We start from the raw sequence: 111980 nt of genomic DNA on the forward strand, positions 1-111980 counted from the left end.
GAACCGGCATCTCCCAACCAGCAAAATCAACCAGCTTACCGCCGAGCTCAACGTGAAGATCATACAAAGGCGTGCGTTTGGCGTCAGTCATTTTCTCAACCTTTCATTCAGCGGGACTGGTCGCGGACGACCATGACGGTGCAATGCGCATTGCGCACGACGCGGGCCAGGTTCGGGCCAATCTCATAATTCGGGAAATCGCCTTTGGTCGACGCCATGACGATCAGATCAAAGCCGTCTTTGTAGGCGAGCTTCAGGATTTCGCGATAGACGCTGCCTTCTTCGACATGGATCGTCACGTCGGATGCGTTACCATGATCCAGAATGGCTTGAACCGCGCCCCTCACATGGTCTTTGGCACCAGCGCCGTAGTTGGCGGGCAGGTTTGGCAACTGAATGATCTCAGGAATGACGGCAACCACATGCAATTCGGCACTATAAAATTTCGCTTGTTCTTGTGCGAGCGGTAGGGCGTTCTTCCACGAGCGGTCGTCAGTGTGATCAATGGGCAGCAGGATTTTCGTGGCCATCACGTCTCTCCTCGAGATATGGAATTCTGTTTCAAAGGCGGGGGGCCAGGTGGCCCCCCGTTTGTCGTCAAAGGTTACTCGGCAGGCGTGCCGCCGGGCTCTTCGGACTTGCCACCCGAGGCGAAGAACTCTTTCGTCAGTTTGAAGACGATCGGGCTCAGCAGGGCCAAGGCGATCAGGTTCGGGACGGCCATCATGGCGTTCAACGTGTCCGCCAGCAGCCAGATGAAGCCCAGATCCGCAGTCGCGCCGAAGTAGATCGCGATGATCCACAGGATGCGATAGGGCATTAACGATTTTACACCCAGTAAGAATTCGACACATTTCTCGCCATAGAACGACCAACCCAGGATGGTTGTGAAGGCAAAGATCGACAGAGCGATTGCGATCAGGTGTCCGCCGCCCGGTAGCGAGGTTGCGAAGGCTAGAGAAGTCAACGCTGCACCAGATTCACCCGATGTCCACGCACCCGAAGCGATGATCGCCAGACCTGTGATCGAGCAGACGATGATGGTGTCGATGAACGTGCCTAGCATCGCGATCAGGCCCTGGTTGACCGGCCCTTTGGTCTCAGCCGCTGCGTGCGCGATCGGGGCAGAGCCCAGACCAGCTTCGTTCGAGAATACACCGCGAGCCACACCAAAGCGGATGGCGGCCCAGACGGCTGCGCCTGCGAAACCGCCCTCGGCGGCCGATGGAGTGAAGGCATAAGTCAAGACCAGCGACAGCGCGTTTCCGATTTCGGCGATGTTGATGATCAGAACCAGCAGGCCCGCGATGATGTAGGCGATGGCCATGAACGGAACCAGCTTACCGGCCACTGCACCGATGCGGGTGATGCCGCCCAGGATAACGGCTGCTGTAAGCACCATCAGAACCACACCGGTAACCGAGGTGTTCACACCGAAGTTCGATTCCAGAACCTGCGCCACGCCGTTGGCCTGCACTCCGTTGCCGATGCCGAAGGCCGCGATGCCGCCGAACAGGGCGAAGGCGACGCCCAGCCAGGCCCATTTCGCGCCCAGACCGTTCTTGATGTAGTACATCGGGCCGCCGACATAGTTACCCAGCTCATCTTTTTCGCGATATTTCACCGCGCAGACAGCTTCGGCATATTTGGTGGCCATGCCCACCAGGGCGGTCATCCACATCCAGAACAAGGCGCCTGGACCGCCCAGGAAGACAGCAGTGGCCACACCGGCGATGTTACCTGTACCTATAGTTGCCGACAGCGAAGTCATCAGCGCGTTGAAAGGGCTGATCTGCCCATCGCCCTGCCCTTCGCGGCCTGCAAACAGCAGTTTGAATCCGGTACCGACACGCAGGATCGGCATGAATTTCAGCCCCACCTGCAGGAAGAAGCCGACGCCAAGGATGAGAACCAGCATAAGCGGCCCCCACACAACGCCATTGATGGCCCCTACGATTGAATTTAACGCTTCCATGGTATTCCTCCCATTTGCGTTTGGGTTATGCCCTGTCGGCGATGGCCCGCTGGCGAGCCTGCTTGAGGGCGGTAAAGTCTTCGTCCGCGTGGAACGACGAACGGGTCAGCGGGGTCGCCGACACGTGCAAAAAGCCCTTGGATCGAGCGATCTGTTCCAGTTGGGCGAATTCTTCCGGTGTCCAGAACCGGTCGATTGGATGATGTTTTGGGGTCGGTTGCAGGTACTGGCCGACCGTCAGGAAATCGACATTTGCAGCGCGCAGATCATCCATCACCTGGCGCACGTCGCTGAGGCTTTCACCCAAGCCGACCATGAGGCCGGATTTGGTGAAAATCTCGGGATTAGCGCGTTTGGCGTCATCCAGCAGCCGCAGCGAAGTATAATAGCGCGCGCCGGGGCGGACTGTTGGATAAAGATGCGGTACGGTCTCCAGATTGTGGTTGAACACGTCCGGAGCAGCTTCGAATACGGCGTCCGCTGCAGTTCCCTTACCCAGAAAATCCGGGGTCAGAACCTCGACAGTGGAGTCGGGGTTCCGGTGCCGAACCGCGCGAATTGTCTGGGCAATGTGCTCGGCTCCGCCGTCGGCCAAATCGTCCCGATCAACGGATGTGATCACCACATGGCGCAAGCCCAGTTTCTTGACCGCTGCCGCAACGCGACCGGGTTCAAACACATCCAGCGCATCGGGACGACCTGTCGAGACGTTGCAAAAGGAACAACCCCGCGTGCAGACCTCACCCATGATCATCATGGTCGCGTGGCGCTTGGACCAGCATTCACCGATATTTGGGCAGGCCGCCTCTTCGCAGACCGTCGCCAGATCGTGGTCGCGCATCAGGCGACGAGTCTCGTAATACTCGGCGCTTTCGATCTTTTTGCGACGGATCCACTTCGGCTTTCGTGGGATCACGCTATCGGCCTTTTTGGCCTTTTCAGGGTGGCGGACGCGAAGCTGGACGGTCATCTGGCTGATCTCCATTATGCGTGGATTGCGCGGCCCATGGCATCGAGGCAGGCTTCTTTGACCGCCTCTCCCATGGCAGGGTGGGCGTGACAGGTTGCCGCGACCTCGGCGACGGTTGCACCTTGAGTCGTGGCCAGAACCAGCTCGGCGATCAGATCACCGCCATGTGCGCCGCAGATATGAGCACCCAGGATCTTGCCTTGCGGATCGGCCAACACCTTGACTGCGCCGTCAGTTTCCCCGGTCGAGCGCGCGCGCGAATTCGCCATGAACGCAAACTTGCCAACCGCGTACTCAGCGCCCGCGTCTTTCAGCGCTTCTTCGGTCGCCCCGACCGAGGCGACCTCGGGGTCGGTGTACACGACGCCCGGGACAGTGCTGTAGTCCACGTGAGCGTCCTGCCCGGCCAGCAACTCGACGCATGCCACACCATCTTCCTCGGCCTTATGTGCCAGCATCGGGCCGGGAACACAGTCGCCAATCGCATAGATGCCGGGTACTGAAGTGCGGAACGTATCGTCGACCGGAATGAAACCGCGCGGGTCAAGGGCTATCCCCAACTCTTCCAACCCCAACCCGCGCGTCACCGGGCGGCGTCCGACAGCGATCAGGACCTTGTCGGCCTCAATCACCTCTTCCTTGTCTTTGCCGACCCGATCCAGTGTGAGCGTCAGTCCAGTCTCGGTCTTTTCGATTGTTCTCAGTGCCCGGCCAAGCTGAAACTTGAGCCCGCGTTTGGCCAACGCCCTCTGCGCCAGTTTAGCGATCTCGCCATCGATTCCGGGCAGGACACGATCCAGATATTCAACAACGGTGACCTTGGCTCCCAACCGCGCCCAGACTTGACCGAGCTCCAATCCGATCACGCCTGCGCCGACCACAACCAAATGCTCTGGCACGGTCTCAAGTTTCAGCGCGCCGGTTGAGCTGAGAATGTCCTGTTCGTCGATCTCGATACCGCTTAGCGGTGTCGGCTCGGACCCGGTAGCAATCAGGATATTCTTCGCTTCATAAACATCGTCGCCGACCTGCACCTGCCCATCCGCAGGGATGCTCGCCCAACCTTCAATCAACTCGATGCCATTCTTTTTGAACAGAAATCCGATACCTTTGGTCAGATCGCCAACGATCTTATCCTTGCGTCCCATCATCGCGCCCAGATCAATGCTGGCCCCCTCAACCGCAATGCCGTGAGAGGAGAGATGTGCAAGCTCGGCATATTTGGCCGAGGAGGTCAGCAACGCTTTCGAAGGGATACACCCTACATTCAGACAGGTCCCGCCAAGCGTCCCGCGCCCTTCAACGCAGGCCACTTTCATACCCAGCTGGGCCGCGCGAATAGCCGCAACATAGCCGCCCGGACCACCGCCGATGACGATCAGGTCATAGATGTTCATGGATAGTCTCTCAGTAAATGGGATGTTCAGCGCACAGTGCGCGGACCTTGTCACGTGTCCGGGTTTCTACAGTGGCATCACCTTCGGGCGACTGGCTCAGCGCATCCAGTACATCGCCAATCAGATGGCCGATCTGGCGGAACTCATCTGGACCGAATCCGCGGCTACAACCGGCAGCGGTGCCCAGACGAATACCGCTGGTGACCGTCGGTTTCTCGGGATCGCCCGGCACACTGTTTTTGTTGCAGGTAAAGCCGGCCCGCTCCAGCGCCGCTTCCGCATCCTTGCCGGTAACGCCAAGCGGTCTCAGATCGACCAGCATCAGGTGGTTCTGGGTTCCCCCCGATACGATGTCGCATCCCCGCTCGATCATCACACTTGCAAGCGCTGCAGCGCTGTCCACGACGCGCTGCATATAGGTTTTGAATTCAGGTTTCAGCGCCTCGCCAAATGCAACAGCCTTACCTGCGATCACATGCATCAGCGGACCCCCTTGCAGGCCAGGAAACACCGCCGAGTTCATCTTTTTGGCCAACGCCTCGTCATCGGTCAGGATGATCCCGCCGCGTGGGCCGCGCAGTGTCTTGTGCGTCGTAGACGTCACCACATGCGCATGACCAACGGGTGACGGGTGCAAACCGGTTGCGACCAGACCGGCAATATGAGCCATGTCCGCCAGCAACCAGGCCCCAACATCATCCGCAATAGCGCGGAAGCGGGCAAAGTCGATCTGCTGCGAATATGCCGAAGCACCCGCGATGATCATCTTAGGCTTCTCCGCCCTGGCCAGCGCTTCAACCTGATCATAGTCGATCAATCCGGCTTCAGTCAGGCCATATTGAATCGGACGGAACCACTTGCCCGACTGAGCAGGCTTGGCACCATGGGTCAGGTGCCCACCCGCATCAAGCGACATACCAAGGATCGTGTCACCGGGGCTAAGCAACGCCAGCTTCACTGCCCCATTGGCTTGCGCGCCGGAATGAGGCTGCACATTGGCGAACGCACAGCCGAATAACTTTTTAAGGCGCTCGATCGCCTCAACCTCAACTTCATCCACATACTCGCACCCGCCATAATAGCGGCGACCCGGATAGCCTTCGGCATATTTGTTTGTCAGCACCGACCCCTGCGCATCAATCACTGCCTGCGAAACGATATTCTCGGATGCAATGAGTTCGATTTGTTCTGCCTGGCGTTTGCCTTCACGTGCAATCGACGCAGCGATGAACGGATCAGCCTTCGTGAGCGATGTAGTGAACATATTTTTCCTCTCGCTGTATATGTGGCGCACAGGGGATTTTGTTTCCTATAGTGGAATTCTTGCTGAAAAGGCAACACTATTCTCGAAAATGTGAAGTTGTGCATATCGGGGGAATTGCCTAACCTTCTGCAAAGAGTGGAGATTTTGATGTCAGATGAAGCCCCGAACGACGTTTCCGGACCGGCAGATCACGATGACGGGGCGGCTTTGGGCCGGTCGATCCGGGATGCACGCCGCGCAAAAGGCTGGACTTTGGAAGAAGCCGGGCGCGCTGCGGGAATCGGTCGATCCACCCTTTCGAAGATCGAAAACAACCAAACCCGACCCAGCTTCGACATTGTCAGACGGCTGACACAGGCGCTAGACCTGAGCACTCCTCAACTGTTCCTGCAGTCAGGCCAAACAGGCATCTCTGGTCGGCGCGACTACACCCCGTCCGGCGAAGGTGAGATACGCGATACAGCCACCTATCTACATGAGTTGCTGTGTCCTGAACTGACCAGCAAACGGATGCTGCCCTATATCGCGACGATCAAAGCGAGGGATGTATCCGAATTTGAAACCTGGATTCGCCACAGTGGCGAAGAGTTCATGTATGTGATCAGCGGAGAACTAACGTTCCTCTCGGAACACTACCGGCCATTGCCGATGAAAGCCGGAGACTCGCTATACTACGATAGCGGCATGGGACATGGTTGCATCTCGACCAGCAAAGAAGATGCCAAAGTTCTGTGGGTTTCATTAGAGTAGACCAAGCATCGGTTCCGCGTTGGCCCAAGGTACTGGGATATTCCAAATCAAGGAATAGCTCGGGAAAAATACTGACCTGAAAGAAAAGCGATTTGTCCCAAGGGTGCTATCAGACGAATTCGAACCAGTCTCAGTTTGCTGCGGAAAGCGCGAACCTATCCGGAACAAAGTTGACGCCACTCGGCGATAGCGGCGGTGCGCGTCAGCTTGAAGGTGTCTCGGTTAGTCAGCGATCTTTGCTGGTTGAAGTGGTTGTAGACGGAGGAACGGACGGCGGCGAGTTTCTGTAAACTTCACATGCACCTGAAACGTTGCATGGCGCGTTCGCGTCGTCGAAACGGCAGGTGCGAATTCTCGACTCGGCTGTTAAGCCACCTGCCCGTCCTTTGTTTTTCGGTAGTGCCAAGCTCTCTGAGCGCGGCTCAGTATGAGTCGAAGCGATCTGTAACGATCTCTTCTGAACCGCCATGGCGCTTCATCAATTTCTTGAGGAACTTCAGTGCCCCCTGCTTGTTTCGGCGTTGGGTAACGATTGCTTCAAGCACTTCGCCCTTATGATCGACGGCCCGCCAGAGGTAGTGTCTCTTGCCATTCACCTTCACGAAACCTCGTCCACGTGCCACTTCCATTTCGAGAACGCGCGCAGCTGCTGAACACGCTTCCGCCTTATCTCAGCAGCAAACATTGGGCCAAAACTGTTCCACCAATACCGGAAAGTTTCGTGCCTCACGTCGATGCCTCGCTCGTACAACAAATCTTCGACATTCCGAAGCGAGAGCGGGAAACAGCTGTACAGCATCACCGCAAGGCGAAAAATCTCGCGACTGGTTTTGAAGTACTCGAAAGAAGCAGGTCTGGTCATGGGCAAAAGCTACAAAAGCCCCCTGCCCCGCTCAAGCAAAGTTCTTCTTACAAGGCCCTTGGAACGCTTAGTGCCTATGCCAAAGAGACCCAACATGATTCAGGTTTGAGCGTAACTAGATCTGCCTGCCAGAAATGGCCTTGTGATGGTTGGTCGTGCTTGCGGTCTATCGAACAATCCGAGAGTGCGCACCAAAGCAATGTGCCCACTGCTCCGTGGGTCACGATTGCAAGATCCCCGACATCATGCGACTGGATAATCTCAGTTACTGTCCGATGAATGCGTCTCTGCGCCTCGACGGCTGTTTCCCAGCCGCGATAGCTAGTTTCTGGCTGAGCAAAGAAAGCATCGGCCGCGGCCTCAAAGTCGTCCCGAGGCAAGTAACCGGTTGCGCTGCGGTCGTTCTCACCAAGGCCCAAGTTACAATTCACGGGTAGTGTTCGTGGTGCAGCAAGAATCTCGCCTGTTTCACGGGCCTTCCGCTCGCCACTGGTCCATATCTGCGTCAGATTGGACAAGACGTCACTGGATGAAAATTCAGTAGCGCGCTTGCGGCCCACAGCATTCAAGCCCCACTCAGTTATCGGAACGGCCGGATCGATAGAAACCTCGGGGTGCGTGATGACAATAAGTTTGGGCATCTAGTCTGGCAAAAGAACGGGCCCTTTGTCGGCAAAGCCCACTTTGATTTCGGCGCCGGGATCAAGCGGCGCATCGACGTCATCGTGTACGGCAAATACCTGACCGAATGCACCGATCAGCGTATATTCCATCCGAACACCAACATAGGTCGCCTTCGCCACCTTGGCCGGTATGCCTTGGTCTGAGCCGATCACCAGACGTGAGGGTCGCACTGCAATGGTTGCGGATCCTTCGGACAAACCGCGATGTGGCAGCGTATAGCGGTAGCCTTCTATTTCTATGGTTGCCGCATCGCCATTGATATCGACGATTTGGCAATCCAAAAGGTTCGCCTCACCTATGAAATCGGCAACAAATTGGTCGTTCGGGGCATCGTAAAGCTGGCGTGGTGTGCCCATTTGGGCGATCGCTGCGTTACGCATGACGACAATCTCATCTGAGACCGCCAGAGCCTCCTCCTGATCGTGGGTGACGTAAACAACTGTCAGACCAAGGTCTTGCTGGATGGCCCGAATATCCTCACGCACCTGACGGCGAAGCTTGGCATCGAGATTGGACAGCGGCTCGTCGAACAGCAGAACCTGCGGCTCAAGAACCAGCGCGCGGGCGACGGCAACACGCTGTTGTTGACCCCCTGACAGTTCAGAGGGAAGGCGATTGTCGAACCCTTGAAGACCAACCAGTTCCAATCCATACAGGGCGCGGCTGCGTGCCTCGTCCTTTGCAAAGCCCGAGAATGTGAGGCCATACATCACGTTTTCGAGCACGGTCATATGAGGGAACAGAGCGTAGGACTGAAATACCATGGAAACATCGCGGTCGGTGGCTGGCAGTTTGGTCACGTCTCGGTCACCAATCAGGATCTTGCCCGAGCTTGCCATTTCCAACCCAGCAATCATGCGCAGAGTCGTTGTTTTCCCACAGCCTGATGGGCCAAGCAGTGTGACGAGTTTTCCCGCCTCGACATGCAGGTTGATGTTGTCGACGGCGACGACGTCCTTACCAAATACTTTCGACACGTTCTCAAAGCGTACCGGGGCGGCCTTGGAACCGATTTTGGTGTCGGTCATCGCGATGTCTCCGTTCCGTGATGCGAGCGTCGACCAATCTGGACCCGGCCAACAAGTAGTTGCAGTAAACCGACCGCCGCGAGCATCACAAAGATCAGCGTCGTCGAATAGGCGATCGCAAGGCCATAATCGTTATTCTCGACCCGACCGATGATGTAGCTGGTCGCCATGTCATACTCGGCACTGACCAGAAAGATGACGGCCGAGATCGCTGTCATGGCGCGGACAAAGCTGTAGACAAGGGCCGCAAGGATAGCAGGGCGCAGCAGTGGTAGAATAATCCTTCGGAAAGTCTGCCACGAGTTTGCACCAAGTGTCAGCGAAGATTCATCGAGACTACGATCAAGCTGCGACATGCTCGCGATGCCCGCGCGAACGCCAACCGGCATGTTGCGGAAGATGAAGCTGACAACAAGGATGACGCCTGTGCCAGTGATCTCGATTGGCGGAACGTTGAAGGCCAGAATGTAGCTAACGCCAATCACGGTACCCGGGATTGCAAATGACAGCATGGTGCCGAACTCAAAGGCGTTCTTGCCTGCAAAGCTCTGCCTGGTCAGCAGATAGGCCGTTACCAGTCCAACTGCCGCGGTTAATGGCGCTGCAATGGCCGCGATTGTGATGGTGGTCCAGAAACTGTCCCAAGCGGCTCCGGTCCAGCGTATGCCCTCTTCTTCAAAACGGACTGAGAACGCGGTGATGTAGTGCTTGATTGTCAGCGAGTTATCGACTCCCCAGAGCTCGACCACACTGCCGTAGATGATCATCGCGTAAACAACAATTGTGAACAGCGCCCAGCCCAGAGCGATAAGCAGTACAGGTACAGAAAGCCCCGTCGGCATCAGAGGATGAACGCCAGCATCCCCTTTGCCGGTGACAGTTGTGTAACTTTTCTTCCCCAGCCAAGCGCGCTGCGCGTAAAAGGCGGAAAGAGTAAAGAACAGCAGCACCATGGCCAGAACCGCGGCCCTGCCTTGATCGTATTGAGCGCCAACGATGGCGAAGAATATTTCAGTCGAAAGCACGTCGAAATTGCCGCCCAATACAAGCGGGTTGCCAAAATCGGCCATGCTTTCAATGAAACCCAGAAGAAACGCATTGGCCAGGCCAGGTCGCATCAAGGGCAAGGAAACTGTCTTGAACGTCTGCCATCTGCTGGCGCGGAGCGTCTGGGCTGCTTCCTCCATCGACGGAGAGACGCCTTCCACCACGCCGATCAGAACAAGAAACGCAATTGGCGTGAACGCAAGCGTCTGTGCGATCAGGATGCCCGGCATTCCGTAAAGCCAGCGTGTTGGTTGTGTGCCGAAAAGCTCGGCAACGAAGCGGGTGACAGACCCGGACAGGCCAAAAAGCAGGATCAGCGCCAGGCCGATCACGAACGGTGGGGTGATTATTGGCAGAACGGTCAGGGCCCGCAGCGCGCGCTTATGGCGAAAGCCTGAGCGCGTCACGACCAGTGCAAAGCAAAGACCCAGGACCGTGGTGATGACACCAACAAGGATGGCAAGGAACAGTGAGTTCCAGGCGGCACCGCAGCGCGCGCCCTGAAAGCACCCCAAACCCCAAAGTCGATCATCAAAAAATTTTGAGAAGAAAACTGCAATAGAATAAGCGCCATCTTCGGTGACGAAGGCAGCGAAAAGCATCTTGGCGATGGGAAAAAAGACGAAGGCCGTGACAATTGTAATCACACCGCCAATGGCACTGACGACGAAGACGTCGCCGTTAATGGCACCTCTTGCCGCGACCCCCTGAGTGAGTAGGAACAAAAAGCTTGAGGCGCATATCATTGCGCCATAACCCATTCCGAACTGACGGTCGCCAAGTTCGCCAAACATCGCCTCCAACCAATTGAAGTTGAAGCCTCTGATACCAATGCTGAACCCCTGAGCGATCAGCCAGCCGAAGCCAAGTGCCCCAGACAGGATCAGTATTCTAGCGTACATTGGATCAGATTTAGGGCGGTTCAACACAAGAAGCGGCAGGGCGAGTGCGATCAGGAGCGGAGCGAGCCAGAGTTTTTCGCCTTGGCCGATCAGAAACGCGGCCGGTGCAAAGTCCTCGTCGAACGGGTAGCCGTCCACCAGCCACTCGAACGACCACAGGCCACCGTCGACCATGTACCAGGGCAACAGGCAGAATCCGACCCACCCGGCGATGATCCAGAAGATCAGGACCGGATGGGTCGTTTTTGAGGTCTGGTCAGTCACTTACTGCGGCAGAGTTGAAACCTCTTCGTCCCATTTCTGCAAAAGACGCTTCCGCTCGTCTGACGAGCCGTACTTCTTGAAGTCATAGTCGATCAGCTTGATCTGACTCATGTCCGGCGCGCTATCCGAAGTTTCCGCGCCTTTGTTCGATGGTACCTGAAACGCGTTGACCTGAAGAGCGAGGTTCTGTGCCTCGGGTGACAGGGCCCAGTCATAGAACTTTTTCGCTTCTTCTTCGTTGCGGGCTCCTTCAATAATCGACATTGAGCCAATCTCGTATCCGGTGCCTTCGCACGGTGCGACGACCTTAATCGGGAACCCTGAAACGGCCTGCTTCACAGCGTCATGCATGAAGACGATACCAATAGTGTTCTCACCGCGACCGGCGGCCTTGATCGGTGCGGAACCAGACTTGGTATATTGGTTGATGTTGGAATGCAGACCTTTCATAAACTCAAAGCCTTCATCCTCGCCGAAGATCTGCACCATCGACGCCAGCGTCGTATAGGCCGTTCCTGAGGAGTTCGGGTTCGCCATCTGAACGTGGCCTTTGTATTCGGGCTTCAGCAGGTCTTTCCAGCAGGCCGGTTCGGGCAGGTTGTTGGCAGCAACAAGATCGGCATTGTAGCCGTAACCGAGTGCGCCTGAATAGATGCCGATCGTCTTATTGCCCGCGCTTTCTGCCTGGGATATCGCCCAATCATGAAGCTGGTCGCGCATCGGCGAAATGTACTCCATCGTCAGGCCCTCTTCGGCGGCCTGCAAATGCGGATCACCTGTACCGCCCCACCAAACGTCTCCTTTCGGATTCGAGCTTTCGGCGCGGATTTGTGCAAAGGTCTCACCTGACGACTTCCGGGTCATGTTGACGTCGATGCCCGTTGCATCTTCAAAGCTTCGCGCCATGAGTTGGCACCAGTCTTCTTGCGCCGAACAATAGAATGTCAACTTATCGGCCTGCGCTGCCGACAGTGATGCAGCCAGGGTAATCACTGATCCAACCGTTATGGATGTCAATTTCCTCATTTCTTCCTCCCTATGAGCTTAATGCGTCCGGGTTTCCCGGTTCTTTTATGCCCTTCCTCATGCAGCCTTTCGAAGTTTCTTTATGGCAATTTTGACTTCTGGATCGTCTGTTAGATTATTCAGCAAATCTGACAAATCTCTTTCGTCGACCAACTTTGCGGCTTTTGTCGGTGAAAACCAGTGACGTGTTCGTTCATTATCTTCCTTCCAGCGTCGCTTCAACTTATCGACGACCAGAGGATAAAGGGCGACGCGGCAGCGAACGCTGCTTCGCCCCTCGTATCGCTTATCATAATAAAAATGACCGATGGGCCGTTTCGATATGGTGCCGACAGCGCCTGCTTCTTCTTGAGCTTCTATTTCGGCGGCATGCCATGGTTTTTTGCCGTCCATTAACCATCCTTTTGGGATGACCCATCGGCCAGTATCCCGCGAAGTGACCATCAGTACGCGCAATTTGCCAGCCTTGTCCCAGCGCATCGGAAGCGCCGCAATCTGATCTGCCGTTCCGCCGTCGCCCATGCTGCCCCTCGATGCCACACGATCAGGAACCAAAAGGAAGCCGTCCTATTGGCAAGTTTGCCGGTTAACGCTTTCCCTTGGCTCGTATTCTGAATTTCATCAGCCCGTGCATCTTTGCTTTGCGTTTAGAAATACTTGTGTTCGCTCGAATTCTCCCAACCTTCTGAGGGTTATGCAACAAAAATTATTGCATTATGACCGAAAGCCCACAAAAGTAGGTCTCGAAGCCTAGTCAGGTCGTCGGATGTCCAAAACCAAAACGCGCGGCAAAATGTCTGAAAAGAACCAGAGTCGGGTAAAGAAATCCGACCGGCGCAAACAGATATTGTTGGAATTGAAGCTTCGCCCGCACGTTCGCATCAACGAACTGGCACAGCGATTCAACGTCTCCAACGAGACGGTACGTAGAGATTTCGATGCTCTGTCAAATGACGGCCTGATAGCGCGGGCACACGGGGGTGCATCAGCCGCTGCGCAAGGGCACTATCCGGGTTTGGATGAACGGACAAACGCTCAGGTTGAGGAACGCGAGCGGATAGGTGCGATAGCGGCAGAACTGATCCAGAGCGGAGAAACGGTTATGATCGATTCCGGCTCGACCACAATCGAAATGGCGCGTGCACTGGCTTATATTGGAACCCCTTGTACGGTCATCACCAATTCCATCCCCGTCGCTATGACCCTTGGCCATGGGGCTGCACAAGTCCTGTTATGCCCAGGGGAATATTTGGCAACTGAGTCTGCAACTATAGGAACCGAGACGCTGGAGTTTTTGTCCCGTTTCAACGTCGACAGATGCATGATTGGGTCCTCGGGGTTCTCGACGGATGGTCCCTCAGAAACGGTAAGGGGCTTTGCAGCCGTAAAGAGGGTGATGCTGACGCGTGCCGAGAAACGGCACCTTCTTGTAGATTCCGGGAAATTCGGCCGGAAGGGCCTATCTCAAGTAGGAGATCTCAACGACTTGGATTCCATAGTCACCGACAAAAAACCAACGGGAGAATTGCGTAACGCAATTGAGGGCGCCGAGGTCGACGTTCTCGTTGCCGGCTAGATACGAAATAACCGATTAACAGCGGCCAATAAGCACCGCATATTACTGGGAGGAAATCATGAAAATCGATATCAAACTATTGCTTGGGGCATCCGCAATCGCACTCATGTCGATGAGTGGAATAGCGTCGGCGCAGGATTGTCCACGCGGTGACTTGGACGAGCGTTTTTGTGATGCCGACGGGGATCTGATCGCGGATATCCCCACAGATCCTTCCGAGCAAATAGATCCAGACACCTTGATCTTTGCTTATACACCGGTTGAAGATCCCGCCGTTTATAAAACTGCGTGGTCAGACTTTCTTGACCATTTGAAAGCGGAAACTGGCAAGGACGTTGTCTTTTTTCCAGTCCAGAACAACGCGGCCCAGATTGAGGCGATGCGTTCGGGTCGTTTGCATATTGCTGGCTTCAACACCGGTTCCAACCCACTTGCGGTAAACTGTGCCGGGTTCCGCCCGTTCACCATTATGGCCTCAAAAGACGGGAACTTCGGTTACGAGATGGAAATCATAACCTATCCAGGCTCAGGCATCGAAAAGGTTGAGGATATCAAGGGAAAGCAACTGGCTTTTACATCGCCTACGTCCAACTCGGGGTTCAAAGCGCCCTCTGCGATCTTGAAAAGCGACTTTGATCTTCTGCCCGAACGCGATTTCGAACCTGTCTACTCTGGTAAGCACGACAACTCGATCCTGGGTGTTGCCAACAAGGATTACCTGGCGGCCTCAATCGCGAACTCGGTGAAGTCGCGGATGATTTCACGCGATGTGATCAACGAAGACGATGTCATTACAATCTACAAATCGCAGACCTTCCCAACCACTGGATTCGGAACCGTTTACAATCTGAAACCGGAGTTGCAGGAGAAGATTCGCAACGCCTTCTTCAACTTCGAATGGGACGGCACGACCCTGGAGGCTGAGTTCTCGAAATCGAACGAAGGCCAGTTCCTTGAGATGACTTATCAGGAATTCTGGGACGTCATTCGAAAGATCGACGCAGCAAACGGCGTCTCCTACGCCTGCCAATAACCAATAACTAACTCGGCGGGCCCGATGGGGCCTGCCGTTCACCCAAATCTGGGGCATTTTATGCTGCGTCTTCAAAAGCTCACGAAAACATACAAAACCGGTGATCAGGCCCTGAAGGCGATTGATCTTGAGGTTCCAAGAGGACAGGTTCTTGCGTTGATTGGGCCCTCGGGCGCGGGCAAATCAACCATGATCCGTTGCATCAACCGCTTAGTTGAACCTTCAAGCGGCGGTGTCCTGTTGGATGACGTGGACCTGACCAAACTCGGATCGGGTGCATTGCGGAAGGCGCGCCGCGAAATGGGCATGATCTTTCAGGAATATGCGTTGGTCGAACGCCTCACGGTGATGGAAAACGTCCTGTCCGGCAGGCTGGGCTATGTGGGATTCTGGCGCAGTTTTCTAAGACGATACCCGCAATCGGATGTAGACGAGGCCTTCCGGTTACTCGATCGGGTTGGACTGTTGCACATGGCTGACAAACGGGCGGATGAACTATCGGGGGGTCAACGTCAAAGGGTAGGCATTTGTCGCGCACTGATTCAAAACCCGAAACTGTTGCTGGTTGATGAGCCAACCGCCTCGCTGGATCCCAAAACCAGCCGTCAGATCATGCGCCTCATCACAGAGCTATGTAAGGAGCGCGGGTTGGCGGCCATTATCAACATCCATGATGTGGCACTCGCCCAGATGTTTGTTCCGCGCGTCGTCGGCCTCCGCTTTGGTGAAATAGTGTATGACGGACTTCCAACAGGCCTTACCCCAGAGAAGCTGACCGAGATCTATGGTGAGGAAGATTGGGAAGCGACCATCGAAAAAGTAGACGAAGATGAAGATGTCGAGGCCGCAGAATGAGCCACCGAGAACTCGACGACATGCTCGGAAAAGGCTGGCGCAAGCCTGCCTTTGTCAAAAACCCATTACTCCGCTGGACATTGCTCCTTGGCTTTTTCGCCTACCTGATCGCCGCCTTTATGACCATCGAAGTTGATTGGGGCCGAGTCTATGAAGGGCTGGATCGAGGGTGGGCGTTTGTACTTGCGTTCACCAGCCCGGACTTCATTTCACGGTGGTCAGATATTTGGAGCGGCCTTCTGGAAAGTATCGTGATGACCGTGGCCGCGTCTGTCGTGGGTATCCTGATTTCGATCCCGATTGGGCTGGGTGCGGCACGCAATATCGCGCCACTACCAATCTACATGATTTGCCGAGGCATTGTTGCGATAAGTCGGGCGTTGCAAGAGATCATCGTCGCCATTTTGCTGGTGGCGATCTTCGGCTTTGGTCCGCTGGCCGGATTTCTGACGCTGTCCTTTGCGACCATCGGCTTTCTGTCCAAACTTCTTGCCGAAGATATCGAAGCCATGGACAAGGTTCAGGCCGAGGCGATCAAAGCCTCTGGCGCGCGTTGGCCACAATGGATCAACTATGGTGTTCAACCTCAGGTTATGCCGCGACTTGTGGGGCTTTCGATGTACCGGATCGACATCAACTTCCGGGAAAGCGCAATTCTCGGGCTCGTTGGGGCCGGCGGTATTGGAGCGACGCTGAACACCGCATTCGACCGCTATGAATACGATACGGCGGCAGCCATTCTAATCCTCATCATCGGGATCGTCATGGCGCTTGAGTACCTTTCTGGAATTATCCGAGCGAGGGTTCAGTAATGCCGGTACTTGAACGCGATGATGTCCAGATCTGGCGCCGTCGAACGACGGGTCAGAGTCTGGTTAGATGGTTCGGCTGGCTACTGGGCGTAGCGGTCTTTGTGTACTGCTGGCAGTTGATCTCGGAATCGACCACTTGGTTTTTCGTCTGGGACGCGCCACGCATAGCCAACGATATCTGGACCCGTGCAACGCCTCCGAAATGGGATTACATAACTCAGTTGGGTCGCCCGATTTGGGACACGCTAAACATCGCTACGCTGGGTACAATCATTGCCCTATGCATGGCGGTACCAGTTGCCTTTTTGGCAGCCCGCAACACCACGCCATCGGCTTTGTTCATCCGGCCGATTGCCCTATTGATCATTGTCTCGACCCGCTCGATCAACTCGTTGATCTGGGCGCTTCTTCTGATTGCGATAATTGGTCCCGGAGTGTTCGCCGGTGTCATAGCAATCGCCATTCGTTCAATCGGGTTTTGTGCAAAGCTTCTTTATGAGGCGATTGAGGAAATTGATCACACGCAGGTCGAAGCCATCACGGCAACCGGTGCTTCACGCTGGCAGGTCATGGCCTATGGCATCGTTCCGCAAATCCTGCCTGCTTTCGCGGGTATTGCCGTCTTCCGTTGGGATATCAACATCCGCGAGTCCACGGTGCTCGGCCTGGTTGGAGCCGGAGGTATCGGGTTGCAATTGTCGGCTTCGCTCAATGTACTGGCTTGGCCGCAGGTCAGCCTGATCCTGATTGTAATTCTGGTCGCGGTTATGATCAGCGAATGGGTTTCGGCGAAAGTACGAGGAGCGATCATTTGACCGGGTTCGCTGCGCAAGAGGCATTTGACGCCTACGAGTCTGTTCGTCATCGCCTTCCACAAACCATATCTTCTGAAGTGAGCTATCGACGAGCGGACACGCTGGAGGACATAGCGCATGAGTTTGACGTGTTCCTCCTCGACGCCTTCGGGGTTCTCAATATTGGTGATACGGCAATCCCGGATACACCAGATCGGATCAGGTCACTGAAAGCCGCCGGCAAACGTGTTCTGGTTGTGTCAAATGCCGCAGGGTTTCCCCACGCAACTCTTATGGAGAAGTATAGTAGACTTGGGTATGATTTCGCGCCGCAAGATGTGATCACCAGTCGGGCCACTTTGTTATCTGAACTAAACGGCCAAAGTGAGATGCATTGGGGATTGATGGCGACCCCCAGTGCTGGTCTTCGCGATCTGGAAGGGTTGAAGCTATCCTATCTGGAGGATGACCCGAAGCCTTACGAAAACGCCGACGGTTTTTTGATGATCGGGTCAGCGGTTTGGACTGACACGCGCCAAGCCATGTTGGAGGCTGCTTTGCGAGAGCGTCCCCGTCCAGTATTGGTCGGCAATCCAGATATTGTCGCTCCGCGCGAGTACGGGTTTTCCAAGGAACCCGGTCTTTACGCGCACAGGCTAGCAGACCGAACAGGCGTCGCCCCTAAGTTCTTCGGAAAGCCTTTCGCCAATATCTATGATTTTGCATTCAATCGTCTCGGTCGCGTCGACAAGTCCCGGGTTCTGATGGTTGGCGACAGCCTGCATACAGACATTCTGGGTGCACGAAATGCAGGCATAGCTTCCGCACTCATCTCTGGATTTGGTTTCTTCGCAGGGCATGATGTTGAAGCAGCGATCATGAAGGCAGGCATAATCCCGAACTTTGTTGTAAGCCGGCCTTGATTCTAGGACGTTCCTCTTAGGCGCACCTTCCGGTTAACTCGAATGCCAGGTGAACTGCGTGGCAAACATGCCGACCGTATGCTGACAGCACCGCGTGTGAATTGCTGCTTCGGAGAAACCCTCTGCAACAGTTAACTCTTAGTGCACGTGCGTATTGGGCAGCGAGCCGAACTTCGCAAAGCCAGCTTTCTGCGCCTTCGCAGACCTTCTCGCCCTGAGTTCCACTGGCAACTTTGAACTCTTTGCTGCCGTCGAAGAAAACGCAGCATCTAGCTGGCGGACATGCTAGCCAAGTTTGAGGGCGGTCCATTGCCGACATTCAGCAGCAGGTTGCAATGCTGCAACCGCAGCCCGCATTGCGGGCATCAACTGCAGCAGCAAAGCCGAAAGCGACTCGAAACCTTCTTCCGCCAAGCAAAGCGGAAGTGTCTGCTCATTGCCGAGAGATTTGCGTGAAAGCCATTGCGGCTAACTAGAGGGCTCCAAGCCCATTCTGGCTTGAAGCAAACAACCCCGATCGTAAGGGTCCCACCTTCTTCGATGCATCGTATGATGCCCCCAGCCCATTTAGCGGCGGTGTCGCCCCTAAATCCCCATCTTTACTGTCCCTGACTCTTTTGACGAGCCTCCAATGCCATCTCGTCGAGAATACTGAAAGCCACAGGATAAAAATTCTCGAATAATTCGATCACCGCTGTTTCCTCCTCGGGATGATGTATTCCCTCGGCATCAGTAAGCCGTCCCATTCGAAACACGATTTCGGTGCCTTCATCTACAGGGATTAACTCATAGGTTTCCAGGTTTGTAAGACCCTCGATAGACGAATTGTGGAGGATATCAGTCACGTATTCGAATGGATTCCAATCGACAATCAGCATCTGGAAGTGAGCGGCTTCATGAATGCAGTGAATACGGACACCAGCTGACGTTCGCGACACATCCCCTTCCCGATAGGCGTCCTTTAACATCATCCAGCGCATCTTGAGCCGGGGATCTGTGAGCATTTCCCAAGCCACTACCGGTGGCGCCTTCAGTAAGTGCCGGGTCGTGAACACAGCATCCTCGTCGGAAACGCGGACAGGCCCGGCGATCTCCCGGTATCTTTGCCAGGCGGCTGCAAGGTCGTAGACCCGCATGGGCACGTCACCAAAGTGCTCGAACTGTGCGCTGTATTGCATGAGATCAGACTCGATGCCCATTGCCTGAAAAGCGTCTTCCGAGAACAGGGCGTGGCTGCGGATACCAGTTTCCTCCTTCACATCAGTCTTCGCCATGCGATGCACCAATATGACGTCAGCACCGGAGATATCTTTCATCGGGCCAATCGACAATTCTTCAAACTTTCCGTGATGTGCAAGGATCTTCAGATCGAGATCGGCCACGTTGCGACAAGCATTGCAGGGGCAAGTCGTATTCTGAATGATGTTCCGGCGGCGTTCGGCGAACGCCTGGTAAAGGCTTTCACATATGTTGAGGAATGTCTCGCCTGAGGGGAAGGGCCCGCTCGAATAGGCAAGAACGGCGTCACCTTCGAGACCCCGCAACTTCATTGGGTCCTTCAGTTCTACTACAATTGCCTCAAGCAGAGAACGGATGATCGGGTTGGCATGTTCCAACTCTGACCTAGTCAAGTATCCAGTGTAACCGGTGATATCGGCGATGAGCAGATAGCCTGACTGAATAGTCATAGTTACAAAGATCCCAATTTCGAGCGGCAAGACATATGGTAGACAACGAATTTGTTCAGAGCAACGTAGTTCAGGAACAGGAACTGAATGCCCGGAAATGGTGCCAGATCGGGATTAGTTATTGATATTTTATCAACTTCTTCCGGCTCGCACCTGCCGTCCGAGACGGCGCAGCATCTGGGTCATCATCGCTGAAGAATGGGTAGGATCACCGAACAGCTTCATCCACTTGCACAGGGAATGCCTGCTGACCTCCAACTGCCATTAAACCTCCTGAAACGGATATCCCTGCACCGTGATCTGATGCACGCATCGTGCTTGAACTCGTCGCTGTAGTTGCTTGCCCTCATGTCGGCCAACTTGCCTCAAAATGACGAGGCAAAGCGTCTACAAATCTGGGGTCACCTCACGATCAGTATTAACTGGTGAAAGCAAGGGTGCGACGCGCCGAACTCGTACCCCCTCAAAGAAATCGCTAATCCCATCAAGGCGCGCCACGTCTGAACGATATATGTGGTTGATGTTCCGAATACGACCATTGGAAGAAATCTGCGACAATCCGCCGACATCTAAAAAACGCAGTTTGTGTTTCTGTCGGTTTCGCGCGTAGGTCGTGGGGCGACACGCCGCACTAAGTAACCCCCTCAAATCCAGTCAGAAAAACTAGAACGTGATAAAATCAAGACATGCCGCCCACATGTCGAATATCGCATTAAGGCAAAATTGAGTCCACGGTTCAAAGTGAAACTCACAGTTCACAGCATGGAAACAAACCGTTTCGTCCAGTTTTACGGCTTTACGGGAATCCCCCAATATCGTCCAACCAACGGATTATGTACCTTAGATTTAGAAATACCACTCACCCCCTCAAGACTAGGAGCAGGGTTGGCTTCTACCCCCTCAGCCAACCCTTGCTCTCGTTCCTACCTCCCAAGTAGCTTTACTCATCGTTTCTACGATGGGAAGTGGCTGTTAACCCGTGCCGCTAGTCTGTGCGTTCGCCGCAGTCACCTAATGCGGACATAACCTCTCCAACACTGTCCTGAACGGATAGGCTTTCTTCGGCCATGTAAATCTTCGCCCTACCGGTTTTGGTTAGCCCTTCATATCCAGGGCTCACGAATTGGATCTTATCTACCCTTATTACGAACTCATCGCCGTTTAACTGAAACCCCTGGAGCCAAAAGGCCCCTGCCAAAAATACGCATTCAATCATCGCCCTGCTCCTTTTGATCTAACGGCAATAGGGCCCGCTGCGTCGGCGCGTCGTATCAAGGTGGAAATGCCCCTTGTGATAGCGGTCGGCGTCTGGCCCCAGTACCGTACCGAACAAGCCGCATGCACCTGCGTGTAGCTCACGCATAACAGCGCTGGTCTCTTTGTTCACCCACCCGTCGCGTACAGAAATCAAGGTTCCGTCAGTTAGTATGAAGGCAGATATGTCTATTGCTCGACCTTGAGCATGTGCGGAAAGACGAGCGCCGGGTTGGTTGTTCTGTGTCTTACATGCGTAGTGCCCGGATAGGCGCAATCCCTTTAGGCCGCCGCCCTGGTTCGCAAAGACCGGTTTTGCTGTGTCTTCTAGCCATGTTTTCAGCGTCACGGCAGTCCTGCAATCCATTAATGCCAACTGGCTAAGAAAGACATCAGACACAATACGGACGCGTACCGGTTCAGCGATGCCGCACCCACGATGTTGTCCTCTAAAAGGCTTGCGATTTTCACCGATAATAGTCCAGTCGCCACAAACGGCACCGCGCTCACGCATCATTTTGCGTCCGATTTCGAATTGGCGAAATTTGCATGGGCGTAACCGTGGCCTTGGAGAAGCCGTCAAATCTCCTTTCGGGATGACAGCACCAGTTTCTTCTTCGGAGTTCACCACCCGACCAGTTGGCAGTTCAAATACAATTGCTTCTTTTTGTTGCCCATGCGCGATTTCCTCACAGTCCGGAGCCGCGCTCGCAAAACTTGTGTAGAAAGCGAAAATGGGAACGAAAATTCGCATTAATAGCCAGGTTTCCTTTTAAGTCCGTAAATGCCCTCGTGTCTCTTCTTCCAGTGGTGCACTGTGCGACAATGTCTCACAATATTGGCATTTTCAACGTGCCAAGGATTTGAGAGGGCAAGAAAAATAAGACTGTATTAGGGTTTCTTACCCGTGAATGCCAAAGCACCTTCGTTGTTCAGAATATTCGCTGCGGTGTCGAATGCCTCCCGGTCGGATCTGAACTTATCGCCGCAGTCGTAGCTGGCATCTTCAAAATCCACCGATTCCGACGTCGATTGGTCGTGATTTTCCAGGCGGTAGGTTTCGATTTCAATGCCAGTGTAGGTCATTGGCTTTCACCTAGGATTAAGACCGACTCAATGATACGTCCGCTTGATTTTGCGGTATAGCCCTGCACCGATTGCGCTCGGTGTGGGGCTTTCTATTGGGTCAGTCCAAAACTAGAGACACCCCGCAATAATTCGTTCCAGTCAAAGGGCGTGAAGATACATAGCCTATCACTACACGCGCGGGTCTGCTCAAAATTGAACGCTCCCCCATGAAGTGATTGCGTTGGGTATTCTACTCAGTTTTGAGTAAAAGCCCGCTTTTTAGCGGTGAGTAGTGGAGGTGCCCCAAAGCTGGGGAGTTCTGGTTCAAGAGCCCCATGCAATCGACACCGATAACGGCGTTAGCAGGGCTATGCCGATGAAACGGTGTTTTCAAGCAGCACTTTAGAAGAATAAATCCTCCATATAGCCAGTGAATTCGTATTCTGCTGGAAGGTTGCTGGGCAAGTCTTCGATGCCAAAGGCAGTTGAGCGCAGGCTCTGAAATTTTGCTTCGCTATCCGTGACCTCCGACGCGTAGCCTTCTTCAATGCCCCACCGCTCTACGCTTGTAGATGAGATGTACAAGTTTTCTCCAACGTATTCTGGATCCGCTTCATCGATTTTGTCGAAAAGAAATTCATCATTGGACATAATTTGTTACCTTTCACTGATAGGCCCGAATAGAAAATTGGGACCGGGTGAAATCTTACGTTCGAAACTCAAAATGAACGCTAAATCGTTAATGCAGTCAGGGTGGCTGATTCTTGGACAAATGTCAGTGACGCGGTTCACAAGCGCCTATGAATGGCTTTCAAGCGAGCTAGGAGGTGCTGTCAGAATAATTCAAACCGGTCTCAGTGTGCCGCGGAATCCGCGAACCTGTTCAGAACAAAGTTGGCGCCACTCGCTGACAGCTGTGGCGCGTGTCAGCTTGAAGGTGTCCCGGCTGGTGAGCGATCTTTCCTGGTTGAAGTGGTTGTAGACCGAGGAGTGGACGGTGGCGAAGTTCTGTAGACTTCGCGTGCGCCTGAAACGCTGCATCGCGTGTTCGCGTCATAGAAACGTCAGGTGCGAATTCTCAATGCTGTTGTTGAGCCACCTGCCCGTCTGTTGTTTTAGAGCGCGCCCAGCTCTCTGAGCGCAGCTCTGTATGAGACGAAGCGATCCGTGACGATGTTTTCCGCTTTACCGCGTCGTTTCATCAATTTCTTGAGAAATTTCTATGCCGCCTGCTTGTTTTGGCGTTTGGTGACAAAGGCTTCCAGCACCTCACCTGAGCCGTGTAAAAGGTGCTGTCAAATTAACAGGCGGCGGCTTTTTACGCTGAGTGCGGCAGCAGCTTCCTCCGCCCAAACGCCCAGCAGGCCTTGTTGCTGCATGGTCGCGTCGTATTTGACAGTAAAATCCAAGCGATAGAGCATCATACTACCTCCCGCTCACGGCACTACCCAGCGCCGGGAACCGCACGATGCGATAGGTGCCGATCGAGGCGTCTTCGCCGCCGTTCAGAACTGGCGAGCGGTGAAGCTCGTTGATCGTGGCATAGACAAAACCGTCGACGCCCATCGAAAAACCATCTGGCCAGGGGAGGTCGTCGTCCGAATGGTAGAGTACCTCATAAGTGCCATCCGGCTTTGTCACGCCGATGGCGTTGTCCGTCATGGCGGTGATGTAAACGTTGCCAGCGGCGTCCACGGTAGAGCCGTCGGAGATAACTTTATCGCCATAGCGATCGACCTTGGAAGCCAGCGTCTCGTCATCAAGGGACTCGTCTAGCAGATCGCGTGTTCTGACGCGGTACATCGAGGTCGACGTCATCGGCGCAAAATATACCCATGTATTGGTCGGGTCGACAGTGATTGGGTTGATGCCAATCTTGGCTGGATTGCCGCCCAGTTTAATCTCACGCCCGTCGATGATCATGGGTGTGTCTTCAGGGACTGTGAACTGGCTACCTTCAAGCACACGGCGGACGCGGCCTGTATCCATATCAACTACGATTATCGCGGAATTCGCACCATCGCCGGTGTCCGAAATATAGATTGCGCCGTGTTCGCGATCGACAGCAAGGTCATTAAGAAAGGAAGTTGCACGCGCAGCGGGTTGGCCAATGTAGTAAATAGCGTGCAACTCCTCGGTATTGGTGTCCCAGCCCACGACGCGACCGGTATGGCCTTCGCCTTGACCATCAAGCATCCAGAGAATGCCTTCACGGTCTGCGCGCAGGCCAAGGACGCCCCGAAGACCGTCGCCGTCATCCTGAGGAGCGCGGGCCCAGGTTTCGCTGGGGTATGGTTTGGTACTGCCGTCAGGCATGACTTCGACTACCCGCAATTCCGGGCCATAAAATTCGTGGACCGACATGAACATGCGCCCATCAGGGCCGATGGCAAGGTTGCCCGGAGGCATGTCTTTCGGAAATTCAAGATAGGTTTCAAGCCCCTCCGCCGTGACTGAACCTGCCAACATAGCGATCGCACTGACGGCATACGTTACGTACTTCATGATATCTGTCCTCTACTTGCTTTCTCAAACGGGATAGACAATCGAAAAAATTTGATTAATAGGCTTTTCTCAGAAACCAGCATTAGAATATTTCAAATGTATTCGATTGATGATCTCAGAACGTTTGTCGCCATTGCAGAGGCGAACGGTGTCACGGCCGGGGCCCAGCGTGTCGGTATTTCTGCCGCGACTGCCAGCCACCGGCTGAACAAACTGGAAGCGGCACTGGGATTAACGCTATTTCACCGCAACAGCCGTATGGTGCGGCTCACGGATGAGGGTCGTATTTTCTTTGAGAGAACCGAGGCTATCCTGTCCGACCTGGCTCAGGCAGAGCGGGATGCGGGCAGCCGGGTGACGCAGTTGAAGGGACAATTGCGCGTGACGATGTCCCCATGGATCCTGTCGCGGTATATTCTGCCGAAATTGCCGGATTTTCAGCGTGATCATCCAGAGCTGACTTTTGACTTTCTCGCGGTGGACCGGTTTGTATCGCTCTCAGCGGAAGGACAGGATTGTGCGGTTCGGGTTGGAGAGCTTTCTGACAGCGCACTGGTGGCCCGCAAATTGAGCGACAACGAACGGATTATTTGTGCTTCGCCGGAATTTCTTTCCAGAAATGGTGAACCAAAGGACGCACAAACCGCGCTATACTTGCCTTGGGTAAGTTTACCGTGGCAAACGCGGATCGCCTTTGCGGATGCAAAAGGCAAGAGAATGGACGCGACCATTCGGTCGAGCGTTCTGGTCTCCAACTCGGATACATTGACTGAGGCGGTGACCCGTGGGCTTGGCCTGGCAATCAAATCTCGCTTGGCGGTACAAAACGAGCTCGACGAAGGGCGTTTGGTTGAAGTGGCCAAGGGCTCGCTCTGGAAGCCTTCGGCACCGATTTGGTTTGTCTTTCCACCCGAAGCACGATCAGCTTCAAAGGTCGATGTGTTCAGCACGTTCGTTTCAAGTTGCTTTGGGTAACAGCCCAGAGCCGACAACCATCTACCCTTTGAAGCACTGCGTTTGCAGCCCACACTGTCGACTTTCGCTGTAGTTGTGAAAGCCAGCCCATCTGAATTCTCACTCCAAGTTCGGAAGTGGCATCGCTAACTTTGGCTTGCTTCATTCATTGCTTGATTTCTAAGGCGACAACAAAATTCAACCAGCTATCGATGCTGGGGATAAAGAACTGGTGCCGGCCAAGAAAACAAATCTGAGGACACAGAGTATATGATCCTCTAAACCTTTCTACAGTCGGCTCGCGCCAATCAAACGACGTTCGTAACATCGCAATCTTGTCTCGAGCTTACAAGTAAAGAAGTCTAAAACCGATAAGTCGCGCCTAACACAGGCCCTGACTGATCAAACGTAAAATCGTTACCATCGATCTCATGGTCAAATGAGATATGGCGATAGCCGCCGCGGATCAACCATCTGTCGTTGATTGCATAGTCGGCCGTCAGCAGAACCTGCCATGTTTCACTGCCGCTGCGGAAGCCTCCGTAGTCGACAAAACCAGAGCCCGACCATTTATCCGAAAACTGTACGCGTGCTCTGGCACCGATGACAGGGTCGGTCCAGCTATCGTCGGCGGTTGTCGTGCCCCCCGGTGCCGCACCGGGTAGAATGGTAAACTCCGTTTCGGTGCTGAACCATCGGAAGCCTCCTGCGATGTCCACGGAGATAGTTGGCGCTTCATAGATTCGGTAGCCGAGATAACCACTTAAGTATTGCGTGGTAAATGATGTCTCAAGGCCCGAACTGGCAGGTCCAGGGGTGCTATTGCTGAAAGACAAATCCGTGTAGTTGTAGTCTGCCAGTATCAGCCAACGACCATTGGTAGCCGAGAACGCCCCCATAAAGGCCAGATCTAGGTTTTCGAGGGCATCGGAAAAGCTGAGTGTTCCGTCCAATGTGCCCAATGGTGTGCTCAAGGAAGTTTCCGTTTCAGGCATAAACAAGTAGATTGTGGCCTCATAAGACCAATCAGATTGCTGCGCAGAAGCGGCCGTGGCCACAGATGCAGATAAAGCTGCTCCGCACGCGAAACCCTTCACCCATATTGACGAAATCATTCTGTACCTCCCGTCGAATATACAAGTTTGAACAATTGGTGATAAGTTTATGGTTGTTTGGCCATGAGCTTCATTCTGCGGCATCCCCAGTTGCCATCGAACCGCTACCGATACGGTTAATATCTGTGTTCGGGAAGAACTCGGACCAGACGTGCCAGAACACGCCTGCGCGCAGGGTTTCGACACGTTTTAGCTGACCCTGATCTGAATGGCCCCAGAAATTACAGCGCGTTACCGGTTTACCGAAATCATTATACCAAACGCCAAGGCTTTCATATTTAGGATCCAGGCTGATCACGATATCCCTTCCTCCGACATTGGCATTCACGATCCAATCGTTTTCGACGATGAAATCATCGGTCCAGCAAGCCGCATCCTTGCCAATCGTAACCCCCCAAACATAAGTCTTGTTCGGCAATCGATCATCTGAACGATCCATGTTGTCCATAACGGGTGCTTCTTCTTGATGTTGACGCCCGATGCCCCAGCCAAACGTGATCTCGGTCATCATGTCCAGCAGGCGCAGCAAGGAGTTCGGGGATGGTTTATTCAGAAACACCTCACCCTCGGGGTAGGCTTTCTGAAACCCGCGGAACGTCATTCGAAAGGTGGGCCAAGGCTTCATTCGCGCTTCGGGCCTGAGAGGGCAAGCAGGACCATCAGGGTTGGGATCGCGGTCTATCTCGCGGAAGCCGTAGATATGCTGGATCGGCTCGCCTGTGTCGTTGTCACGCAGGATCAGGTTGTTGCCATGCTGAGCCAGAACCTCAAGGTTCAGCCGCCGACCATCTATTCGCGGAGTGTACCCCTGACCCAGATTGGCCATCGCGCAATAGGTCATGACCACATCATCGCCTCCCAGCCCCTCTGAATCACCAGCCAGATGAGGGCGCATGATCTGCGCATCCGGGTGCGCGCGCGCGTGACCGTTGTGTTCAATGACTATGACCGGCGCTGTTGGACCGACATATTTCCGGGCTTCCTCGATAGGAAAATACTGGGCGTCGTTAAGTTGGTTTCTCAGACCCAAATGCACCCACACATAAGGAAACCCATAAAGAAGCAGTGTCAGCGCGGCCGCTGCAAGCCAAAGCCAGAAAGGGCTGCCCCCCAAAAGGAAATGTGCAAGCGTTGCCACTACAAATCCGCCCAGGCCAATGCCAATCAGGCGGTATTCATGCCGGATAAAGCGCACCATATTCTCACGCTTTACCTTCAGCAGCATTTGCGAGACATCGCCAAGGTCGCGGAAATAGACAAACCCGATTCCGAGTGACACGATCAATCCCAGTGCGAAAATTATGCTGCCAACCATGCTGAGATCCTCGATTTTGGTGATTACAGTCCTTCGCGGTTCATTACGAAAGAACAGGCCTACTTCTGGGGCGACGCGCGCTTGATCATGAAAGCTTCAACGGCTTGCTGTGTCTCAGGACGAATGTTCTCAATCCCCTCATAAGGCATGCCGTAGGCGGGCGGAGTATCGGGGTATTTCTCTTTCCGCGCCTTGTGGCGGCCCAGTATGCGTACGAATTCCTGCCCGCCCCAAGATCCGACTTCGGTTGAGACCGAGTATTCTTCGCGGGTGTCGCGGTAAAGATCGAAGAATTTTGCTAAAATTGCGCTCTCACCCGGCCCCGGCAGTTTGAGCTTGAGCTGATCCTTAACGATCGCCTCGGGTTTCGCGACCGAGTAGATGATCACGTGATCGCGTCGCGCTTTCGATTCATCTGCAAACAGTAGCGCCGCCGACTGATCGACACCATCGACCAGACGGTCCCTGGGAATGAATTCATCAGCCCCTGCAAATCGCGAGAGCGTGGTGTAGAGGTCTGAGACGTGAATGATGCTGTTTAGCAACCCGTCGGCTTCAATCATGCCCGGCCAGCGGATGAAGGCATCGACGCGCACGCCACCTTCGGTCGTGTCGCCTTTACCGCCCGCGTAGATCAGTGGGGTAAACCCGGATTGCGGCGCGTATTTGGTGAAATGCCCATTGTCGCCCATGACCACAACGATGGTGTTGTCGCTGAGCGCTAGATCATCCATTCGGGTGAACAGATCGCCCAGCCATTGATCCAGAAGCTGCATCTTGTCGACATACAAGCCACCATTGGCACTTTCTGGCCCGTCACGGCCGGCGCGGGTATTGTCCAGCGGGATCATCGGCCAATATTGCAGGAAGAACGGTGCGTTCCCTGAGGCCAGGCGGTCAAGTTCGGATAGGGTTTTGTCCTGAAACGCCTGGTTCATCTCGTCGTATTTCTCGGCGTTCCAGCGTTCTCCGGCTTTCATGCGGATTTCGCGAATGGGGCCGCCGGCCTCGCCCTCGATGACGGTCATCATCGCCGAGGCATCTGGTCGGAACCAGCCATCCAGCGTGTATTTGTCGTCATAATCCCGGATTGCTACCGAGACCTGTTCCTTGATCGCATCATCGTTGAAGATGGTCAGTTGGCCCTGCTGGTGAATGGCGTGTTGAGCGTAATCAAAGCCCTGATTCATGGCCCAGCTTTCGGAAATGTCACCCATATGCCACTTGCCGACATGGCTGGTTGCATATCCTGCTTGTTTCAAGACCTCGGCCAGTGTCACTTCATTATCGGGCAACCCAAAGCCAGCGATATCAACCGTCGTGTCGCCCATTCCCATACGTACCGGCAAGCGACCGGTCATTTGTGCCACACGAGTCGGGGTGCAGGACGGTTCGGTATACATCCGAACCATACGCATCGCTTCGTCCGAAAAGTCGTTGATGTTCGGGGTGTCGTACCCACGAACAGCGTTGAGCTCGGGTATACCCATATCGCCAAAGCCCATATCGTCAATCAGAACGCTGACGATGTTTGGGGGTTGCCCATTGTTGCCGTCTCGAAAAGCGGCCAGAGCCTGATCAACGGCAGCATCATCCTGCACCCATTGTTCCGCGTGTTGGGTTTGCAGAATGTAAAACTCAGCATCGTGTTGAATAGGGGCGTCCTGAGCCTGCAAAGGTGAGGTGGCAATGCCTGCACACAAAACCAGAAGCCATTGTTGTTTCATTCCATCTCCCCCAAGTTCGAAGCAAAGCTTCGGCTTTTGATCTTCGATGTGGCAACAATCTTTAACATCGTTATATTCAAATAATTACCAAATTTGTGATCTCACTGCCAACTCATGAATACGTCGCGGGTCAGTTCGGATTCCGGGCGCAGGTTTTCTATGCCTTCATAAGGGGTACCCTTGCCAATCTCTGAATGCGGATACTTGGCGATCATCTTCTGGTGACGCTTGATCATATCTTGAAAAGATGCCCCGGCCCAAAGCGAGTAGCCCACCAACGGATGTTCCTCTCGGGGGTCCCGATAGACATTATAAGTCGGAGCAGCCGCGCCGGGTTGGCCCGGTGCAGGAAGATGCATCTTGAACTCCTGCTTGACGACCGAGCGCAAGACAGGCCCTTCGTAAATATAAACATAGTCGCGCCGCCCGTTTCCCTCGCCGTTCAACAGCAAGGCCGTCTGGTCGATGCCGTCTATCACGCGGTCCCTTGGTATAAACTCTGTGGCTCCGGCAATCCGCGCCATCGTGGTGAAGATATCTGAGACATGAAAGATGTCACCGACTGCACTGTTGGCTTCGATCACGCCAGGCCAGCGAATGAACGCATCAGTTCTTACGCCGCCTTCAAGATGCTGGGTCTTGCCACCGCGATAGATCAGCTGGTTCAGACCGGATGAGCCTTCGTAGTGATACATCAGGCCATTATCCGCCATCAGAACAACAATTGTGTTGTTCGCTTTGCCGGTTTCTTCAAGCTTGGCCAAAAGATCTCCGATCCAACCATCAAGCAGTTGCAGCTTGTCGGCATGAAACCCGCCATTTAGTGAAATTGCCTGATCAGGGTAGACGAAGTTCAACGGATAAAGCGGCCAGTATTGTAAGAAGAATGGCGCATCCTCGGAAGCGACGCGTTCAAGTTGCTCCAGCGCCTGCCGTTGATATCGCTCGTTCATCTCTTCATATTTGGCCTGCGTCCACACCTCACCGGCTGACATTTCTACTTCCTGGGCGGGTTCACCGGCTTCGGCCTCGACACCGGTGACAAGGCCGTATGGCTTGAACCGTTCATCCAGCAGGAACTGATTGTTCTGCCCCTCGGGCACATAACCGAGCATGGTGTTGGACCGCATTGCCTCGGGGGTCATGAGGCTCAGCTGTACTTGCTGGTGGAGTGGAAATGCGGCCCAATCAAACCCCTGATTGTGGGGGTACGATTGTTCGATGTCGCCTTGGTGCCATTTGCCGACATGTGCCGTATTATAGCCGACCTGCTTCAGAATCTCGGGCAATGTCACTTCACTGGCCGGAAGGCCCTCGCCGACCAAAGCCACCTTGACCTCTTCCACACCTGCGCGAATTGGGTGGCGCCCTGTCAACATCGCGGTGCGGGTCGGGGTGCAGGAGGGTTCGGTATACATGCGCATCAGCGACATGCCTTCGGTGGCCAAATGATTGATGCTGGGTGTCTCAATCCCCATGACGTAGTTCATCTTGCGGTCGCCCATCTGACCGAAGCTGACATCGTCGATTAGGATGTAGAGAAAATTCGGAGGCTTGCCGCCATTGGACGCACGAATTTCAGCCAGCTTGGCGTTGATTTCAGCGTCTTGCGCCTCCCATGCCTCACCAAACTGCGCGCGGAGGAATTCAAACTCGCCGTCATGAACAATGGGGGTTTCCTGTGCAAACACAGAGCCGGCGCCAATCAACAACGTTGGCAAGATGTATCTAAGTCTCATGTCAAACCTCCAAATCTTTATCCCGCACCGTTTCCGCACCCGCGCCTTGGGCCTGTAGCCGTTCGTCTATACTGCGGCGCAGATCCGAAAGACTTTCTGCCAGATCGGCAAGGTATCGCATCTGCAGAACTGACTCAGACTTTGGCGGCCTCGCCAGTTCCGCGAAGACCTCTTTGTAGTCGCGACACATCAGATCGAACTCTTGGTCTTTTTCTCGTAGGTCCTGTAGCAGACCACCCGCTTCGGGAAATTGGGATTCAAAGAAATCATCATCCGTCATTGGCAGTGCCCACTAGGCATTCATTCTTTAAGCATGCATCCAACAGAATATGTATTGCACGTTTCAAGCCGCATGCTACGGTAACAACATGACGTCAAACCCTTATTGTGAAAGGATAGTTTTTGAACGTCAGCATGGGAAATCAGGATCAGACTGGTACTCAACACTTCTCGAGCGAGCAGGTGCGTGTTGCGTTGAATAAGGTTCTGGGGTCGGATGAATTCAAAGGATCCGCCCGTATGCGATCATTCCTATCTTACGTTGTGACAGAAACACTGGAGGGTCGTTCCGACGAGATACGCGCCAAGACCATTGCAATGGATATTTATGGCTACGAGGCGGATGAGCTATTGAAACGCGAAGGTGTCGTACGTGTGGATGCCGGACGTGTTAGGCGAAAGCTCCAGGCTTATTATGAAAGTAATGGGGCCGCTGACGAACTGGTAATCTCATTGCCTGTCGGAAGTTACGCACCCCAATTTTTGTCGGGCTCCGATCGAAGCAGACCAAGCTTACGCGCAAGGCGACGGGCTACCGTCGTCGTTATCTCGCTTTCAATTCTAGTAGCCGGTATTCTAGCCGGTGTTCTGATCGGCCGCAGTTCGCAATCTGTTGCTCCAAAAACTGGCAAAACTGCGATCTACGACGTATCGCCAGCCCGCGTCGAAGCAATGAACCTAAGCAACGCAGGCCGGGATTTGATTTTCCCGGTTACAGATTTGGCACGCCTTCAACCTGCGTTGTTGATATTCCAAACAGCAATTGAACGAGACCCGTTTTACTACGGGGGGTATGCTGGCGCTTCTCAGGTCGAAACCATGTTCGCCATCATGAAATCTGGCGATTCCAGTGCAGATGAGTTTTTACACGCGGCCGACAAGAATAGTGCTTATGCTTTGGAAATGGCTCCGGATGCAGCATGGCCGCTTTCGGCGCGTGCCTGGTTTGAATTTGGGGTGGGCAATTATGACAACGCGGTTGGATTATCCCAAAAGGCAGCAGACTTGGCGCCAGATGATTTACATATTGCTGAATTCGACGCCCTGATTTCCCTTTATACATCCGATTTTGATCGGGTTCTGTCGCAATCAGTGAGATATAGAACACTGGCCCAAAACGGCGGGGGGCTTGTTTTTGACAATGCATTGGGTGCGGCTCAGTTCCACACAGGAGATTATGCTGCCGCAATCCGAACGTTTGATGAAACAATATCTCGCGGTGGGCCGTTCGGACCAATTTCCGCAGCTTATCTTATGGCAGCCCACTGGAGGAACGGAGAACAAGCTGAGGCACAGCAGCTTGCCAAAGTATATTCGGACACTTGGCCAAGTTTCCCCCTCGAGACACTAAAGGCTCGGGTATTTGTAGACCCACAGCCAGTTCAAGAGCTGATCAGTGCAATGATAGCTGCAGGTTGGTCAGGACCCGCCAAGCCCTGACGATATTCTGTAGGGTTTGTAATAATTCGTTCAGAGACCTGCGCTTCCAAGGAGGAGCTGCGTTGGTTACGAATTGGACGGACCTCCAGACGAGATCAAAATCAAAGTTCATCGATCCCGAATGGGCGTGTGATGGACGGCGCTGTCAGGCAAATTCGAACCAGTCTCGGCCAGGCCAATATGGCTGCCCTTTATGCCGCACCAAGTTCGCTCCACTCGGTGAGAGCGGCGGTGCGCGTCAGCTTGAAGGTATCTCTGCTGGCCAGCGATCTTTCCTGGTTGAAGTGGTAGTGGACGGAGGATCGGACGGCGGCGAACTTCTGTAAACTTCACATGCACCTGAAACGTTGCATGGCGCGTTCGCGTCGTCGAAACGGCAGGTGCGAATTCTCGACTCGGCTGTTAAGCCACCTGCCCGTCCTTTGTTTTTCGGTAGTGCCAAGCTCTCTGAGCGCGGCTCTGTATGAGTCGAAGCGATCTGTAACGATCTCTTCTGAACCGCCATGGCGCTTCATCAATTTCTTGAGGAGCTTCAGTGCCCCCTGCTTGTTTCGGCGTTGGGTAACGATTGCTTCAAGCACTTCGCCCTTATGATCGACGGCCCGCCAGAGGTAGTGTCTCTTGCCATTCACCTTCACGAAACCTCGTCCACGTGCCACTTCCATTTCGAGAACGCGCGCAGCTGCTGAACACGCTTCCGCCTTATCTCAGCAGCAAACATTGGGCCAAAACTGTTCCACCAATACCGGAAAGTTTCGTGCCTCACGTCGATGCCTCGCTCGTACAACAAATCTTCGACATTCCGAAGCGAGAGCGGGAAACAGATGTACAGCATCACCGCAAGGCGAAAAATCTCGGGACTGGTTTTGAAGTACTTAAAAGAGGCAGGTCTGGTCATGGGAAAAAGCTACGAAAACCCCCTGCCCGCCTCAAGCCAAGTTCTTCTAACAAGACCTTTGCTCGAACAAGGATGAGCATTTACACAAGTAACTGGGCGCGTCTGAACGCGCCCAGTTTCGTCAAGTCGCGACGTGAGATACCTCTTTGTCCGGCGAGTATATGTCCAAGATGTTCCAATGTCCGGTCGTTGGCGTCGGATTATTGATCATTGGCACATCGAGCACGGTTGGCTTGCCGCTGGCGATTGCCGCTTCCAGTGCGGGCAACAGTTCGTCGGCAGCGCTGAGTCTGTGCCCTTCCGCGCCGTAGGCTCGCGCTATGTCGGCATAGCCCGGCCCGTTTGCGGGTGCGGCAGCTGATCCGGGAAATGTGGTTCCATAGGTCAGGCCGTAATGCGCTTTTTGAAGGCCGGCGATCGTTCCGAAGGCATTGTTGTTCATAACCAGCCAGATGATGCCCAGATCAAGTTCGACTGCTGTTGCCAGCATCGACGGATTTTGACCGAATCCACCATCGCCAACCAAACTTAGTACGACTCGATCAGGTGCTGCCAATTTCGCGCCGATCGCGCCCGGAGGGCCAAAGCCCATCGTCGCGAAACCACCCGGGGTCAGGATTGAACCGGGTGTCAGGATATCGAATTGCTGTCCGACGCCGTTCTTGTTCCATCCCACGTCCGTAGTGATAATGGCGTCCTCGGGCAGTGCTTTGCGGGAATCTGCCAGAATACGCTCTGGCATCATTGGAAAGGCCGATGAGGTCGCCATTTTCTCGTTGCGAGCTTCGAAGTCCGTCCGGAAGCCAGCGATCTTCTGCTCCAGCACGGGACGCTTGAAGCCGTCCGGATACATCTCGCGGGCGACCCGGTTGAGGACGCGCAATGCAGCCTTAGCGTCAGCAACGACTCCGATCTCGGTGGGATAGTTCCGGCCGATCTCCTGCGGTTCAATGTCGATATGAATGACCTTGGAACCGGGGATGTTGAACGTATAGCCAGGATACCAGCTGGAACAATCGGCCTCTTTGAACCGGGTGCCCACGGCAAAGATGTAGTCCGCATTCAGGCAGGACTGGTTGACCAACTCGGTGCCCCAAAAGCCGGTCATTCCCAGCACAAGTGGATGGTTGTCCCGCAGCGCGCCCTTGCCCATGAGGGAATGCGCGACGGGCAGTCCCATATGTTCAACGAATGCACGCAATTCCTCACTGGCTTGCGCCAGCAGGATACCGCCGCCGACATAAGCAACCGGGTTTTCGGCCTTAGCCAGTGTTTCGACAATCTCTCGCGCTGTCTCGTCGTCAATCGACGGTTTCTTGAGCGCGCGCGTGTTTTCACGGATACGGTCGAAGCTGTCCGAGGGGATCACCTCTGAAAAGATGTCCATGGGGACATTGACCAGTACCGGCCCGGGCTGGCCGCTTTCAGCGAGATGGAACGCCTTTTCAAGAATCTCGGCCATCAAATCTGCACGGTCGACCCGCCAGGCGCGCTTTACGAAGGGTCGATAGATCTCCCACTGGGCGGCATCTGCGTGCAGGTTCACTTCCTGGTGTGGATGTTTGCCGTAGTAATGCGTAGGAATATCGCCCGCGATCACCACCATCGGGATGCAGTCCAATGCGGCGTTTGCGACCCCGGTGGCGCAGTTGGTCAGCCCTGGGGAGAGATGGGACAGCACCACCGAGGCCTTGCCCGTCACGCGCGCATAAGCGTCAGCTGCGTGACTGGCGATCTGTTCATGGCGAACGGTCACGAAGTCGATGGGACTTTCCGACAGCGCAGCCAGAACCGCGATGTTCGTGTGCCCACAAAGGCCAAATACATGCTTGACCTCACGGCGTTCGAGAAAGTCAACGATATGTTCGGCAACGGTCTTGCCTTCCAGTTTCGCTCCGTCCATCACGCGACCTCCTGTCCGTAGAATTCACCGAACAGGTCCGGCTCCGAGGGGCGATCCTCGGGGATCGGACGGCTGACCCAGGTGTAGTTCATCATGTGTTTCATGGTGACGTTTTCATTGGTGATGTTGCCGCCCCAGATGCCGCAACCCAGGCTGCTGGTCATAGGCATGCCATTGGTCCAAGCACCCGCGTTGGCCTTAGATTGAGGCTGTCGCACCATCATTCGGCTGACCGGAGCCAGACGCGCCAACCGATCTATGTGATCGTCATTATGGCTATAAATCCCGCAGGAATGGCCCTTACCTCCGGTATTGTAGATCTGGCTGACCGTTTCCAGCGCGTCATCGAACGTGTCGAAGTGATATAGCGCCATCAACGTGGTCAGTTTTTCCTTGGAGAACTTGTGCTGCGGGCCGATTTGCCCCTGATTTTCAACCATCAGAAACTTGCGATCTTCGGGGATGCTAAAACCGGCGACCTTGGCCGTTTGCTGGGGCGGACAGGCGATGGTCGGAAACGTACGGTTTCCCTTTTCGTCCCACATGGCCGCTTCGAGCATGGCCTTCTCTTCATCCGAACACAGGTAGCCGCCCTCGGCTTGAAGCGCCTTGACCATATCGTCGTAAACTGAGCGCTGGATGATGATGTTGCCGTCGGCCGAGCAGCCCGACCCAAAGTCGGAGGTCTTTGAAATTCGAGTGTTCTGCGCGGCGATGTCCAGATCGGCGGTTTCATCGATGACGATGGAAGAATTGCCCGCGCCGACGCCATAGGCCGGGCGCCCAGAACTGTACGCCGCTTTGACCATGGGTTTGCCACCCGTCGCCAAAGTCAGGTCGCAGATCTCCATCAGATGTTGCGTCAATGGGATCGACGGTTTGCGAATGGATTGGAACAAGTCCTCGGGGGCACCGGCAGCACGACAAGCTGCACGCATGACCTCGACCATTTCGAAGGTGGTATGGGCGGTTCGCGGATGCGGGCTGAAGATGACCGCATTCCGGGCGTTCGCGGCGGAGACACCGGTCACCGGTGGTGTCATGGCCGGGTTGGTCATGGGGATCAGAGACGCGATCACACCGGCTGGTTTGGCATATTTCACCAAGCCTTTTTCCTCATCCACCTCGACGATACCGGTCGATGGAGTGCGCAGGACATCCCGCAGCACCATGTGAATTTTAAATCGCTTCGCAGGACGCCCTTCGCGATCTCCGATGCCGCTTTCGTCCACGCCTTGCTGGGCCAGACGCGTGAAGGTTTTCTCGTTCCCCGCATACCATGCAATTGCCTGAGACAGGCGGTCCAGCCTGCCCTGATCCCAATCCTCGATCTCGGCCATAGCAGCGCGGGCGCGCGCCAGCATATCGGCCGCCATGTTGCGGTCGTTTTCAGTGAGCTCTTTGCCCATGATGATCCTCTTGGTGTTTTAGAATTGCAGCATCGGACACACGACGCTGTGACCGCGCCGCGCCGAATGTTCGCTTGGCGTGGCTGAGACAGCGACGCGCGTGTTCTTCATATCCCAACTCGGCAACGCGGCTTTGGTTGGGCAGTTCGATGGAATAGTCGACGGGCGGCATCCGTTCGATGATGCCGGTGAAATCGATCCAGCCCTCGCCGGGATAGAGCCGCGCATCGCGGGCCAACTGGATCATGCCCTCACGCGTATCCGCGATGCCAGGCAGGCAATCGGAGATATGCAGGAAGTGAAACAACTCCGAGGGGACATGCAGAAGCTCTCCGAGATCAACGCGGCTGAGGTGCAGATAAAGCGTATCGACCAGAATACCGCCGTTTGGCTGATCGGAGGCACGCACGATATCAAGCGCCTCATCCAGAGTGCGCAAGCGTGAAAAACTTGGGAACTCCAGGTCAACCGTCAGTCCGTAGGGTGCGGCCAGTTCGCAGGTCTCGGAATAGACGTCGATCAGAAAGTCACGATCATCGCGGGTGTTGGTCCACGCGCTCATGATCATACGTTTGGCGCCCAGTTCTCCGCCGATCTCCAACGATCGCTCAAAACTGCGCGGGTCGACATCTTCGGTGATACGCGCAATCTCAACATCTAGGACTTTAAGCCCAGTTGTGGAAAGAGCGGTCTTAGTCGCCCGAACCTGCGCTTTGTCGATCGGGGATTGAGTGAACTCGCCGGGCACATGCATCGGAATGAATCGGGGGCTGACGGCATCGTAACCGGCCCGCGCGGCGATATAGACCAGCTCGGGCGGCGTGCAGCCGATCAGCGTCAGATGCGCCAAGGAATAGAGAGAGGGGCTTGCGCCGGCCTCTTCGGGTTTCGCCATGAACGACAGCTCCAGGTGTCTGCGAATCTCAATTTCATCACACGTAGTATAAAATATCTGATATTTTATAAAATATCAACTTTAATGCTGAACAGGAAACGAAAACGCCCGGGCAAAGGCCCGGGCGTGTTTCCCATTTGTTAAGATAGAACCTTAGAGAGAGACCCAGTCCCCTCCGGACTGGTGAGAGCGCACAGAGGCATCAATGAACCGGACACCGTCTGCGCCTTGACCGACACCGGGATAGGTCAGCCAATCATTCGGAACGGTAACGCCATCCCGACGTGCGGCTACGGCCAAGGCAAATTCCGTATAGAGATTGGCCCAGGCTTCAATAATCCCTTCGGGGAAGCCGCGCGCGGTCCGGATCAGACGTTCCGCACCGGGTCCGATGCCGTGCCCGTGACCTCGGCTGATGATACGATCCGGCTCACCAAATCGATTGAACCTCAGCTGTTCCGAATTCTCGAGGTCCCATTCCAGACCTCCTTCGCTGCCGAATATCCGCAAGCGCAAACCGCCCCGATTTCCCGGGGCAAGGCGTGTCGCCATCAGGGTTCCCGGAACTTCGTTTTGGTACCGCGTGAACATGAACACCGTGTCTTCCAAAGGCTTTGGCGCGCCGCAGACATGAAACTCTGCCCGTAGGTCGGTCAAGGGCAGGCCCGAGACAAAACTGGCGAGATGCGCGGCATGGGTCCCGATATCGCCGACACAACTGGTCGGACCAGAAATCTTTGGGTCCAGCCGCCATTTGACGTGGGGCGCATCAGCAACATCATCGGGCGTCATCCAGTCTTGCATGAACTCAACGTGGATTTGGTTGATTTTACCGATGCCGCCTTCCGCCACGATTTGTTTGGCCTGACGGATCACAGGAAAACACGACATCGCATAGCCGACGGCAAAGACCTGCCTCGTGCGCGCAGTGATCTCCTCAAGCCCCTTTGCTTCGGCAACCTCATTGGTCAAGGGTTTGTCGCACAGCACGTCAATACCCGCCTCCAGAAATGCTTTGGCCGCATCGAAGTGAACATGATTTGGCGTTGTGATCATGACCGCATCTACGCCATCAGGCCGCGCCGCCTCGGCCCGCGCCATCTCGTCGAATGACGCATAACATCTGTCAGTTGGCAGGAACCACTCGGCCCCGCGTGCTTTGCTACGCGCGGCATCTGCGCTGAGCGCGCCTGCGGCGACCTCCCACCGGTCAGTCATCCGCGCGGCCGTTGCTTGCGTGACAGAGATACGCCCACCACCAACAACGCCCAGCCGCAAGCGGCGAGACAGGCGGGGGAAAGGACCATCAAAGTTCAGGTCTTCGGGTAAGAGTCTTTCAGCCATTCTGAACCTCCATGTCCGGAACCCGCGCGCCTTCCGGCAGAATTTCGACCGCCATGAAGATGCCGGGCGTGATCGTCTCGTATTGATGCCAGGGATAGTTGCCTTCGTCGTCATACATCGGCTTGTGTGTCGTGCCCGGCGCCATGAATTCTTCGAGATAGAGCGTCTCAACGTCCCGCTCACGACATTGCTGCATTTTACCGAAGCCAATGATCTGCGTATGCACTTCGCGAAACCCCGGTACTGGGCAGAACGGATGATCCTTGTGCAATCCGACATTGAGCGGAACCGAGCCGGAATGGTACATGGTCAATCCGACGTTACCCACGAAGACCTTCGGCGACATGTAGTGGCTGACACCGCGCAGACGCTCCTCCTGACGAACATCGTAGGCCGACGGCCAAGTATCTTTCACCCGCGAGAATAGCGCGCTGTCATCCCCATGGGCGTCGAAACCGTGGACAATGACTGCGCGTTCCACGCCATTAAGCGTGCTGTCTTGCACGATAACAGACGAAAGCGGTGCAACGGCCTGATCCTCGACCGAAAGACCCCGCTCCCCAAGGTTCAGAACGATGGCGCGACCCTCGACAGATATTCTGTCTTCATCAGTGATATGCTGGACGCGAAAGAATGGCTGAGCAAAGTCGAGTGTCTCAATCGGCATGCGCCAACTCCTTTCTCTCATCGTTCAGGAAATCGACCGGCAAAGGCTCCGGAACCGCGCAACGGCTTTCTATTGTCTGGTAGGCACCGAATTTCGGCGCTCGCTCGATTGCGTCCATGACCTCGAACACATGGTAGGCAAGCGCTCCACTCGCACGGGGTTGGCGTCCTTCTTGGGCCGCCAAGGCCAGATCCAAAAGGCCGAGCCCTCGGCTGTCTTCATTGAACCCGTGTTTGTTTTCGACCACCTGCCAGTCTTCACGACCGGATGGGCGCGGCTGATGAGACCAGCGCGAGGTGTCTCGTGTCTTCAACCAGACATCCCCCTGAAAAATGTTGGCACCATGAACTGGGTCTGGGTCTGGGATGCTGATGGTGCCGTTTTCACCGTAGATCTCGAACCGCGGAGTTTCGCTGTCCCAGACGTCGAAGCTCATGGTCATCGACCCTATAGCTCCGGATGAGAACTGAAGCAGGCTCAGGGAGTGCGTGTCGACCTCGACATCCATCCATTCGCCGTCGCGAGGGCCGTTTTCGATCATCCTTTTGTCGAACGTGCGCCGCGCCATTCCGGCGACTCGGTCTACAGGACCAAGACAACAAATCATGGCGGTTAGGTAATAGGGGCCAAGGTCCAGCAAGGGCCCGCCACCGGCCTGATAGTAGAAATCCGGGTTGGGATGATGGCGTTCTGTCCCGTGGGTACCGACATGGGCAAAAACCCCTGTTGGTTTGCCAATCGCACCCTCGTCGATCAAGCGCCGAACGGTCTGCCAGCGACCGCCCAGAAATGTGTCGGGCGCGCAACCGACCAGCAACCCCTTTTCAGAGGCCATATGCAGGATCGCCTTTCCATCAGTGCGGTTCATAACCAGTGGTTTTTCTGAGTAGACGTGCTTACCCGCCTCTAGCGCACGCAGACTGATTTCGGCATGCGCTGCCGGGATCGTCAGGTTCAGAATGCAATCAATCGTCGGATCGGCGAACACCTCATCGGGTGTGTAGGCCTTGGCGATGCCGTATTGATCCGCCTTGGCGCGGCTTTCCGAAGGATCGAGGCTTGCGCAGGCCACGACCTCGACGTTTGAGAATTTGGATAGTGTCTTTAGATAAATGTCGCTGATACGACCACAGCCAATAAGACCGACCCGGAAGGATTTCGATGTCTCACCTGTCATCATTCCTGTCTTCGTAGAGGGGTAAGTAATTTGGGGGCATCGGCCCTTTATTTCGGCCACCCTGCCCCATCTGCTCCCAAGCGTGGGCGAGTATTCCAACCGAGCGTGACAGGCAGAACAGCCCGCGCGACAAGGGTGCGGGAAAGCCAAGCTCGCAGAAAATCACAGCTGTCGCGCCGTCAATATTCATGGCAATGGGCCGACCGCCGCGTTGACGGCCGAGTTCGGCCTGAACCTCTTCTCCGATATCGGCAAACCGGCCAGAAACTGTGCCTTCTGCCGCTGCAGTTCGAACAAGTAGCATCAATCGTGGTGCGCGTGGGTCGACGGGCTTGTGAAACCTGTGACCAAAGCCCGAGACGATTTTGCCATACGTCTCGCGCCAGCTGTCCAAGCCATCCCGAACATTGTCATTCAACGAAGCTCCCGCCTCCATGCGAGCCGCAATATCATAGTACAGCTCGGCACACTGCTCTCCTGCCCCTCCATGCACGTCGCCCAGCATGTTCACCGCAGTTGCCATTGCATTGTTCAGGCCGACCCCGCAGGTGGCGGCCATACGCGCAGCCGCGATGGAAGGCGCCTGCGGACCGTGATCCACGCCTGCGACCAAAGCAGCCTCGAACAGGCGCGCTTGTGCGTCGCTGGGCAGATCGCCCCGCACCATCAGCCAGATCATCTGCGGGAAAGATACATTCCCGATCAGGTCCTCTATGGCGTTGCCACGAAAAGCGATCTGACCGGGCTTCATGTCGATGATGGAAGTACGCCACCATTGGCGAACGGCGCGCTCATCCATCGTCAGGTTTTCATGCAGCTCAGTCATTGAGTCTGCACCTCTTTGAGCGTCTGGGCTTTGCTTTGCGCGGCGAGGCGAATGGAGGCATTGCGCGCACCGTAACCGGCATAGCCCATGCGGCGTTCGACAATTTCGAAAAAGAAGCCATTAAAGATGGGGCGGCTGTAAATCTGAAAATACTCAGCACCCGCCGCTCGATCGTAGAGTATATTACCCCGGCGCAGTTGGGCAACCAAATCGTCATCCAATCCGAATGTCGCTTGCAGATCAGCGTAGTAGTTTTTAGGGATGGACAGGCTGGGAAAGTTGGACTTGAGCAACTGGGCTGAGGTTTCAAAAATATCATCCGACTGAAAGGCAATGTGCTGAACACCAGCCCCAAAACCATCTTCAAGGAATGACGCCGCCAGTGTTCGGCGCCCAACTGCCCCGTTCAGGTTTAAGCGCACTTCCCCTTCGGGACTTTCGATAGCCTGGCTTTGCACGACACCGGACGGGTCGGCGACGTTCATGATAGGGGATTTTGCCATCTCGAAAGTAGAAATATAGTAGAGCAGCCAGCTTTGCATCTCATCATGGCGCATCGTTTGGGCCAGATGGTCGATGCGGCGCAGACCGGCAGGCTGGGTCGCTTTGGTTTTCGCAACCGGCTCGAACTCGATGTCCCAGACCCGATGCAGATCGGATTTCTCATCAATGAAATGAACAACATTGCCGCCAACACCACGAATGGCCGGGATATCCAGTTCCCCTGTTCCCACCGGTTGTGAGAAATTCGGCGCGCCCAGCGCGGTCGCGCGCTGAACCGTCTGATCCGCGTCCTTGACGCGCAACCCCATGTCGCAGACCGAGGGGCCGTGACCCAGGAACGCCGAATGGGCAAATCCTTCCTTTTCGGTATTCACAACGATGTTTATCGCGCCCTGCCGCCACAGCTCGACGGATTTGGATACGTGTTTTCGCTCCATTCGAAAGCACATTGCTGACAGCATATCTGCCAGCTGCGCGCCGCTTACTTCATCAGCTGTAAATTCGACGAATTCGAAGCCTGACGCATAAACGCGCTCCGGCAGGTCCGGGATGCCGAAATCAGTTCCCGGCTCGGTCCGGGATACCTCATCCAGGAGGTTCACCAGCGACCTGTAGCTGTCTCGGGCCAGTGTCCCGTCACCGGGTTGAGGAGCTGCCTCGTTGACGCGTGCAATCGACCAAGGCCCCTTGTACCCGGCGCGGGACAACACCCGCACGAAGCCCGCAAGGTTCAGCGACCCAAGCCCCGGCAGAAGTCCAAAGTGCCGTTTGAGCCGACGTATATCCATCTCAAGCCGGGGTGCATCGGACAGTTGCACATGGAACAGCCGCTCTCCGGGAATGTCCCGAAGGCGGGCGGGTTTGGACCCGTCGGCAAGTGAGAAGAATGAGTTCAGGGCCAGCCCCAAATGAGGGCTGTCGATGGCTTCCACGACGCGTAACGCCTGCTCATCCGAGTGAACAAGATCTGACCATGGCAAGCCCATATAGGCCAGACGCATTCCCATCTCTTTCGCGATTTTGGCCGCCTCGCCCAGGTCTGCGATTACCTGTTCTTCGGTCACGGCGACATTGACCTCGAAGGCAGACCCGAAAAGCAGCAATTCCGTTCCCAACTCGCTCATCAGGTCGAGTTTGCGCTTCAGCCGATCAAAGGCGCGCTCCCGTCCGGCGTCGGCCTGACCTTCAAGGTTGTGGAAGGGTTGTAGCAGGCAAATCTTCAGGCCGAGGTCCGATGCAATCTCGCGGACTTGCGATGGCGGCCCGTCAAAAGCGGTCAAATCCGGTTCGTGTAATTCGACGCCCCCGAATCCCGCTTCAGCGATAGCACTCAGTTTTTCGGCCAGATCACCGGGGATCGACGTAGTCGAAACCGAGAGGCACATTATCCCTGATACCCGAACATACGCGGCAACCACAGGACCAGATCAGGCATCAGCATCATGATCACGAGGGCGAAGATGAGCACCGCCAGGAAGGCCCAAATCTCCGAGATGATTTCACGCAGCGGAATGTCCGTCACGGCGTTGATCACAAAGAGCAGAATTCCATAGGGCGGCGTAATCAGACCAATCATCGAGTTCACGACGACAAGCACTCCGAAATGCACCAGATCAATCCCAAGCGCTTCGCAGGTTGGAATGAACAGCGGCACGATCACCAGAATGATCGTCGTCGCGTCCAAAACGCATCCCAGCGCAAGGATCAGAAGGTTAACCAGGATCAGGAACACAATCGGGCTGACATCCGAACCTTCCAGCAAGGCTGAGATCGACTGCGGGATCTGTTCCTGAATGACGATGAAATTCAGAATGAACGCGCCACCAATGACCACCCCGACGGCGGCAGAAGAGCGCGCGCTGTCGACAAACACTTGGTAGAGGCCACGGAATGTCAGTGCGCGGTAGAACAACGCTGCCAGTAGCAGGGCGTAGAATGCAGCCACGGCTGCAGCCTCCGTCGGAGTAGTGACGCCGCCATATATGCCGTACAGCAGGATTGCAGGCATCAGCAGTGCCGGGAACGCGTTGGCGGTTTTTGCGGGCAACTCGCGCAGCGGAACAGGTTCTTCCAATGCAAAGTTCCGCTTTCCAGCCAGATAGTAGTTCATCGCCATCAGGACGACGCCCATGATCAGGCCCGGCAGAATCCCTGCCAGGAACAGCGACCCGATGGAGGCCTTGGAAACGAGCGCGTACAAAACCATCGGGATCGAGGGCGGAATGATCGGGCCGATGGTCGCCGACGCCGCAGTGATTGCGGCAGCATAACCTCGGCTGTAGCGGCCATCCTTGGTCATCATCTCAATGATGATCTTGCCGATCCCCGCAGCATCCGCGACAGCCGAACCGGACATACCGGAAAAGATCAGAGACGCCACAACATTGACGTGCCCGAGGCCGCCCTTGAACCGCCCGACCGCAGCGACGCAGAAGTTCAGCAAGCGGTCGGTGATCGACCCCGCGTTCATTATATTAGCGGCGACGATGAACAAAGGCACGGCAAGCAGGATCGTGCTCTTGTAGAAGCCTTGCAGGATCTTCTCGCCCGCGAGGGCGACGTCCAATCCGGCCGTACCCAGATACACCAATGAGGCCAAAAGGATGGAATAACCGATAGGTGTCCCGATGCCCGCCAGAAGAAAGAGAGCGAGCAGGCAGGAAAGAAGTTCAAAACTCATTTCTTAACTTCCTCGTCCTCTTCACCGTCGACACGGGGATGATCGTCAACCACGTTGTACCCAACGACCAGTTCCAACTCTGTCTTTGGTGGGCCATTGCGCATGACGTCGAAGAATAGCCACGCGTACCGCGCTGCGACGACCAGCATGAATACCGCGTAAATCGAGAATACTGTGCGCAACGGTATCTTCTCGCCGGAGAACGGATTGCGGACAGTCGATGTCTTGCGGATTTTCATCCAGTCGATGTAATCCCAGGTCGGCAGGAAACTGTAGAGCATTCCAATGACGATTGCTGCGGCTGCCAGCATCGCAAAAACCTGGCGGACGCGCCGGGGCACAGAAAGATAGATGATATCGAACTTCACATGATCCCGCTCGCGCACGATGAAAGCGCAGCTGAAGAAGATCACCCAGACCCAGAGGATGCCGATCAGTTCAAGCGTCCACCCGGCCGGGGTGAAGAAGTACCGTAGAAGGATTTGCAAAAGAAATATCAGGAAGATTGCCGCCAGCATCCCGCCGGCAATCGCTTCGGTCAGTCGGGAGAACCCCTTGATAAAGGCTTTCATAGTGGTCCTCCCTCCCTTGAATTACAGGGCTCAGTTGCCCAGAGCGTTGATCTGATCCAGAACACCATCCGGCCAGGAACCCGCGAATTCGCTGTCCAGATACATGGACTGTACCTGTTCGCGGAACGCTGCCAGATCGGGTTCGTAGATCTCCATCCCCTGCTCTTTCAGAAAGCTGACAAGATCTTCTTCTTTCTGAAGCTGTTTCTGACGCCCAGACTCAGCTGCGGCGTCGGCTGCTTCTTGCACCTTGGCCTGCTGTTCTGGCGTCAGCCCATCCCAAACCTCTTTGCCAATGGCGATATAGTTCAAGTCGACCAAGTGCGATGTCAGAACGATCTGATTGGTCACTTCGTAGAACTTCGCGTCTACGACGGTCGGCAGCGGGTTGTCCTGACCGTCAACCGCACCGGTCGACAAAGCGGTGTAAACTTCTGAGAACGCCATTGGTGTCGGGGCGGCACCCAGCGCTTTGCCAAGGAACTGCCACGCATCTGTGCCCGGCATCCGCAGGTTTACACCTTCCAGATCAGCCGGAGTGCTGACGGTCAGCTCATCCTTTGGCTGGCGCAGGTTCACCTGACGACGACCCAGATACATGACCGATAGCAGTTTGACGCCCAGTTCTTCTTCGGCCTTTTGTTTGAAGGCATCCATCAAGGGATCGTTGAAGACAGCCACCTGATGCGCGGCGTCCTGATGAACATAGCCTGCGGTAAAGATCGAAAACTCGGGGAAGAACTGTGCCAGTTCCTGCGCCGAGGTGATCGACATTTCCAGGTTGCCGCGGCTGATCGCGTCCAACTCTGTGCCTTGCGCGAAGATCGTGCCGTTATAGCTGGGCTCATAACTTGCGAAATCGGCGACCATAGGCGCGAAAACTTCGGCCATAGCGACAGAACGCTGATCGGTCTCCGACCCGGACGTCGCGAGGCGAAGTTGCACTTTGTCCTGCGCTAGCACACTGCTTGTTGCGCTGAACAGAACACCGGTTGCGACCAGGGCTGATACAGCAGCCCGGCGGGTAAGTTTGGTAATCACTTTGCTCCTCCCTGAGACATCATGATGCTTCTTTTTTGCGATTCAGAGTTTTGACCTATTTTGGACATTTTGCAAGATGTTTTACAAAATATCAGATATTTTTCATTACCTGCAATCTCTGTTGCTGCGTTTCCTGAAGGGTTCTTATCCTGACAGTCTCGCCAGTTCTGCAAGAATTCTGAATAGCTTCAATAACTTGAAGCGTTCTGAAACCTTCCCATCCAGATACAATCGGCTCTGCTTCGTTCCGAGCTACTTCAACAAAGTGCCTGAGCTGATTGACCAGTGGGTCAGACGCACCCTTCTTCAGCGCGGTTGATGAGATTGGTGTCCACCAATCCCTTTGCTCTCTCTGGTAACTCCACAGGCGAAGATCGGGAACAGACAACGAACCATGAGAGCCACCGATCATGTAGCTACTCTCAGTGGTTGAAGGATAGATTGGATATTCCTGAGACGTCATCTCCCAGCTCCACGGAGCGACGATGCTGTCGGACACACTTATGGTCCCGATCGCCCCACTTTCAAACGTCAACAGCGCGCCGGCGACATCTTCGTTGTCGTAACCCCGCTGCGATGCAGCCGACTGAGCCTGTACGGTCACGACTTCTCCGGCCAGGTACCGCAGCAGATCCACATCGTGGACAAGATTGACCGAGATGGGCCCTGCACCGGGTTTCTTTCTCCAGGGCGCAGCATCAAAATACTCGTCTGGCTTGTAGAACCAGCAATTCGCATGGACAGCGCGCACATCTCCAATCTTCCCATCGACAATGGCTTCCTTGGCCGACCGGATCAGAGGATTGTGTCGACGATGATGTCCGACCATCAGAGGCACATTGGCCTTCTCCGCTGCTTGAACAAGCTCCAGCGCAGCGGCGGCTTCCACGGCAATCGGCTTTTCGACGAGAACGGGACAGCCTTGTCGAACACAGGTTAGGCCTTGATCAACATGAAGCGTCGTGGGCGTCGCAAGCACAGCTCCGTCCGGCGTCTGGTTTGCAAACATTTCCTCAAGTGTCTCGTAACATGCGACCCCGTGCTCAACGGCGTAAGCACGACCTTCATCGCTGGGGTCGACCACCGCGACGAGATCAACATGGCGCAACGCTCGGATAGCGTCTGCGTGGCGGCGTCCAACAAGACCAATGCCGACAATGGCAATGCGAAAGTTCTTAGACACTTTGCTTCCTTCCGGAGGGTCCGGAAAATCCCGAAACCGATAATAGCGATCGAGCTGCTTTGCCCAACTTGGCCACGACCGTATTGGGGTTTTCGCGATTCCGCAATAATGTATGATATTTTTATTTTTACCATACATCAGTTTGGATTGCTGATGTCTCTGAAAAATGCTAATTCAACGAGGAAACTGATAATATCGGGTGAAACGCATGGCGAAACAGCCGTCTACGATAGGTGCAAGCACCTATCAGCGCATCAAGCGGGACATCATCTTCGGGGAGCTGCAGCCCGGCTCCAAACTGAAGCTGGACGCCTTGAAGGAACGCTACTCGGCAAGCCTTTCGACACTTCGTGAAACGCTGAACAGGCTCGCCAGCGACGGGTTTGTCGAAGCTCCTGAGCAACGGGGGTTCTTGGTCACGCCAGTTTCACAAGAAGACCTGACCGAGATTTCAGAGCTGCGCGTTCTGCTGGAATGCCACGCGTTGGAGTTGTCCATTGCGAATGGCGACACGGACTGGGAAGGAAACCTGGTTGCAGCACACCACAAACTTCACCTGATGGAGCAGCAGCTTCTCAAGGGCGACGAGTCCGAGAAAGAAACCTGGAAACGATATGATTGGGAGTTTCACCAGGCGATGATCGCGGCCTGCAACTCCAAGAATCTTCTGTCTCTGCACTCGATCATCTACGACAAGTATCTGCGGTACCAGATGCTCGTGCTGACCTATCGCGGCGAAGAGGCCGTCAAGGAACATAAGGGCATGTTCGATGCCGCATTGGCCAGAGACGCGGGCACCGCAAAGAAACTGTTGGAAGATCACATCCGAAACGGCCTCACCCACACGTTGGAGGCTATGTAAGGCGGCATGCTGATTGCGTGCTTCGACGTCTTCAGGTCGATTTGGCGGGGAATATCTCAAAATTCTACATCTAAATCGAGAAGTTTGTGAAGCGGCCCATTTGTATGTACCGGCTGCTGTTCGCAAATGATTTCTGGCATGCTCTCGGAAGTCGCTCTTATGTATCCGGCCTGTTGATCGACACGCGGGTCGTGGCCTTGTTGGGGTTACGCTCGCACCGTGATCTCATTACCGGACAAGTCATTGTCGACTATTTGGGCCGTCAGATTCTGTGGGCGTAGTATTTCCGTTCCATGCTTTCGATCTGTCGCGAACTCCTTTGCGTCGCTTCGGCTCAGACGCCGATAGCAACCTCGTCTCTTTGCGCATCAAACGCAGTTTTGTGTCTCAGTATGCTCCAGGCCATGCGCGCCAGTTTATTGGCAAGCGCGACGGCGGCCTTGTTTCGATGCATGCGGCCGTAAGCGCGCGCCAGCCAATCGCCAAAGCTGAAGTCGGGCCAACGATGCGGTCGCATCATGATGATCTTCGCCGCCTGAACGAACAGCATCCTCAGATACCGACTGCCGCGTTTGGAAATGCGCCCTAACACTGTGCGACCGCCGGTGCTGTATTGCCTTGGAACCAATCCCACCCAAGCCGCAAAGTCGCGTCCTCGATCAAAGGCCTCACCTTCCCCAACCGCCGCAACCATTGCTGTAGAAATCATTGGGCCAATACCTGGCACCGTCATGACGTTGACGCAGTTCTCTTCAGTGCGACTAATCTCTTCAATCTCCTGCGACACCTTGTCGATGCGATCGTCCATCCACATCCAGTCACCGTAAAGACCGATCAGGATCGACCGCATGCGCGGCGATATCTCGTCCTTGCGCTCCTCCAGGATCGCTTCGAAGGAATTCTTCAGCGCACGCAGACCTTTGCGCACTGTGATGCCCTGTTCGATAAGAAAGGCCCGGATCTGATTGATCGTGGCAGTCCGACGTGACACCAGACGCGATCTGACCCGGTGCAGGGCTTGAAGGTCGAGCTGATCCTGGCTCTTCTCGGACACGGTTTGGAGGTTGGGCCGAAGCGCGGCTTCGGCAATTGCCTCTGCGTCGTTGTAGTCGTTCTTCTGACCTTTGTTGAAAGGCTTCACATAGATTGCGGGGATGATCCGGGGCTCAAAGCCCATCTCGCGCAGCGTCCGGCTGACAAAGTGAGCGCTCAGGCACGCTTCCATGCCTACGATACATCGAGGCAACTTCGCGAATGTCGCGACCAGCGCCAGCCGCTTGATCTGTTTGCGGAGGACACGCTGTCCCGATAGATCGAAACCAACAATGTGGAAGGTGTCCTTACCGATATCGATGCCTATCGACATCAGCTCATCAAAGTCGTTCTTCGCCATGCTACTTCTCCGATTTGCAGAAATAGGCAAAGCCTAACCTGCTGGGTGAAGCAGCCGGTACATCCCATTACCGGACATTCGAACCGCCTTCAAGATGCCGCGGTCGCAGCCCGCATTCCGGTCATTCGCTGCAAGTGCAAATTTTGCCGCTGCACGAAGTCACAAAGCGCGAACTTTTCCGACATTGGATATTCGGACTTTTCTGTTGCAGCATTCGCTCGCCCACGCAGCGCGCCCAACTGCGCAGCCCGATGAAAACGGAAAGCAGGAGCATCAAATACCCCTGCCATTCTGGGGCCGCCAGGACAGGCTTAAGCTTGTAGGCCCTCTTGCGCCGAGGACCGTTGCGACAGGCCCAAAGACATCAGGGACGCACCGGCGAATATCAGATTCAGGCCGGCAAGAACCCCCAGCATAACCAGGGACGAGCCGTTGACGATACCGGTCAGGATCAGGCCGCCAAGCAGGATGGCCATCGCGCCGGACGCAATCATCAGCGCCATGGGCCGCTCCTGACGCGACCGAATAGCGATCACGATCCGCAACACGCCTTCGGCCAGAAAGACCGTGCCAAGCGCAAGGGTCAGTGCTAAAACGCCGCCGAACGGATCAAGCAATAAAACAAGCCCTGCAAGCACGTTCAGAAAACCGATGGCCAATAGCCAAAAGAACCCTTTCCATGCCTTTTCCACAAATGCTTGAATCGCTGTGACGATGCCTCCGCCGAGTAGAGCCACGCCGATAAAGGCTTCGACGGCGAGCGTGGACATCAGCGGGAAGGCGATGGCGCACAGCCCAACGCAGAGTATGGCGACGCCGAGCACGATCAACCAGACCGGTTGAGGCTGCCAACCGGCGGCCTCTTCCATAAGCGTGGGTTTCGGAGCGGTATCAGTAGCTGAATCAGTCATGTCGACCTCCGGGATCAGGGTTTAGGCGACCGACTTGTCGAGGTGATCGCGATAAGCGGCAACGGCGGCGTGCAGGGCCTCCCAATGGTTCTTTGCCTGATCGTGCGCATCGGTCACGGCGTCTTCGCCTTCTTGCTGGATGCGGTCGGCAAGGTTGGTGACTTTGTCTTTTGCTTCCTGCAGATCGGATTGCAGCTTTGTTACCTGCTCCTTGGTCCACGTATCAGTGGCGTCGCCCGCGTCCTTGACCTTCTGCTCGAACGACTTCAATTCGTCCTCGACACGCGCATAGTCGTCTTTGGCTTTCTGTACGAATTCGGAAAATGTTGTCATGGTTCAGTCCTTTCATGGGTCATATTTTTGCTGGGCCCGTTTGAGCGCCATGACCCGGACCCTCGCAAATCCCCGGCAGGCGTCCGAGTGAGTCACGGTTAAACCGCCGGGCTGTCTTGTGACGCGGCCCGTCATCGGACAAAGTTGAGCGACGGAGGGAAACATGCTTGCCGAAGTAAGCTCTGCCATAGATCCGCGCGCCATTCAGGAACAGTTGAAGCGCATCCTCGTCAGTCCGCATTTTGCGGATACCACACGCCTGAACCGCTTTCTGTCGCATATTGTCGGCGAAGCGCTGGCCGGCCGGTCCGAGACGCTGAAAGGCTATGCGATCGGCATTGACGTATTCGACAAGCCCGAGGATTTCGACCCCACCATCGACACGATCGTCCGGGTTCAAGCCAACAAAATGCGCAGTCGGCTGGATCTCTATTACGCTCAGGAAGGGAACAACGACCCGGTGAGGATCCATATTCCCAAGGGTTCCTACGCGCCGGTTTTTGAGATCGCATTTGATCCAGAACGCCGGACCGATGCTGAGACACTTCAGACGGTAACCGGTCGGGTTGCGGTGGCGGTGATGCCCTTCGACAACCTAAGCGGAGACCCGTCTCAGGAATATCTGGCGGATGGGTTCACCGAAGAAGTTATCTCGGCCATCGCCCGGTTTCGCGAGGTGAGTGTGCTGTCACGACACGTCACTTTTCGCTTTCGCGGGCGCGGGCGCGATCCGCGCGCAGTCGGAAGCGAACTGGATGTGCAGTATCTGGTTGAAGGCAGCGTGCGTCATTGGAACAACAAGCTTCGCGTGACAGCCCAATTGATTGACGCGCAAACTGGCCAACAGGTTTCCACCGACACTTATGACCGCGACCTGAGCGCGGACAGCCTGTTTGAAATTCAGGACGACATCGCCGCGCGGATCGCCACGGAAATCGCAGAACCCCATGGGGTAATCCATCGAACGGGTGCGGTGCAGCGTAGCGCGCAGACGCACACCCTGGACGCCTATCAGTGCCGGTTACTGGCCAGCGAATACTGGCGTGAACCCAACGCTGAAAAGCACGGAAAAGTTCGCGACCTGCTGGAGCGCGCCGTTGAGATCGATCCCGAATATGCCGGGGCCTGGGGAATGCTTGCGATTGTCTACGGGGACGAAGTGCGCGGAGGCTTCAATTTCCGCAAATCTCCGGCGCCATTTGATCGCGCGCTGGACGCCGCGCAGCGGTCGGTAGCCCTAGACCCCCTGAATGCAACCGGTCAGCACGCGTTGTTTTTGACCCATTTTCATCGCGGCGAATTCGAAAGCTTCGAAGACGCCGCCGCTAAAGCCTTGCGAGCCAATCCAAACTACCCGGACATGCTGGCTGATCTGGCGGCCTGCTTTGCCCTGCGCGGAGATCTCGACCAGGCCGCCAGACTAAGCGCCCGCGCGATCGAGCTGAGCCCCAACCCGCCTGGCTGGTACCATGCGAGTACATTCCTGATTTGTTTTATGAACGGTGACTATAGCAGTGCGCGTTCAGCCGCCCGCAAGATCGGTGGCGGCATGTGGAATGGTTCTGAAGTGCTTGAGCTTATGTGCATCCCTTACACGGAACAGGACGCCGACCTGGATTCAACCCTGTTGGCCCTGAAGACCAACATTCCCGATGTAGACCGTTTTATCCGGACGCTATACGCGATCTGGCATGTGCCATCAGACATCTCACAGAAAATGACCGAGGCGCTGCGCACAACCGGGGCGCTGGACTGAGGTTCGGCCTTCAGGTATTTAACGGTGACTCACTCTGCCCATTGCGCGGCTGCCAGTAGGAAGGTTCTGAGATCGCAGTCAGACCCGGAAACGAACTATGCTTACTCTGCCTCAGCGCCTTGATCTGATGAAACTGGCGACGGATATTGCAAAGACCAAGGCCAGCTGGTCCGAGGAAAAGCCAACCAAACTGGAAGAGGAAGTCCTTTCTATATTCGAGCTGCTCAAGCCAAGTATCGAAAGCGGCAGCGCGTTTGAGAACACCAGCATGTCCGATGTGAAAACCGCCGTTGATGTCGCCTCGACCATTGACGGATTCCTAGAATAGTCGACCCGTCGTCACAAACGCAATCGACGCCGCTTAGCGTCAGGATCTCGCTTGCTTACCGTTCAAACAACTATCTAGAATGATCGGCCCTATGCTGACTTCACCCCTTAGTCTACATTCTGCGGCGCGGCTCGTCGAACCTGCCGTTCGCTGCTATTGCGAAATTGTCCCCCCAGCGAACAGACAGTCCGCGGGACAAAGCGTCGGTTCGCTGCGGGCGCTCGAACGGCAGTTGCTGGTGGATCGCGAATGCTGCTCCTTTCAGGTCAAGCGGGATGATAATCTTTCGTTGCAATTGCAAGCAGGCTAGTTGGACTTTGAAGTTGGCAGACGTCAGCCTTGTATTTCACCCTGTTCGCATTTGAGCAGCGGGTATTATACCAGCTCAAGAATTTGTGTTTGCGATGCTTTCGGCACCTACGGATACGAGTTGATTGAACCAAGTTTCAATCTTACGTATTTCGACAGTAAAAATTATGTTCATTATCATGCGCTTATCAAGGCAAAGCGTAATTACTAAAATTTTAGTTTGACAGCCGCGCCAAATATCACCGATGCTGAATGCCATCCGGTCTGCGCCGGATCACATAATCTTGGGAGGAGACAGATGCGGAGACATCTACTTTCCGCAGTGGCGGCAGCGGCCGTCATTGCGGGGCACGGTCCTGCTTGGGCCGACGAAGCCGCAGCACAACGTTGGATTGACGACGAATTCCAGCCATCGACCTTGTCGAAGGACGAACAGTTGTCTGAAATGAAGTGGTTCATCGAAGCTGCACAACCGTACTCGGGCATGGAAATCAATGTCCTGTCCGAGGGTATCCCGACGCATTCCTATGAATCCGAGGTTCTGACAACGGCGTTCGAGGAAATCACAGGGATCAAGGTCAATCACCAGATTCTCGGCGAAGGTGAAGTGGTTCAGGCTGTTCAGACTCAGCTGCAAACCGGACGGAACCTGTATGACGGCTATGTCAACGACAGCGACCTGATCGGAACACATTCGCGCCTTCAGCTGGCCTATCCGCTGACAGATATGATGGAAGGCGACTGGGCAGCGACAACTTCGCCGACGCTGGATCTGGATGACTTCATGGGCATTCAGTTCACCACCGGCCCAGACGGTAAATTGTACCAGCTTCCAGACCAGCAGTTCGCCAACCTCTACTGGTTCCGCAAGGACTGGTTCGATGACGAGGACAACAAAGCCGCGTTCAAAGAGAAATACGGCTATGATCTGGGCGTTCCGGTCAACTGGTCGGCCTATGAGGACATCGCCGAGTTCTTCACCAATGACGTGAAAGAAGTCGATGGCGTCGCGATCTATGGCCACATGGACTATGGTAAGCGCGCGCCTGACCTCGGATGGCGCATGACTGACGCCTGGCTGTCGATGGCTGGTGCCGGTGACGTGGGTGAGCCGAACGGCGTTCCCGTCGATGAATGGGGCATCCGCATGGAAGCGGGCACCTGTAACCCTGTCGGTGCGTCCGTGTCGCGTGGTGGTGCCGCAAATGGTCCGGCTGCGGTCTACGCGATCCGCAAGTGGGATGAGTGGCTGCGGGCATATGCGCCTCCGGGGGCTGCGTCCTATGACTTCTACCAGTCGCTGCCGGCACTCAGCCAGGGCAACGTGGCCCAGCAGATCTTCTGGTACACCGCCTTTACCGCAGACATGGTAAAGCCGAAGTCCGAAGGCAACAACACTGTGGATGACGAAGGCACGCCGCTGTGGCGGATGGCGCCTAGCCCGCACGGCCCGTATTGGGAGGAAGGCCAGAAGGTTGGTTATCAGGACGTGGGTTCCTGGACCTTCCTGAAGTCGACCCCCGAGGATCGTGCCCAGGCGGCTTGGCTCTATGCTCAGTTCGTAACGTCCAAGACGGTTGATGTGAAGAAGTCCCATGTGGGTCTGACCTTCATCCGCGACAGCTCGGTCAACCATGAATCGTTCACCGAACGCGCACCCAAGCTCGGTGGTCTGGTCGAGTTCTACCGCTCGCCCGACCGTGTGGCATGGTCTCCGACCGGCATCAACGTGCCGGATTATCCGAAGCTGGCCCAGATCTGGTGGCAGCAGATCGGTGATGTGAACTCGGGCGCCTTCACCCCGCAAGAGGCGATGGACCGTCTGGCCGAGGAAATGGATATCACCATGGCCCGGATGCAGGCCGCGGATGAAAGCGCCGGTGTCTACGGTGGCTGTGGCCCGCGCCTGAACGACCCGCAGGACCCTGCCTTCTGGCTGGAAAAAGCGGGCTCGCCCAAGGCCAAGCTGGAGAACGAAAAGCCGCAAGGCCAGACCGTCAACTATGACGAACTGGTCAAGCGCTGGCAGTCTCAGTAAGCCCTAGCAACCGGGGATGCCGCTTTAGGCATCCCCCACGACCACAGTGCAGGCGCACTGAAGGACCGGAATCCACGGACATGATCGAACTTCAAGATGCCACCAAACGGGTTGGCAATGTCATCCATATCAAGCCCACCAACCTGAAGCTGCAGACCGGCCATTTCAACGTGTTGCTGGGCGCTACCGGATCGGGCAAGACCTCTCTGATCAAGATGATGGCCGGGCTGGACCCAATCGCCTCGGGCAAGGTCTTGATGGATGGGCAGGACGTCACCAAACTGAACACGCAGAAGCGGCAGATCAGCCTGGTGCATCAGTTCTTTGTGAACTACCCGCATATGACCGTGTTCGACAACATCGCCTCTCCGTTGCGTGTTGCGGGCATGGCAAAGTCCGAGATCGAGGGCCGCGTGGAAGAAGCCGCCGATCTGCTTCAACTGCGCCCGATGTTACGCCGCCGCCCACATGAGTTGTCGGGTGGGCAACAACAACGCACCGCGCTGGCCCGTGCGATTGCCAAGGAAAGCCGCGCGGTTTTCCTCGACGAACCGTTGGCAAACCTGGACTACAAACTGCGCGAAGAACTCCGCGAGCAATTGCCCGACCTATTCGCAGGACGTGGCGCAGTCGTGGTTTACGCGACATCGGAACCGGAAGAGGCGCTTTTGCTGGGGGGCTACACAGCACTCATGGAGGACGGCCGCGTCACTCAATTTGGCCCGACCGCTGATATCTATCGAAACCCAGAAAACATCGCCGCCGCGCGCGTGTTCTCTGACCCGCCGATCAATGTGGGTCGCATAACCGTCTCGGACGCACAGGCTCAGTTGGCAGGCGGCGGCGGATGGGCGGTCTCGGGCATTGCGGATGGGGATTACATGGTCGCCGTGCGGCCGCATCGCGTGACACCTTTCCGAACGTCGGATGCAGATGTGGAATTAACGGGCCGCGTGATCGTGACCGAGCTGTCGGGCTCGGATTCCAGCGCACATTTCCAGCATGGGGATGATGCTTGGGTGTCGCTTGCTTCAGGTGTCCACCCCTATCAGGTGGGCGAGGATCACAGTTTCTATATGAACCCGGCCCATTGCCGGTATTTCGGCCAAGACGGCAAAAGGGTGGCCTGACATGGCACAGATCAAACTTTCGAACCTGCGACACAGCTACATGCCTAACCCAAAAGGGCCTGAGGATTACGCGTTGAAGGAAATCGACGTCACTTGGCGCGATGGCGGGGCCTATGCGCTGCTGGGGCCTTCGGGTTGCGGCAAATCCACCTTGTTGAACATCATCTCAGGCCTGCTGACGCCGTCTGAGGGTCAGATCTTATTTGATGATCAAGACGTGACCGCCTTGCCACCCGATCAGCGCAACATTGCGCAGGTATTCCAGTTTCCGGTGATCTACGACACTATGACCGTGGGCGAAAACCTGGCCTTTCCGCTGAAAAACCGAGGCGTTGATCCGGCAACAATCAAGCGTCGCGTTGATGAGATTGCCGAGATGCTGGACGTCACCGATATGCTGAACACCCGCGCTTCGGGTCTAAGCCCGGATAACAAGCAAAAGATCTCGATGGGCCGTGGTCTGGTCCGCGATGACGTTAACGCGGTAATGTTTGACGAACCGCTCACCGTGATCGACCCCCATCTGAAATGGAAACTGCGGTCCAAGCTGAAAGAGCTGCACCAGCGTGTGCAGGCCACGATGATCTATGTGACCCACGACCAGACCGAGGCGCTGACTTTTGCCGACGAAGTGGTCGTAATGCAAGAAGGTGAAGTGGTGCAGATCGGCACGCCGGTTGAACTGTTCGAGCGGCCTCAGCACACGTTCGTCGGCCATTTCATCGGATCACCCGGCATGAACGTTTTGCCCTGCGAGGCCAAGGGCGACCGCGCGGTGTTTGAAGGGCACGAGGTCGTGCTGGAGGGTCCGACCCACGGTGACGGAGGTCGCACCGATCTGGGTATCCGCCCCGAATATGTGGGTTTTGGCGATACCGGTATCCCGGCGCATGTGACCAAGGTTTCCGACATTGGCCGCCACTACGTGGTCAGCGCCATGGTCGGCAACACCGCGCTGAAGGCTGTGACGGAACATGAGGTGCCCGAACCGGGAACGCAAGTCTTCCTGCAATTCAAACCAGAACAATCGCGCGTCTATCGCGACGGCTGGATCGCAACCGAGGAGCGGGCGCAATGAGAACAGAAAACCAAAAAGCATGGTTCTTTGTCCTGCCGGTGCTGGCGCTGGTCGCGTTCAACGCGCTGGTGCCGATGATGACGGTGGTCAACTACTCGGTGCAGGAAACCTTTGGCAACAATCAGTTCTTTTGGGAAGGTCTGGGCTGGTTCGAACAAATCCTGCGATCCGACCGGTTCCAAGCGGCCCTCGGTCGGCAGTTCCTGTTCACCTTCCTGATTCTGCTGATCGAGGTGCCTTTGGGCATCATCGTTGCCCTGTCCATGCCGCGCAAAGGGTTCTGGGTACCTGTCTGTCTGGTGCTGATGGCCCTGCCGATGCTGATCCCCTGGAACGTGGTCGGCTCGATGTGGAACATTTTCACCCTGCCGAAAATCGGACTGATGGGATATTTCCTGAATGACGTTCTGGGCATCAACTATGACATGACACAACAGCCGCTGTCGGCCTGGATAACGGTCATTGTCATGGATGTCTGGCACTGGACGTCGCTGGTGGTGCTGCTGTGCTATGCGGGCCTCGTGTCGATCCCGGATGCCTATTACCAGGCCGCCAAAATCGACGGGGCCAGCCCGTGGTCGGTGTTCCGCTACATCCAGCTGCCGAAGATGAAGACCGTCCTGACCATTGCCGTTCTGCTGCGCTTTATGGACAGTTTCAATATCTATACCGAGCCCTTCGTTCTGACGGGCGGCGGTCCCGGCAACTCAACCACCTTACTGTCGATCGACCTTGTGAAGATCGCGCTTGGACAGTTCGACCTCGGCCCTGCGGCCGCGATGAGCCTGATCTATTTCGCCATCACGCTGCTGGTTAGCTGGGTCTTCTACACTCTGATGACAAAGGATGACGCGCAATGAAGAAGCGGTCTCTTATCCCGATCCTCTATATCGCGTTCCTGATGCTGCCGATCTATTGGCTGGTGGCGATGTCCTTCAAGACCACGAATGAGATCCTGTCGGGCTTTTCCCTGTTCCCCCAGACTTTTACGCTGGAGAACTACATCACCATCTTCACTGATCCGACATGGTACTGGGGCTATATTAATTCGATCATCTACGTGACAATTAACACCGTGCTCTCGGTCTGTGTGGCGCTGCCTGCGGCCTACGCGTTCTCGCGCTATCGGTTCCTGGGCGACAAGCAGCTGTTCTTTTGGCTGCTGACCAACCGGATGGCCCCGGCCGCCGTGTTCGCCCTGCCCTTCTTCCAGCTCTATTCGTCGATCCACCTGTTTGACACCTATCTGGCCGTGGCGCTGGCACACACGCTGTTCAACGTGCCTTTGGCGGTGTGGATATTGGAAGGTTTCATGCGCGGCATCCCCAAGGAACTGGACGAAACCGCCTATGTTGACGGCTATTCCTTTCCGCGTTTCTTCGTGACGATCTTCCTGCCCAACATCAAAGCAGGCGTCGGCGTCGCAGCCTTCTTCTGTTTCATGTTCTCATGGGTCGAGATGCTGCTGGCCAAAACCCTGACCGCGGTCGAGGCCAAGCCCATCGCCGCCGTGATGACCCGCACCGCCTCTAGCGCGGGGTATGAGTTGGGCTTGTTGGCTGCCGCCGGAACGCTGACCATCATCCCCGGCGCAATCGTCATCTGGTTTGTCCGCAACTACATCGCGCGTGGTTTCGCGATGGGCCGAGTGTGAGGTTCGACATGCGTAAACTTCTTCTCTCCCTTCCATTTCTGCCTTCCATGGCTGCGGCTCAGCAGGCCGGCTGGGGCAGCGTCGGCCAGCAAGAGGAAAAGGGCTTTTCGTGGACTGATCCACTGTGGCCCGATTTCTGGATGGCCTGGACTCCGGCTACACTTGCGCTGTTTGTCGGCATCTTCTCGGCCATTGCCTTGATCGGCGTACTGGAAGGGTTCAAATTCCGCGACGGGATCGAACGACGTGGCGTACTTGGGCTGACAACGACGCTGGGTGACCGTCTGTTTATTACCCTTCTCGGATCGGCCTACATCTTCCTCTCTTGGCTTGGGTTGGTGGGTCAACCGGTCTGGACACCTCTTTTTCTGTCCATCGGTTGGGGCATCTTCGTCTTCTGGAAAGTTTAGGCTTTGCGAAACAGCGAAAGGATGCTTGTCTGTCAGGCATACTAAAAAATGGCGACACCGAGATCGATGCGAAAGAAAAAGACAACAAATCTGCTGACCGAAGTGGAGCTTGAGTTCATGAACGAACTCTGGGCTCTTGGTCAGGGTTCGGTCCGTGAAGTCCTTGATCGCCTGCCACCTGATCGCAATCTGGCCTACACGTCAGGCGCCACGATTCTGCGGATCCTTGATGAAAAAGGGTTTGTCGAAAGCGAAAAGAACGGCAAGTCGCTGATCTACAGACCGCTTCTGGAGAAGGACAGGTATCAGTCGCGGTCGCTGCAGAATCTGTCCCGGACCCTGTTTGACGACACACCTGCGACGCTGGTTGCAAGGCTGGTCGACGATGAGGGGCTTACAGAAGATGACCTAGAGGAGATTCGAGCACTGGTAGAGAGGAGACTGCAAAATGACAGCGGTTAAACCGGTTCTCGATGCGTTTCTCGAGTTCAACATTGTGCTTGGATTGTCGGCACTGATCTGGCTCGTCGTGCGCGGAGGCCTTGGGTTGACGCCCATGCGGTACGGCTTTGTTGCTCAGCTTCGTTCGCTCAAGATACTTTGCATCGGCGTGATGCTCAGCCCGGTTCTGGCGATGGGTGTTTCGAGTTTTGTCGCTCAGGTATGGCCTGGGCGTGTTGTCGCGCTGGGGGATATTGCAGTGGCGGCCTATCTGCGCGGCGAAATCGCCATGCCGGCTGCGCAGTTCGAAACCCTTTTGAATACGCGCGAACGCTGGGTTGATCATGTCCTGTCCGGCGGCTCGGTCTTTGTGACGTGCGCGTTGATTGCGGTGTCTCTGATGGCGGCTGTTCTGGCAATTCGGGTTGCCCTTAACGCGCTTGCAATTCGCAACGCGGTACGATCCAGCTTTCTGTGGCGGCAATCCTCTAAGGTGGATATCCGTATCTCGGATCGCGTCACCGTGCCATTTGCAGTGCGCGGCCTTCGTCGCCGCCACGTCGTTTTGCCCAGCCATCTGCTGAACTCGCCGCGCGATCTGCGTTTTGCTCTGGCGCATGAATTCCAGCACATCCGCGCATTGGACGTGGAATGGGAACTGGGTTTCGAACTTCTGCGCCCGCTGCTGTTTTGGAACCCGGCCTATCTGGCCATAAAGCATCAGTTCGACCGGCTTCGCGAGCTAGCCTGCGATCAGTCCGTCGTCTCGCGCAAAGGCATTGACGCGACCGACTATACCGCCTGCTTGCTAGAATACTGCACACGTTCGGTGAAGCTGAAGAGCCCTCGTATTCTTCATGTGGCTTTGGTGAACGGGCAGAAAGCAAAACATGTTCTGCGTCAGAGGGTGATTGCCTTGACCGATGCGCCCGCGGCGACCACACAATTGTCGGCGATTTTCATTGGATTGACGCTTTCTCTGGTTGTTGTGCTTGCCATTGGGTCAGCCTCGGTGCGTCAAACTCAGGATTGGAGCCATGATCGTCTGATGCTTTCGACGGTTGTAAATCTGGAACGGCTTGAAGCTCGGAATCAGGGAAATTGATAGGCCGAGTATTAAGTCCGGCGTGGGTTGGAGAGACGGCCTCACGGGTATTGCTAACAAGCTGCTCGCAGATTCGGCGTTACAGTACTGCTGGTTTTCAATGATTCTGGATTCAAAGTACCGCTATCAACGGCTTTAATGCGGGCGTTCCTGTTGCTCGACATCGATTGACCGAGAACGATTTGAAAGCAGCCAATGGTCGTTCCGAACTGCTGCAACGCAGCATCGCCACCTGTAGATGAAGGTCAGCCATGGGTCGCCTTGTGCAGGCCAATGGCAGCAATCAGAGCATCGACGTCACTCGTGCGCGACGCAGCATTTGTCAGATTGGGCTCACTGCAGATCTCGGTGCGGAAGCAGCACAAGTCCCTACCCCGTTCTCCACGACATATCTAACGGCCGTTAGCAGGCCACTGCTGCCAAATCGGATGCTGCACTGCAACTGCATCAAAGCGCTCGTTCTAAGGCCTCCAAATTGATCAGGACGTGGATTTTCCTGATTAGTAATTTGCCCCCTGTGAGCATATGCTACATCCCAGAAAGCCCGGCATTGGTGTTCAAAAGAAACTGACGGAAAACTGGGCTGCTTGCCGCCCCAATCCCGCGTGCGTTTTCCCCAACAGCCGCAGCTTCTACAACCGGAGGAATCAAACCGCGTTTGTCTTGGTTGACTAGGTAACGACGAACCCGTGAGACCAGCTCCTCCCGTATTTCAGATGGGAATGCGCCGTCGATAAAAATGGCCTCAAAGTCGATGACCGCGCAAATAGACAGCGCGGCCTTCGCCAATTCCTGTGCCGTGGCACCGATCCATGGTTCGACATAGCGAGAAATGCTGCTCCAATCCTGCGGCTTTTCCCACAAAATTCCCGGATCGACACCCGCTTCTATCAGCCTGTCCTCGAGCAGAAACAGAGATGCAGTGTCGGTGCTGTCAGACGAATTCGAACCAGTCTCAGTGTGCCGCGGGAACCGCGAACCTATTCGGAACAAAGTTGACGCCACTCGGCGAGAGCGGCGGTGCGGGTCAGCTTGAAGGTGTCTCGACTGGCTAGCGATCTTTGCTGGTTGAAGTGGTTGTAGACGGAAGAGTGGACGGAGGCGAATTTCTGTAAACTTCGCATGCGCCTGAAACGTTGCATCGCGCGTTCGCGTCGTCGAAACGGCAGGTGCGAATTCTCGACGCGGTTGTTGAGCCACCTGCCCGTCTGTTGTTTTTCGAGCGCGCCCATTTCTCTGAGCGCAGCCTTGTAGGAAGCGAAGCGATATGTGACGATCTCTTCGGCGCAACCGTGCCGCTTTATCAATTTCTTGAGGAATTTCAATGCCGCTTGCTTGTTTCGACGTTTGGTAACAACGGCTTCCAGCACCTCACCTTCGTGATCAACGGCCCGCCAGAAATTATGCCGCTTGCCATTCACCTTCACGAAGGCCTCGTCCACGTGCCACTTCCATTTGGAGAACGCGCGCAGTTGCTGAACACGCTTTCTTCGGATCTCAGCAGCAAACATTGGTCCAAACCTGTTCCACCAATATCGGAAAGTTTCGTGGCTCACGTCGATGCCTCGCTCGTGCAACAGATCTTCGACATTCCGAAGCGAGAGCGAGAATCGGATGTACAGCATCACCGCAAGGCGGACGATCTCGGGACTGGTTTTGAAATACTTGAAAGAGGCAGGTTTGGTCATAGGCAAAAGCTACGAAAACCCCCTGCCCGCCTCAAGGCAAGATCTTCTGACAAGACCGAAATTCCCTGTAAATTGCCGGGTATCAGGGAAATTCAGCCCAAAGCGACCCCGACAAACTGCGACACTGAGACTGGCGCCTGAGCTGTCCTCTGAGTGTACAATCTGCTCCGTCTCTGATTGAAAGCGTATGCGTCAACTCGCGGGAATTGCGGCACAATTCCGGGTCAGAAAACACAACTGAAACGAGACAGGTATGAGTGGCGGGGAGACAGGGATTCGAACCCTGGGAACGCTCTCACGTTCAACGGTTTTCAAGACCGCCGCATTCGACCACTCTGCCACCTCCCCGCGTGTTGGCAGGGTCTAAGGGCACTTGCCGTCAGAGGCAAGACATAAAGCGGGAAATCTTGCCGAACGCTGTGCTGATGTCTTTCCATGACACTATGCTCGCGTTATGATCGTCATGAGTGACCGCATGAGACTGGCAAAAGAACCAGCCAACACGCGGTGGGGCGCGGCCAGATTGGCCTTGTCAGGCAAGGGATGAAACGATGAATCGAGCGACGGGTACACGCTTTGGGCCGCCACGGCTTGCAGTGCTGGCCGTAGCCCTGGCGGCCCTGGCGGGCTGTGAAGAAGGGCTGAATCTGCAAGGCGCTTCGGCGCAGGATGATCCCCCGGAAACTTCGAACGACAGCGGGCCGGTTGAACTGTTCCCGCAGGTCGCTTCCGAGTCTCAGCGCGATGTGGAAGCCCCGGATGTGTTTCAAGTCACCGAAGCGGGTCTTTGGGATGGCCGCCCTTCGCTGGGTGGTATCTGGGTCGCGCATCCTGACGTCGGTCAACCTGAGCGTGTGCTGATCAAGAATACCGCAAACGATAAAACTGTCACCGGCGCCCTGTTCCGCCGGGATCGAAACCTGCCGGGACCGGCGCTGCAGGTCTCATCCTCTGCCGCTGCGAAGCTGGGGATGCTGGCGGGGTCTCCCAGCAGATTGCAGGTTGTCGCCCTGCGGCGCGAAGAAATCGAGGCTGCACCGCCCAAAGAGGAACCTCTGCCTGAGGACGCGGCAGAAACCGAATTGGCAAGCGCCGACACAGCCGAAACCCAAGAGGCCGAGGCCAAGCCCGCCAAGCGGAAGTGGTGGCAAAAGAAACCTGCTGAGGACGCCGGCACCGCTGCGCTTGCGGCTGGTGCGGCGGCAGGGGCCGCAGCAGTCAGTGCGACGTCCAGCGACGACGATCAAGAAGCTCAGACAGAACAGACCGCATCGGTGACCGAGCCCGAGGCTGAAACGCCTGAAGAAAAGCCCGCCAAGCGGAAATGGTGGCAGAAAAAACCCGCTGAAGAAACCGGTGCTGCAGCGGCGGCGGCCGCAGGGACCGCAGCGGCGGCTACGGTTGCCGCCACGGATCAGGCCGCTTCGGGTGCGACCCAAACGGCTGCATTGGCTGATCCCGAAGTCACACCGCCTGCCGAAAAACCCGCAAAGCGGAAGTGGTGGCAAAAGAAAGATCCGAACGAGATCACCGAAACGCCTTTGGACCCGATCGAAGGGGCCGCTGCAGCCATTGAGGCCAGCGAACCGACCGCCGCCAGCACTGCCGCAGCCGCGACTTCAACCGCCACTGCATTGTCCAAACCATTTGTTCAGGTCGGCACATTTGGTGTCGAAGCCAACGCCAAGAGCGCTGCGGACAAGATCCGACGCAATGGAATGACGGCACAAGTTTCCGAGTTGAAAACCGAAGACAAAACCGTCTGGCGTGTTCTCGTTGGCCCAGCCAATACCCGGGCCGAGCGTCGTGCAATCCTTTCGGATGTCAAAGACCTGGGCTTTGCTGACGCCTTTACCGCCAGAAACTGAGAACAGGAGGTCAAAATGCTATCCGCGTTACGATCAACAACTCTGGCCGTCGGGTTGGCCCTGTTGGCCTTGCCCGCGCACGCTTTTGATACGACCGCCCGCGCCGCCTATGTCATCGATCAGAAAACCGGCACTGTCTTGCTTTCGAAAGAGGCCGATCAGCCCCTGCCGCCTGCGTCAATGTCGAAACTCATGACGCTTTATGTTGCATTCGAGGCCTTGCGCGATGGTCGCCTGACACTGGATGAAACACTGCCCGTCTCGGAACATGCCATGAGCTATGGCGGTTCGACCATGTTCCTGAACACGCAAGACCGTGTCCGGGTCGAGGACCTGCTCCGCGGCATTATCGTTTTGTCCGGCAATGACGCCTGCGTGGTGATCGCCGAGGCGCTTAGCCCCGATGGGACCGAATCCGGGTTTGCCCGCTATATGACCCAGCGCGCCAAGCAGATGGGTATGGACAATTCGAACTTTGCAAATTCAAACGGCTGGCCTGCAGCGGGGCATATGATGTCAGTTCACGATCTGGCCGTGCTGGCAGATCGTTTAATTTCGGATTTCCCCGAATACTATCCTTTGTTCGCCGAAGAAGAGTTTGAGTTCGATGGGCGTGCACCATCAAACAAGCGCAATCGCAATCCATTGTTAAAACTGGATATCGGCGCGGATGGACTGAAAACCGGCCACACGCAAGAGGCTGGCTATGGTCTGGTCGGTTCCGCCAAACAGGGCGACCGACGCGTAGTGTTTGTTCTGTCGGGCCTCGACAGCACGGCCCGCCGCGCAGAGGAGGCTGAGGCCGTGGTTAACTGGTCGTTTCGAAATTTTGTCGAGAGGCCAGTTGCCAGCGCAGAAGAACCGATAGCCGAAGCAAAATTGTGGATGGGGGCTGAGCCCAGCGTTGGCCTTGTTCCTGAAGAAGATCTGACGCTGTTGTTCCCGGTTCTGGGCGCGTCGAATGTCGAGGCCGAGATTGTCTATGACGGACCAATCAATGCTCCCGTTGCCAAGGGTCAGCAATTGGCGGAACTAGTGATCAAACCCGAAGGTCTGCCGGAAATTCGCCGCCCGCTGGTAGCAGTAAAAGACGTGCCGCAGGGGGGCTTTGTCGTGCGCATGATGACGGTTGGTGGCATCGTGCTGAAGGATGTGCTCAGCACTCCGCTGGGGCAGTTGTGACGCAACGCGGACTATTTCTGACCTTTGAAGGCATCGACGGTTCAGGCAAATCCACGCAGGCAAGGCTGCTTGCCGATCACCTGCGAGGGACTGGCCGGGACGTGGTTCTGACCCGCGAACCAGGTGGTTCTGACGGCGCCGAAGAGATTCGCAATCTGGTGCTACAGGGCGACCCTGACCGGTGGTCAGCCGAGACGGAAATCCTGCTGTTCACGGCCGCGCGACGAGATCATCTTGAGCGCACTATTGAACCTGCCTTGGCCGCTGGCAAGATCGTGATCTGTGACCGGTTTGTCGACAGCACCCGAATGTATCAGGGCATGTCGCGTGGCGATCTGCGTGGTTTGGTCGACCAGTTGCATGATCTGATGATCGGGCGAGAGCCTGACCTGACCCTTTTGATCGACATGGACCCCGATACCGGCCATTCGCGGGCCAAGGGCCGACAGGGCGCGGAAGAACGGTTCGAAGATTTCGGCCCTGCGTTGCAACGGCAGATGCGGGCCGGTTTTCTTGCGTTGGCGGATGAGTTCCCTGACCGTTTTCGGGTTGTGGACGGCAATCGGGACATAGACAGCGTTGCGGTGGATGTGACAGATATCGTCTCGAAAACCTTGTGACGAAACAGCGATGAGCGACGACATCCCAGCCCCAGATCAAGCGCCCGGCGCGCCGCATCCGCGTGAAACCGCCCGGCTGTTCGGTCAGGATGCGGCAGAGCAGTCGTTCCTGACGGCGTATAACTCAGAGCGTTTGCATCACGGTTGGCTGTTAACCGGCCCGCGCGGCACTGGAAAAGCGACGCTCGCATGGCGCATAGCGCGATTTCTGCTGGCAACACCGCCGCAGGACGATAGCGGACTGTTCGGAGCCTCCCCTCCCCCTGCGGAATTGGACATTGACCCGGATCACCCGGTATCGCATCGGATTCAGGCGGGGGCTGAACCGGGCCTTGCCGTGATCACGCGCTCGGTGAATGATCAGGGCAGGCTGCGAAACGAAATCGTGGTCGATGATGTCCGCAAGCTGGGACGCTTTTTTGGCATGACCTCGGCAGATGGTGGACGTCGCGTCGTGATTGTGGATTCTGCGGATGAAATGAATGTCAGCGCCGCAAACGCGTTGCTGAAAATGCTCGAAGAACCCCCGGTACGCGCAACCTTGCTGCTGATCTCACATCAGCCCTCGCGCCTGTTGCCGACGATCAAATCCCGCTGTCGCACGCTGCGCCTGTCACCGCTTGGGCCAGATGACATGCACGCCGCATTAATGCAGACCGGATCGGAGGTGCCCACACAAACAGATCATCTGACGGCCCTTGCAGCCGGATCTGTTGGGGATGCGGTGAGACTAATCAACTTGGGCGGCCTGGAAATCTACGCCGAACTGATTGGCATTCTGGGCACACTTCCGCGCCTCGACCGACAGCGCGTACTTGCACTGGCTGAGGCCGCCGCGCAGCGTGGTGCTGCTGAACGGTTCGAATTGTTACTGACGCTCATTGATGTGGCCTTGTCTCGCCTTGCTTTGACCGGAGCCACAGGCGCGCCACCCACGCCCGAGGCAGCACCGGACGAGGCTCAGATATTGGCCCGCCTGTCTGCATCACCTCATCAGGCGCGGAAATGGGCCGAAGTCGCAGCTACCGTGACGGCCCGTGCTCGTCACGGTCAGGCGGTGAACCTTGACCCTGCCGCTTTGGTCCTAGATACGGTGTTCAAGATACAGGAAACCGCCGGTCAGAGCAGATGAGCGATACCCCTCAGATTACAGACAGCCATTGCCATCTGGATTTCCCTGATTTCGAAGGCCAACTGGACGAAATCATAACCCGCGCCGCCGAGGCAGGCGTTACCCGCATGGTGACGATCTGCACGCGTTTGCGCAACGAACCTGCCGTTCGAGCAATTGCCGAGGCATATGCTCCGGTGTTCTACGCCGCTGGCACCCACCCAATGAGCGCCGCGGATGAGCCAATGGCAAGCGTGGACGAACTGGTGGCGCTTGCCCAACATCCGAAATTCGTTGGCATCGGTGAAAGTGGGTTGGATTATCACTACACCGCAGACTCGGCCGAGGTGCAGAAACAATCGCTGCGTATTCACATCGAAGCTGCCCAGCGCACTGGATTGCCGCTGATCATCCATGCACGGGCCGCTGATGATGACATGGCGCGCATCCTTGCGGATGAATACCGCAACGCGCCCTATTCCTGTGTCATGCACTGCTTTTCCTCATCCGCTGAATTGGCGAGGGCCGCGCTGGATCTGGGCTTTTATCTGTCGATGTCCGGCATTGCCGCGTTTCCCAAAAGTCAGGACCTGCGCGACATCTTCACCGCAGCGCCTATCGAGCGTATTCTTGTCGAAACCGATGCACCCTATCTTGCCCCGCCGCCCTATCGTGGCAAACGCAATGAACCAGCCTTCACCGCCCACACGGCGCGCAAAGGAGCCGAGGTGTTTGACCTGACCTACGAAGAATTTGCCGCCCATACGCAAGCCAACTTTGACCGGCTGTTTACCAAGGCTGCGGCCTATAAGGTCGCCGCATGAGCGGCTTGCGGTTTACCATTCTGGGCTGCGGTTCATCCGGCGGCGTGCCGCGTCTGGGCGGGCACTGGGGGGATTGCGACCCTGAAAACCCGAAAAACACGCGCCGCCGCTGCTCGCTGCTGGTCGAGCGGGATGGGCCCGAGGGAACGACCACGGTGCTTATCGACACCTCTCCGGATATGCGCAGTCAGTTGCTGGGCTCGGGCACCGGGCGGTTGGACGGGGTGGTCTACACCCACTCGCACGCCGATCATACAAACGGCATCGATGATCTGCGCATGATCGTGTTCAACATGAAAACCCGCGTACCCGTCTGGGCAGACGGCGATACGCAGAACGATTTGTTGGGGCGGTTTGGCTATGCGTTTGTGCAACCAGAAGGCTCGCCCTATCCGCCAATTCTTGATCTGAAATCCATCGACGGCCCGTTCGAGATCGACGGGCCCGGAGGCGCCATTCCCTTTCAGCCGTTCCGCGTCAACCATGGCGCAATCGATGCGCTGGGGTTTCGGATCAACGATCTGGCTTATCTGCCTGATGTTGCTGAGTTTTACGACGACACACGGTCCGAACTTGCCGGGCTCGACTATCTGATCATCGACGCCCTGCGCCGATCGCCCCATCCTACCCACGCGCATCTGGAAAAGACTTTGGGCTGGATCGAAGAATTGAAACCAAAGCGCGCCGTTCTGACAAACATGCATATCGACCTCGACTATGCGACAGTAAACGCTGAAACCCCCGATCACATTACACCCGCCTTTGACGGGATGGTGATCCGGCAGCCGGTGTAACTGCGAAATGAGGGCTGTGGACCTGCAATGTTCCAAAGCCTGATCACCGTCATCCTGCCGGTTTTTCTGGTGATCGGTGCTGGCTACATCGCCACGCGGTCCGGGTACTTTCGCGAGGCCCATGTAGATGGGTTGATGAAATTCACCCAAGGGTTTGCGATCCCGTGCCTGCTGTTTCTGGCCATCGCGCATCTGGACCTGAGCGCCAGCTTCGATCCCAGATTGCTTGCGAGCTTTTACACGGCTGCCGGTCTGTGCTTTGTCACTGGAATGCTGGGCGCGCGATTCATCTTTGGCCGCGAGTGGGAAGATTGCGTGGCCATCGGGTTTTGCTGTCTGTTTTCGAACTCGGTCCTGTTGGGCCTGCCGATAACCGAGCGCGCCTACGGCCCAGAAAACCTGACAGGCAATTACGCGATCATCGCCTTTCATTCCCCTTTTTGCTATTGCGTCGGCATCACCGTGATGGAGGTCATCCGCAATCGCGGTCATGGTGGTGCCCGCATGGCGCAGTCTGTTCTGTCGGCCATGTTCAAGAATGCCCTGATCCTTGGGATCGGGCTGGGTTTCATCGTCAACCTCGCGGGCATCGCCGTGCCGGGCGTGGTGGACGAAGCGCTGGAATTGATCACCCGCGCCGCCCTGCCTGGCGCATTGTTTGCGCTGGGTGGAGTGCTGGTCAAATACCGGCCCGAAGGCGATCTGCGCACAATCGCCTTTGTTTGCGGTGTCTCGCTGTTGCTGCACCCCAGCCTTGTCTGGCTGTTCGGAACCACACTGTCTCTGCCGCAGGATCTGTTCCGCTCGGGCGTGCTGAACGCGGCCATGGCCCCCGGTTTCAACGCCTATATCTTTGCCAATATGTATGGCCGCGCCAAACGAGTGGCCGCGTCCTCGGTGCTGATCGGTACGGCTGCATCCATCCTGACGGTCTGGATGTGGCTGACACTTTTGGGCTAGCCGGTTGTGGGATATGGGTTAACTCTATCGTCTGGCGCGGCATTATGCGTGCCCCCACAACAAGAGATTTGAAATGCCCCATGCAGTGATCGTAGCCCATGGCCAGCCATCCGATCCCGATCCGGCGGAAAGATCCCTGGCGGCATTTGCGCAGAAGGTGAATGCCTTGTGCCCAAATGTTTCGGTGCAGTCCGCCACACTGGCTGCACCTGGCGCGCTGGAAAACCGTCTTGACACCTTACCGAATGGAACGGCCGTTTACCCGCTGTTCATGGCCAAGGGATGGTTTGTTACCAGCGCCCTGCCCAAGCGCATCGGCTCCAGAGATGTTCGTATTCTGGATCCTCTGGGGATCGATCCAGCCCTGCCGGAGTTGGCGGCCGAGGCCTTGAAAAAAAGCCTGAGCCGCCGCCAGTGGTCGGCGCAAGAGGTCGATCTGGTACTGGCGGCTCACGGATCCGGGCGCAGTCGCAACCCTGCCAAAATCACCGAAGCATTCGCCTCTCAGCTAAACGCGGTTTTACCCTTCAGATCGATGCGCGTTGGCTTTGTCGAGGAACCACCCTCTATTTCCGAGGCAGCAACCGGCGCAGGGGTTAAATCCATCTGCCTGCCATTTTTTGCCTGCACCGGCGGGCATGTATTGGAGGACGTGCCCCAGGCACTGAAACAAGCGGGATTTCAGGGAATTGTCATGCCGGTTGTCGGAGAACTGCCCGAAATCCAGCGTCACATCGCCAAAAAGCTGAACGATGCACTGACCGGCTGATTGTTTGATCGGCGTATCGGGACCTCTTAACCGAGGCTCTTGATGTTCCCGGATCGAGAGGCTGCCGTCGACTCCTCGTAGAAAACGTGGCAGGAACGCCCCTTCTCTTTTGCTTGGTATAGCGCCTGATCAGCAGCTTTCAAAATCTCGGCCCAGTTTTGCGTATCGATCTGTGTGGACAAGGCTGTTCCGATACTTGCGGATACCCTGCAGGCTGCGCCGTCGAACCGCATTGGCTGACGCAACCGCGCGATCAGTCGGTCGGCAATGGCGCACAGCACGCCACGATCGGTCAGGCCCTTGAAAATGAAAACGAACTCATCCCCACCAATCCTAGCAACCGTGTCATCGCTGCGGGTTTCCTCCAGCATGATCTTTGCGGCCTGCTGCAATACGAAATCCCCTGCCGCGTGGCCAAGACGGTCATTCACCGCTTTGAAGAAATCAAGATCCAGATGCATCAGCGCAAATGCCGACTTGGATTGGATCAGATGCCCCAGAATATGATCCATCGCGCGGCGATTCTTGAGCCCGGTCAACGTGTCGGTAAAGGCCTGCTTCTCAGCCGCCAACATCGCCCCCTGCAGGCGCAGGTTCAGGGATCTTGACGCCTCCATCGCGGCTGATTTGGCTTCAACCAGATACAGCAGCTCAATAGCCAGATCGGTTCCCGAAAAATCTGCGCTTGTCAGGGCATAGTCCCGTACAGCATCCAGAATTGAAATACCAAAGGACAGGTTGATCACCGCGCCCGAACCGCTGGGCAATGGGGCGATCAGCCCTTTCAATCCTGTACGAGGCTCATCCCGGAATCTCAGATGTAGACGACCTCCGGCTGTTGCCATCAGGGCGGGAACCGTGCTGATGGCGCGCGGACGGATCAATTCAAACAATGTCAAAAAATTCTCGCCAACCATGGTCTGATCCGGCCGCAACTTTTGCAATGTTGGACCGACCCGGCAAACATTGCCAGTGTCATCGATCAGAACAAACATAGGGCAGAGCGTTTTTAGCAGGTCTGCAAGATCCGACACATCCGTCACAGCTTTCGCGCTCCCAGATCAAATGCCCTGCCTTCTGCAAAGGCGCTTTCCACCAGCATGATCGAGATCACGTCAATACCGTCGCAATCCCCATCCTGGGACAGCATGACCAGCGCCCCGTAATCATCCGCCATGGCCCGCAAAACCCCGGTCATTACGCTCGAAAATCCGGGCAGGCCGGGGGCGCAATGCAATCGATATTCGGTCGGGGAACGCTCCCGCAACTCGAGCGCGGGCAGCGTCAGATCAGAAACGGCCAATCGCACGCGGTCGGATAGATCATCCAGCGAATGTAGAAACTCAACATAGGTAACGCCGCCAAATCGCAGCAAACGGCGCAAGTCTTCTGTGTTTGGATGCGAGACAAGATAAGTTCCTAAATCCTCGAGAAAATCGGCGCACGCGCGGTTCAGGTCAGCGCAAAGCGCATCCAGAACACGCGTCGTCACCGTGTCGTCATAGACCAGCATCGGCTCGAACTCGTCAAAACCCAGCTTGGCCAGATCGGTCGCACGCTGCCAGCACGACCGGCCATGTGTTGTGCAGACGAATGACTGTATCGCCCTGTTGATCAGTCCGTGCATGTTGGCCTCTGGATTCGGTCAACTCGCAGTCTGACCCCGGAAACCTTAACAAATCCCGAAAACCTGAGTGAATGGCCTTAGTTTCAAGCTGATACCAATCAGCGACTGACCGGCTTCAATCTAGAAATCCGTAGGTGCGCCGCCCTCTGACTTGCGCCTGGTGACAAATTCGGCCAGTTCCTCGCGGATGGCGTCGTCCATGGGCGGGGCTTCGAAATTGTTCACGATTTCCTTGAACATCCGATGGGCCCGTTCAGCCGTCCAAATTCCGCCCGCCGCGTCCCAGGCCTCAAAGTTCTTCCAGTCGCTCAGGAATGGCTGGTAAAACGCCGTGGCATAGCGATCCTGCGTGTGCTGGATGCCAAAGAAATGGCCATCGTTGCCAACATCGCGAATGGCTTCAAGAGCGATATCATCCGGGCCGGTCGCCGTCAGAGAAGGTTGCATATAGCGCTGAATTTGCTGCAGTATTTCACAATCCATCACAAATTTTTCGGGGCTCGCGATCAATCCTCCCTCAAGCCAACCGGCAGCGTGGTAAACCATGTTCGTCCCCGACTGAACCGCAGCCCAAAGCGAATTCGACGTCTCCCAGATCGCCTGACCGTCAGGTACATTAGCCGCGCATACCCCCGAGGACCGCATCGGCAGCCCGTAAAACCGCGCCATCTGACCGGTCATCTGGGTCGAACGCATGTATTCAGGCGTCCCAAACGCAGGCGCGCCGGATTTCATGTCCACGTTTGAGGTAAACGTACCGATCACGCAGGGGATTCCGGGCCGCACATATTGAAACAGGGCGATGGCACAAAGCGCTTCGGCCAATGACTGCGCCACGGCTCCGGCCATGGTTACGGGGGCCATGGCCCCGGCCAGCGTGAAGGGCGTAACCACGATCGCCTGCCCCCGTCGCGCCAGACGCAGGCAGCCGTCGATCATTGGATGGTCGTGCTTGAGCGGAGAGGTCGAGTTGATATTGGTATACATCCGTGGCGCGGCCTCAAATTCCTCGTGGCTGAGACCACCGGCAATTCGCACCATTTCCATCACATCCTCGACCCGCTCTTTGCCCAGCGAATAGGCGTGCATGGCCTTGTCCGTCAGCGTCAGCTTGTCATAGAGCACGTCCAGATGGCGCACGCTGGCGTGTATATCGACCGGCTCGACCGGATAGCCGCCTGCAAAATGGATGCAGTTGAAATACTGTGTCAGTTTCAGCAGGTCTTGGCACATGCGCCGATTGCCCGGAACCTTCTTGCCGATCTCCAGATCCCAGTAATTTGGCGGAGACGACACGTTGCCGAACAACAGGGTTTTCCCACCGATGGTGATCTGGTGATCAGGGTTACGCGGTGTGATCGTGAAAGACGACGGCGCCTTTGCGACCATCTCCATGACAAAATCACGCCCCATGCAGACATTGTCGCCGTTAATCGTGCACCCTGCCTCACGCAGGATACTGATGGCCTCTTCGTTGTAGAACTCGATGCCGATCTCTTCGAGGATGCGCATGGCCCCTTCATGAATCGCCTCGATCCCCTCGGGGCCCAGTGGTTCTGTTGGTCTGTCGGTATTCGTCGGAGGATTCCACGGCATCTGATCGATGACCGCGCTGCCCCGGCGCGCTGCGGCCCCGGCGCGACCGCCGCTACGACGTCGGGATGTGTTTGTGTCTGCCATGATGTCCTCCCGCAACCTGCTGACTTCAGCAAGCCCCGAACCACCATCAGCTGGCCGCTCTATCTGCGACAAGACATGTCGGTTTTGAGGGGTAGAGCGGCGAAAATCGCCCCGGTTGGACTATCTGGTCGCCAGCCAGCCGGGAATGTGTCCGATATCAGGTAGCACTACATCTGACAGAGGCTCCAGTTCCTCTGCCATGGCAAGACCGGTCAACACCCCGATTGTAACCATCCCGGCCGCGCGGCCGGCTTCAAGATCGTGGCGGCTGTCGCCGACCATCGCGATGCGCGACGGATCGATACCGACATGTCTTGAAAAGGCCAGCAATTGTCCCGGTCCCGGCTTGTGCCCATGGCCGCTGTCATATCCGGCGATAAAGTCGAAATGTTCGCGGACGCCGACCGAATCCAGATGTTGGACCGCCGGGCTTTCGGAATCATTTGTCGCCACACCCAGCTTGAGCCCTGCACTGCGTAAACCCATCAGAAACGCGTCGAGCGGAACCGCCTGCACCTGTTCCACCGTTGCCGATTCCCCGCTTAGCAAATCGACCAGTTCGTCATGCGTATAACCCGGAACATGCGGCTGCAGGACGTCGGCAATTTCCCCAACAGTTGCTGCGATTACGATGCTGTCAGGTTCGTAGCGCTGTTGCGCAAAGTCGAAACCAATGACTTTTCCCAGTTCGGCTGCCTGTTCGGCGTCGCCCTTGGCGAGACGCATCAGCGTGGTACGCCCGAAGACACCCCAGGTGGCGGCGAAATCAAACAAAGTGCCGTCTTTGTCAAAGAGTAAGGCATCAATGGTCATACCAAAGGCTCCTGTCAGGTCCAGTGTGTTTCCGCCTCGCCGGTCAACACCGACCGGGCCTGCCCCGGCAGCTCGTATGGCACTGAACTGGCGTCACAAAACCCCACGATCCAGGCATCGTCAAGCAATAGAAAATCCAGCACCGAAGTTAAGAACTCGGTCTCGCCCGCGCGGTCTTTCAGGTCTTGTGCCGATGCACCGGTGGCCCCCAGAAACACCGGCAGCAGGTCTTCATTTCCGACCAGCCAGCCCAAGGCATTCAGGGCCAGAGTTTCGGCGGAATCGGTTGAGATCGACATAAACTCGCCTCGTACACGGGATTGGAAAGGGTTTGTTAACCAGAGTCATAAACACTTTGGCAACACATGCAAAATCTAACGGTGACTCGCAATGTCTGTACAAGGCACGATACTTGTTCTCGATGGGGTGTCGACCAATCGCATCATGCTCAAGGTGCAACTGACGGCCGCCTGGTATCACGTCGTTCAGGGCGAGAAACTAACGGGGCTGCCAGCGTTGCTGCGTCGCACCCGCCCCGATCTGGTTCTGACGGCGCAGACCTTGTCTGACGGCACGGCAGCCGACGTCAAACAGGTTTTGACACGTGATCCGGCATTGGCAGATGTACCTGTGGTTGCCATTACTCCGCAGAACGACCGTGCCGCGCGTCTGCAGGCGCTGGCCAATGGGCTGGACGACGTGCTGGCCTATCCGTTCAAGGATACGCTGCTGCTGGCGCATGTACGCAGCCTGTTACGTGCCCGGGTCGAGCGGCAAGAGCTAAGGGTAAGGGACGATACGCCGTCCATCGGCTTTGCCGACCCGGCGGCTGCCCTGATTGCACCGCCCGAGCCGGGCCGGATCGCGGTACTGACCAGGACCGCCCGCACGGGAACCACCTGGAGCAGGGCGCTGGCGGGTCACCTTGCGGATCGGGTATCAAGCCACACCTTGCCAAGCCTCAAGGGCGTGCTGTCAGGCCCCGTTCCCGACGCCATAGTCGTCGAATTGGGGGCGGGTGCCAGCGGGCGAAACGTGCTTGCGGACCTGCGGTCACGGGTGGCAACCCGCCATACTGTCCTGATCGGCGTTGTTCAGACAGAGGACCCGGATCAGGCCGCCGCAGCGCTGGATTGGGGGGCCGACGCGGTGTGTCGGGGTGGATTCAATCCACAAGAAATTGCCTTGCGGCTGGAAAGTCAGATCGCGCGCAAGCGGCGGGATGACAGCCTGCGCGCGTCACTGCGCGACGGGCTGACCGACTCGCTGACAGACCCGTTGACCGGTCTTCGCAATCGCCGGTTCGCGATGCGAGCACTGCAGCAGATTATGGGGCAATCGTCGCAGACAGGCCGGAGTTTCGCGCTGATGCTGGCCGATCTGGATCATTTCAAAACGATCAACGACCAATATGGCCACGACGGTGGTGATCTTGTTCTGACCGAAGCCGCAAGGCGGCTACAACAAACCCTTGGCAGCACCGGCTTCGTCGCCCGGTTCGGAGGAGAAGAGTTCCTGCTTTGCCTGCCTGATGCCACGCAAAAGCAGGCGTTGCAACTGGCTGGCGCGATTTGCGACCGCATCTGCGCCGAGCCGTTTCAGGTACCGGAACCGGGCCCCCGGATACCAGTAACCATCAGCATCGGCCTCAAAATCTGCGACCCGGCAGATCGATGCTCTGTGGGAAATGCGGGTGCGGTCAACACCTTGCTGAAATCTGCGGATCGGGCGCTTTATGCGGCAAAGCAGGCTGGCCGAAATCAGGTCAGCATCCAGAAATCGGCCGCATAGGAGCCTAACCCGCTAGTCCCTCTTGGGCTTGCGTTTGCGGGGCGGGCCACGTTTCACCACATCTCCCAGCCGATCAGCATAGATCTGACGCTCACCATCGCTCATCTCGGTTACATAAACCAGCCATTCGCGATGCAGCGCCTCCTGCAAATCGGCAGTCGCCTGCACCTGCTGGTCCAGCAAAACCTGAACCGCCTCGGGGTCAAACGGAACCGAGCGCAAAGCCTGACTTAGACCTGCGAAATCCTGTTTGCGCCCTTCTGACCCCTTTCCGCGCAACCCGGATAACGCACCCCGCAGTTTCTTGCGGTCTTCCTTGGGCAGCGCATTATACAAAGCGACGCCAAAACCTGGCGGCGCTTTTGCATGGTCCCCACCACGGAAACGCAATGCTGTGCCAAGAATCGCGCCGACGACCAGAAGGTTCAGCGCCAGCGAGATCACCAACAGGATCGGAATCCATCTGCGTTTTGGTCCGGAACTTTCGCTCATTCCGCGTCCTCCAGAAACTCATCGTCCAAATTCAGTTCTGCAACCAGATAGGTTGTTTCCTGCCCTAGAATAAAGTCGGCAGGATCGGGCAGGAATGCTGGGGCCGAGAAGCCGATCCAGACGCCCGCAGCGCTAGCGGCAACCAATCCGCCAAGTGCACGCCATCCGCCGATTCCGTCAAATGCGGCGCGCCATGATCGCGATGTGGGCCGGTTCTTTGCGGCCAGACGCTGCAAACGGACAGCCTCGGCATCCGTTTCGATCCGAACCGCAAGGTCTTCGGGCAGGGTCGAGCGGGTTTTCCGAGCCTGCGCAAGCAGGTTTTCCAACTTGTCTTGGTCAGTCATTTTCATACCCCAATTCGTCACGGCGTCCGGCCAGAATGGCAGCCAGAGCCCTCTTCCCCCGCGCAGTCAAACTCTCGACCGCTTCGACCGAGATGTCCATTATCCCGGCGATTTCGGGGTTGGACAGCTCTTCGATGTGGCGCAGGATCACCGCTTGGCGTTGCCGGTCCGGTAATTCATCAAGCGCGATCTGCAGCGCATCCTTGCGCGCCGCATCCTGCATTTGATCCACCACGCTGGCCGCATCATCCGCGACCTCGGGCGCGTTCTCCAGCGCGTCAGGTCGTTTGCGGCGCCGCAGATCAACGCACAGATTTATCGTCACTCGATACAACCAAGTGGATACCTGCGCCTGCCCAGGAACCCAGTCCGGTGCCATCTGCCAAAGCCGCATCATTGCCTCTTGCGTCACATCCTCGGCCTCGGCCCGGTTTCCCAACATCCGCATCGCGACCGAATAGCTGCGCGGACCAAGCCGGTCGGTCAAAAGACGCGCAGCCATGGCATCACCCATCGCAAATCGGCCCAGCAACGCATCATCGCTGGGCTCGGGCACGGCGGCGGAACCGCCATGCCCCTGATCCGGGTAAGAGGTCAGATCCTCCATCCTGCATCAGTTGTTGTCAGAGCCCCGATTGCCCTTCCGCTTGTGCTTTCGGCCCATCTTGTCCTTGGCATCCGCATATTCCTGCTCCGAAATCGAACCGTCGCCATCTGCGTCGATCCGTTCAAACATCTTTGCGCCGCGGCGTGGTTTCGGCAACTCATCTTCGCTGAGGACACCATCCTTGTTTGCATCCTGCCGTTCGAAAAACTTCGCGGCGCGTTCATTGGCCTTGGTTTGCGCGGCGGCCTGCATTTCTTCAAGGCTGATCTGGCCATCGCCATCGGTGTCGGCATCGGTGAACCGCTTGTTGCGATGCGCCTCGATCTCGGCCTGAGTGACCTGGCCATCCCCATTTGCATCCAGTTCCTGGAAGGTCGCGGGTTGCCGGTCTTTCGATCCCTTGGCCAAAGCCGATGTGCCTGTCACTGCCACTGCGGCAAGTACAACCGCGGAAATAAAGCTCGCAGATTTCATATCAGATTTCCCTTGTTAACGCGGCTCTCATGCCGCTGCTGATACTTGATCAAACGCGCTGTGAATGGATTTCCGTCGCCATTTTCAAAATTTCTTGCTCTTCATCCAACGCTGCGCAGATTTCTGCTATGGTCGTTCTGCTGCCGCAAAGCGACGCATCCCCCTTTTCCAAGGCGAAGGTTAGACGCTATATCCTCAATATCTGAACGCGCGAGTATCAAGATGACAGATCATACAGTCGAGACAGCGATCGACAACGACCGCCCTACAAAACCAGCCCTGATCCGTGGGTTTCGCTGCAAATGCCCCAATTGCGGCGAGGGAAAGCTGTTGCACAGCTATCTCAAGGTCAATGATGAATGTGCAAACTGCGGGCAAGAGCTGTTTCATCACCGCGCCGATGACGGACCGGCCTATCTGACGATTCTGATTGTCGGACACCTGCTGGCCCCGGCCTTGCACGTCTCTTACGTGCATTGGCGCCCTGATCCGTGGACCATGGCGATTGCGTTTTCCGTTGGTTGCGTTGCCTTGTCGCTGTACCTGCTGCCCCGTCTCAAGGGGGTGGTCGTTGCCTACCAGTGGGCACGGCGTATGCATGGATTCGGCAATACTGCATGAACGCTGACAAGACCGCCATCCGCAATGCCGCCACGGTGATCGTGATCCGCGACCGTGCGGGCGACCCTTCCATACTGATGGGGCAACGCGGGGCAAAGGCGGCCTTTATGCCAAACAAATTCGTCTTTCCCGGTGGTGCCGTCGATGCTGCCGATGCCGCTGTTCCTCTGGCCAATCCTCTGCCCCAGATCTGCCGCGAGCGTCTGGCGCTGCGATCGGAAACCGGGCTGGCGCACGCCCTGGCCGCCGCTGCAATCCGTGAGCTATGGGAGGAAACCGGCCTGATCCTTGGCCAACCGGGGCAGTGGCCAGGCACCCCGCCCAAGGACTGGCGCGGCTTTGCCGAGATGGGGTTTGTCCCCGCAGCCGACGCTTTGCAATTTGTGTTTCGCGCAGTGACCCCTCCGGGGCGACCGCGCCGGTTTGATGCGCGGTTTTTTCTGGCGGACGCGGATGCGATTCAGGGCGATCTGGATGATTTCACCCACGCCTCGGACGAGCTTTCGCATCTGCAGTGGGTTCCGATCTCGCAAGCCCGCGCATTCGATTTGCCCTTTATCACCGAAGTGGTGCTGGCCGAAGTCGCGGCCCGCGCCCATGACCGCGCCCCGCCCGAAAGCGTGCCCTTCTTTCTGAACAAGGAGGAAGAAAGCCTGTTTTTGCAGCTCAAAGGCTATCCCATGCCGCAGGATGGCCCTTAGCGGTCAGCGCATCCGGCTGACCACCACCGTTACTTCGGGCTTTTTGCCAAGCTCTGCCTTGGCGCTCTGGCGAACGATCCGGCGCAGTTCTTCTTCCAGCTTGTCGTCATCACGCAGGGTCTTTGCACCCGCGCGCATGAGGAACTGGTTCAGATCCTCTTCAAGAACCTCGATCAGCCCTGCGTTCGACGCACCCGTTTCCGGCAGGCCAATTGTATCGCACCAAGGCTCGCCCAGCGGCTCGTCCTCTTCGTCCAGAATGACGGTAACGGTGACATGGCCGTTCAGGGCCATGCGGATACGGTCGCGAACAACACCGTCCAGTGCCCCAATCTTGACCGTTCCGTCCAGATACGTCCGGCCCGTCTCGACGTAATCCGCCACTGTTGGTGCGTTTCCGGTCAGGTCCAGCATGGTGCCGTTCACGGCCAGAATACCGGTGCGCCCCCTGGCTTCGGCCAGCTTGGCGTGCTCGCGCAGGTGGCGATGTTCACCGTGCATCGGGATGACCATCTGCGGGTCGATCAGCGCGTGCACCTTCTCAAGATCCGGGCGGTTTGCGTGCCCAGAAACATGATAAAGACCTGAACTGTCGTCTACCACATCCACGCCCTTTTCACTGAGCTGGTTGATGATGCGGATCACACCTTTTTCGTTGCCCGGAATGGTTTTTGACGAAAACAGGAACAGATCCCCTTCTTTCGCCTCAAGCCCGCGATACTTGCCCCTTGCCAGTTGGGCGCTAGCCGCACGTCGTTCTCCCTGACTGCCGGTGACAATCAGCATCAGGTTCTGGCGAGGGACATCAACCGCCTCTTCCGCGCTGATCACCTTGGGGAAATCCGTCAGGATACCGGTCTCGGTTGCTGCTTCAATCATCCGCCGCATTGCGCGGCCCAGCAAAACGACCGAGCGTCCGGCCCGTTGCCCGGCCTCGGCCAGTGTTTTCACCCGCGCCACGTTCGAGGCAAAGGTGGTTGCGATCACCATCCCGCTGGCCTCTTGGACTAGCCGGGTGATTTCGGGGCCAACCTCGGATTCGGAACGGCCCGGATGGGTCGAAAACACGTTGGTGCTGTCGCAGACCAGCGCTTTGACACCCGGTTTTGCAACCTCGGCCCAAAGGTCGGGGTCGAAGGGTTCCCCCACCACCGGGTTTGCGTCCAGTTTGAAATCGCCCGAATGCACGATCCGCCCGGCAGGTGTTTCTATCACCAGCGCAGCACTTTCGGGGATCGAGTGCGACACCGGCAGGAACCCAACAGAGAACGGGCCAGCCTTGATCTGTTCCGGCCAAGCCGAGGCAGTTTGAACCGCCTCAGGCGGATGACCATGCTCTTCCATCTTGCGACGGGCAATATTTGCGGTAAAGGCGCGCGCATGGATCGGCGCGCCCAGATCCGCATAGCAATGGGCTACGGCCCCCACATGATCTTCGTGCGCATGGGTGACAAATATCGCCTCAAGCCGATCGGCACGTTCCTTCAGCCATGTGATATCGGCAAAGATCAAATCGACCCCAGGCGACGTGTCCATGTCAGGAAAGGCAACGCCCAGATCGACGAGGATCAGGCGTTCCTTCCCCGGTTTGCCGTAGCCGTAAACATAGGCATTCATGCCGATTTCACCTGCACCGCCCAGCGGCAGATAGATCAGTCTTTCGCTGCTCATGTTGAGCCAATTTCCTTGTTATAGCGATGAATCACGGTCAGCCCGTGCATCGTCAGATCGTCTTCGAATTCGTCAAACAGGTCAGCTGCCTGCTGAAACAACGGGGCCAGCCCGCCGGTCGAAATTACCTTCATCGGCACCCCGGATTCGCCTTTGATACGCGCACATATCTCACGCACGAGCCCGACATAGCCCCAGAACACGCCCGACTGGATACATTCAACGGTGTGCGTGCCGATTACCTTCTGTGGCTTCGAAATGTCGACATGCGGCAACGCCGCTGCAGCGAGATGTAGGGCCTCAAGGCTGAGATTTACACCAGGTGCGATGACCCCTCCAACATAGGCCCCATCATGAGCCACAACGTCGAAGGTTGTCGCAGTGCCGAAATCGACCACGATCAGATCTCCGCCAAACCTCTCGTAAGCGCCCGCCGTGTTCACCAGCCGATCCGGCCCCACCTGCGTCCCCTCGTCAACGCGCGGGTTGGCGGGTAGCAGGCAATCGGGCTTGCCGACCACCAGAGGCCGACAGCCAAAAAAGCGGTCCGCAAAGACGCGCAGGTTAAAAACCACTCGCGGCACCGTGGACGAGATGATCACATCGGTAATGTCCACCTCGATCCCATAGTGTTTCACCAGCGTCGAATACCACGTGAAATACGCATCCGCCGTCCGCGCATGATGGGTCGAGGTACGCAGGGTACACAGGAATTTCTCGCCATCCCAGATCGAGAAAACGGTGTTTGTATTGCCGCAATCAATGGCCAGAAGCATATGCGCCCCCTTCAGAAATAGACATCCGCGGCAGGAATGCTGACACGGCCCTTGGCGGTGTTTAGGACAAGGTTGCCGCCTGCGTCCACCGTTTCAAAGGTTCCCACCGTCTCAGAACTGGCGGTACGGGCGGTGATGACCTCGCCCAGCCGGGCCGCACGCGACAACCATGCGGTGCGAATGGGGTCGAACCCGTATGTAGTAAACTGGGATTCGTATCTAGCAAAGGCCGCGGCCAGTTCAGTCAGAAAATCCTCGGGCGAGACCTGAGCGCCGGTCTCGGACATCAGCGATACGGGGCGCACTGCACCGGGTTCGACCTTGTCAGCCGCCGGTGCCTCGGACAGGTTGACGCCGACGCCGATGGACAGGTGCATCACTCCTTTGCCTTGACCGGTACTTTCCAGCAATATCCCGGCTAGCTTGCCGCCGTTCAGCAGTACATCATTGGGCCATTTCAACGACAGCCCTTGCGCCCGCCCCGTCACTGCCACACACGCGTCAAACAGCGCCAACGCCGCGACGAAACTGCGTAATGCCGCCTGTTCGGGATTTCCATCAGGCCGCATCAGCAAGGTCGCTGCAAGATTCCCCTTGGGGTTGGCCCAGGCCCTGCCCCGCCGTCCGCGCGCCGCCGTTTGATGGTGCGCCATGATCCAGACCGGACCTGTCGCCGTGGGTGCGATCCGGGCGGCTTCGTTCAGGGTGCTGTCAACCTGCTGCAGCACATGCAGGCCATATCCCTGCGGCCAATCGGTCATGTCAGATAGGGCCGTTCAGCCGATCGGCCCGTGGCGCGTCCGACCTGAACATGCTCATTTGACAAGCGTTGCCGCAGCGGCAGCCGCCGCACCTTCTACGCCGAACTGGTAGAAAACGCCGACCAGCATCAACGCAGCCGAGCCCATCAGCGCCCCCCACAAGACCGGCGAGAACCGGGTTTCGATCGGATCTTCGTTCTCGGCCCCGAAATACATGTAGAACACGATCCGCAGATAATAGAACGCACCGATGACCGAGGCGATGGCCGACACGATGACCAGCCCAAACAGATCAGCCTGAACACCGGCCTGCCATACGCCGAATTTGGCAAAGAATCCCAGCATGGGCGGAACTCCCGCAAGGCTGAACATCAGGATCAGCAAGGCCAGTGCCTTGCCCGGATCCCGCTTGGCAAACTGTCGCAACGCGTCGATATCGGTGACGGGCTTGCCGTCGCGCTCCATCATCAGGATGAAGGCAAAAGTGCCGATATTCATGGTCACATAGATCGCCAGATACATCAGCATCGCTTTGATACCCAACTCGGTTCCCGCTGCCAGACCAATCAGGGCGTACCCCATATGGGCAATCGACGAAAACGCCATAAGCCGTTTGATGTCGCGCTGCCCGATTGCCGCGACCGCGCCCAGCAGCATCGACAAGACCGAAAGCAGCACGATCACCTGCTGCCAGTCCTTGACCACACCACCGAACGCGTCATGCAGCAGACGCGCAAACAGCGCCATCGCGGCGACTTTCGGGGCGGTGGCAAAGAAAGCGGTGATCGGGGTCGGAGAGCCTTCGTACACGTCCGGCGTCCACATATGGAACGGCACCGCCGAAACCTTGAATGCCAGCCCGGCGATCAGGAAGACAAGACCAAACAACAGACCAAGCGACAGATCGTCGTGATGCACCGTCTGGATGATGCCCGAGAACAGCGTGGTGCCGGTAAAGCCATAAACCAGCGAAGCGCCATACAGCAGCAGACCGGAACTGAGCGCGCCAAGCACGAAATACTTCAAACCGGCCTCGGTCGATTTCGCACTGTCCCGGCGCAGGGCTGCGACGACATACAGAGACAGGGATTGCAGTTCCAACCCCATATAAAGCGACATCAGATCGCCCGCGCTGACCATCATCATCATGCCCACGGCGGCAAGTGCCACCAACAACGGGTACTCAAACCGCAGCAAGTTACGGCGCGCCATGTAGTCCTGGCTCATCAGCAGCACGGCTGAGGCAGACAGCAGGATCGCGACCTTGGAAAACCGCGCAAAGCTGTCATCCACAAACATGCCGTTGAAGGCCACGTTGGTGCCGCTGCCATTCACCGCGATCCAGATGGCCAGTACCGCCATCAGACCTGACGTGGCCCAGACCAGCGCAGGTGCCAGCCCATCCTTGGTGGTGTAAACAGCCCCGATCAGCGCGACCATCGCATAGATCGCCAGAATGATTTCCGGCAGGATAATTGTCAGATCAGCCTGGATCATGTCTCCAAAGCCCCCTTAGTGCGATGCGGCCGACTGGGTCGCGGCCTCTGCCGCGGCCAGTGCCGAGTCATAGTTCGAAATCAGCGCCGTGGTGGAATTGCCGATCACATCTGTCACCAGAGACGGGTAGACGCCCAGCAAAATGGTCATCACGATCAGCGGCGCAAAGATCAGCCGCTCGCGCGAGCTCATGTCGGTGATGGCCTTCAGGCTTTCCTTGATCAGGTCGCCAAACACGACCCGGCGGTAGAGCCACAGCGCATAGCCGGCCGAGAAGATCACACCGGTCGCGGCCACCGCCGTCACCCATGTGTTGACCTGGAACGCGCCCATCAGGGTCAGGAATTCTCCGATAAACCCGGACGTGCCCGGCAGGCCTACATTGGCCATGGTGAACAGCATGAAGACCAGCGCATAGGCAGGCATCCGGATCACCAGCCCACCGTAGGCGTCGATATCGCGGGTGTGCATCCGGTCGTAGATCACACCGACACACAGGAAGAGCGCTGCCGAGATAAACCCGTGGCTGAGCATCTGGAAGATCGCGCCATCAATGCCCTGCTGGTTCGCCGCAAAGATACCCATGGTCACAAAGCCCATATGCGCGACCGAGGAATAAGCGATCAGCTTCTTCATGTCTTCCTGCACCAGCGCCACCAGTGAGGTGTAGACAACAGCAATCGCCGACATCCACAGCACCAGATCGGTCATCACCGCAGATCCCACCGGGAACATCGGCAGGCTGAACCGCAGAAAGCCATAGCCGCCCATCTTCAGAAGGATCGCTGCCAGCACAACCGAGCCCGCCGTCGGGGCCTGCACGTGTGCATCCGGCAACCAGGTGTGCACCGGCCACATCGGCATCTTCACCGCGAATGAGGCGAAGAAGGCGAGGAACATCAGCGTCTGCATTCCGCCGACGATATAGATGCCCAGCACGCTGAACCCTTCGGACGAGAAGTGGTGCAGCATCAACGCCTCGATATCCGTGGTGCCCGCATCCACATACATCGCAACCATCGCAACCAGCATGAGCACCGAACCGAGGAAGGTGTAGAGGAAGAACTTGAAGCTGGCATAAATCCGGTTCGCGCCGCCCCAGATACCAATGATCAGGAACATCGGGATCAGACCAGCCTCGAAGAACAGGTAGAACAGCACCAGATCCAGCGCCATGAACACGCCCAGCATCAGCGTTTCCAGCAGCAGGAAGGCGATCATGTATTCCTTGACGCGATCCGTAACCTGCCAGCTGGCCAGAATGGTCAGCGGCATGATGAAGGTGGTCAGCAGCACGAACAGAACACTGATACCGTCGACGCCCATCTTGTATTTCAGGCCCAGCAGCCACTGCCCCTCTTCCACCATCTGGAAGCCGGTGTTGTTGGGGTCAAAGCCGGTATAGATGCCGATCGAGACCAGAAAAGTCACGGTCGTCGCCACCAGCGCAACCCATTTGGCATTGCGTTGTGCAGCGGCATCGTCGCCATGCAGGAACAGGGCCAGAATGCCTGCGGCGATGGCGGGGATGAAGGTGACAATAGATAGGATATTGTCCATTAGTGCGCGCCTCCGCCGATCGACATCCAGGTGACAAGGGCAGCAATCCCCAAGACCATCCAGAAGGCGTAAGTAAAGATGTAACCGGTCTGAGCCTTCCCTGCGAGACGGGTGAAGAAGGGCACAACACCCATCGCAATCCCGTTCAGGAGGCCATCGATTGTGTTGCCGTCACCGCGCTTCCACAGGAACCGGCCAAGCGCCACGGTGGGTTTGACAAAGATCGCATCGTAGATTTCGTCAAAATACCACTTGTTCAGCAGGAACAGATACAACGGACGCTGATTTGCAGCCAGCCGCCCGGGCAGCGAAGTGTTCACGATATAGAACCAGTAGGCCACGATAAACCCAAGCAGCATCGCAACGAATGGCGAGACCTTGACCCATTTCGGTGCCGCATGTGCATCGTCCAACACATGGTTGTCCGGCGCCATATAAAGCGCGCCCTCACCCGGCTCACCAGCAAAGACATAGTGGTGATCGCCATGGGCGTCTTTCTCACCGTGCCCGTCATCCGCATGGGCGTTACCGTGGCTGTCGTCGGCGTGGGCGTCATCCTCATGCGCCGTATCCGCCGCATGGTCTCCGCCCTCAGCATGTTCCGAGGCCTCAGCGACCGGAATGCCGTAGAACTTGCCGACCTTGTCCGCGTGACCAAAGAAGTTGCCGTACCAGATCATCCCCGCAAACACCGCACCCAGCGATAGAACACCAAGCGGAATCAGCATGACCATCGGGCTTTCATGCGCGTGCTCATGCGTGTGCTTGTCCCCACGCTCTTCGCCATAGAAAGTCAGGAAAATCAGACGCCAGCTGTAGAAAGAGGTGAACATCGCCGCGATCACCAGCATCCAGAAGGCATAGCCGGTGCCGCCCGCATAGGCACTTTCGATGATGGCGTCCTTGGACAGGAACCCAGCAAAGCCGAAGGTGGTCAGCGGAACGCCGACGCCGGTGATGGCCAGCGTGCCGATCATCATCGCCCAGAACGTATAGGGGATCTTCTTCCGCAGCCCGCCATATTCGGTCATCTCCTGCTCGTGATGCATCGCATGGATCACCGAACCGGCCCCAAGGAACAAAAGCGCCTTGAAGAACGCGTGTGTCAGCAGGTGGAACATCGCTGCCGAGTACATCCCGACGCCAGCGGCAACGAACATGTACCCAAGCTGAGAACAGGTCGAATACGCGATGACGCGCTTGATGTCGGTCTGCACCAGCCCCACGGTCGCCGCGAAGAACGCGGTCGACGCGCCAAGAAAGGTGATGAACCCAGTCGCGCCCGGAGCGAACTCCATCAGCGGCGACATGCGGCAGACGAGGAACACGCCCGCGGTCACCATGGTCGCAGCGTGGATCAGGGCCGACACTGGCGTCGGGCCTTCCATCGCGTCCGGCAACCACGTGTGCAGGATCAACTGCGCCGATTTACCCATCGCACCGATGAACAGCAGGACGCAGATCACCTCAACGGCGTTCCACTCACCCCACAGGAAATGCAACTGCGTTTCCGACAGGGTCGCAGCCGAGGCAAAGATGTCTGAAAAATTGATGCTGTCGGTCAGCAAGAACAGCGCAAAGATACCCAGCGCAAAGCCAAAGTCGCCGACTCGGTTGACAATGAACGCCTTCATCGCCGCCGCATTGGCCGACGGCTTGCGATAGTAGAACCCGATCAACAGGTACGAGGCGACGCCCACGCCCTCCCAGCCAAAGAACATCTGCACCAGATTGTCCGCCGTCACCAGCATCAGCATGGCGAAGGTGAAGAAGGACAGATAGGCAAAGAACCGCGGCTTATAGCTCTCGCCTTCGCGCCATTGCGGGTCGTGATCCATGTAGCCAAAGGAATAGAGGTGCACGAGCGCCGAAACCGTCGTCACCACAATCAGCATGATCGCGGTCAGCCGGTCCAGACGGATCGCCCAGCTTGTCGACAACGAGCCGCTCTCGATCCAGCGCATGATCTCGATCTGTTGCGTCACCCCGTCAAAGGTGAAGAACACGATCCAAGACAGCAGACAGGCCAGAAACAGCAGGCCCGTTGCGGTCCACATGGCGGCCTTTTCGCCAATAAAGCGCCAGCCAAATCCGCAGAGCAGCGCGCCCACCAGCGGGGCAAAGAGGATGGTGGTTTCCATAGTTCTCTTAGCCCTTCATCATATTGACGTCTTCAACCGCGATGGTGCCACGGTTGCGGAAGAAACAGACCAGAATGGCCAGCCCAATCGCCGCCTCAGCCGCCGCAACGGTCAGCACGAACAGCGTGAACACCTGCCCGACCAGATCGCCGAGGAAGCTGGAAAACGCCACAAGGTTGATATTCACCGCCAGCAGCATCAGTTCGATGCTCATCAGCAGGATGATGACGTTCTTGCGGTTCAGGAAGAGACCGAAGATGCCGATGACGAACAGCGTCGCCGCGACCGTAAGATAGTGTTCAAGTCCGATCATAGCTTCGCTCCTGGCGAGTCGGGGTAGTAGAGTTTGCAACCGCAATAGGGGTTGATGCGGTTTTTCTTTTTGGCCCGGCTCAGTACGTCTTCGAAACTGGTCCAATGGTCGTAGCCAAGGCGTTTAGATAAATTCACCAGATCATTCACAGTTGTTTGAGAACTCAGACGGAGTTCTCCGTGGGGTGGATACAAAAGATCTACAGCGTAGTTCCCTACCGACACCCGGAATTTTGAACCCGGCGGGGCGCACACACCGCGAATCTGTACAGATTCTTTTGAGAAGCAATCAACGACAACGACACTTTCGCTTCGCACACACCCACCAGTTAGAACCCAGCGTTGACCAACTCGGCCACCACCAACATCGGTTGCCGGTTTCCCAAAAAAGTCGGAACTCCAACCGTTACCAGCTTCACTAAAGCTACAATCTGCTTCAACCTTGGCAGGTTTGTCGAAATGAAAGATGGGTTTTCCGACTTCACAGTGACCTAATTGACAATCAGCCAATGACGGTCCCGACGCTACGGCCAAAGAAGCTGCAAGCCCTATTGCATAAAATAGCTTCACAACCCCTGCCCCGGTTTCACGTCCTTCAACTCCATCGCCTTGGCCGGGTCACGCATCATCTGGCCGATGATGTCCTGACGCTTGATGTCCTGACGGTGGCGCAGCGTCAAAACAATGGCTCCGATCATAGCCACCAGCAGGATCAGGCCCGCCAGTTGGAACAAAAGGAAGTATTGATCGTAAAGGATGACACCCAGTGCCTCGGTGTTGTGGCGATCTGCCGGAACCGGCTGCGCCAGATTGGCCTCAAAACCCTGCGCACTGTCCCATGCCCCAAAGGCCATGACGAACTGCATCAGGATGACCAGACCGATCAGCAGAGCCAGCGGCATGTAACGCGCCATCTCGGCCTTGAGTTCGGCAAAGTCCACGTCCAGCATCATCACCACGAACAGGAACAGCACCGCGACCGCGCCGACATAGACGATGATAAGCAGCATCGCCACGAACTCGGCGCCCAACAGCACGAACAGCCCCGCCGCGGACAGGAAGGACAGGATCAGCCACAACACCGAGTGCACCGGCTGGCGGCTGATCACCGTGAACAGCCCGCCGGTGATGGCGCTGATGGCAAACAGATAGAAGGCAAAGACGGTCATTGATCCTCATCCTCGTTATCGCCCATGACCTCTTGCGCCAGATCCAACGCGCGGGTCATGGCCGGGATGCCGGCAAAGACCGACATCTGACCGATCGTTTCCACGATCTCTTGTTTCTTTGCGCCCGCTTCCAGCGCATGTCGCACGGTCTGACGCACGGCGCTATCGGCCTGCGCGCCCTGACAGGTCAACCCGGCCAGTGTTAGCAGCAGACGGGTCTTGGCATCCAACCCGTCCTTGTTGACGGTATTGCCGAACATCATCTCCATGACCTCTTTGGGCATGGTCGGCCACAGCGCCTCGAACCCCTTGGGCGAGAAATTCTCCATCGCCGGGTTCATAGCCTTGGCCATGTCCTGAGCCTGCTTCATCATCAGCTCGAACGGATTTGTCGGAGCGTCATTCATCTGTACGGCGCGTCCATTTCCAGATTGCGGGCGATCTCGGCTTCCCAGCGTTCGCCGTTGTCCAGCAGTTTTTCCTTGTCGTAGAACAGCTCTTCTCGGGTTTCCGTGGCGAATTCGAAGTTCGGGCCTTCGACAATGGCATCGACCGGGCAGGCCTCCTGGCAGAAACCGCAATAGATGCACTTGGTCATGTCGATGTCATATCGCGTGGTGCGGCGGCTGCCATCCTCGCGCGGTTCGGCGTCGATGGTGATCGCCTGCGCCGGGCAGATCGCTTCGCACAATTTGCAGGCGATGCAACGCTCTTCGCCATTAGGGTAACGACGGAGTGCGTGCTCGCCCCTGAACCGAGGCGACAGAGGGCCTTTTTCGTGCGGATAGTTCACGGTGGCCTTGGGGGCGAAGAAGTACTTCAACCCCAGTTTCATGCCGACCCAGAAGTCCTGCAGAAGGAAATATTTAGCAGCGCGGGTGTAATCGATTTGGGTCATATCAGCCTCCTACGCTCCAACGCGCAAATGCGCCCCAGAACCAGTCGAATTTCGCCGCGAAGGCCACGAACACCACCCATGCCAGCGAGAACGGCAGGAACACTTTCCAGCCCAGACGCATCAGCTGGTCATAGCGGTAGCGCGGCGTGATGGCCTTGACCATCGCGAAGAGGAAGAAGAAGAACGCCATTTTGGCGACCATCCACAGCACGCCATCCGGCAATCCGGGGATCGGCGACAGCCAGCCGCCGAAGAACAGCAGCGTGGTCAGGGCGCACATAAGGAAGATGGCGATGTATTCTCCGGCCATGAACAACAGGAAGGGCGTGGCCGAATATTCGACCTGATAGCCCGCGACCAGTTCCGATTCCGCCTCGGGCAGGTCAAAGGGCGGGCGGTTGGTTTCGGCGAGTGCCGAGATAAAGAACAGGAAGACCATCGGGAAATGCGGCAGCCAGTACCAGTTGAACAGGCCCAGATTGCCGTCCTGTGCGTGCACGATGGCCCCGAAATTCATCGATCCGGTCGAGATGATCACGCCGATGATGATCAGACCAATCGACACCTCATAGGAAATCATCTGCGCCGCCGAGCGCAACGAGCCAAGGAACGGGTACTTTGAGTTCGACGCCCAACCGCCCATAATCACGCCATAAACTTCCAATGAAGATACGGCGAAGACATACAGGATGGCGACGTTGATATCCGACAGCACCCAGCCATCGTTGAACGGGATCACCGCCCAGGCGATCATGGCCAACACAAAGGATGTGAGCGGGGCGAGGATGAATACGGCGCGGTCGGCGCCCGCCGGGATCACGACCTCTTTCACCACATATTTCAGCGCGTCGGCCACGGATTGCAGCAAGCCATAGACGCCGACCACGTTGGGGCCTCGGCGCATTTGAACGGCGGCCCAGATCTTGCGGTCGCCATAGACGAGGAACAGCAACGAGATCATCACAAAGGCCACGACAGCAAGCACCTGCGCCAGAATGATGATGGCTATGCCGCCGGGGGTGTTAAAGAAATCAGCCATTTGTCCTCACACCGTGGGTCGTCTTGGATATGTCAGCAGGTCGGATCATTCTGCGGCGATCCTGTCGGTTTTCAGCGCCTTCGCCTGCGCCGAAAGCTCGGCCATCAGTTGCGAGGCGCGGGCGATTGGGTTCGTCAGATAGAAGTCCTTGACCGCGTTACGGAATGTCGCCTTGCCCAACGCGCTGGCTTCAAGCGGCTGCACGTCGTTTTCAATCACCTGATCGATCTGTGTCAGATGCGGCACGGCCTCAATCAGCGCCGTGCGCAGCTGCGCCAGCGAGTCATAGGATAGCGTTGCGTCCAGTTCCGCCGACAGCGCCCGCAGGATGGCCCAGTTTTCTTTGGCCTCACCCGGCGCAAAGCCTGCACGCATGGCCAGTTGCGGGCGGCCTTCGGTGTTGACGAACAACCCGTTCTCCTCGGTATAGGCCGCGCCCGGCAGGATCACATCGGCGCGATGCGCACCCCGGTCGCCGTGGCTGCCCTGATAGATCACAAACGCACCTTCGCCAATCTCAACCTCATCCGCGCCGAGGTTATAGATCACATCCGCGGCTGAAACTGCATCCATGCCGCTTTCGTTGGTGGCATCCACATCCATGGCACCGACGCGCGACGCGGCGGTGTGAAGAACGATCAACCCGCTTTCCGTATTCGCAGCAACGGCTTGCGCGGCGGCCAGAACGGCGGCTCCGTCTGCCTCTTGCAAGGCACCCTGCCCGATGATGACCAGCGAGGCTTTGCCCCTGATCTCATCATCACCGCCCATTTCGACGACCTTTTGCAGGGCCGCGCGGTCGTCACCCACATGGTGATAGTCATAGGTCAGATCGACCGCTGGCCCAACCAAAGCCACCTCGGCCCCATGTGCCCAGGCTTTGCGGATGCGCGCGTTCAGCACCGGGGCCTCATCGCGCGGGTTGGTGCCGATCAGCAGGATACGCTCGGCCGCGTCGATGTCTTCTATCGCCGCGGTTCCGGCATAGGCCGCACGGTTGCCAGCGGGCAATTTCGCCCCATCGGTCCGGCATTCGACAACACCGCCCTGCCCCTCGATCATCTGCTTCAGTGCAAACGCAGCCTCGACCGGGGCCAGATCGCCGACGATGCCTGCCGGTTTCTCGGCCCCTTTCAGCGCCTCGGCCGTCTTAGCGAGCGCTTCGGTCCATGTTGCGGGGCGTAGCTTGCCGTTTTCGCGCACGTACGGCCGGTCCAACCGCTGACGACGCAACCCGTCCCAGACAAAGCGAGTCTTGTCGCTGATCCATTCCTCGTTCACGCCGTCATGATTGCGCGGCAGAAAACGCATCACTTCACGGCCCTTGGTATCCACGCGGATATTCGAGCCCAGGGCATCCATCACATCGATGCTCTCGGTCTTGGTCAACTCCCATGGGCGGGCTGTAAAGGCGTATGGCTTCGAGGTCAGCGCCCCGACCGGGCACAGATCGATAATATTGCCCTGAAGGTTCGATTGCAGCGTTTCATTCAGATACGAGGTAATCTCGGCATCTTCGCCCCGCCCGGTCTGACCCATTTGCGTGATTCCTGCGACCTCGGTGGTGAACCGCACGCAGCGGGTGCAACTGATGCAACGGGTCATCGCAGTGCCGACCAGCGGCCCCAGATCCAGATCGTCTACGGCGCGTTTGGCTTCCTTGAAGCGCGAACCCGAAACGCCATAGGCCATCGCCTGATCCTGAAGGTCACACTCACCACCCTGATCGCAGATCGGGCAATCCAGCGGGTGATTGATCAGCAGGAACTCCATCACACCCTCGCGGGCCTTTTTGACCATGGGCGAGTTCGTCTTGACCTGCGGTGCCTGCCCTTCCGGTCCCGGACGCAGGTCACGCACCTGCATGGCGCAGGAGGCCGCGGGCTTGGGCGGGCCACCAACAACTTCCACCAGACACATCCGGCAGTTGCCGGCAATCGACAGACGCTCGTGATAGCAAAAGCGCGGCACCTCGACCCCGGCCTGCTCGCACGCCTGGATCAGGGTCAACGCGCCGTCGACTTCGATTTCCTGCCCGTCGATATTGATCTTGCGGAGGTCAGACATGGTCTAGTTCGCCCTCAAATACACGCCGATGGCGCTGTTTCTTTCGATTTCCTTCTGCCCCAAAGTGCAGAAAGTCCCCGGTTTATTGTAAGAGACACCGTTTGCGGCAAGATATGCCTCGCCCTTGGCGCGCATCCGGTCCTTTTCGGCGTCCGAATCCACATAGGCCCGGATTTCACTGTCCGAATAGCCCAGTTTGTTCGCCTTTGACCGCAGGTCCCACATCACGCCAATTGCTTTCAACCGTCGCCCATTGATGGACGGGCAATATTCGGAAATCTCGTTTGCAATCGCGATGTAGTAGAGTTCGTTGTCGATCTCTTTGACCTCGCGCAAAGGCGGCTTTGCCCCTGCACTCGCTGGAATCATCAGGGCCGCAATTAACATGAGCTTTTTGACAATAGACATTGTTTTTCCTTTCATTCTGGTCTGTCCAGAACGCAGGTCAAAGCGGTCGCTATGCAATAGCAGCCGCTCCCAATATCCATAGTTTTTGGTCAAAACACTCATGGACGCTGACACTTTCCTGCAAAGGTCAATTTGTCATTTTCGATCCGCAGGTTCTGAGGGTCAGAATCCGGGCCAAGCTTCCAGTCGATACGGGACGAACCGAAATTCTGAACGCAGAAGCGGGTCGCCTCGTACCGGCCCGCCTCGCGCGCGCCATCAAGCGAGGCCGAGACCCCGCTCACTGTCACAGTGAAATCAGTCGGCGACACCTTTTTGTCGACCGAGCGCGCGCTGGCACGAAAGTATTTTCCGTCAAACAGGATACGATCACTCGAGGATCTGACGGTGCAGGCCGAAACAGCCGTCAGGATCAATATAGCGGGCAGCAGTTTCTTCATAGACCTCAACCGTTCACATGCGCCCGTCGTGCCAGCGGGCAGACCATGCCTCCTATGTGTCGCCACGCCCATTATCAGAACACTGCCACCAAGGCCATGAGCCCAAGGATGAACATGCAGGCCCAGCCAGCGACATAGGCAACCGACCGCAAGCCGCCATGCGGGTTGCCCAGCCCACGCAGATGAAGAATCAGCATCACAATCCGGGCCACCAGTGCGACCGAGGCCAGAAGGTTCACCCAAAACGGGCTGACACCCAGCAAAATCGCAGCGAGTGTCACCGTCAGAAATGCCGGCAGAGTTTCCGTTCCGTTCAGATAGGCCCGGTTCAGGCGATACGCCTTATCCGCGTAGTCCTGTTCAGGCGTCGCACCGGGCGCGAGTCCCTTGCCCTGTTTTGCCAGCGCCGAAAAAGGTGACAAGGCCAGCACGATCAGCGTGAAGATGACCAGCGACGCGATAGCGTGGGAATATTCAGCATAGATTTCCATGATCTCACTCCGCTGCCATCGCACCCATACGGCCCGACTTCTGAGCCTTGATGCGGTCTTCGATCTCTTCACGGAAATTGCGGATCAGGCCCTGAATCGGCCAGGCCGCCGCATCACCAAGGGCGCAGATCGTGTGACCTTCGACCTGTTTGGTCACGTCAAACAGCATGTCGATCTCTTCCAACTCGGCCTCGCCACGCACCAGACGATCCATGACGCGCATCATCCAGCCGGTGCCTTCGCGACAAGGGGTACACTGACCGCAGCTTTCGTGCTTGTAGAACTTTGACAGACGCCAGATCGCCTTGATGATATCGGTGGACTTGTCCATCACGATCACGGCGGCAGTGCCAAGGCCCGAGCCGAGTTCATTGCGCAGATGATCAAAATCCATGATCGCGTCGCGCATGTTCTCACCGCGCACGCACGGAACCGAGGAACCACCCGGAATCACCGCCAGCAGATTGTCCCAGCCGCCGCGAATTCCGCCGCAATGGGTCTCAATCAACTGTTCAAAGGGGATCGACATCGCCTCTTCGACGACGCAGGGGTTGTTCACGTGGCCCGAGATTGCGAACAGCTTGGTGCCCGCGTTGTTCTGACGGCCAAAGCCCGCGAACCAGTCGGCCCCGCGCCGCAGGATCGTCGGCACAACGGCAATCGACTCCACGTTGTTCACCGTGGTCGGGCAGCCATAGAGCCCCGCGCCCGCCGGGAACGGAGGTTTCATGCGCGGCATACCCTTCTTGCCCTCAAGGCTTTCCAGCAGCGCTGTTTCCTCACCGCAGATATATGCCCCGGCTCCGTGATGCAGGAACAGGTCGAAATCCCAGCCCGAACCAGCGGCATTCTTGCCCAGCAGGCCCGCGTCATAGGCTTCGTCAATTGCGGCCTGCAGCGCCTCACGCTCGCGGATATATTCACCACGCAGGTAGATATAGCAGGTATGCGCATTCATCGCGAACGACGCGATCAGACAGCCTTCGATCAGCGTGTGCGGATCGTGGCGCATGATCTCGCGGTCTTTGCAGGTGCCGGGCTCGGATTCATCTGCGTTCACAACCAGATAAGCCGGACGACCGTCGCTTTCCTTGGGCATGAATGACCATTTCAGACCGGTTGGAAAGCCTGCGCCCCCGCGCCCGCGCAACCCGGAATCCTTCATCGTCTGAATGATCCAGTCGCGGCCGTTCTTGATCAGGCCAGCGGTGCCGTCCCAATGCCCCCGGGCCTGCGCGCCTTTCAGCGTGCGCTCATGCATCCCGTAGATGTTGGTAAAGATCCGGTCCTGATCCTTCAGCATCACTCGCTTACCCTTGGCTATCCTGGCGCATTCGCCAGAGTTGATAAATGTTCACGCCCGCATAGATGAACCCCGCCAAAGCGGCGAAATCAAACAGCAGCGCATAGCGCCCCGGCAACCCGATCGCAGGGCCGATGAACAGCGTCATGCCAAGCCATACGAGCATGGTCACGGCGATGACCACTCCGATATGACGACCCTTGCGGGCTATGGCTTGTTCCTGTTCCGCGTTCATCTGTCTTTGGGGCCTTTGCCCTAGTCCTCGTAAGTGCCGTCTTCTTTGGCCCGCTTGGCGAATTCAGTCTCTTCACCTGCGGCCAGTTTGGCGGCCTGTTCAATCCATCCGTCACGCTCGATCCGGCCCTTGAACCGCAGCCGCGCATCGACCCACGCGATCTGAAGCGGAGTCCACGCGGCAATCTGGTCAAAGTGGTAAAAACCCAACTCATTCAGCGTCTGTTCCAGTTTGGGCCCGACCCCTTTCAGCAGCTTGAGGTCATCCGGCTTGCCATCACGCGCACCTTCCAAGGTCACAGGTTCGTCTTCCTCGGCCTTGGCTTTCTTTGCCTCTTCGGCCTGTTTCACCGCAGGTTTCGGCGCTTCAGGCGCTTTCGGAGGCTTCGCCGCCGCCGAAGCCCCAGCCTGCTTGCCATCCTTGCCAAGCCAGGGCGTCAGGATTGGAACCTCGGTCCCATCAATACGCTTGACCGTGTCGCCAAGTCCCGTCGCCAGTTCAGCGCTGGCATTATGTTCCGGCTTGCCCGCCTCATATTCGGTCAGGCTGGTCAGCCCACTCAACGGCTCTGCCGCATAACGCCCGTTCTGAGGGCCGGGCACCGGCACTTTGCCAGCCACCAGATCATCGAGGATCTTACCAAAGCTCTCGGTCGTCAGATCCTCATAATAGTCCTTGCCGATCTGCGCCATCGGCGCATTGGTGCAGGAGCCGAGGCATTCCACCTCTTCCCAGCTCAGCTTGCCATCAGCGGACAAAGCGTGCGGTTTGGAGGCAATCTTTTCCTTGCAAACCGCGATCAGGTCTTCGGCCCCGCAGATCATGCAGGACGTCGTGCCACACACCTGAATATGCGCCACAGACCCAACCGGCTGCAGTTGGAACATGAAGTAGAACGATGCCACCTCAAGCACGCGAATATAGGCCATGCCCAGCATATCGGCCACGGATTCAATCGCCGGACGGGTCAGCCACCCCTCCTGCTCTTGCGCGCGCCACAGCAGAGGGATCACCGCACTGGCCTGACGGCCCTCGGGGTATTTCGTAACCTGCGCTTCGGCCCATTGCTGGTTTGCAGCGGTGAAGGCAAAGCTTTCGGGTTGTTCTGGGTGAAGACGGCGGAGCATCAATTTACCCCTTTCAAATATCCACAAGTACGAAGTGTTCTTCGACCAAGCTTTGCTACTTCTTGTGCGACCTCAAATCTAGATTGCAGTTGTACCGCCGAGTTAATGTCCTGTTTCAAACGATGTGTGACATTGTCGTCATCTTCCAATCTGGGGCCCATAGTATTTTCCCAATGCTCTCGAAGCGTCTGGTTGACAAAATTGGCCCCATGCTCGGAAACAACAATATCTACTGCCCAGTTTACTTTAGAGATTACATAAAACTGCTCTTGCTGAGACAGAGGGCCGTTTCCCATCGAAGCGTCTAAACTCGAATACGAAACCCAGCGTGAGATCAAATATAAATGAGCATCCGCAATGGCCTCACCAACAGAAAAGCAGGATTCAACCAAGCTTTTTTCCTGCGCAGAAACACCTGTTCCGATCAAACTCATCGCGAAGGAGACTAAAAATGATGACAGCCTAGTTGCTTTACTTCTCACCGATCAATCTCCCCAAACACAACATCCATCGTTCCGATAATCGCAGCGACGTCTGCGAGTTGGTGCCCCCCCGCAACGTGGTCCATGGCTTGAAGGTGCAAGAACCCCGGCGCGCGCAGCTTGGCGCGGTAAGGCTTGTTGGTGCCGTCGGCGACCAGATAGACGCCGAATTCACCCTTGGGGGCTTCGACGGCGGCATAAACTTCGCCAGCGGGGACGTGGAAGCCTTCGGTATAGAGCTTGAAGTGATGGATCAGGCTTTCCATCGAGGTTTTCATGTCCGAGCGTTTCGGCGGGGTGATCTTGCCGCGCGCCAGAACATCTCCGGGGCAGTCGCGGATTTTGGCGATGGCCTGACGGATGATCAACAACGACTGGCGCATCTCTTCCATGCGGACCAGATAGCGGTCATAGCAGTCGCCGTTCTTGCCGACGGGGATCTGGAATTCGAACTCGTCGTAGCATTCATAAGGCTGCGCACGACGCAGGTCCCATGCGAGGCCAGACCCGCGCACCATCACGCCCGAGAAGCCGTATTTCTGAATGTCATCCTCGGTCACGACACCGATATCGGCGTTGCGCTGTTTGAAGATGCGATTTTCGGTCAGCAGTCCGTCAATGTCGTCCAGAACGGCAGGGAATTCGTGGCTCCACGCTTCGATATCGTCCAGCAGTTCGGGCGGCAGGTCTTGGTGGACACCGCCGGGGCGGAAATAGGCGGCGTGCAGGCGGGCACCGCAGGCACGCTCATAAAACACCATAAGTTTTTCGCGTTCCTCGAACCCCCACAAAGGCGGCGTCAGCGCGCCCACGTCCATCGCCTGCGTGGTCACGTTCAGCAGGTGGTTCAGGATGCGCCCGATCTCGGAGTACAGAACCCGGATCAACGAACCCCGGCGCGGCACCTCGACCCCGGTAAGCTTTTCGATGGCCAGACACCAGGCATGTTCCTGATTCATCGGCGCCACGTAATCCAGACGGTCGAAATACGGCAGGTTCTGCAGATACGTCCGGCTTTCCATCAGCTTTTCGGTGCCACGATGCAGCAAGCCGATATGCGGGTCGCAGCGTTCGACGATCTCGCCGTCCAACTCAAGAACAAGACGCAAAACTCCGTGTGCCGCAGGGTGTTGCGGGCCGAAGTTGATGTTGAAGTTGCGGATCTTCTGTTCTCCGCTCAGCGCGTCAGTGCTGCCGTCATCGTATCTTGAGCCGTCCATCAACGCCCCCGTTTCTTCTTTGCTTCGGCCCGCACCCGAACCTTTTCCGCCTCGGTCGCCTTGGCGGCAGCCCCGGCCAGCAAAACACCCAGCGCACCCAGAACGATGAGTTCCCCAATCATCTCAGCGGCGCTCCATCTCTTGCAGTTTCAACCCGACCCACCAAAGCAGCGCGATTGTGCCGAACGGCACCAGACACAGCAGGCACCAGTATTTGTTGATCCCGAAAAACGGCAAAATCTTTACCATCGGGATGATGGTCAGCGCAGACAGGATCAGCCACCAGATGCCCCCCATCACTCGGCCTCCGGTTTCTCATCCCCGGGCAGGATATAGTTCGCACCCTCCCAAGGAGACATGAAATCAAATTGGCGATATTCCTGCACCAGCGATACGGGTTCATAAACCACGCGCTTCTGCGCCTCGTCATAGCGCACTTCGGTATAGCCGGTGGTCGGGAAATCCTTGCGCAGTGGGTAGCCGCGAAAGCCATAGTCGGTCAGGATGCGCCGCAGGTCCGGATGACCAGAGAACAGGATGCCGAACATGTCGAACACCTCACGCTCGAACCAGTTGGCCGAGGGGTGAACGTCAACGATCGATGGCACCATGTCTTCCTCGCGGATCGAGACCCGCAGGCGGATGCGCTGGTTCTGGTACATCGACAGGAAGTGATAGACCACGTCGAACCGCTTGGCCCGTTCGGGATAATCGACGCCGGTGATATCCACGAGGGTCGAGAACTGACAATTCCGGTCGGCTTTCAGATACTCGATGAACTCGACTAGATTTGACGGGGCCACATCCACATTCAACTCACCATGGGTCACATCCCATGACAACACGCAATCCGGTCGCTTGAGTTCGATATGCGTGCCAAGCTCTTTCAGCGCTTCACTCATTGCGGCCCTCCTGCAAAACTTCGTCATAGAACGTAGCTTCTGCGTCGTAAGACTTGAAAAACTTCGCCATAAAGTCGGGCATAACCGTCTTTGCGATTTCGTCGCCCGCATAGGTCGCAATAGCGGCCAGGTCACGCCATTTGGTCAGCACCATGACATGGCAGGGGTCCTGATCGCGCCGGACGAGGAACGACACGCTTTCAAACCCATCCACGGCGCGCATACTGGGGAGCGCGCGTGTCCGAAAAGTACCGACCCACTCGGCAACATCGTCCCGGGCAACCACAGCCTCCCATCGCCTGACAACAGGACCACTCATCGCACAATCGTCCCTGTCCGGCGGATTTTGCGTTGAAGCTGCATCAGACCATAAAGAAGTGCTTCGGCGGTCGGCGGGCAGCCGGGCACGTAGATGTCAACCGGCACAATCCGATCACAGCCGCGCACGACCGAATAGGAATAGTGGTAGTAACCGCCGCCATTGGCGCAGGAGCCCATCGAGATCACATAGCGCGGTTCGGGCATCTGGTCATAAACCTTACGCAGCGCCGGGGCCATCTTGTTGGTCAGGGTTCCTGCCACGATCATCACATCGGACTGTCGCGGGGATGCGCGGGGCGCGATGCCGAACCGTTCCGCATCATAACGCGGCATCGAGGTGTGCATCATCTCAACCGCGCAGCAGGCCAGACCAAAGGTCATCCAGTGCAACGATCCGGTCCGCGCCCAGTTGATGATATCTTCGGTCGAGGTCAGCAGGAATCCTTTGTCCTGCAGTTCCGCATTCAGGGCCTGGGTGGCGACTTCTTTGTCGACGCCAGCGGTGTTTGCACCCGTCATCACTCCCATTCCAGGGCCCCTTTCTTCCATTCATAGGCGAAGCCGATGGTCAGAACGGCCAGAAACACCATCATCGACCAGAAACCTACGTCGCTGATATCTTTGAATCCGACGGCCCAGGGGAACAGAAAAGCAATCTCCAGATCAAAGATTATGAACAGGATCGAGACCAGATAGAACCGGACGTCGAATTTCATCCGCGCATCATCAAAAGCGTTGAAACCGCACTCATATGCGCTGACCTTTTCGGGGTCGGGGTTGCGCACGGCGAGCACCACAGCCGCGAGAATCAAAACGATCCCAAGGCCCACGGCCACGGCCAGAAACACCAGAATCGGGAGGTACTCCCGCAGCAGGTCTTCCACGTAAAGCTCCTTTCCTGCGCAAGCCTTGCAAGAAGCTGCGCCGTCAATTGGCGTGTTGACTGGACATTCTCTATCCGCGCGGGGTCAGAGGGTCAACCGAGCAGAAACGCGCAGCCTGCCAAAAATCTGTACGGGTTGAGTTGCCTGGGCTCTTTGGGTATTTCCGGTCCCTTTGCCTGTCGCGGCAAACCGGATCTAAACGCTCCAATCAGGTTTACGTTTACCGAAAAACGCGCCGATTCCTTCCTGCGCCTCATCTGTTTCCCAGCGGTCGACAAGCGCTCCGATGGTGTGGTCGATCGTGGCATCGTCGATCTTCGGCCCCAGCGCCTGAACCAACGCCTTCGCCGAGGCTACTGCCCCCGGCGCGCAAGACAGGTAAGGCAGAATCTCAGCTTCAACAGCGTCCTGCAGTTGCTCGGCGGTAACTGTTTTGGCCAAAAGACCAAGCTCAACAGCTTCAGAAGCATCAAACAGGCGCGCGGACATGAAAACGCGTCGAGCCCGAGCCTCGCCCATTCGCGCGATCACATAGGGTCCAATGGTCGCGGGGATCAGCCCCAGCCGGGTTTCGGTCAACCCCATTTTCAACCCCTCGACACCTATCGCGACGTCACAGACCGCCGCCATTCCCACTCCGCCGCCAAACGCGTTGCCATGCACCGCACCAATCAGCGGCTTCGGCAAGGTGTTGAGCGCCTGCAGCATCTCGGCCAATTTGCGAGCTTCGTCAAAGCGGGTTTGCGCGTCGGCTGCCATTTGCGCCTGCATCCAGCCCAGATCGCCACCGGCACAAAAACTCTTGCCCGTGCTGGCCAGCACAACCACCCTGACCGAGGCGTCTTTGGTCAGTCGTCCGGCGGCTTGCGTTAATTCAGCAATCATTTGCGCTGACATGGCATTGTGTTTTTCAGGCCGGTTCAGCGTCAGAGTCGCGACCCCGCGCTCATCCGTCTTTAGCAAGATCGTTTCGAACATATCGGGCCTTTCAACCTTGCCGCATCGACCGGACCATCTGTGCGGCCTCTTCCAGAACTGCAGAATCCAGCCCGGTTTGATAGCCCAGCCGGTCCAGATGTGCCGCCACTTCTTCGGTTGCCACGTTACCGGCGGCACCCGGAGCGTAAGGGCAGCCGCCCAGTCCTCCGACTGCGGCGTCGAACACCCGGACACCCAGCGCCAGCGCCGCATCGATATTGTCGATAGCCCGCCCGCCCGTATTGTGAAAATGACCCGCCAGACGCGTCACGGGCACCCTTTCTCGGACTTTCAGCAGCATATGCGCAACCGTGTCGGGCGTGCCCTGCCCGATGGTATCCCCCAAGGACACCTCGTAGCAGCCGAGCGAGAACAGTTTGTCCGCAACTTCTGCCACTTTCTCGGGCGATGTCGGGCCGTCATAGGGGCAGTCGGTCACGCACGAGACATAGCCCCGCACCGGCAGATCGATATGGCGCGCGGCCTCCAGGATCGGGGTGAACCGTTCGATGGACTCAGCAATCGTCGCGTTGATGTTGGCCTTGGAAAATCCTTCGGAGGCCGAGGCAAACACCGCGATTTCATCCGCGTTTGCGGCCAGAGCGTCCTCGTACCCGCGCATGTTCGGCGTCAGGGCGGCATAGCGGATGCCATCCTTGCGCGCGATCGCGGCCAGAACCTCGGCGCTGCCTGCCATCTGCGGCACCCATTTGGGCGAGACGAAACTGGCCACCTCGATCCGATTGAAGCCGGCCCGGCTGAGGCAATCAACCAGCGCCACTTTCTCGGCCACCGGAATCTCGCGCTTCTCGTTCTGCAAACCGTCACGCGGCCCGACTTCAAATATCTCAACCCGTTCGTCCATCACCGCGCCGCTCCTTGATATTTCGTACAAGATTTGATCGTGCCACAGCTTGTCGGTTCAAAACAGCTATTCCTCGCGCAGCCGGACAAGGGCAGCCCCTGCTTCAACCTGAGCGCCAGCCTCGGCCAGCACTTCGGCGACCACGCCGTCACGCCCCGCCAGCAAGGAATGCTCCATTTTCATGGCTTCCAGGATTGCCAACCGGTCGCCTTCGTGTACGGGCTGGCCCGGTTCGACAAAGACGGCCTTGACCAGCCCGGGCATCGGGGCTTCGATCACATTGGTGTCTCCGGCTGCGCTTGCATCGCGCGCAAGCGGATCGATAAGATCAAAACTCTGACCGTGCCCCTGAAACACGGTGATCCGAGGGCCACTGACCGAGACACGCGGCATGGGGCGACCGTTCAGCAGCCAGCGCCCCCCAACGCGTCGCGCCTCGACCGTGTCCTCTCCTATCTGCCAAAGCTGACGGTTCGGCCCATCCACCTGAACATCCAGATCCATGTTCTGGCCGACATGTTCCAGCTGAACGGCGCGATGCAGCGGTGCCCATAGGGTAAAACCGGTGTCAGCATCAGGTTCATCCAGATCGAGCGCGGTCATCGCCGCCGCAACACAAGCCTCTGCCGAAACCGCATCTTCCCGAACCAACGCGTCAAGATCGCGCCCGATCAGACCAGTATCGACATCGCCCGAGGCAAAGCCCGGATGCTGTGCCAACGCGCCCAGAAAGGCCAGATTTGTCACGGTTCCGGCAACCTCGGTTTCGCTCAACGCGCGATGCAGCGCCTGCAAGGCAATGGCCCGGGTCGCGCCGTGCACGATGACTTTGGCGATCATCGGATCATACCACGGGCTGATGGTATCCCCGGCACGCACCCCGCTATCCGCGCGGCATCCACCCGGAAACCGCAGGTGAGTCAGGGTGCCCGTTGCCGGCAGGAAGCCCTTGGGCACATCCTCGGCGTATAGCCGCGCTTCAAAAGCGTGGCCGCGGATCGACAGGTCGGCCTGCTGTTTCGGCAGGCTTTCCCCCGCTGCCACTCGCAATTGCCACTCCACCAGATCAACACCAGTGATGGCTTCTGTTACCGGGTGCTCGACCTGCAAGCGCGTATTCATTTCCATGAACCAGAACCGATCCGGCCTTAGCCCGTCCGAGGCATCGACGATGAATTCAACCGTCCCGGCCCCTGCATAACCAATCGCCTCAGCCGCACGCACACCCGCCTGCCCCATCGCTTCGCGCATCTCGGCGGTCATACCGGGGGCCGGAGCCTCTTCGATCACCTTCTGGTGCCGCCGCTGCAGCGAGCAATCCCGCTCGAAAAGGTGCACAGCCTGGGTCCCGTCACCAAAGACCTGAACCTCGATATGGCGCGGCTTGGCGACGAATTTCTCAACCAGAACGGCATCATTACCGAAGGCAGTGCGCGCCTCACCCCGCGCACTATCCAGAGCCAAGGCGAAATCCTGCGGCTTTTCAACCAGCCGCATCCCCTTGCCGCCACCACCCGCGACGGCCTTGATCAGAACGGGATAGCCGATTGCGTCCGCTGCGCCCGCCAGATGCTCGGGGTCCTGATTGTCACCATGATAGCCGGGCACGACAGGCACGCCCGCCTGTTCCATCAGAACCTTGGCCGCGTCCTTGAGGCCCATCTTGCGGATCGCATCCGCCGAAGGTCCGATAAATGTCAGACCGGCAGACTGGACCGCATCCACAAAATCCGGATTTTCGGACAGAAAACCGTAACCCGGATGGATCGCCTGCGCGCCCGTATCCAGCGCGGCCTGTATGATCACATCGCCCTTCAGATAACTCTCGGCCGGAGCTGCATCGCCAATATGCACCGCTTCATCAGCCATCTGCACATGCTTGGCCGAGGCATCCGTGTCAGAATACACGGCGATGCAAGCCACACCCATCTTCTGAGCTGTCTCGATCACGCGACAGGCAATCTCGCCCCGATTGGCAATCAGGATTTTGCTGAACATGGCCTACTCCTCGGCTGTCAGGTCTTCGACAAGGCGGAACCGTTCGCACAGCAGCTCCATCTCTGGATCAAAACCACCATTGCGCTCAAAGTACCGGCGGTGATCTTCGCGCCATCCTTCAAGCGTTTCATTCTCGCCCTCGGCCAGCGCAAAGTCTTCCGTCACATCGCAATAGCGGCAGGTCGAGACATCGAGCGTTTCGATTACAAGGGCTGGGTTATCATCCCAGTCCAACGCAATATCGCGGCGTCCGACAACCGGTGTCTCCGCACCGCCATCCGGGTAATCTCGCGATGCGCCGCAGGTTGCCGTTTTAAGCCCCTGACGTACCAACGCCAAAAGTTCATCGCACAACATCCGGTTGTCGCCGAATTTGAACGTTTGCGCACCGGGGTAGCGGGTTTTCAGGTGTTCCAGATCAGACATCGCTTACATCCTGAACACGCCGAAACGTGTTTCCTCAATCGGGGCGTTCAGCGCGGCGCTGAGCGATAAGGCCAGCACGTCGCGCGATTTGCGTGGGTCGATGATGCCGTCGTCCCACAACCGCGCTGAGGCATAGAGAGGATGCGACTGTTCCTCGAACATCTCAAGTGTCGGGCGTTTGAATTCCGCCTCTTCCTCGGCCGACCACGTGCCGCCCTGCCGTTCGATCCCGTCGCGCTTGACCGTGGCCAGAACGCCCGCCGCCTGCTCGCCGCCCATTACCGAAATGCGCGAGTTCGGCCATGTCCACAGAAACCGAGGCTGATAGGCGCGCCCGGCCATGCCGTAGTTCCCGGCCCCGAAGGACCCGCCGACCAGCATGGTGATCTTGGGCACCGAGGTCGTCGCAACAGCCGTCACCATCTTGGCGCCATGCCGCGCGATGCCTTCGTTTTCGTATTTGCGGCCCACCATGAACCCGGTGATGTTCTGCAGGAACACCAGCGGCGTCTTGCGCTGTGAGCAAAGCTCGACAAAGTGCGCACCCTTCTGCGCCGCCTCGGAAAACAGCACACCATTGTTGGCGATGATCCCGACAGGGCAGCCTTTCACATGGGCAAAGCCAGTCACCAGCGTCTCGCCAAAGCGTGGCTTGAATTCATCGAACCGAGAGCCGTCGACCAATCGCGCTATCACCTCGCGAATGTCATAAGGAGTGCGCAGATCGGCGGGCACTACCCCCAAAATTTCCCCGGGATCATAGGCCGGGTCTTCGGGGGTCTCGAACTGTAGACCGGTCTTCGGTACGGCACCGCCCAAAGACCCCACAGCCCGCCGGGCCAAAGCCAACGCATGGGTGTCATCCTCGGCAAGATAATCGGCCACACCTGACAGGCGGGTATGCACATCACCGCCGCCCAGATCTTCAGCGCTGACAACCTCGCCCGTCGCGGCCTTGACCAGCGGTGGTCCGGCCAGAAAGATCGTCCCTTGCTCCCTGACGATGATCGTCACATCCGACATCGCAGGTACATAGGCCCCACCCGCCGTGCACGAGCCCATCACGACAGCAATCTGAGCAATGCCTTTGGCGCTCATCCGCGCCTGATTGTAGAAGATGCGGCCAAAGTGGTCGCGGTCGGGAAAGACCTCATCCTGATTGGGCAGGTTCGCCCCGCCGCTATCGACCAGATAGATGCAGGGCAGATGATTTTCCTCGGCAATCTCCTGCGCGCGGAGGTGTTTTTTGACCGTCATGGGATAGTAGGTACCGCCCTTAACGGTGGCATCGTTGCACACCACCATGACCTCGCGCCCCTGAACGCGGCCAATCCCCGCGATCACCCCGGCACAAGGCGCGGCATCGCCATACATCCCATGCGCCGCCGTCGCGCCGATTTCCAGAAATGGAGACCCTGCGTCCAGCAGGTTCGCCACTCGGCGTCTGGGGAGCATCTTGCCGCGCGACTCATGCCTTGTGCGGGATTTCTCGCCACCGCCCATGCGGGCGGCTTCGGCGGCGGTAGAGACTTGGGCCAGCGCGTCGAGATGGGCCGAGCGGTTGGCCTGAAAGCCCTCGGAGGCGGGCATGGCTTTGGATGCGAGTTTCATTATCCGTTGCCCTCAACAAACAAAGATCTTGACGCTAAAAAGGTCATCAATTCTCCTCCAACAACGTTCTTAGCCAAATCGCCCTTTGGCTCGTTCGTTCCAATCGGCAATGTGCGCCAAGGATTTTCGCGCCGGTGCCACCTCTCCATCGAAGATACTCAACCAAGCAATCTGCGTCCCGAGCCTCTTCCCAGAGTTTTTGCGCTTCCTTCAGACTCGGCACTCTCAAAGGCAAAGACAAAGCGCCGTCTTCGTCCAAATCATCGAGTTCTTTGTAACGAACCGACAAGGCCAAGGAACTTTCCTTTATTAAGGCATCCCAAACGGCTGTTTCCGCTTCTACACAAAAAAAGATACCCAAAGTGCTTTGCCCCCAAGAAGCATCCTCGTCCATGCAAGCGTCGGAAAACAAACCTGCGCAATCTGACAGTTCAGACGAAGTGGCCGCGTTTCCAACGCAAGATCTAACCTGACTGTCCATATAGGCTTGGTCGATATTGGTTTGACCCAGATCATCCTGAACCTGATACCTCTGCGCCCATGAGATTTGTGGCGAAACAAACGCCAGAAAGAAGACGATGCAGACCATAATTCTTGCTAAGCGACGTATGGCTTTCATTTAACCTCCCTCGCCGCCCGCGCCTTCAATTCCTTCCGGATCACTTTCCCCGTAACCGTCATCGGCAGTTCGTCCAAAAACGCCACCTCACGCGGATAGGAATACTGCGCCAGACGGTCCTTGACCCACTCCTGCAACTCTGCGTCCATCGCCTCGGCCCCCGGTTTTAATACCACATAGGCCTTCACGATCTCGGTCCGCAGCTTGTCGGGCTTGCCAACGACGCCCACCGTCGCCACCGCCGGATGAGTCAGCAAGCAATCCTCGATCTCTGCGGGTCCGATGCGGTATCCGGCCGAGGTGATCACATCATCATCGCGGCCCACAAAGCGCAGATAGTCGCCCTCCCAGATGCCGCGATCTCCGGTGATCAGCCAATCGCCCCGGAACTTTTCGGCCGTCGCCTCGGGCCGGTTCCAGTATTCCAGCAGCATCGAGGCCGAGCCGCGCCGGATAGCCACGTCGCCCTCTTGATCTGTGGGCTGACCGGTCCTATCAATCACCGCCACGTCGTGCCCCGCCACCGGCTTGCCGATACAACCGGGGCGCACCGGGAAATCCTCGGCGCAGGACGACACCACCATGTTGCATTCGGTCTGGCCGTAAAACTCGTTGATCGTCAGACCAAACGCCTGTTTTCCCCAAGCCAGCATCTCGGCCCCCAAAGGCTCACCCCCCGAGGCCACCGAGCGCAGGCCAGGGATCGGCTGGTCCGCCGCCTTCAGCATCCGCAAGGCGGTTGGCGGGAAAAACACGTTACGCACGCCGCCACGCGCGACGACCTCGGCGCAGGCTTGCGCACTGAACTTCTCCAATCGCGCGGCGACAACCGGGATGCCCAACGCCAGACCGGGCATCAACACGTCAAATAACCCTCCGATCCACGCCCAGTCGGCCGGCGTCCACAGGCAATCGCCGTCGCGCAGATGGTTGTGGCTGATAGATACTCCCGGCAGATGGCCGGTCAAAACCCGGTGTCCGTGCAACGCACCTTTCGGACTGCCCGTGGTGCCTGAGGTATAGATCAACACCGCCGGATCTTCCGGGCCCGTATCTGCAAAATCGACCGTCTCTCCGGCCTTGTCACTCCGGTCAGCTATCAGCGGCTCTGCCAGATCACCCAGCAACGCGGCGCCTTCGGCATCGGTCAGAACAACCCGTACCCCGGCATCGCCGACACGCGACCGCAGGGCATCGTGCTTGAACAATTTGAACAAAGGGACGGAAATCGCGCCGATCTTCCAGATCGCCAGATGCGCCGCAGCGCACCATGGTGACTGACTTAGCAAGACGCCCACGCGATCACCGGGACGCACCTTGTCCAGCAAAGCGCGCGCGATTCCGTCGGTCATCTGATGCAACTGACCATAGGTGACGGCCTGCTGGCCATGCCCGGTCAAATCGATCACCGCTATCTTGTCAGGCGGATGCCCCAGACACTGGCGCGCCATGTTCAGCCGGTCCGGCAAATCCCAGCCTCCCGCCCGGTGCAAACCCGGTATGCACCCAGGAGCCATCACCGTGATTTTCCCTTATTTCCCTGCGGCTTGTCCGCTTCGTCCGCCATAGGACAAGTGCCTGTTTGATGTAGATCAGAGAATGGATTCAATTGGACTGTCACAGCGGCCGCATCAACACATTCAAAGGCTCGACTATGACCAAGAAACTCGCCGCATTGACCCTTTCCGCCGCTCTGGCCGCTTTGGCAGCCCCTGCCTTTGCCCAATCGCAGGGTGACTGGACCCTGGGTATCGGCCTCGGCTATCTGGACCCGAAATCCGACAACGGCACCCTTGCGGGGCTCGACGCCGAGATCGACTCGGATACCCGCCCGATCTTTACCGCCGAATACTTCATTCGCGACAATCTGGGCATCGAGTTGCTGGCCGCGACCCCGTTCAAGCACAACGTCACCCTCGGTGGCTCGACCGATGCAGGCAGCGTCAAGCATCTGCCGCCCACCCTGTCGCTGAACTATCACTTCACCACAGGCAGCGCGTGGAAGCCCTATGTCGGTGCCGGACTGAACTATACGATCTTCTTCGACGAAGACTCGCCGCTGGGTGATCTGAAGGTCGACAACTCGTTCGGCGTCTCTCTGCAGGCGGGTCTGGACTATATGGTCACTGACAAAGGTTCGGTGCGTCTGAACGTGCGCTGGTTCGACATCGACTCGGACGTCACGCTGGACGGCAACGATATCGGCAAGGCCGAAATCGATCCCTTCCTTGTTGGCCTGTCCTACGTCCATCGCTTCTGATCCTTTGATCAAATGCGCCTCGCAGATCCCTTGTCTGCGAGGCATTTTTTTCACGACATCTCACTCATCATTTCGCGCCCGATCAGCATCCGGCGAATCTCGCTGGTGCCCGCACCGATCTCCATCAGCTTGGCGTCGCGGAAAATCCGGCTGACCGGCGCATCCGACAGGAACCCCGCGCCGCCCATCGCCTGTACCGCCTGATGCGCCTGCGTCATCGCCGCCTCCGAGGCATAAAGACAGCACGCCGCCGCATCCTGCCGCGTCACGTCCCCGCGGTCACAGGCTTTGGCAACCTCATAGACATAAGCCCGGGCCGAGTTCATCGCGGTATACATGTCCGCTATCTTGCCCTGCATCAGCTGGAAGTTTCCGATGGGTTGGCCGAACTGCTTGCGCTCGGACAGATAGGGCATGATTTCATCCAGACAGGCGGCCATGATGCCGGTGCCGATCC

At 57.0% G+C, this 111980-nt stretch carries 114 protein-coding genes, 1 tRNA gene and 3 pseudogenes (1 of these 118 running past the window's edge); 32 read left to right on the forward strand and 86 right to left on the reverse strand.

What is annotated here, in order from left to right; genetic code table 11:
* Positions 1 to 107: 107 nt before the first annotated feature.
* The 5 genes from ACR0FG_RS12590 to glyA all read right to left on the reverse strand — a co-directional run bounded on the left by ACR0FG_RS12590 (position 108) and on the right by glyA (position 5606).
* Positions 108 to 530, reverse strand: a complete 423-nt coding sequence (locus ACR0FG_RS12590; RefSeq protein ID WP_170717699.1) for a universal stress protein — start codon at positions 528 to 530, stop codon at positions 108 to 110.
* A gap of 74 nt (positions 531 to 604) precedes the next feature.
* Positions 605 to 1975, reverse strand: coding sequence for an alanine/glycine:cation symporter family protein (locus tag ACR0FG_RS12595; RefSeq protein ID WP_480893370.1), 1371 nt, complete (start codon positions 1973 to 1975; stop codon positions 605 to 607).
* 25 nt (positions 1976 to 2000) lie between these two features.
* The gene (gene lipA, locus ACR0FG_RS12600; RefSeq protein WP_480893371.1) at positions 2001 to 2945 is read right to left on the reverse strand and encodes a lipoyl synthase; all 945 of its coding nucleotides are present in this window, start codon (positions 2943 to 2945) and stop codon (positions 2001 to 2003) included.
* Between the two features lie 14 nt (positions 2946 to 2959).
* Complete coding sequence (gene lpdA / locus ACR0FG_RS12605; RefSeq protein ID WP_480893372.1) at positions 2960 to 4342, reverse strand: dihydrolipoyl dehydrogenase; 1383 nt, start codon at positions 4340 to 4342, stop codon at positions 2960 to 2962.
* Positions 4343 to 4352: 10 nt separating this feature from the next.
* On the reverse strand, positions 4353 to 5606 hold the full coding sequence (gene glyA, locus ACR0FG_RS12610) for a serine hydroxymethyltransferase (RefSeq protein ID WP_480893373.1): 1254 nt from the start codon (positions 5604 to 5606) through the stop codon (positions 4353 to 4355).
* 147 nt (positions 5607 to 5753) lie between these two features.
* Between glyA and ACR0FG_RS12615 the strand changes: the two genes are divergently transcribed.
* Complete coding sequence (locus ACR0FG_RS12615) at positions 5754 to 6356, forward strand: XRE family transcriptional regulator (protein WP_170717694.1); 603 nt, start codon at positions 5754 to 5756, stop codon at positions 6354 to 6356.
* Positions 6357 to 6511: 155 nt separating this feature from the next.
* On the opposite strand, the pseudogene ACR0FG_RS12620 reads toward ACR0FG_RS12615, so the two are convergent.
* The 6 genes and pseudogenes from ACR0FG_RS12620 to ACR0FG_RS12645 form a co-directional block, all read right to left on the reverse strand.
* A pseudogene (locus ACR0FG_RS12620) lies at positions 6512 to 7218 on the reverse strand (IS6 family transposase).
* Between the two features lie 74 nt (positions 7219 to 7292).
* Positions 7293 to 7859 carry a histidine phosphatase family protein gene (locus ACR0FG_RS12625; RefSeq protein ID WP_480893374.1) on the reverse strand — a complete coding sequence of 189 codons (567 nt, stop codon included), beginning with the start codon at positions 7857 to 7859 and terminating at the stop codon, positions 7293 to 7295.
* Positions 7860 to 8930 carry an ABC transporter ATP-binding protein gene (locus ACR0FG_RS12630; protein ID WP_480893375.1) on the reverse strand — a complete coding sequence of 357 codons (1071 nt, stop codon included), beginning with the start codon at positions 8928 to 8930 and terminating at the stop codon, positions 7860 to 7862.
* Entirely contained in the window at positions 8927 to 11143 is a 2217-nt protein-coding gene (locus ACR0FG_RS12635) for an ABC transporter permease (RefSeq protein ID WP_480893376.1), read from the reverse strand. Before ACR0FG_RS12635 ends, ACR0FG_RS12630 begins: the two co-directional genes overlap by 4 nt.
* A complete protein-coding gene (locus tag ACR0FG_RS12640; RefSeq protein ID WP_170717206.1) occupies positions 11144 to 12169 on the reverse strand; it encodes an ABC transporter substrate-binding protein in 1026 nt (341 codons plus the stop codon).
* A 57-nt stretch (positions 12170 to 12226) separates the two neighbouring features.
* On the reverse strand, positions 12227 to 12691 hold the full coding sequence (locus tag ACR0FG_RS12645; protein WP_480893377.1) for an NUDIX hydrolase: 465 nt from the start codon (positions 12689 to 12691) through the stop codon (positions 12227 to 12229).
* A gap of 244 nt (positions 12692 to 12935) precedes the next feature.
* Between ACR0FG_RS12645 and ACR0FG_RS12650 the strand changes: the two genes are divergently transcribed.
* From ACR0FG_RS12650 to ACR0FG_RS12675, 6 genes are read left to right on the forward strand one after another with little or no spacing between them, the layout of a single operon-like run.
* Complete coding sequence (locus ACR0FG_RS12650) at positions 12936 to 13745, forward strand: DeoR/GlpR family DNA-binding transcription regulator (protein WP_480893378.1); 810 nt, start codon at positions 12936 to 12938, stop codon at positions 13743 to 13745.
* Between the two features lie 58 nt (positions 13746 to 13803).
* Complete coding sequence (gene phnD, locus ACR0FG_RS12655; protein ID WP_480893379.1) at positions 13804 to 14778, forward strand: phosphate/phosphite/phosphonate ABC transporter substrate-binding protein; 975 nt, start codon at positions 13804 to 13806, stop codon at positions 14776 to 14778.
* A 60-nt stretch (positions 14779 to 14838) separates the two neighbouring features.
* Positions 14839 to 15633 carry a phosphonate ABC transporter ATP-binding protein gene (phnC, locus tag ACR0FG_RS12660; RefSeq protein WP_480893380.1) on the forward strand — a complete coding sequence of 265 codons (795 nt, stop codon included), beginning with the start codon at positions 14839 to 14841 and terminating at the stop codon, positions 15631 to 15633.
* A complete protein-coding gene (gene phnE, locus ACR0FG_RS12665; protein ID WP_480893381.1) occupies positions 15630 to 16445 on the forward strand; it encodes a phosphonate ABC transporter, permease protein PhnE in 816 nt (271 codons plus the stop codon). The genes phnC and phnE (ACR0FG_RS12665) overlap by 4 nt, the downstream gene beginning before the upstream one ends.
* Complete coding sequence (phnE, locus tag ACR0FG_RS12670; protein ID WP_170651926.1) at positions 16445 to 17260, forward strand: phosphonate ABC transporter, permease protein PhnE; 816 nt, start codon at positions 16445 to 16447, stop codon at positions 17258 to 17260. The genes phnE (ACR0FG_RS12665) and phnE (ACR0FG_RS12670) overlap by 1 nt, the downstream gene beginning before the upstream one ends.
* Entirely contained in the window at positions 17224 to 18162 is a 939-nt protein-coding gene (locus tag ACR0FG_RS12675; protein ID WP_480893382.1) for an HAD-IIA family hydrolase, read from the forward strand. Before phnE (ACR0FG_RS12670) ends, ACR0FG_RS12675 begins: the two co-directional genes overlap by 37 nt.
* A 599-nt stretch (positions 18163 to 18761) precedes the next feature.
* On the opposite strand, the gene ACR0FG_RS12680 is transcribed toward ACR0FG_RS12675, so the two are convergent.
* From ACR0FG_RS12680 to ACR0FG_RS12710, 7 genes and pseudogenes are all read right to left on the reverse strand, one after another.
* Positions 18762 to 19850 carry a DUF2652 domain-containing protein gene (locus ACR0FG_RS12680; protein ID WP_480893383.1) on the reverse strand — a complete coding sequence of 363 codons (1089 nt, stop codon included), beginning with the start codon at positions 19848 to 19850 and terminating at the stop codon, positions 18762 to 18764.
* A gap of 1234 nt (positions 19851 to 21084) precedes the next feature.
* Positions 21085 to 21858, reverse strand: a complete 774-nt coding sequence (locus ACR0FG_RS12685) for an extensin-like domain-containing protein (protein WP_480893384.1) — start codon at positions 21856 to 21858, stop codon at positions 21085 to 21087.
* Positions 21859 to 21995: 137 nt separating this feature from the next.
* Positions 21996 to 22190: a hypothetical protein gene (locus ACR0FG_RS12690; RefSeq protein ID WP_480893385.1), complete on the reverse strand. Its 195-nt coding sequence runs from the start codon at positions 22188 to 22190 to the stop codon at positions 21996 to 21998.
* 384 nt (positions 22191 to 22574) lie between these two features.
* The gene (locus ACR0FG_RS12695) at positions 22575 to 22823 is read right to left on the reverse strand and encodes a hypothetical protein (protein ID WP_480893386.1); all 249 of its coding nucleotides are present in this window, start codon (positions 22821 to 22823) and stop codon (positions 22575 to 22577) included.
* A gap of 192 nt (positions 22824 to 23015) precedes the next feature.
* Positions 23016 to 23446: pseudogene (locus ACR0FG_RS12700) on the reverse strand (DDE-type integrase/transposase/recombinase); the annotation flags it as partial.
* Between the two features lie 21 nt (positions 23447 to 23467).
* Positions 23468 to 23596 carry a hypothetical protein gene (locus ACR0FG_RS12705; RefSeq protein WP_480893387.1) on the reverse strand — a complete coding sequence of 43 codons (129 nt, stop codon included), beginning with the start codon at positions 23594 to 23596 and terminating at the stop codon, positions 23468 to 23470.
* Position 23597: 1 nt separating this feature from the next.
* Entirely contained in the window at positions 23598 to 24677 is a 1080-nt protein-coding gene (locus tag ACR0FG_RS12710) for an L-dopachrome tautomerase-related protein (RefSeq protein ID WP_480893388.1), read from the reverse strand.
* 96 nt (positions 24678 to 24773) lie between these two features.
* On the opposite strand from ACR0FG_RS12710, the gene ACR0FG_RS12715 reads away from it, so the two are divergent.
* Entirely contained in the window at positions 24774 to 25652 is an 879-nt protein-coding gene (locus ACR0FG_RS12715; RefSeq protein WP_480893389.1) for a LysR family transcriptional regulator, read from the forward strand.
* A gap of 341 nt (positions 25653 to 25993) precedes the next feature.
* Here the strand turns inward: ACR0FG_RS12715 and ACR0FG_RS12720 are convergent, their stop codons facing one another.
* From ACR0FG_RS12720 to ACR0FG_RS12740, 5 genes are all read right to left on the reverse strand, one after another.
* Positions 25994 to 26746, reverse strand: a complete 753-nt coding sequence (locus tag ACR0FG_RS12720; RefSeq protein WP_480893390.1) for an outer membrane protein — start codon at positions 26744 to 26746, stop codon at positions 25994 to 25996.
* Positions 26747 to 26816: 70 nt separating this feature from the next.
* Entirely contained in the window at positions 26817 to 28061 is a 1245-nt protein-coding gene (locus ACR0FG_RS12725; protein WP_480893391.1) for a DUF3179 domain-containing (seleno)protein, read from the reverse strand.
* A gap of 59 nt (positions 28062 to 28120) precedes the next feature.
* A complete protein-coding gene (locus tag ACR0FG_RS12730; RefSeq protein WP_480893392.1) occupies positions 28121 to 29788 on the reverse strand; it encodes a sulfatase-like hydrolase/transferase in 1668 nt (555 codons plus the stop codon).
* Between the two features lie 101 nt (positions 29789 to 29889).
* Positions 29890 to 31527 (reverse strand): sulfatase-like hydrolase/transferase, encoded by a 1638-nt coding sequence (locus ACR0FG_RS12735; RefSeq protein ID WP_480893393.1) that lies wholly within the window; start codon positions 31525 to 31527, stop codon positions 29890 to 29892.
* A 1-nt stretch (position 31528) separates the two neighbouring features.
* A complete protein-coding gene (locus ACR0FG_RS12740) occupies positions 31529 to 31807 on the reverse strand; it encodes a hypothetical protein (protein WP_480893394.1) in 279 nt (92 codons plus the stop codon).
* A gap of 122 nt (positions 31808 to 31929) precedes the next feature.
* Between ACR0FG_RS12740 and ACR0FG_RS12745 the strand changes: the two genes are divergently transcribed.
* The gene (locus ACR0FG_RS12745; RefSeq protein ID WP_480893395.1) at positions 31930 to 33246 is read left to right on the forward strand and encodes a tetratricopeptide repeat protein; all 1317 of its coding nucleotides are present in this window, start codon (positions 31930 to 31932) and stop codon (positions 33244 to 33246) included.
* 191 nt (positions 33247 to 33437) lie between these two features.
* On the opposite strand, the pseudogene ACR0FG_RS12750 reads toward ACR0FG_RS12745, so the two are convergent.
* The 13 genes and pseudogenes from ACR0FG_RS12750 to ACR0FG_RS12810 form a co-directional block, all read right to left on the reverse strand.
* Positions 33438 to 34144, reverse strand: a pseudogene (locus ACR0FG_RS12750) (IS6 family transposase).
* 121 nt (positions 34145 to 34265) lie between these two features.
* Positions 34266 to 36047: a thiamine pyrophosphate-binding protein gene (locus ACR0FG_RS12755; RefSeq protein WP_480893396.1), complete on the reverse strand. Its 1782-nt coding sequence runs from the start codon at positions 36045 to 36047 to the stop codon at positions 34266 to 34268.
* Positions 36047 to 37456, reverse strand: a complete 1410-nt coding sequence (locus ACR0FG_RS12760; protein ID WP_480893397.1) for an aldehyde dehydrogenase family protein — start codon at positions 37454 to 37456, stop codon at positions 36047 to 36049. The genes ACR0FG_RS12755 and ACR0FG_RS12760 overlap by 1 nt, the downstream gene beginning before the upstream one ends.
* Positions 37437 to 38351 (reverse strand): sugar phosphate isomerase/epimerase family protein, encoded by a 915-nt coding sequence (locus ACR0FG_RS12765; protein WP_480893398.1) that lies wholly within the window; start codon positions 38349 to 38351, stop codon positions 37437 to 37439. Before ACR0FG_RS12765 ends, ACR0FG_RS12760 begins: the two co-directional genes overlap by 20 nt.
* A 153-nt stretch (positions 38352 to 38504) precedes the next feature.
* A complete protein-coding gene (locus tag ACR0FG_RS12770; protein ID WP_480893399.1) occupies positions 38505 to 39695 on the reverse strand; it encodes a Gfo/Idh/MocA family protein in 1191 nt (396 codons plus the stop codon).
* Positions 39688 to 40362 (reverse strand): hypothetical protein, encoded by a 675-nt coding sequence (locus ACR0FG_RS12775; RefSeq protein WP_480893400.1) that lies wholly within the window; start codon positions 40360 to 40362, stop codon positions 39688 to 39690. Before ACR0FG_RS12775 ends, ACR0FG_RS12770 begins: the two co-directional genes overlap by 8 nt.
* Entirely contained in the window at positions 40352 to 41539 is a 1188-nt protein-coding gene (locus ACR0FG_RS12780) for a Gfo/Idh/MocA family protein (RefSeq protein WP_480893401.1), read from the reverse strand. Before ACR0FG_RS12780 ends, ACR0FG_RS12775 begins: the two co-directional genes overlap by 11 nt.
* Entirely contained in the window at positions 41529 to 42365 is an 837-nt protein-coding gene (locus ACR0FG_RS12785; RefSeq protein ID WP_480893402.1) for a citryl-CoA lyase, read from the reverse strand. The genes ACR0FG_RS12780 and ACR0FG_RS12785 overlap by 11 nt, the downstream gene beginning before the upstream one ends.
* Positions 42362 to 44254 (reverse strand): bifunctional sugar phosphate isomerase/epimerase/4-hydroxyphenylpyruvate dioxygenase family protein, encoded by a 1893-nt coding sequence (locus tag ACR0FG_RS12790; RefSeq protein WP_480893403.1) that lies wholly within the window; start codon positions 44252 to 44254, stop codon positions 42362 to 42364. Before ACR0FG_RS12790 ends, ACR0FG_RS12785 begins: the two co-directional genes overlap by 4 nt.
* A complete protein-coding gene (locus ACR0FG_RS12795) occupies positions 44254 to 45549 on the reverse strand; it encodes a TRAP transporter large permease (protein ID WP_170328647.1) in 1296 nt (431 codons plus the stop codon). Before ACR0FG_RS12795 ends, ACR0FG_RS12790 begins: the two co-directional genes overlap by 1 nt.
* Positions 45546 to 46121: a TRAP transporter small permease gene (locus ACR0FG_RS12800; protein WP_480893404.1), complete on the reverse strand. Its 576-nt coding sequence runs from the start codon at positions 46119 to 46121 to the stop codon at positions 45546 to 45548. Before ACR0FG_RS12800 ends, ACR0FG_RS12795 begins: the two co-directional genes overlap by 4 nt.
* 30 nt (positions 46122 to 46151) lie before the next feature.
* A complete protein-coding gene (locus ACR0FG_RS12805; protein ID WP_480893405.1) occupies positions 46152 to 47162 on the reverse strand; it encodes a sialic acid TRAP transporter substrate-binding protein SiaP in 1011 nt (336 codons plus the stop codon).
* 91 nt (positions 47163 to 47253) lie between these two features.
* Entirely contained in the window at positions 47254 to 48345 is a 1092-nt protein-coding gene (locus tag ACR0FG_RS12810) for a Gfo/Idh/MocA family protein (protein ID WP_480893406.1), read from the reverse strand.
* Positions 48346 to 48553: 208 nt separating this feature from the next.
* Here ACR0FG_RS12810 and ACR0FG_RS12815 point away from each other — a divergent pair, with 208 nt between their 5' ends.
* On the forward strand, positions 48554 to 49207 hold the full coding sequence (locus ACR0FG_RS12815) for a GntR family transcriptional regulator (protein ID WP_480893407.1): 654 nt from the start codon (positions 48554 to 48556) through the stop codon (positions 49205 to 49207).
* A gap of 334 nt (positions 49208 to 49541) precedes the next feature.
* Here the strand turns inward: ACR0FG_RS12815 and ACR0FG_RS12820 are convergent, their stop codons facing one another.
* From ACR0FG_RS12820 to ACR0FG_RS12830, 3 genes are all read right to left on the reverse strand, one after another.
* A complete protein-coding gene (locus tag ACR0FG_RS12820) occupies positions 49542 to 50600 on the reverse strand; it encodes an IS110 family RNA-guided transposase (RefSeq protein WP_480893408.1) in 1059 nt (352 codons plus the stop codon).
* Positions 50601 to 50911: 311 nt separating this feature from the next.
* Positions 50912 to 51511 (reverse strand): HdeD family acid-resistance protein, encoded by a 600-nt coding sequence (locus tag ACR0FG_RS12825; RefSeq protein ID WP_480893409.1) that lies wholly within the window; start codon positions 51509 to 51511, stop codon positions 50912 to 50914.
* Between the two features lie 21 nt (positions 51512 to 51532).
* Positions 51533 to 51844: a hypothetical protein gene (locus ACR0FG_RS12830; RefSeq protein WP_480893410.1), complete on the reverse strand. Its 312-nt coding sequence runs from the start codon at positions 51842 to 51844 to the stop codon at positions 51533 to 51535.
* Positions 51845 to 52007: 163 nt separating this feature from the next.
* Between ACR0FG_RS12830 and ACR0FG_RS12835 the strand changes: the two genes are divergently transcribed.
* The 10 genes from ACR0FG_RS12835 to ACR0FG_RS12880 all read left to right on the forward strand — a co-directional run bounded on the left by ACR0FG_RS12835 (position 52008) and on the right by ACR0FG_RS12880 (position 62093).
* Positions 52008 to 53600 (forward strand): tetratricopeptide repeat protein, encoded by a 1593-nt coding sequence (locus ACR0FG_RS12835; protein WP_480893411.1) that lies wholly within the window; start codon positions 52008 to 52010, stop codon positions 53598 to 53600.
* A 97-nt stretch (positions 53601 to 53697) separates the two neighbouring features.
* Entirely contained in the window at positions 53698 to 53928 is a 231-nt protein-coding gene (locus ACR0FG_RS12840) for a hypothetical protein (protein ID WP_480893412.1), read from the forward strand.
* Between the two features lie 607 nt (positions 53929 to 54535).
* Complete coding sequence (locus ACR0FG_RS12845; protein ID WP_480893413.1) at positions 54536 to 56275, forward strand: ABC transporter substrate-binding protein; 1740 nt, start codon at positions 54536 to 54538, stop codon at positions 56273 to 56275.
* 80 nt (positions 56276 to 56355) lie between these two features.
* Positions 56356 to 57405, forward strand: a complete 1050-nt coding sequence (locus ACR0FG_RS12850; RefSeq protein WP_480893414.1) for an ABC transporter ATP-binding protein — start codon at positions 56356 to 56358, stop codon at positions 57403 to 57405.
* A gap of 1 nt (position 57406) precedes the next feature.
* Positions 57407 to 58483 carry an ABC transporter ATP-binding protein gene (locus tag ACR0FG_RS12855; RefSeq protein ID WP_480893415.1) on the forward strand — a complete coding sequence of 359 codons (1077 nt, stop codon included), beginning with the start codon at positions 57407 to 57409 and terminating at the stop codon, positions 58481 to 58483.
* Positions 58480 to 59343 carry a carbohydrate ABC transporter permease gene (locus ACR0FG_RS12860; RefSeq protein WP_170670891.1) on the forward strand — a complete coding sequence of 288 codons (864 nt, stop codon included), beginning with the start codon at positions 58480 to 58482 and terminating at the stop codon, positions 59341 to 59343. The genes ACR0FG_RS12855 and ACR0FG_RS12860 overlap by 4 nt, the downstream gene beginning before the upstream one ends.
* Entirely contained in the window at positions 59340 to 60137 is a 798-nt protein-coding gene (locus ACR0FG_RS12865) for a carbohydrate ABC transporter permease (protein WP_058280831.1), read from the forward strand. Before ACR0FG_RS12860 ends, ACR0FG_RS12865 begins: the two co-directional genes overlap by 4 nt.
* 8 nt (positions 60138 to 60145) lie before the next feature.
* Complete coding sequence (locus tag ACR0FG_RS12870) at positions 60146 to 60547, forward strand: DUF2160 domain-containing protein (RefSeq protein ID WP_480893416.1); 402 nt, start codon at positions 60146 to 60148, stop codon at positions 60545 to 60547.
* Between the two features lie 66 nt (positions 60548 to 60613).
* On the forward strand, positions 60614 to 61009 hold the full coding sequence (locus ACR0FG_RS12875; protein ID WP_136443804.1) for a BlaI/MecI/CopY family transcriptional regulator: 396 nt from the start codon (positions 60614 to 60616) through the stop codon (positions 61007 to 61009).
* Positions 60996 to 62093 carry a M56 family metallopeptidase gene (locus ACR0FG_RS12880; protein WP_480893417.1) on the forward strand — a complete coding sequence of 366 codons (1098 nt, stop codon included), beginning with the start codon at positions 60996 to 60998 and terminating at the stop codon, positions 62091 to 62093. The genes ACR0FG_RS12875 and ACR0FG_RS12880 overlap by 14 nt, the downstream gene beginning before the upstream one ends.
* Before the next feature lie 528 nt (positions 62094 to 62621).
* On the opposite strand, the gene ACR0FG_RS12885 is transcribed toward ACR0FG_RS12880, so the two are convergent.
* The 3 genes from ACR0FG_RS12885 to ACR0FG_RS12895 form a co-directional block, all read right to left on the reverse strand.
* Positions 62622 to 63086, reverse strand: coding sequence for a hypothetical protein (locus tag ACR0FG_RS12885; RefSeq protein ID WP_480893418.1), 465 nt, complete (start codon positions 63084 to 63086; stop codon positions 62622 to 62624).
* A complete protein-coding gene (locus ACR0FG_RS12890) occupies positions 63074 to 63781 on the reverse strand; it encodes an IS6 family transposase (RefSeq protein WP_480893419.1) in 708 nt (235 codons plus the stop codon). The genes ACR0FG_RS12885 and ACR0FG_RS12890 overlap by 13 nt, the downstream gene beginning before the upstream one ends.
* Before the next feature lie 258 nt (positions 63782 to 64039).
* Positions 64040 to 64129: transfer RNA gene (locus ACR0FG_RS12895), tRNA-Ser, on the reverse strand.
* A 203-nt stretch (positions 64130 to 64332) separates the two neighbouring features.
* On the opposite strand from ACR0FG_RS12895, the gene ACR0FG_RS12900 reads away from it, so the two are divergent.
* The 8 genes from ACR0FG_RS12900 (at position 64333) to ACR0FG_RS12935 (ending at position 71909) form a co-directional block, all read left to right on the forward strand.
* Positions 64333 to 65649, forward strand: coding sequence for an SPOR domain-containing protein (locus ACR0FG_RS12900; protein ID WP_480893420.1), 1317 nt, complete (start codon positions 64333 to 64335; stop codon positions 65647 to 65649).
* 15 nt (positions 65650 to 65664) lie between these two features.
* Complete coding sequence (locus tag ACR0FG_RS12905; RefSeq protein WP_170710134.1) at positions 65665 to 66831, forward strand: D-alanyl-D-alanine carboxypeptidase family protein; 1167 nt, start codon at positions 65665 to 65667, stop codon at positions 66829 to 66831.
* Positions 66828 to 67451 carry a dTMP kinase gene (gene tmk, locus ACR0FG_RS12910; RefSeq protein WP_480893421.1) on the forward strand — a complete coding sequence of 208 codons (624 nt, stop codon included), beginning with the start codon at positions 66828 to 66830 and terminating at the stop codon, positions 67449 to 67451. Before ACR0FG_RS12905 ends, tmk begins: the two co-directional genes overlap by 4 nt.
* 10 nt (positions 67452 to 67461) lie before the next feature.
* Positions 67462 to 68583, forward strand: coding sequence for a DNA polymerase III subunit delta' (locus ACR0FG_RS12915; protein WP_480893422.1), 1122 nt, complete (start codon positions 67462 to 67464; stop codon positions 68581 to 68583).
* The gene (locus tag ACR0FG_RS12920) at positions 68580 to 69386 is read left to right on the forward strand and encodes a TatD family hydrolase (protein WP_480893423.1); all 807 of its coding nucleotides are present in this window, start codon (positions 68580 to 68582) and stop codon (positions 69384 to 69386) included. The genes ACR0FG_RS12915 and ACR0FG_RS12920 overlap by 4 nt, the downstream gene beginning before the upstream one ends.
* A complete protein-coding gene (locus ACR0FG_RS12925; protein ID WP_170710138.1) occupies positions 69383 to 70180 on the forward strand; it encodes an MBL fold metallo-hydrolase in 798 nt (265 codons plus the stop codon). The genes ACR0FG_RS12920 and ACR0FG_RS12925 overlap by 4 nt, the downstream gene beginning before the upstream one ends.
* A 27-nt stretch (positions 70181 to 70207) precedes the next feature.
* The gene (locus tag ACR0FG_RS12930) at positions 70208 to 71140 is read left to right on the forward strand and encodes an AEC family transporter (RefSeq protein WP_170710139.1); all 933 of its coding nucleotides are present in this window, start codon (positions 70208 to 70210) and stop codon (positions 71138 to 71140) included.
* A 73-nt stretch (positions 71141 to 71213) separates the two neighbouring features.
* The gene (locus ACR0FG_RS12935; protein ID WP_480893424.1) at positions 71214 to 71909 is read left to right on the forward strand and encodes a CbiX/SirB N-terminal domain-containing protein; all 696 of its coding nucleotides are present in this window, start codon (positions 71214 to 71216) and stop codon (positions 71907 to 71909) included.
* Positions 71910 to 71935: 26 nt separating this feature from the next.
* On the opposite strand, the gene ACR0FG_RS12940 is transcribed toward ACR0FG_RS12935, so the two are convergent.
* The 5 genes from ACR0FG_RS12940 to ACR0FG_RS12960 all read right to left on the reverse strand — a co-directional run bounded on the left by ACR0FG_RS12940 (position 71936) and on the right by ACR0FG_RS12960 (position 76328).
* Complete coding sequence (locus tag ACR0FG_RS12940; RefSeq protein ID WP_480893508.1) at positions 71936 to 72904, reverse strand: diguanylate cyclase domain-containing protein; 969 nt, start codon at positions 72902 to 72904, stop codon at positions 71936 to 71938.
* A 44-nt stretch (positions 72905 to 72948) separates the two neighbouring features.
* Positions 72949 to 73536 (reverse strand): heme NO-binding domain-containing protein, encoded by a 588-nt coding sequence (locus ACR0FG_RS12945; protein ID WP_480893425.1) that lies wholly within the window; start codon positions 73534 to 73536, stop codon positions 72949 to 72951.
* 120 nt (positions 73537 to 73656) lie between these two features.
* Complete coding sequence (locus ACR0FG_RS12950; RefSeq protein ID WP_480893426.1) at positions 73657 to 75216, reverse strand: trimethylamine methyltransferase family protein; 1560 nt, start codon at positions 75214 to 75216, stop codon at positions 73657 to 73659.
* Positions 75217 to 75336: 120 nt separating this feature from the next.
* The gene (locus tag ACR0FG_RS12955) at positions 75337 to 76029 is read right to left on the reverse strand and encodes an HAD family hydrolase (protein ID WP_480893427.1); all 693 of its coding nucleotides are present in this window, start codon (positions 76027 to 76029) and stop codon (positions 75337 to 75339) included.
* Positions 76030 to 76043: 14 nt separating this feature from the next.
* Positions 76044 to 76328: a DUF3572 domain-containing protein gene (locus ACR0FG_RS12960; protein ID WP_480893428.1), complete on the reverse strand. Its 285-nt coding sequence runs from the start codon at positions 76326 to 76328 to the stop codon at positions 76044 to 76046.
* Positions 76329 to 76419: 91 nt separating this feature from the next.
* Here ACR0FG_RS12960 and ACR0FG_RS12965 point away from each other — a divergent pair, with 91 nt between their 5' ends.
* Positions 76420 to 77820 carry a diguanylate cyclase gene (locus tag ACR0FG_RS12965; protein ID WP_480893429.1) on the forward strand — a complete coding sequence of 467 codons (1401 nt, stop codon included), beginning with the start codon at positions 76420 to 76422 and terminating at the stop codon, positions 77818 to 77820.
* A gap of 12 nt (positions 77821 to 77832) precedes the next feature.
* On the opposite strand, the gene ACR0FG_RS12970 is transcribed toward ACR0FG_RS12965, so the two are convergent.
* Genes ACR0FG_RS12970 through ACR0FG_RS12985 form a run of 4 tightly spaced genes read right to left on the reverse strand, consistent with a single transcriptional unit; the run spans position 77833 to position 79740 of the window.
* Complete coding sequence (locus ACR0FG_RS12970) at positions 77833 to 78312, reverse strand: periplasmic heavy metal sensor (protein WP_170710147.1); 480 nt, start codon at positions 78310 to 78312, stop codon at positions 77833 to 77835.
* Positions 78309 to 78659 (reverse strand): hypothetical protein, encoded by a 351-nt coding sequence (locus ACR0FG_RS12975; RefSeq protein ID WP_480893430.1) that lies wholly within the window; start codon positions 78657 to 78659, stop codon positions 78309 to 78311. The genes ACR0FG_RS12970 and ACR0FG_RS12975 overlap by 4 nt, the downstream gene beginning before the upstream one ends.
* Positions 78652 to 79266, reverse strand: a complete 615-nt coding sequence (locus ACR0FG_RS12980) for an RNA polymerase sigma factor (protein ID WP_480893431.1) — start codon at positions 79264 to 79266, stop codon at positions 78652 to 78654. The genes ACR0FG_RS12975 and ACR0FG_RS12980 overlap by 8 nt, the downstream gene beginning before the upstream one ends.
* Positions 79267 to 79272: 6 nt before the next feature.
* A complete protein-coding gene (locus ACR0FG_RS12985) occupies positions 79273 to 79740 on the reverse strand; it encodes an EF-hand domain-containing protein (protein WP_170710150.1) in 468 nt (155 codons plus the stop codon).
* Between the two features lie 222 nt (positions 79741 to 79962).
* On the opposite strand from ACR0FG_RS12985, the gene ACR0FG_RS12990 reads away from it, so the two are divergent.
* Together ACR0FG_RS12990 and ACR0FG_RS12995 are read left to right on the forward strand one after the other, a co-directional pair.
* Positions 79963 to 80361 carry a DUF983 domain-containing protein gene (locus tag ACR0FG_RS12990; RefSeq protein WP_170710152.1) on the forward strand — a complete coding sequence of 133 codons (399 nt, stop codon included), beginning with the start codon at positions 79963 to 79965 and terminating at the stop codon, positions 80359 to 80361.
* A complete protein-coding gene (locus ACR0FG_RS12995; RefSeq protein ID WP_480893432.1) occupies positions 80358 to 81062 on the forward strand; it encodes an NUDIX hydrolase in 705 nt (234 codons plus the stop codon). Before ACR0FG_RS12990 ends, ACR0FG_RS12995 begins: the two co-directional genes overlap by 4 nt.
* Positions 81063 to 81065: 3 nt before the next feature.
* Here ACR0FG_RS12995 and ACR0FG_RS13000 read toward each other — a convergent pair whose 3' ends face one another.
* The 34 genes from ACR0FG_RS13000 to ACR0FG_RS13165 all read right to left on the reverse strand — a co-directional run bounded on the left by ACR0FG_RS13000 (position 81066) and on the right by ACR0FG_RS13165 (position 110780).
* Positions 81066 to 82733, reverse strand: a complete 1668-nt coding sequence (locus ACR0FG_RS13000) for a ribonuclease J (RefSeq protein WP_480893433.1) — start codon at positions 82731 to 82733, stop codon at positions 81066 to 81068.
* The gene (locus ACR0FG_RS13005; protein WP_480893434.1) at positions 82730 to 83509 is read right to left on the reverse strand and encodes a type III pantothenate kinase; all 780 of its coding nucleotides are present in this window, start codon (positions 83507 to 83509) and stop codon (positions 82730 to 82732) included. Before ACR0FG_RS13005 ends, ACR0FG_RS13000 begins: the two co-directional genes overlap by 4 nt.
* 11 nt (positions 83510 to 83520) lie before the next feature.
* The gene (locus ACR0FG_RS13010; protein WP_480893435.1) at positions 83521 to 84270 is read right to left on the reverse strand and encodes a biotin--[acetyl-CoA-carboxylase] ligase; all 750 of its coding nucleotides are present in this window, start codon (positions 84268 to 84270) and stop codon (positions 83521 to 83523) included.
* A 54-nt stretch (positions 84271 to 84324) separates the two neighbouring features.
* On the reverse strand, positions 84325 to 85767 hold the full coding sequence (gene nuoN, locus ACR0FG_RS13015; RefSeq protein ID WP_480893436.1) for an NADH-quinone oxidoreductase subunit NuoN: 1443 nt from the start codon (positions 85765 to 85767) through the stop codon (positions 84325 to 84327).
* Between the two features lie 15 nt (positions 85768 to 85782).
* Entirely contained in the window at positions 85783 to 87327 is a 1545-nt protein-coding gene (locus ACR0FG_RS13020) for an NADH-quinone oxidoreductase subunit M (protein ID WP_170710158.1), read from the reverse strand.
* Positions 87327 to 89468, reverse strand: coding sequence for an NADH-quinone oxidoreductase subunit L (nuoL, locus tag ACR0FG_RS13025; protein WP_480893437.1), 2142 nt, complete (start codon positions 89466 to 89468; stop codon positions 87327 to 87329). Before nuoL ends, ACR0FG_RS13020 begins: the two co-directional genes overlap by 1 nt.
* A gap of 7 nt (positions 89469 to 89475) precedes the next feature.
* Positions 89476 to 89781, reverse strand: a complete 306-nt coding sequence (nuoK, locus tag ACR0FG_RS13030) for an NADH-quinone oxidoreductase subunit NuoK (RefSeq protein ID WP_005984024.1) — start codon at positions 89779 to 89781, stop codon at positions 89476 to 89478.
* On the reverse strand, positions 89778 to 90350 hold the full coding sequence (locus tag ACR0FG_RS13035; protein ID WP_480893438.1) for a hypothetical protein: 573 nt from the start codon (positions 90348 to 90350) through the stop codon (positions 89778 to 89780). Before ACR0FG_RS13035 ends, nuoK begins: the two co-directional genes overlap by 4 nt.
* Positions 90347 to 90949 carry an NADH-quinone oxidoreductase subunit J gene (locus ACR0FG_RS13040; RefSeq protein ID WP_480893439.1) on the reverse strand — a complete coding sequence of 201 codons (603 nt, stop codon included), beginning with the start codon at positions 90947 to 90949 and terminating at the stop codon, positions 90347 to 90349. Before ACR0FG_RS13040 ends, ACR0FG_RS13035 begins: the two co-directional genes overlap by 4 nt.
* On the reverse strand, positions 90946 to 91356 hold the full coding sequence (locus tag ACR0FG_RS13045) for a carboxymuconolactone decarboxylase family protein (protein ID WP_480893440.1): 411 nt from the start codon (positions 91354 to 91356) through the stop codon (positions 90946 to 90948). Before ACR0FG_RS13045 ends, ACR0FG_RS13040 begins: the two co-directional genes overlap by 4 nt.
* Positions 91353 to 91847, reverse strand: coding sequence for an NADH-quinone oxidoreductase subunit NuoI (gene nuoI / locus ACR0FG_RS13050; RefSeq protein WP_039524264.1), 495 nt, complete (start codon positions 91845 to 91847; stop codon positions 91353 to 91355). Before nuoI ends, ACR0FG_RS13045 begins: the two co-directional genes overlap by 4 nt.
* Position 91848: 1 nt before the next feature.
* Positions 91849 to 92886: an NADH-quinone oxidoreductase subunit NuoH gene (gene nuoH / locus ACR0FG_RS13055; RefSeq protein ID WP_170710163.1), complete on the reverse strand. Its 1038-nt coding sequence runs from the start codon at positions 92884 to 92886 to the stop codon at positions 91849 to 91851.
* A gap of 45 nt (positions 92887 to 92931) precedes the next feature.
* Positions 92932 to 94953: an NADH-quinone oxidoreductase subunit NuoG gene (gene nuoG / locus ACR0FG_RS13060; protein WP_480893441.1), complete on the reverse strand. Its 2022-nt coding sequence runs from the start codon at positions 94951 to 94953 to the stop codon at positions 92932 to 92934.
* Positions 94954 to 94956: 3 nt separating this feature from the next.
* The gene (locus ACR0FG_RS13065; protein ID WP_480893442.1) at positions 94957 to 95361 is read right to left on the reverse strand and encodes a DUF5333 domain-containing protein; all 405 of its coding nucleotides are present in this window, start codon (positions 95359 to 95361) and stop codon (positions 94957 to 94959) included.
* A gap of 98 nt (positions 95362 to 95459) precedes the next feature.
* On the reverse strand, positions 95460 to 95801 hold the full coding sequence (locus ACR0FG_RS13070; protein WP_170710166.1) for a hypothetical protein: 342 nt from the start codon (positions 95799 to 95801) through the stop codon (positions 95460 to 95462).
* A gap of 74 nt (positions 95802 to 95875) precedes the next feature.
* Positions 95876 to 96292, reverse strand: coding sequence for an MAPEG family protein (locus ACR0FG_RS13075; RefSeq protein ID WP_480893443.1), 417 nt, complete (start codon positions 96290 to 96292; stop codon positions 95876 to 95878).
* Between the two features lie 4 nt (positions 96293 to 96296).
* Entirely contained in the window at positions 96297 to 97595 is a 1299-nt protein-coding gene (gene nuoF, locus ACR0FG_RS13080) for an NADH-quinone oxidoreductase subunit NuoF (protein ID WP_480893444.1), read from the reverse strand.
* Between the two features lie 7 nt (positions 97596 to 97602).
* A complete protein-coding gene (locus tag ACR0FG_RS13085; RefSeq protein WP_170710168.1) occupies positions 97603 to 97830 on the reverse strand; it encodes a DUF5337 domain-containing protein in 228 nt (75 codons plus the stop codon).
* 20 nt (positions 97831 to 97850) lie between these two features.
* A complete protein-coding gene (nuoE, locus tag ACR0FG_RS13090; RefSeq protein WP_480893445.1) occupies positions 97851 to 98957 on the reverse strand; it encodes an NADH-quinone oxidoreductase subunit NuoE in 1107 nt (368 codons plus the stop codon).
* A complete protein-coding gene (locus tag ACR0FG_RS13095; RefSeq protein WP_480893446.1) occupies positions 98957 to 99439 on the reverse strand; it encodes a hypothetical protein in 483 nt (160 codons plus the stop codon). The genes nuoE and ACR0FG_RS13095 overlap by 1 nt, the downstream gene beginning before the upstream one ends.
* Positions 99436 to 100659, reverse strand: a complete 1224-nt coding sequence (locus ACR0FG_RS13100; protein ID WP_010442773.1) for an NADH-quinone oxidoreductase subunit D — start codon at positions 100657 to 100659, stop codon at positions 99436 to 99438. The genes ACR0FG_RS13095 and ACR0FG_RS13100 overlap by 4 nt, the downstream gene beginning before the upstream one ends.
* Positions 100659 to 100781, reverse strand: coding sequence for a hypothetical protein (locus tag ACR0FG_RS13105; protein ID WP_480893447.1), 123 nt, complete (start codon positions 100779 to 100781; stop codon positions 100659 to 100661). The genes ACR0FG_RS13100 and ACR0FG_RS13105 overlap by 1 nt, the downstream gene beginning before the upstream one ends.
* A 1-nt stretch (position 100782) precedes the next feature.
* The gene (locus ACR0FG_RS13110) at positions 100783 to 100956 is read right to left on the reverse strand and encodes a hypothetical protein (RefSeq protein WP_005984053.1); all 174 of its coding nucleotides are present in this window, start codon (positions 100954 to 100956) and stop codon (positions 100783 to 100785) included.
* Entirely contained in the window at positions 100956 to 101561 is a 606-nt protein-coding gene (locus ACR0FG_RS13115) for an NADH-quinone oxidoreductase subunit C (protein ID WP_170710171.1), read from the reverse strand. Before ACR0FG_RS13115 ends, ACR0FG_RS13110 begins: the two co-directional genes overlap by 1 nt.
* On the reverse strand, positions 101554 to 101880 hold the full coding sequence (locus ACR0FG_RS13120) for an antibiotic biosynthesis monooxygenase (protein ID WP_170710172.1): 327 nt from the start codon (positions 101878 to 101880) through the stop codon (positions 101554 to 101556). Before ACR0FG_RS13120 ends, ACR0FG_RS13115 begins: the two co-directional genes overlap by 8 nt.
* On the reverse strand, positions 101877 to 102410 hold the full coding sequence (locus ACR0FG_RS13125) for a NuoB/complex I 20 kDa subunit family protein (RefSeq protein ID WP_037307875.1): 534 nt from the start codon (positions 102408 to 102410) through the stop codon (positions 101877 to 101879). Before ACR0FG_RS13125 ends, ACR0FG_RS13120 begins: the two co-directional genes overlap by 4 nt.
* Entirely contained in the window at positions 102401 to 102766 is a 366-nt protein-coding gene (locus ACR0FG_RS13130) for an NADH-quinone oxidoreductase subunit A (RefSeq protein WP_170325678.1), read from the reverse strand. The genes ACR0FG_RS13125 and ACR0FG_RS13130 overlap by 10 nt, the downstream gene beginning before the upstream one ends.
* Positions 102767 to 102961: 195 nt before the next feature.
* Entirely contained in the window at positions 102962 to 103744 is a 783-nt protein-coding gene (locus tag ACR0FG_RS13135) for a crotonase/enoyl-CoA hydratase family protein (RefSeq protein ID WP_480893448.1), read from the reverse strand.
* A gap of 10 nt (positions 103745 to 103754) precedes the next feature.
* Complete coding sequence (locus ACR0FG_RS13140; RefSeq protein ID WP_480893509.1) at positions 103755 to 104609, reverse strand: hydroxymethylglutaryl-CoA lyase; 855 nt, start codon at positions 104607 to 104609, stop codon at positions 103755 to 103757.
* A 66-nt stretch (positions 104610 to 104675) separates the two neighbouring features.
* Positions 104676 to 106607, reverse strand: a complete 1932-nt coding sequence (locus ACR0FG_RS13145; RefSeq protein WP_480893449.1) for an acetyl/propionyl/methylcrotonyl-CoA carboxylase subunit alpha — start codon at positions 106605 to 106607, stop codon at positions 104676 to 104678.
* Positions 106608 to 106610: 3 nt separating this feature from the next.
* Complete coding sequence (locus ACR0FG_RS13150; RefSeq protein ID WP_480893450.1) at positions 106611 to 107033, reverse strand: ASCH domain-containing protein; 423 nt, start codon at positions 107031 to 107033, stop codon at positions 106611 to 106613.
* A gap of 3 nt (positions 107034 to 107036) precedes the next feature.
* Complete coding sequence (locus ACR0FG_RS13155) at positions 107037 to 108644, reverse strand: carboxyl transferase domain-containing protein (protein ID WP_480893451.1); 1608 nt, start codon at positions 108642 to 108644, stop codon at positions 107037 to 107039.
* Between the two features lie 46 nt (positions 108645 to 108690).
* Entirely contained in the window at positions 108691 to 109263 is a 573-nt protein-coding gene (locus tag ACR0FG_RS13160) for a lysozyme inhibitor LprI family protein (protein ID WP_480893452.1), read from the reverse strand.
* Positions 109260 to 110780: an AMP-binding protein gene (locus ACR0FG_RS13165; RefSeq protein WP_480893453.1), complete on the reverse strand. Its 1521-nt coding sequence runs from the start codon at positions 110778 to 110780 to the stop codon at positions 109260 to 109262. Before ACR0FG_RS13165 ends, ACR0FG_RS13160 begins: the two co-directional genes overlap by 4 nt.
* A gap of 137 nt (positions 110781 to 110917) precedes the next feature.
* Here ACR0FG_RS13165 and ACR0FG_RS13170 point away from each other — a divergent pair, with 137 nt between their 5' ends.
* Positions 110918 to 111523, forward strand: coding sequence for an OmpW/AlkL family protein (locus ACR0FG_RS13170; protein ID WP_480893454.1), 606 nt, complete (start codon positions 110918 to 110920; stop codon positions 111521 to 111523).
* Between the two features lie 50 nt (positions 111524 to 111573).
* On the opposite strand, the gene ACR0FG_RS13175 is transcribed toward ACR0FG_RS13170, so the two are convergent.
* A protein-coding gene (locus tag ACR0FG_RS13175) for an isovaleryl-CoA dehydrogenase (RefSeq protein WP_170710181.1) crosses the window boundary here: on the reverse strand, positions 111574 to 111980 show its 3' portion. 757 nt of this gene lie beyond the right edge of the window; only the last 407 of its 1164 coding nucleotides appear in the window; the start codon falls outside the window, past its right edge; it ends in the stop codon at positions 111574 to 111576.

The organism is Ruegeria sp. E1 (assembly GCF_056534225.1).

Excerpts from the sequence above, each read along its gene's own strand:
- ACR0FG_RS13125 (WP_037307875.1), bottom strand. The coding sequence starts at position 102,410 with ATGGGAGTGATGACGGGTGCAAACACCGCTGGCGTCGACAAAGAAGTC.
- ACR0FG_RS12950 (WP_480893426.1), bottom strand. The coding sequence starts at position 75,216 with ATGGCAGACACAAACACATCCCGACGTCGTAGCGGCGGTCGCGCCGGG.
- ACR0FG_RS12730 (WP_480893392.1), bottom strand. The coding sequence starts at position 29,788 with ATGAAACAACAATGGCTTCTGGTTTTGTGTGCAGGCATTGCCACCTCA.
- nuoN (WP_480893436.1), bottom strand. The coding sequence starts at position 85,767 with ATGATCCAGGCTGATCTGACAATTATCCTGCCGGAAATCATTCTGGCG.
- ACR0FG_RS12835 (WP_480893411.1), top strand. The coding sequence starts at position 52,008 with ATGCTTGCCGAAGTAAGCTCTGCCATAGATCCGCGCGCCATTCAGGAA.
- ACR0FG_RS12705 (WP_480893387.1), bottom strand. The coding sequence starts at position 23,596 with ATGATGCTCTATCGCTTGGATTTTACTGTCAAATACGACGCGACCATG.
- nuoI (WP_039524264.1), bottom strand. The coding sequence starts at position 91,847 with ATGACCCAAATCGATTACACCCGCGCTGCTAAATATTTCCTTCTGCAG.
- ACR0FG_RS13105 (WP_480893447.1), bottom strand. The coding sequence starts at position 100,781 with ATGATTGGGGAACTCATCGTTCTGGGTGCGCTGGGTGTTTTGCTGGCC.
- ACR0FG_RS12905 (WP_170710134.1), top strand. The coding sequence starts at position 65,665 with ATGCTATCCGCGTTACGATCAACAACTCTGGCCGTCGGGTTGGCCCTG.
- ACR0FG_RS13115 (WP_170710171.1), bottom strand. The coding sequence starts at position 101,561 with ATGAGTGAAGCGCTGAAAGAGCTTGGCACGCATATCGAACTCAAGCGA.
- nuoF (WP_480893444.1), bottom strand. The coding sequence starts at position 97,595 with ATGCTGAAGGATCAGGACCGGATCTTTACCAACATCTACGGGATGCAT.
- ACR0FG_RS12865 (WP_058280831.1), top strand. The coding sequence starts at position 59,340 with ATGAAGAAGCGGTCTCTTATCCCGATCCTCTATATCGCGTTCCTGATG.
- nuoH (WP_170710163.1), bottom strand. The coding sequence starts at position 92,886 with ATGGCTGATTTCTTTAACACCCCCGGCGGCATAGCCATCATCATTCTG.
- ACR0FG_RS12990 (WP_170710152.1), top strand. The coding sequence starts at position 79,963 with ATGACAGATCATACAGTCGAGACAGCGATCGACAACGACCGCCCTACA.
- nuoG (WP_480893441.1), bottom strand. The coding sequence starts at position 94,953 with ATGTCTGACCTCCGCAAGATCAATATCGACGGGCAGGAAATCGAAGTC.
- ACR0FG_RS12970 (WP_170710147.1), bottom strand. The coding sequence starts at position 78,312 with ATGAGCGAAAGTTCCGGACCAAAACGCAGATGGATTCCGATCCTGTTG.
- ACR0FG_RS12915 (WP_480893422.1), top strand. The coding sequence starts at position 67,462 with ATGAGCGACGACATCCCAGCCCCAGATCAAGCGCCCGGCGCGCCGCAT.
- ACR0FG_RS12720 (WP_480893390.1), bottom strand. The coding sequence starts at position 26,746 with ATGATTTCGTCAATATGGGTGAAGGGTTTCGCGTGCGGAGCAGCTTTA.
- ACR0FG_RS12890 (WP_480893419.1), bottom strand. The coding sequence starts at position 63,781 with ATGACCAAACCTGCCTCTTTCAAGTATTTCAAAACCAGTCCCGAGATC.
- ACR0FG_RS13040 (WP_480893439.1), bottom strand. The coding sequence starts at position 90,949 with ATGACCGTCTTTGCCTTCTATCTGTTTGCCATCAGCGCCATCACCGGC.
- ACR0FG_RS12785 (WP_480893402.1), bottom strand. The coding sequence starts at position 42,365 with ATGACTGAGCTGCATGAAAACCTGACGATGGATGAGCGCGCCGTTCGC.
- ACR0FG_RS12735 (WP_480893393.1), bottom strand. The coding sequence starts at position 31,527 with ATGAGACTTAGATACATCTTGCCAACGTTGTTGATTGGCGCCGGCTCT.
- ACR0FG_RS12675 (WP_480893382.1), top strand. The coding sequence starts at position 17,224 with ATGGGTTTCGGCGAAAGTACGAGGAGCGATCATTTGACCGGGTTCGCT.
- ACR0FG_RS12940 (WP_480893508.1), bottom strand. The coding sequence starts at position 72,904 with ATGTTTGTTCTGATCGATGACACTGGCAATGTTTGCCGGGTCGGTCCA.
- ACR0FG_RS12685 (WP_480893384.1), bottom strand. The coding sequence starts at position 21,858 with ATGCGAATTTTCGTTCCCATTTTCGCTTTCTACACAAGTTTTGCGAGC.
- ACR0FG_RS12995 (WP_480893432.1), top strand. The coding sequence starts at position 80,358 with ATGAACGCTGACAAGACCGCCATCCGCAATGCCGCCACGGTGATCGTG.
- ACR0FG_RS12900 (WP_480893420.1), top strand. The coding sequence starts at position 64,333 with ATGAATCGAGCGACGGGTACACGCTTTGGGCCGCCACGGCTTGCAGTG.
- ACR0FG_RS12975 (WP_480893430.1), bottom strand. The coding sequence starts at position 78,659 with ATGACTGACCAAGACAAGTTGGAAAACCTGCTTGCGCAGGCTCGGAAA.
- ACR0FG_RS12825 (WP_480893409.1), bottom strand. The coding sequence starts at position 51,511 with ATGACTGATTCAGCTACTGATACCGCTCCGAAACCCACGCTTATGGAA.
- ACR0FG_RS13065 (WP_480893442.1), bottom strand. The coding sequence starts at position 95,361 with ATGTCTATTGTCAAAAAGCTCATGTTAATTGCGGCCCTGATGATTCCA.
- ACR0FG_RS12985 (WP_170710150.1), bottom strand. The coding sequence starts at position 79,740 with ATGAAATCTGCGAGCTTTATTTCCGCGGTTGTACTTGCCGCAGTGGCA.
- ACR0FG_RS12965 (WP_480893429.1), top strand. The coding sequence starts at position 76,420 with ATGTCTGTACAAGGCACGATACTTGTTCTCGATGGGGTGTCGACCAAT.
- ACR0FG_RS13110 (WP_005984053.1), bottom strand. The coding sequence starts at position 100,956 with ATGGGGGGCATCTGGTGGCTGATCCTGTCTGCGCTGACCATCATCCCG.
- ACR0FG_RS13020 (WP_170710158.1), bottom strand. The coding sequence starts at position 87,327 with ATGGACAATATCCTATCTATTGTCACCTTCATCCCCGCCATCGCCGCA.
- ACR0FG_RS12725 (WP_480893391.1), bottom strand. The coding sequence starts at position 28,061 with ATGGTTGGCAGCATAATTTTCGCACTGGGATTGATCGTGTCACTCGGA.
- ACR0FG_RS12630 (WP_480893375.1), bottom strand. The coding sequence starts at position 8,930 with ATGACCGACACCAAAATCGGTTCCAAGGCCGCCCCGGTACGCTTTGAG.
- ACR0FG_RS12710 (WP_480893388.1), bottom strand. The coding sequence starts at position 24,677 with ATGAAGTACGTAACGTATGCCGTCAGTGCGATCGCTATGTTGGCAGGT.
- ACR0FG_RS12780 (WP_480893401.1), bottom strand. The coding sequence starts at position 41,539 with ATGACAGGTGAGACATCGAAATCCTTCCGGGTCGGTCTTATTGGCTGT.
- ACR0FG_RS12875 (WP_136443804.1), top strand. The coding sequence starts at position 60,614 with ATGCGAAAGAAAAAGACAACAAATCTGCTGACCGAAGTGGAGCTTGAG.
- ACR0FG_RS12830 (WP_480893410.1), bottom strand. The coding sequence starts at position 51,844 with ATGACAACATTTTCCGAATTCGTACAGAAAGCCAAAGACGACTATGCG.
- ACR0FG_RS12795 (WP_170328647.1), bottom strand. The coding sequence starts at position 45,549 with ATGAGTTTTGAACTTCTTTCCTGCCTGCTCGCTCTCTTTCTTCTGGCG.
- ACR0FG_RS12650 (WP_480893378.1), top strand. The coding sequence starts at position 12,936 with ATGTCCAAAACCAAAACGCGCGGCAAAATGTCTGAAAAGAACCAGAGT.
- ACR0FG_RS13155 (WP_480893451.1), bottom strand. The coding sequence starts at position 108,644 with ATGAAACTCGCATCCAAAGCCATGCCCGCCTCCGAGGGCTTTCAGGCC.
- ACR0FG_RS12935 (WP_480893424.1), top strand. The coding sequence starts at position 71,214 with ATGCCCCATGCAGTGATCGTAGCCCATGGCCAGCCATCCGATCCCGAT.
- phnD (WP_480893379.1), top strand. The coding sequence starts at position 13,804 with ATGAAAATCGATATCAAACTATTGCTTGGGGCATCCGCAATCGCACTC.
- ACR0FG_RS13010 (WP_480893435.1), bottom strand. The coding sequence starts at position 84,270 with ATGACCGATTGGCCGCAGGGATATGGCCTGCATGTGCTGCAGCAGGTT.
- ACR0FG_RS12860 (WP_170670891.1), top strand. The coding sequence starts at position 58,480 with ATGAGAACAGAAAACCAAAAAGCATGGTTCTTTGTCCTGCCGGTGCTG.
- ACR0FG_RS12615 (WP_170717694.1), top strand. The coding sequence starts at position 5,754 with ATGTCAGATGAAGCCCCGAACGACGTTTCCGGACCGGCAGATCACGAT.
- ACR0FG_RS12680 (WP_480893383.1), bottom strand. The coding sequence starts at position 19,850 with ATGACTATTCAGTCAGGCTATCTGCTCATCGCCGATATCACCGGTTAC.
- ACR0FG_RS13170 (WP_480893454.1), top strand. The coding sequence starts at position 110,918 with ATGACCAAGAAACTCGCCGCATTGACCCTTTCCGCCGCTCTGGCCGCT.
- ACR0FG_RS12980 (WP_480893431.1), bottom strand. The coding sequence starts at position 79,266 with ATGGAGGATCTGACCTCTTACCCGGATCAGGGGCATGGCGGTTCCGCC.
- phnE (WP_170651926.1), top strand. The coding sequence starts at position 16,445 with ATGCCGGTACTTGAACGCGATGATGTCCAGATCTGGCGCCGTCGAACG.
- ACR0FG_RS13120 (WP_170710172.1), bottom strand. The coding sequence starts at position 101,880 with ATGAGTGGTCCTGTTGTCAGGCGATGGGAGGCTGTGGTTGCCCGGGAC.
- ACR0FG_RS13150 (WP_480893450.1), bottom strand. The coding sequence starts at position 107,033 with ATGTCTGATCTGGAACACCTGAAAACCCGCTACCCCGGTGCGCAAACG.
- nuoE (WP_480893445.1), bottom strand. The coding sequence starts at position 98,957 with ATGCTCCGCCGTCTTCACCCAGAACAACCCGAAAGCTTTGCCTTCACC.
- ACR0FG_RS12845 (WP_480893413.1), top strand. The coding sequence starts at position 54,536 with ATGCGGAGACATCTACTTTCCGCAGTGGCGGCAGCGGCCGTCATTGCG.
- ACR0FG_RS12690 (WP_480893385.1), bottom strand. The coding sequence starts at position 22,190 with ATGACCTACACTGGCATTGAAATCGAAACCTACCGCCTGGAAAATCAC.
- ACR0FG_RS13135 (WP_480893448.1), bottom strand. The coding sequence starts at position 103,744 with ATGTTCGAAACGATCTTGCTAAAGACGGATGAGCGCGGGGTCGCGACT.
- ACR0FG_RS13005 (WP_480893434.1), bottom strand. The coding sequence starts at position 83,509 with ATGCTTCTGGCCATTGATTGCGGCAATACAAACACCGTTTTCTCGATC.
- ACR0FG_RS12640 (WP_170717206.1), bottom strand. The coding sequence starts at position 12,169 with ATGAGGAAATTGACATCCATAACGGTTGGATCAGTGATTACCCTGGCT.
- ACR0FG_RS12755 (WP_480893396.1), bottom strand. The coding sequence starts at position 36,047 with ATGGACGGAGCGAAACTGGAAGGCAAGACCGTTGCCGAACATATCGTT.
- ACR0FG_RS13085 (WP_170710168.1), bottom strand. The coding sequence starts at position 97,830 with ATGAACGCGGAACAGGAACAAGCCATAGCCCGCAAGGGTCGTCATATC.
- ACR0FG_RS12715 (WP_480893389.1), top strand. The coding sequence starts at position 24,774 with ATGTATTCGATTGATGATCTCAGAACGTTTGTCGCCATTGCAGAGGCG.
- ACR0FG_RS12930 (WP_170710139.1), top strand. The coding sequence starts at position 70,208 with ATGTTCCAAAGCCTGATCACCGTCATCCTGCCGGTTTTTCTGGTGATC.
- ACR0FG_RS12740 (WP_480893394.1), bottom strand. The coding sequence starts at position 31,807 with ATGACGGATGATGATTTCTTTGAATCCCAATTTCCCGAAGCGGGTGGT.
- ACR0FG_RS13100 (WP_010442773.1), bottom strand. The coding sequence starts at position 100,659 with ATGGACGGCTCAAGATACGATGACGGCAGCACTGACGCGCTGAGCGGA.
- nuoL (WP_480893437.1), bottom strand. The coding sequence starts at position 89,468 with ATGGAAACCACCATCCTCTTTGCCCCGCTGGTGGGCGCGCTGCTCTGC.
- ACR0FG_RS13160 (WP_480893452.1), bottom strand. The coding sequence starts at position 109,263 with ATGAAAGCCATACGTCGCTTAGCAAGAATTATGGTCTGCATCGTCTTC.
- ACR0FG_RS12760 (WP_480893397.1), bottom strand. The coding sequence starts at position 37,456 with ATGGGCAAAGAGCTCACTGAAAACGACCGCAACATGGCGGCCGATATG.
- ACR0FG_RS12625 (WP_480893374.1), bottom strand. The coding sequence starts at position 7,859 with ATGCCCAAACTTATTGTCATCACGCACCCCGAGGTTTCTATCGATCCG.
- ACR0FG_RS12790 (WP_480893403.1), bottom strand. The coding sequence starts at position 44,254 with ATGTGCCTCTCGGTTTCGACTACGTCGATCCCCGGTGATCTGGCCGAA.
- ACR0FG_RS12800 (WP_480893404.1), bottom strand. The coding sequence starts at position 46,121 with ATGAAAGCCTTTATCAAGGGGTTCTCCCGACTGACCGAAGCGATTGCC.
- ACR0FG_RS13000 (WP_480893433.1), bottom strand. The coding sequence starts at position 82,733 with ATGAGCAGCGAAAGACTGATCTATCTGCCGCTGGGCGGTGCAGGTGAA.
- glyA (WP_480893373.1), bottom strand. The coding sequence starts at position 5,606 with ATGTTCACTACATCGCTCACGAAGGCTGATCCGTTCATCGCTGCGTCG.
- ACR0FG_RS12945 (WP_480893425.1), bottom strand. The coding sequence starts at position 73,536 with ATGCACGGACTGATCAACAGGGCGATACAGTCATTCGTCTGCACAACA.
- phnC (WP_480893380.1), top strand. The coding sequence starts at position 14,839 with ATGCTGCGTCTTCAAAAGCTCACGAAAACATACAAAACCGGTGATCAG.
- ACR0FG_RS12590 (WP_170717699.1), bottom strand. The coding sequence starts at position 530 with ATGGCCACGAAAATCCTGCTGCCCATTGATCACACTGACGACCGCTCG.
- nuoK (WP_005984024.1), bottom strand. The coding sequence starts at position 89,781 with ATGATCGGACTTGAACACTATCTTACGGTCGCGGCGACGCTGTTCGTC.
- ACR0FG_RS13045 (WP_480893440.1), bottom strand. The coding sequence starts at position 91,356 with ATGAATGACGCTCCGACAAATCCGTTCGAGCTGATGATGAAGCAGGCT.
- ACR0FG_RS12920 (WP_480893423.1), top strand. The coding sequence starts at position 68,580 with ATGAGCGATACCCCTCAGATTACAGACAGCCATTGCCATCTGGATTTC.
- ACR0FG_RS12695 (WP_480893386.1), bottom strand. The coding sequence starts at position 22,823 with ATGTCCAATGATGAATTTCTTTTCGACAAAATCGATGAAGCGGATCCA.
- ACR0FG_RS12955 (WP_480893427.1), bottom strand. The coding sequence starts at position 76,029 with ATGACCATTGATGCCTTACTCTTTGACAAAGACGGCACTTTGTTTGAT.
- ACR0FG_RS12770 (WP_480893399.1), bottom strand. The coding sequence starts at position 39,695 with ATGGCTGAAAGACTCTTACCCGAAGACCTGAACTTTGATGGTCCTTTC.
- ACR0FG_RS13145 (WP_480893449.1), bottom strand. The coding sequence starts at position 106,607 with ATGTTCAGCAAAATCCTGATTGCCAATCGGGGCGAGATTGCCTGTCGC.
- ACR0FG_RS12880 (WP_480893417.1), top strand. The coding sequence starts at position 60,996 with ATGACAGCGGTTAAACCGGTTCTCGATGCGTTTCTCGAGTTCAACATT.
- ACR0FG_RS12840 (WP_480893412.1), top strand. The coding sequence starts at position 53,698 with ATGCTTACTCTGCCTCAGCGCCTTGATCTGATGAAACTGGCGACGGAT.
- ACR0FG_RS12765 (WP_480893398.1), bottom strand. The coding sequence starts at position 38,351 with ATGGCGAAACCCGAAGAGGCCGGCGCAAGCCCCTCTCTCTATTCCTTG.
- ACR0FG_RS12645 (WP_480893377.1), bottom strand. The coding sequence starts at position 12,691 with ATGGGCGACGGCGGAACGGCAGATCAGATTGCGGCGCTTCCGATGCGC.
- lpdA (WP_480893372.1), bottom strand. The coding sequence starts at position 4,342 with ATGAACATCTATGACCTGATCGTCATCGGCGGTGGTCCGGGCGGCTAT.
- ACR0FG_RS12595 (WP_480893370.1), bottom strand. The coding sequence starts at position 1,975 with ATGGAAGCGTTAAATTCAATCGTAGGGGCCATCAATGGCGTTGTGTGG.
- ACR0FG_RS12870 (WP_480893416.1), top strand. The coding sequence starts at position 60,146 with ATGCGTAAACTTCTTCTCTCCCTTCCATTTCTGCCTTCCATGGCTGCG.
- ACR0FG_RS12815 (WP_480893407.1), top strand. The coding sequence starts at position 48,554 with ATGGCGAAACAGCCGTCTACGATAGGTGCAAGCACCTATCAGCGCATC.
- ACR0FG_RS13075 (WP_480893443.1), bottom strand. The coding sequence starts at position 96,292 with ATGGAAATCTATGCTGAATATTCCCACGCTATCGCGTCGCTGGTCATC.
- phnE (WP_480893381.1), top strand. The coding sequence starts at position 15,630 with ATGAGCCACCGAGAACTCGACGACATGCTCGGAAAAGGCTGGCGCAAG.
- ACR0FG_RS12855 (WP_480893415.1), top strand. The coding sequence starts at position 57,407 with ATGGCACAGATCAAACTTTCGAACCTGCGACACAGCTACATGCCTAAC.
- ACR0FG_RS12960 (WP_480893428.1), bottom strand. The coding sequence starts at position 76,328 with ATGTCGATCTCAACCGATTCCGCCGAAACTCTGGCCCTGAATGCCTTG.
- lipA (WP_480893371.1), bottom strand. The coding sequence starts at position 2,945 with ATGACCGTCCAGCTTCGCGTCCGCCACCCTGAAAAGGCCAAAAAGGCC.
- ACR0FG_RS12775 (WP_480893400.1), bottom strand. The coding sequence starts at position 40,362 with ATGCCGATTGAGACACTCGACTTTGCTCAGCCATTCTTTCGCGTCCAG.
- ACR0FG_RS12850 (WP_480893414.1), top strand. The coding sequence starts at position 56,356 with ATGATCGAACTTCAAGATGCCACCAAACGGGTTGGCAATGTCATCCAT.
- ACR0FG_RS13070 (WP_170710166.1), bottom strand. The coding sequence starts at position 95,801 with ATGAAGAAACTGCTGCCCGCTATATTGATCCTGACGGCTGTTTCGGCC.
- ACR0FG_RS13140 (WP_480893509.1), bottom strand. The coding sequence starts at position 104,609 with ATGGACGAACGGGTTGAGATATTTGAAGTCGGGCCGCGTGACGGTTTG.
- ACR0FG_RS12925 (WP_170710138.1), top strand. The coding sequence starts at position 69,383 with ATGAGCGGCTTGCGGTTTACCATTCTGGGCTGCGGTTCATCCGGCGGC.
- ACR0FG_RS13165 (WP_480893453.1), bottom strand. The coding sequence starts at position 110,780 with ATGGCTCCTGGGTGCATACCGGGTTTGCACCGGGCGGGAGGCTGGGAT.
- ACR0FG_RS12820 (WP_480893408.1), bottom strand. The coding sequence starts at position 50,600 with ATGGCGAAGAACGACTTTGATGAGCTGATGTCGATAGGCATCGATATC.